The sequence below is a fragment of the Streptomyces sp. NPDC088350 genome (genome assembly GCF_044753545.1).
Taxonomy (GTDB): Bacteria; Actinomycetota; Actinomycetes; order Streptomycetales; family Streptomycetaceae; genus Streptomyces.
Map to the genome: position 1 here is coordinate 1 of NZ_JBIVNL010000017.1, position 113,382 is coordinate 113,382.

Genomic DNA, 113,382 nt, shown 5'->3' on the forward strand with positions numbered 1-113,382 from the left:
GCACGACCCCTCCGTGGACATCGCCGCCATCGCCGAGACCTTCACCCACATGCTCGCCACCCCGGCCGACTCCACGCACGAACCGGCCGAATGACGTGCCGTCGGTGAGGGAGCCGGTCAGGCGGCCTGACCGGCCTCCGCCTCGTCGAGGCGCTTGCCCTTGGGGATGAGCAGCACCAGCAGTGCGGCGAACGCGACCACACAGGCGAACAGCACGAACCCGTTCGTGAACCCGCGGTCACCGTAGAACTCGGTGCCCGTCACCACCGTGCCGTCCTTGGCCAGGACCACGAAGGCGACCTGGGTGAGCAGCCCTTGGACGACGCCCTGTGTCATGCCCTGGGCGCCGTTGGCCAGTGCCTGTTCCTCCGGCTCCACGGCCTCGATGACCATGACCGGAATCATCGACACGACCATGCCCATCCCCACCGCGCTGAAGACGCCGATCGCGATGAACTGGCTGACGTGGTAGTGGAACTGGGAGCTGAGCGCGATCCCGGCGGCCACCAGTGCGCCGCCGATGCCGAGGATCAGGCGTGAGTCATGGCGGCGGGCGAGCATGCCGCTCACCACGGCGGCTCCGATGATCAGGATGCTGCCGGGAGCGGCGACCAGGGCGCCCTTCGTGGCGGTCCAGCCCAGCCCGTCGGAGATCCCCGGAATCCTCGGCATGAGGATGAGCAGGTTCGTCACGATGCCGCCGGCATAGATCGCGCCCGCGACCAGGCCCGTGGCCAGGAAGGTCGCCCACACCCTGCGACGGCCCAGCATGGATATCGGGAACATCGGGTGGGCGACCTTCCGCTCCACCCCCACGAAGGCGATCAGCGCGACGATCCCGCCGCCGATGCAGAGAAACGTGCGACCGCTGGTCCAGCCCCAGCCCGAACCCTCGCCGATGCCGTAGACGACGGCGGTGAGACCGCCGCCCAGAAGCAGGCCCCCGGCCCAGTCCATGGGAGCGCGCCGCTCACGCACCGAACTCTCGGGGACGAAGGCCAGCAGCAGGACGAGGGCCAGCGCCGTCCCCACCACCAGGAACCACAGCGCCGCCCGGAAACCGTGGTCGTCGAGGAGCCAGCCGGACAGGAACGGGCCGCCCAGCGCGACCAGTCCGACACCGCCGCCGAGGAATCCGCTGGCCGGACCCACCAGCCGTCGCGGGAACACGTCCCGCGTCAGGGCGTAGGCCAGCGGGACGGAGGCGCTGTAGAAGCCGGCGACACCCCGTCCGACGAGCAGGGTCCCGTAGTTCGTCGCCAGGGCGGCGATCAGGTCACCGACCAGGCCGAGCGTGGTGATGACGACCATGACGCGCTTCTTGCCGTACATCGCGGCGGCCTTGACCACGAAGGGCGTGGCGAACAGTCCGCCCAGCAACCCGACCTGGTTGAACCAGGCGATCTTGGTGGTGTGGAAGTGGATCGCGATCGCGGACTGGGCGTTCCCGGAGATCAGGCCGACCAGGCTGGTCAGCTGAGTGGCCCAGAGCAGCACGATCAGGATCACTACGTACCGCGCGCCGAAGCCGGCCTTCCCGGCTTCTTCCTTGTGCTGTGACTCGACGTTGAGTGACATCCGGCACCCCGGCTTCCGTATACGAATGGAGCCCTTGTGCTCCTGGCGCGCAGGCTAGCCCCTAATTTTTTGGAGTGATAGATTTTTGACACGGAAACATTCCGGCCCCTCAGACGGGCCTGTGCCGCCGAAGGGATCCCGCCCATGCAACTGCCCGACCTCGCCACTCTCCCGCTGGAGGAGAAGGTGTCCCTGCTCGCGGGAGGGGACTTCTGGTCGACCCGGCCGCTCGACGGGGCCTCGGTCCCCGCGGTCGTCCTGACCGACGGCCCGCACGGGATCCGCCGCCAGCGGGCCGACGCCGACCACCCGGGCTTCCACGCGAGCGAACCGGCCACCTGTTTCCCTCCGGCCGTCGCCGTCGGCTCCAGCTGGGACGCCGAACTCGCCGCGCGGGTGGGCGAGTTGGTGGGCCGGGAGGCCGTCGCGCTGGGTGTCGGTGTCGTCCTGGGCCCGGGCGTGAACATCAAGCGGTCCCCGCTGTGCGGGCGCAACTTCGAGTACTACTCCGAGGACCCGCTCCTGTCCGGTGTCCTGGGAGCGGCCTTCGTACGGGCCCTGCAGTCCCGGGGCGTGGGCGCGACCGTCAAGCACTTCGCGGCCAACAACCAGGAGACGGGCCGGATGCGCGTCAGCGCGGACGTCGACGAACGCACCCTGCGCGAGATCTACCTGCCGGCCTTCGAACGCGTCGTCACCGAGGCGCACCCGGCCGCCGTCATGGCCGCCTACAACCGCGTCAACGGCATCCCGGCCTGTGAGAACCACTGGCTGCTCACCCAAGTCCTGCGCACGGAATGGGGGTTCGAGGGCGTGGTCGTCTCCGACTGGGGCGCGGTCGGCGACCGGGTGGCCGCGCTCGCCGCCGGGCTCGACCTCCAGATGCCCGGCCCCGACCCCGCCAACGACGCGGCGATCGTGCGGGCCGTGCGCGAGGGTGTGCTGGACGAGGCCGTGGTCGACGCGAGTGTCCGGCGTGTACTGGGGCTGGCCCCGCTGGCCGAACTGGCCCATGAGTCCGGAGAGTCGCCCCTCTCCGCCCACCATCACGCGCTGGCAAGGGAGTTGGCCGCCGACTGTGTCGTCCTGCTGAAGAACGACGACGAGACACTCCCTCTCGCGCGCCCCGCCCGCATCGCCGTCATCGGTGAGTTCGCCACCGTTCCGGCGTTCCAGGGCGACGGCAGCTCGCGGATCAACGCCACCCGCGTCGACACCCCGTTGGCGGCGATCGAGGGGTTCGGCGACACCGTCACCTACGCGGCGGGCTTCACCAGCGACGGAACACGGGACCCCGAGGCGTTGCGCGCCGAGGCCGTACGGGTGGCCGGGGAAGCCGGGACCGCCGTGCTCTTCGTCGGGCTGCGCGGCGAGACCGAGGGTATCGACCGCGAGCAACTCGACCTGCCCGCAGACCAGTTGGCACTCATCCAGGCGGTCGCCGCCGTGGCTCCGCGTACCGTGGTGGTCCTGTCCGCCGGCGGGGTGGTGTCACTGGAGGGCTGGCACGACGACGTCGACGCGATCGTGGCGGGCTGGCTGCTCGGCCAGGCGGGCGGCGGCGCCCTCGCGGACGTGCTCTACGGTGTCGTCAATCCCTCCGGCCACCTGGCCGAGACCATTCCGCTCCGCCTGGAGGACACCCCCAGCTACCTGACCTTCCCCGGCGAAGCCGGTCATGTCCGGTACGGCGAGGGCGTGATGGTCGGCTACCGCCACTACGAGACGGTCGGACGCGCGATCCGCTACCCCTTCGGACACGGGCTGAGCTACACCACGTTCCGCACCGACGACCTGTCCGTCGACCTCACGGGCGACGACAGCGCCACCGTCCGGGTCACCGTGACCAACACGGGCGACCGGACCGGCAAGCACGTCGTCCAGGTCTACGTCGCCACCGCTGCCGGACCGGTCCGTCGCCCCGCCCGTGAACTGCGCGCCTTCACCAAGGTCACGCTCCGCCCCGGGGAGCGCCGTACCGTCGAACTCCCGCTGGAGCGGCGCGCGTTCGCCTACTACGACGTCGAGCAGGGCGGTTGGGCGGTCGCCCCGGGCTCGTACACGATCCAGGTCGGCGAGAACGCCTCCCGCGTCGTCGCCGAGCGGACCGTCACGCTGGCCGGCGACACCGTGGCCGCCGCGCTGTCCCTCGACTCCTCCCTCGGCGACTGGCTCGCCCATCCGGTCGCAGGTCCCCTGCTGCAGCGGGCACTTGACGCGGGGGCGACCGAGAAGGAGCGGCAGCAGTCGGAGGCCGACGGCGACCTCATCCACATGGTCGCGTCCATCCCCGCACGCCAGTTCCTCCACTTCCCCGGCATTTCCGTCTCCGCCGACGACCTGGCCCAGATCCTGGAGAAGACGAACCGATGACTGACAGCACCCGCCTGCGCCCCGACTTCCTGTGGGGCGCGTCGACCGCCCCCACCCAGGTCGAGGGCAACAACATCAACAGCGACTGGTGGCTCCGCGAACAGCGCATGCCCGGCATGGAGCGCAGCGGCGACGCGGTCGACAGCTACCACCGCTACGCCGAGGACATGCGATTGCTGGCCGACGCGGGCCTGAACTCCTACCGCTTCGGCATCGAGTGGGCCCGCATCGAGCCCGCCGAGGGACATGTCTCCCTGGCCGAACTCGCCCACTACCGGCGGATGATCGACACCGCCGTGGACCTCGGCCTCACCCCGGTCGTCACCCTCCACCACTTCACGCACCCGCGCTGGTTCACCGAGGACGGCGGCTGGACGAGCGACCGTGCCATCGACCGTTTCCGGTCCTACGTCGAGACGGCCACCCGGATCCTCGACGGCGTCGAGTGGGTCTGCACCATCAACGAACCCAACATGCTCGCCCTGATGGCCACCATGAGCCAGGCCCCACCGGCCTCCGAGAAGGAGGTGAAGAAGTGGATGAGCCCCACGGTCGAGGGTGCCGCGCGTCCGGTGCTGCCCTCCCCCGACCCGAAGGCGGGACACCGGCTGGCCGAGGCGCACCGGGCCGCCCGTGAGATCCTCAAGGCACGCACCGACGCCAAGTCCGGCTGGACCGTGGCCAACCAGGCACTCACCGCCACCCCGGGCAACGAGGAGAAGCTGCGCGAAGTCCGGTACGCCCGCGAGGACCTGTACCTCGAAGCGGCCCGCGGCGACGACTTCATCGGCGTGCAGTCCTACACCACCCAGACCGTCGACGAGAACGGCCTCGTCCCCCACGCCGTCGGCCCGGACACCACCCTGACCGGCAACCCGTACCGGCCCGACGCCCTCGGCATCGCCGTCCGGCACACCTGGGAGGTCACCGGCGGCATCCCGATCCTCGTCACCGAGAACGGCATCGCCACCGCCGACGACACGCAGCGGATCGCCTACACCTCCGAAGCACTGCGGCACCTGTTCGCCGCCGTCGACGACGGCATCGACGTACGCGGCTACCTCCACTGGAGCGCCCTCGACAACTACGAATGGGGCCACTGGGAACCGACGTTCGGACTCGTCGCCGTGAACCGCGAAACCTTCGAACGACACCCGAAGCCGAGCCTCGCCTGGCTGGGAGACGTCGCCCGCAGCGGCGGCAAGGGGCTTGGGGAACGGTCCGCATGACAGCGAGCGAAGAGGACACCGATGTCAACTGACCCCACACGCCCGGCACTTCGGCTGCCGGCCCGTGACATCCCGGTGCCCACGTCGGTGAGCCCGGAAGCCCAGGCCGCGATCGTGCGCGGGACGGCGGCGCGGGCCACCCGCTATCCGGGGCCCGAAGACCTCGACGGCTGGCGGGAGTTGGCCGCCGCGACGGACGAGGCCGTACGAAGGATGGTCGCCGGCACGCTCCCCGCTTTCGGAGGCGAGGTCGAGCGGATCGACCTCGACGGCTTCCCGGTGCATGTGATCACGCCGACGGGACTCGCCGACGGCGACCGCGGGGTCTACCTCGACATCCACGGGGGCGCCTGGATCTCGGGGAAGGGAGAGGTGTGCCGTGCTCGGGGCGCCCTGACCGCGGTGTCGGTCGGGGCGCGGGTGTGGGCGGTCGACTACCGGATGCCGCCCGACCATCGCTATCCGACGGCACTGGACGACTGTCTGACCGCGTACCGGGCGTTGCTGAAGGAGCGGCGCCCCGAGGAGATCGTCGTCGGGGGCAGTTCGGCGGGCGGCAACCTCGCCGCCGCCCTCGTACTGCGCGCCCGGGACGAGCAACTCCCGCTTCCCGCCGGGCTGGTGCTGAGCACTCCGGCCACCGACCTGACCGAGGCGGGCGACACCTGGCAGACGAACCTCGGCCTGGACACCGTACTGACGGGCAGCCTCCGGCCGGCCGTCCAGCTGTACGCCGACGGCCACGACCTGCGCGACCCCTGCCTCTCCCCGCTCTTCGGCGACTTCACCAAGGGCTACCCGCCGACACTCCTGGCCAGCGGCACCCGTGACATGCTGCTGTCGGACACCGTCCGGATGCACCGGGCGTTGCGCGCGGCGGGCGTAGCAGCCGAGCTGCATGTGTTCGAGGCCGCCGGACACGGCATGTTCCTGGGGAACACACCGGAGGACGACGAAAAGGCCCGTGAGATACGGCAGTTCATCGACAGGCGGTGGGCGCGCGCGACCCGATGAGCCCGTGGATCTACGTGAAGGCGCCCACCACGAACCGTGGTGGGCGCCTTCACGCTCTCGCCCTACGGGATCTCGATGCTCCGTGCCTCGCGCCGCATCTCCTCGGCGTCGTCCGCAAGCAGCCAGCCCTCGCCGACGAGTTCGGCGAGTCGTCGGTCGTAGCGTTCGACGTAGCCGGTCATGTCCTCGTAGAGCTTGGTCAGCTGCTGGGCGTCGAAGGGTTCGTCGCTGCCGACCGAGAGGTAGGTGGGGGTTCCGTCAGGGTTCAACGGGGTTGGCCGGTAGGTGGAGTGGGGCACGTCGAGTTGCACGCAGCGCACTCCGCCTCGGGTGTTGCCGTGCTCGTCCTTGGCGAAGTAGCCGTCCGGGCCCACCTCGATGCGTTCGGCACGGGGCGGTACGGTGCCGCGGGCGACCCACTCGACAAGGTGGTGGAGGCCCATGCTGAACAGCTCGAAGTGGGGCAGGCTGTTCATCCGGGGGCCGATGACGACGTCCTCGTCCGGGTGCGTCCGCCTCCACAACTCCGGGTCGTCGTACGGCGCTTGGCGGGTGCCCATGTGCGGGACACCCGCGAGTTCGTACAGGCGGTACCGGTCGCCGGGCTCGTCGCTGTCCTCGCGGCGGTAGCGGCGGCCTTCGTAGCCGGGGCGGAAGGCGAAGTCCGGCTGGGCGATGTCGCCGTCGCTCATGACCTGCACGACCGGGACACCGACCTCGCGAAAGGGCTCGAAGGGGAAGCCCGAGGGGAAGTAGCCGTCGTAGACGGACGACCCGTCGGCAAGGCGCTGTACAGGATGGGCGTCGCGAAGGTAGTAGGTGACGACGCTGCCGGTCTGCGAGTGTCCGGCGAGGAGGACGTGGGCGACACCCAAGTCCGCGAAGGGGCCCTGGGACGCCTTGATGGCGGCGCCGACCTGGGCGAGGATCGGGCCGGCCGCCCGGTTCCGGCGTTCCAGCTCGGACCACAACGCCCTTGAGCGTGCACGGTCGTTGAGGTCCAGTCTCGCGTCGAAGTCCCCGGTGTCGGGTCCCTCGATGTGCAGGGGCGCGTAGCGCTGCGGGTCGGACGCCTTGAGGTGCATGTCGAGCGTCGTCCGCTGCGCGGTGACCTCCACCCAGGCGTGCCCGGACCGCATGAGGTAGGCGCCGCTGTAGATCCAGATCGGCGCGATCCCGAAGAGGTGCAGGGTCTCGACGATCACGGTCCCGCTGAAGCGCGCGGGGTCCCGGGGCCGGCGCACGAGCACCGCAGTGGAGTAGGAGTGGCCCTCCTCCTCGCCGGTCGCGATCCACTCCTCCTGCACGTAGTCGTACGCGGCGAGTGGCGGGGTGTCGGTGCCGTGCGGGACGAACGGTGCGGTGGTGTCCCGCGGCGATCGTCGAAGTACGGCCGGGGTTACAACGTCCATGGCGCTCCTGGCGGATACGTGCGGGTACGAAGTCGGTCTCTCCCTGGGGGCCGGCCGGTCCGGGGTCGCCTCTCCCCGGTTGCCGAATCCGGCGAGTTCAAAATCTAGCAGCGATAAAATTTCACGACTAGAGTCACGCCCGGCACACCTGCTCCCGGCTGAAGGGCGCCGCATGGACACCTCGGCAAGCACTCCCCGCGCGTTCGTGTACGAGCGCCCGGTCAGCGTCCCGATGCGGGACGGGACACGGCTCGACGCGATCGTGTTCCGCCCCGCGACGGGCACGGCCCCGGCCCTCCTCGTCCGGACCCCCTACGGCGCGGCGTCGCCCCAGACCGGCATGGCGGGCACCGGCGCGGCCGTCCCGCACGCGACCGCTCTCGTGGACGCGGGCTTCGCGGTCGTCTGGGTCGAGGCGCGCGGCACGTTCGGCTCGGAGGGCGAGTTCACCCCTCAGGTGGACGACACCCGCGACGGATACGACGCGATCGACTGGATCGTCGGCCGGCCGTGGTCGAACGGCATGGTCGGCATGTACGGCGCGTCCTACCTCGGGATGGCACAGTGGGCGGCTGCCGCCGGCGGTCATCCGGCCCTGGCCGCGATCGCACCGCTACAGGCAACCATGCGCTGGTACGAGGGACTCTGGTACCACCCGGGCGGCGCGCTGTCGCTGAGTGCCGTCACCACATGGCACGCGCTGATGTCGCTCAACGACGAGCTGCGCGCCCTCGGTCGCGGGGGCGGTGACCTGGCGCGGGTCATGGCGCTGAGCAGCGCGCTCGCCGATGTGTCCGCGCTGAACGACCACACCCCGGTCGCCGAGCATCCGCTGCTCGCCGGACACGGGTCGTTCGACGAGTTCGTCGCGCGTCCCGACCACGGCGGGTTCTGGGAGGCGCGCGACTTCTCTCGGCACATACCGGAGATGACCCCGCCGGCGCTCCTGACGGCGGGTTGGTACGACCTCTTCATCGGGCAGCAGTTGCGCGACTTCGAGCGGTACCGGGCCTCGGCCGGCTCGGCCGAGGCGCGCGAGGGCTCCCGGCTGATCGTCGGTCCGTGGGACCACGAGCCCACGCTCACGGGCCGCTTCCGCGACCACGACTTCGGGGTGCGCGCGAGCGCGTTCGCGGCCGACCTGACCGGCGAGCACATCCGCCACTTCCGGCGGTGGCTGACACCGGCCGACGCCGCGCCCCAAGTCCCGCCGAGCCGGGTCAAGTTGTTCGTCATGGGCGCCGACGAGTGGCGCGACTTCGAGGAGTGGCCGCCGCCGCACGCCCGGCCCGTCGAGTTCTTCCTCGCGTCCGACGACAACGACGCGGACGGTGAGGGCGGGCTGCGGAACGGCACCCTGAGCACGAGCCCACCGACCTCCGTCCACGCATGGGAGTACACCTACGTCCCGTCCGACCCGGTCCCGACCACCGGGGGTGCGCAGATCCCGCCCGCGTGGGGATTCACCGGCCCCGCCGACCAGCGCGCGCTCGACGACCGTACGGACATCGTGTCCTTCCGCACCGCACCGCTCCCGAAGGACACCGAGGTCGTCGGCTATGTCAGGGCGACCCTGTTCGTCCGCTCGGACGCCCTCGACACGGACTTCACCGCCAAACTGATCGACGTCCACCCGGACGGAAGGGCCGCGCCGCTCTGCGACGGAATCCTCCGCATGCGCTACCGGGCGTCCCTGCGCCACCCCCAACTCATGGACCCCGGACGGGTGTACGAGGTCGAGATCGACATGGCGGCGACGGCCAACGTCTTCCGGCGAGGGCACCGGATCCGGCTCGACGTCTCCAGCAGCAACTTCCCCCGCTTCGACCGCAACACCAACACCGGCGGGATCATCAGCCAGGAGAGCATCGACAAGGCCGTCGCCGCCCGCAACGCCGTACTGACCGGGCCCGAGCAGCCAAGTCGCCTGGTCCTGGGCGTCGTTGCCTCTTGATCACCCCAACCCGCGTTCCACCTCTTCTACTTGACCACCGGCAGGTCCACATAGGTCCTGCCGCCGAGGTGCACGGTGACGTCGCCGAGGGGGTTGTCGGGGACGATCCGCGGATAGTCCCCGCCGCCGATCGTGATGCGCAGCCTCTCCCCCGGCTTGAACTGCCAGTGGGTCTGGCCGAGTTGGACCGTGTACTGCGTCGGGGCGCCCGGGGTGACCGGCTCGGCCTTCTCCAGGCCGTCCCGCAACTGCGCCCGTAGGTAACCCGTTTCGATCGGCAGGACGCGGCCGTCGGGCAGGACGGTCTCCAACTTGCTGACAAAGTAGGTGTCCTTCGTCGGGATCGACGCGTTCAGGTGCAGCGTGACCGGGCCGGCGAGGGTGGTGTCGGCGGTGAACGCCGGGAGGGTGAAAGTGGCCCGGTCGGTCACGTAACGGCCGTTGGGCAGCACGTTGTTCTGTTCGGCCGCGGCCTGGTTCTGGCCCGGGTCGTAGGGCAGGGTTCCGGTGACGGCGGCCGACGGCCCGTCGATCGGGTTGACCTGGTAGCGGTATCGCGTGGACGCGGGTGCGTCCGTGGCGAGCGCGCCGTCCGCCGTCGGGTACAGGCGGGTGCCCGAAGTCGCCGTGGAAGGCCACTGGTTGTAGCCGTGCCAGCTGCCCGACGCCTTGGCTGAGGTGGACGCGTAGCTGATTACGCGGTCCGGGGGCAGGTGCGCCCCGGGGAGCTTGGCCAGCCAGTGGTCGAACCACTGGAGCACGACGGACAGCGAGATCGAGTTCGTGGGGTCGACGCCTTGCAGGGCCGGGTCCAGTCCCGGGATCTGCAGGAAGCCGCCGTGGATCCACGGCCCGTTCAACAGCCAGGTCTGCTCGGGCCGTTGCTCGAGGGCGTCGAAGCCGCCGTTCTTGAAGATGTCGAAGTAGCCGCCGATGTGCAGTGCCGGGACCTTGACGTCGTGCAGCTTGTCGGTGGTGACCGCCTGCTTCCAATAGGCGTCGTAGAGCGGGTTCTGCTGGAAGCTGCGCAGGGTGCTGGTGTGGTCGGCGGGGCTGAGGATCGGGCCGCCGTTGGCCCACCAGGTGCCGTTGGTCGACGGCACTCCGCCGGGGTACACCCACTCCGAGTAGATGTTCGTCGGGGAGACGACGGGGATGATGGCGCGCAGGTGCGGCGGCCGGAGCGCGGCGGCGCGGTAGGCCGTGATGGAGCCGTAGCTCTGCCCCATCTGCCCTACGTCACCGGTCGAGTCGGGCCGTCGGGCCAGCCACTCGATCAGGTCGTAGTCGTCGGTGGCCTCCTTGGGCTGGAACCACGAGGGGAAGGTGCCCGTCGAGCTGCCGGAGCCTCGGACGTTGCAGGTCAGCACGTTGTAGCCGCGCTCGGCGAGATAGCTGTAGGCCGGGTTCTGGCGGTACATCTGGTACGGCGTGAAGTCGACCAGGAGGCTCGGGTGCCTGGCGCCGTCGGCCTTGCCGTCGTGGCCCGGCTCGAAGAGGAAGCAGTCGAGCCGGGCACCGTCCCGCATGGGGACGCGCACCTCGCTGTCGACGCTGTCGTACTGGGCGGGCCGGTCGTAGCCGAGCCAGTCGTGGATCGTCTTCGGGGCGGGCGAGTCGAGCAGCCCCGGGGTCGGATACGAGTCCGCCGTGGAACCGGCGGTGGAGCTCGCCGGGGCCGAGGCGAATCCGGCCAGGGTCAGCGCGGTGGCCACGACCGCGGCCAGCACTCCGGTTCTCCGTGAGCGGGGAAGACGTGCCACAGCGCCACTCCCTTGTGATCAAGCCGTGTGAGTACGTAATCGCGTACGTTAGTACTGGGGAATGGACTGGTCAACGGTCGTGCACGTCCTTGCGGACCGTGAGGTGTCGGCCGTCAGTACGTCGCCCGGCCGCCGCTGATGTCGTAGACGGCGCCGGTGGAGAAGCTGACCCGGTCGGACGCCAGGAACGCGACCAGCTCGGCCACTTCCTCCGGCCGGCCGATCCGGCGCATGGGGATCAGGCCGGTGATGTGGGCCAGTACCTCGGGTGCCGTGCTGTCGTTCATGGGCGTGGCGATGACCGCGGGCGTGATGACGTTGACCAGGACTCCGCTGGTGGCCAGTTCCTTGCCCGCGGACTTGGTGAGGGCGATCACGGCGGCCTTGGACGCGGAGTAGACGGACAGGTTGGCGTTGCCGTCCTTGCCGGCCATGCTGGCGAAGTTGACCACGCGCCCCCAGCCGCGTTCGCGCATGCCGGGGACGAAGGTCCTCAGGGTGTTCACGGTGCCCAGCACATTCACGTCGAGGACGCGGCGCCATTCCTCGGCGGTGGTCTCGGTGAGCGGCTTGTTCGGGCCCACGATGCCCGCCGAGTTGACCAGGACGTCCACGGGCCCGATCTCGTCGGCGACCCGGCGCAACGCCTCTTCGTCCGTCACGTCCGCGCGGACGTCGGCGCCCCGGAGGTCGAGTGTCGTCACGGTGAGGCCGTCGGCCCGCAGGCGTTCGGCGGTGGCGGCCCCGAGGCCACTGGCGCCTCCGGTGACCAGGGCCGTCCTGGCGACCGTCTTGTCAGTGCGATTCACGGCTCACCTCCGAGCCGCTGGACCCGACGAGGAAGTCCAGGTCGGCGCCGGTGTCGGCCTGCGACACGTGGTCCACGTAGAGCCGTTCCCAGCCGCGCTTCGGGGTGGCGAAACCCGCGACGGTGGCCGAGTCGGGCGTTCTGCGGGCCAGTTCGGCGTCCGGTACGTCGACGTCGATGCGGCGGGCTTCGACGTCGAGGGTGATGAGGTCCCCGGTGCGCACCAGCGCGAGCGGGCCGCCGGCCGCGGCCTCCGGTGCCACGTGCAGGACGACCGTGCCGTACGCCGTGCCGCTCATCCGGCCGTCGCAGACGCGGACCATGTCGCGGACGCCCTGTTCGAGGAGCTTCTTCGGCAGCGGCATGTTCGCCACCTCCGGCATGCCGGGATAGCCCTTGGGGCCGCAGCCGCGCAGGACGAGGACCGAGTCGGCGTCGACATCGAGGTCCGGGTCGTCGACGCGGGCGTGGAAGTCCTCGACGCTGTCGAACACGACGGCCCGGCCGCGGTGGTGCAGCAGGTGCGCGGAGGCCGCAGCGGGTTTGATCAGCGCTCCGGCGGGTGCGAGGTTGCCGCGCAGTACGGCGATGCCGCCCTCGGCGACGAGTGGTTCGGCGCGGGTGCGGATCACCTCGGGGTCCCAGATCGGGGCGTCGTCAAGGTAGTTGACCAGTGGCTCTCCGGTGACGGTCAGCGCATCGGGGTCGAGCAGGTCGCGGACCTCGCGCAGCACGGCGCGCAGGCCTCCGGCGCGGTGGAGGTCGTCCATGAGGAAGCGGCCGGCCGGCTGGAGGTCCACGAGGACCGGCACCCGGGAGCCGATGCGGTCGAAGTCGTCGAGCGACAGGTCGACGCCGAGCCGGCCGGCGATCGCGAGCAGGTGGACGACCGCGTTGGTCGACCCGCCGACGGCGGCCAGCGCGACGATCGCGTTGTGGAAGGACGCCTTGGTGAGGAAGGTGGCGGGGCGCCGGTCGGCGGCGACCATCTCGACCGCGAGGCGGCCGGTGTCGTGGGCGGCGGCCAGCAGGCGGCTGTCGGGGGCGGGAGTTCCGGCGACCCCGGGGACGACGGTGCCCAGCGCCTCGGCGACCAGGGCCATCGTGGAGGCGGTGCCCATGGTGTTGCAGTGGCCCCGGCTGCGGATCATCGACGACTCGGACCGGGTGAACTGCTCCTGCGAGAGCGTGCCGGCCCGCACCTCCTCGGACAGCCGCCACACGTCGGTGCCACAGCCCAGCGGGGTACCGCGGAACGTTCCGGTCAGCATCGGGCCGCCCGGCACCACGACGGCCGGCAGATCCACCGACGCGGCGGCCATGAGCAGTGACGGGATGGTCTTGTCGCAGCCTCCCAACAGGACAACGCCGTCAAGGGGGTTGGCCCGCAGCATCTCCTCCGTGGCCATCGCCGCCATGTTCCGCCAGAGCATCGCCGTGGGCCGCACCTGGGTCTCCCCCAGCGACACCACGGGCAGGTCCAGCGGGATGCCGCCCGCCTCGTACACACCGTTGCGCACCGAGGCCGCCACCTCGTTCAGGTGCGCGTTGCACGGGGTCAGGTCCGAGGCGGTGTTGGCGACGGCGATCTGCGGACGGCCGGTGAAGGCGTCCTCCGGCGTACCGCGCCGCATCCAGGCCCGGTGGATGTAGGCGTTGCGGTCCTGGCCCTCGTACCACTGGGCGCTGCGGAGTCTCATCGTCGAGCTCCTTCCAATAATCGACACGATGGTCTAACTTTTGGAACGCCATGGAGCATACGCAGACGCACGACGGACCGACAGACCTCGGCGGGGACGGCCCAACAGGCGCCGAAAGCAGCCGACTTGTGGGATCGGACCGGGTTCTGGCCGTCCTCGGGGAACTCGCCCGGTATCCCGACGGGGTGGGCCTGGAGGAGCTGACCCGGGCGGTCGGCAGCCCCAAACCGACCGTGCACCGGGCGCTGGGCGCGCTGCGCCGCGCCGGTTTCGCCGACCAGGACGACCGCGGACACTACGTCCTCGGCGACGAGTTCCTCCGCCTGGCCTTCGCCCACCACGAGGCCCGTCCCGAGCACCTCCGCCTCCGGCCCCTGCTCCACACGCTGGCCGCGCGGTTCGGCGAGACCGCGCACTACGCGGTCCTGGACGGCCGTGAGGTCGTCTACCGTTCCAAGGTCGACCCGCCTGCCGGCGCCGTCCGGCTGACCTCGACGGTGGGTGGCCGCAATCCCGCGCACGCCACGGGCGTCGGAAAGCTGCTGCTCGCGCACCAGTTGGACACCCTCGAAGAGGTCGAGGAGTGGATCGGCGACTTTCCACTGGAACGCCGTACACCCCGAACCCTGTGTACGGCCCAGGACCTGCACCGCGAGCTGCGCGCCATTCGCGCCCGGGGCCACGCCTGCGACGACCAGGAGAACGAGGCCGGGGTCAACTGCCTTGCCCTGCCCCTGTACGCGACCTCGCCCACGACACCCTCCGGCGCCGTGAGCATCAGCGCGCTGACCTACCGCACACCTCTGTCCACCCTGCTCGACGCACTCGACGAGATCCGTGCCGTGCTCGGGCCCCTGGGTGAGCCGCGGCGATGAACAACCACCTCATGCGGGCGTTCGTCCTGACGGCCCCCGGGAAGTACGCGGTCCAGGAGGTCCCGGCACCGGTCGCCGCACCCGGCGAGGCCGTCGTCGACGTCGAGCGGGTCGGTGTGTGCGGCACCGACATGGAGTTCTTCACCGGTGCGATGGCCTACCTCCACCAGGGGCACTCCTCCTACCCGATGCGGCTCGGCCACGAGTGGTGCGGCCGGGTCGTGTCGGTCGGCGACGGGGTCGACCCGGTGTGGGTGGGGCGGCGGGTCATGGGCGACACCATGCTCGGCTGCGGAGTCTGCCGTCGCTGCCGGCGGGGTCACCAGCACGTGTGCGAGAAGCGGCAGGAACTGGGCATACGCGGGGAGCGGCCCGGCGCCCTCGCGGAGCAACTCGCCGTGCCTGTCTCGTCGTTGCACGTCCTGCCCGACTCCGTGGACGCCGTGCTGGGCGCGCTGGTGGAGCCGGGCGGCAACGCCCTGCGGGCGGCACGGGCGGCGGCGGCCCGGCCCGGTGACCGGGCGCTGGTCCTGGGTCCCGGGACCATCGGGCTGCTGGTCGCGATGTTCCTCCGGGCCGCCGGTACGGAGGTGCACCTGATGGGCCGCGCCGACAACTCCCCCGCCTTCGCCCGCGAGTTGGGCTTCGCGCACGTGTGGACGGAGGACTCCGTCCCGGACCTGCCGTTCGACGCGGTCGTCGACGCCTCCAACGCCGTCCGACTACCCGCTCTGGCGCTGGAGACGGTCGAGCCGGGCGGACGGGTCGTGTACGTGGGGCTGGCCGGTGGGCCCAGCAGGATCGACACCCGCACGCTCGCGCTCAAGGATGTGACGGCGGTGGGCATCCTCTCCGCCTCCCCCGGCCTCGACGACACCATCCGCGCGTACGCCGACGGTTCCGTCGACCCGGGACCGCTGGTCGCCGCGGTCGTCGGCCTGGACGAGGTCGGTCCCGTCCTCGCCGGCGAGCGTCCGGTCGGCGCCGGACCAGGGCCGAAGATCCACGTCGACCCCCGGACCGGCTGACGCCGTACCGCTCCGTCAGCCGGCGGGCCGTCCGTCGTCCGGCGGGATGATGAGGTCGAAGAACCGGTTGAGGGGCTCGATGATGTCGAGGTCCTGGTTGAGCAGCCACTCCATCTGCAGACCGTGCAGTACGGCTTGGAGGAGAGCCGCCGCGCTGTCCGGGTCCAGCCCTTCCCGCAGCCCTCCCTCTGCCGCGCGCCTCCGCATGGCCTGGGCCGTGTACACGCGCACTCGTTCGTGGCGGTCGACGAAGTACGCGTGGGCGGGATGGTCGGGACGCGAGGCGGCGGCGGCCAGTTCCGCCCACAGACGCATCAGCTCCGGCGACTTCTGGTGCCCGCGCAGGATCTCCGCGAGGTACCGCACGGGCGAGTCCGGACCGTCGCTGCCACCACCGCCGCCGCCTCCGGCGAAGGCGAGTTCCCATTCCTCGTCGTCGCGCTGCGCGAGCACCGCGGTCAGCAGTTCGTCCTTGTTCTCGAAGTGGTGGAGCACCGCGGCGTGGCTGATACCGGCCCGCTTCGCGATGTCCCGAAGCGAGGCCCCCGCGTGACCGTGTTCGGCGAAGCTGTCCCGTGCCGCGCGGATGATGTCCGCCCGCCGGGCCGCCGTCTTCGCGTACGGCCCCCGCACCTTTGCCCGGTCCACGTCACGTCCCCTCGCTGGTGGCCGCGTCCGTCGACGACGGCCGGAGTCGGGTTCCCCTCGGAGCCGACCCTGGCACGGTAGCGCCCCTCCACCAAAACATCCAGCTGGTCAATATTCAAATCGGCCGAACCGGCCCGGCACCCCGGTCGAAATATAACGCTCTGGTCACGAACGGCGCACGCCCTCTTCCCGACCGCTCTCACCGGCGCCTACGTTCCACGAGCGAAATCCAACCGCCTGGTAAGCGTTGCCGAGTCAACACTCTCGAGACGCGGAGCGCCGGTTCAGGTGTTCACGTACCGCGCCCGCGTCCGGCGTCGAGGAACCGACCGCGAACCGGTCGGCAGGAGCCCCGGGACGGTGTCAGCCGCATGTCACGCACCGGCCCCGGACCGCACGGGACAAAGGAATCCACATGACGCGCATTCGATCCATCGACCAGCGACCGCGGTCTCGAACACTGCCCGCGACCGCGATCACCGTGGCGACGCTGCTGGCGTTGACAGCCTGCGGCGGAGGGACGGAGAGCTCGTCGTCGCCCAGCGCCAAGACGCTCGCCCTCGCCATTCAGTCCACACCGAACTCCTTCGACACGGCCCAGCTCACCGATGGGCAGGCGGCCTACGTCTGGAGCGCCCTCTACGACACACTTCTGTACACCGACAACAAGGGCGAGCTGAAGCCGAACGCGGCCCAGAGCTGGAAGTACTCCGCCGACGGGCTGACCCTCACCCTGAAAATGCGCCCGGGAATGAAGTTCAGTTCGGGCGCGGCGGTGGACGCGACCGCGGTGAAGGCGACCCTGACGCGCAGCATGTCCACACCCGGTTCACCGGCGGGCCTGCTGGCCTCGATCAAGTCGGTGGAGGCTCCCGACGCCGCGACCGTCGTGATCCACCTCAAGCAGCGGGACGGCTCACTGCTGAGCAGCCTCTCGATGTCGGCGGGAGCGATCGGTGATCCCGCGACGATGGCCGCGAAGAGCGCCGCCCTGAACCCGGTCGGTTCAGGGCCCTACACGCTCGACAAGTCGTCGGTGACCGGTTCGACGTACGTGCTGACGCGGCGGGACGACTACTGGAACGTGAAGGCCTATCCGTTCCGGACCGTGACGGTGAAGGTGATCCAGGATCCCACCGCCTCGGCCAACGCGTTGCGGGCCGGGCAGCTCAACGCCGGCTCGGCCGACCCCCAGAACTCCGCCCAGCTCAAGGCGTCGGGGTACGGCATCTCGCCCCTCAAGGCCACGGCGGTGGCGAACCTGGTCATCGCCGACCGGGCGGGCAGCGTGCTCAAGCCGCTCGGGGACGTGCGGGTGCGGCAGGCGATCAACATGGCGTTCGACCGGGTGAAGATCGCCAAGGAACTGCTCAAGGGCGCCGCGCAGCCGACGCTCCAGGTCTTCAACCCGGCGAGCGGGGCCTATGACGCCGCGTTGGAGAAGACGTATCCGTTCGACCCCGCGGCGGCGAAGAAACTGCTGTCCCAGGCGGGATACCCGAACGGGTTCTCCGTCACGATGCCGGGCTTCGTCTACACCAAGGCGTTCGAGCCGACCGTCACACAGGCGCTCGACGACATCGGGATCAAGGTGAAGTGGACGCCGGTGCCCGCGCAGAACAACTACTCGGCGATCAGCTCGAAGAAGTACCCACTGATCCTCTTCCTCGACGGGTTGACCACCTCCGCGCGTGAGGCGACCAACAACTTCGCCCCGAGCGGCTATCTGAACCCGTTCACCTCCACGGACCCCGCGCTCACGAAGCTGATGGGCAAGGCGGAGGGCGAACTCGACCCGGCGAAGTCGGCGGACGCCTACAAGGAGGTCAACGACTACGCGGTCAAGAACGCGTGGGACGCGCCGATCGCCTACCTCGGCAACAGCTGGGCGACCAAGGGAGTCACCTACCTCGGCGACGGCTCCAACACCTTCAGCAGCGTCCGGGCGTTCGGCGTCTCCGGCTAGCCCGCGCGGGTTCCGGGCCGACGGGCCGCCGCCGGCCCGGAACCCCCTCCCGTAGGTCCTGGTCCGAAGGAGCACCACCCATGATCTCCTACGTGTTGCGCCGGCTCGCCACGAGCCTGGTGCTCACCGTCCTCGTATCAATGATCACGTTCTTCCTCCTGAGCACATCCTTCGACGGCATCGTCAGGAGCATTCTCGGAACGGCCGCCACCCCCGCGACGGTCCAGGCGAAGAAAGCCGAGATGGGCATGGACCGTCCGGTGATCGTCCAGTACTTCGACTGGCTCTTCCACGCGCTCAAGGGCGACTTCGGCGTCTCGTACTTCACCAGTCAACCCGTCGGAACAGCCGTCGCGGACCACCTCACCGTCACCCTGTCCGTCGTGGTCGTCGCCCTGGTCATCACCGCCGCCATCAGCGTCGTCCTCGGCGTCCTGGCGGCGTCGCGCGGCGGCGCCGTCGACCGGCTGGCGCAGGTCGCCTCGCTCGTCGGCTACATCGTGCCGAACCTGCTGCTCGCGATCGCCCTCGTCGTCATCTTCGCGGTCAGGCTGGACTGGCTGCCGGCCACCGGCTACACGCCCTTCGCCGAGAGTCCGGGCCGCTGGCTGGCCTCGATCACCATCCCGGTGATCGCCCTGACCGTGGGCGGCACCGCGAACCTCTCCGCCCAGATCCGCGGCGCCATGATCGGCGAACTGCGCAAGGACTACGTCCGCACCCTGCGCACCCGGGGCATCTCCCCCCGGTCGATCGTGCTGCGGCACGCCCTGCGCAACGCCGCAGGACCGGCCCTCACCGTCCTGTCACTGGAGTTCATCGCGATGCTCGGCGGCGCCCTCATCATCGAGAACGTCTTCGCACTGCCGGGAATCGGCAGTTACTCGTTCAACGCGGCCCTCCAGGGAGACGTCCCGATCATCATGGGCCTCTCCCTCTTCGGTGTCCTGTTCGTCGTGGGCATCAACCTCGTCGTCGACATCGTCAACGGCTGGCTCAACCCGAAGGCGAGGCAGCGATGAGCGCCAACGACCCCACGACCACGGCGAGTTCGAGCACCCCGCGCCGCAAGTCGCCGCTGCGCACACTCCGCCGGGACCCGCAGGCCCTCATCACGGCCGGAGTCCTGGTCGTCATCGTGCTGCTGGGCCTGCTGAGTCCGCTGCTCACCTCGCACGGCCCGAACCACGCCTCGCTGGACGCGATCAACGCCGATCCCGGCAAGGCGGGTTATCTGCTCGGGGGCGACCAGAGCGGCCGTGACATCTTCTCCAGGCTGCTGCACTCCATCAACACCAGCATGATCGCCGGTCTGATCGGTACGAGCGTCTCCCTCGTCATCGGCGTCACGGCGGGGCTCGTCGGCGGATATTTCGGCAGCCGGGTGCGCACCGTCACCGACTGGGTGTTCAACCTCGTCATGACCTTCCCGGGTCTGCTCCTGCTGATCGTCCTGCTGCCCGTGACCGGCGGCGACTACCGGGCCACCATGCTGATCTTCGGCGTGCTGTCGTCCACCGGCATCTTCCGTCTCGTCCGCAACCTCGTCGTCGGCGTGAAGAACGAGCTGTTCGTGGACGCGGCGCGCGTCTCGGGCCTGACGAACCTGCGCATCCTCGGCCGGCACGTGCTGTTCGTGATCCGCGGGCCGATCGTCATCGCGACCGCGTTCCTGATGGGATCGTCCATCAGCCTGCAGTCGGGCCTCGCGTTCCTCGGGCTCGGGTCGAACACCGTCCCCAGCTTCGGTCTGATGATCGGCGAAGGCTTCGTCAACATCTATGAGAAGCCGATGCAGTTCATCTGGCCCAGCCTCATGCTCGGCGTCATCAACGCGTCGTTCGTCCTGCTCGGCAACTCGTTGCGCGACGCCCTGGACCGGGGCCGGCCGAAGCCGGCCAAGATCACCACGCCCGCCCGGCCCCGTACCGTCGACGTCGCCGAACCGACCGTCGACTCACCCGCCGCGCATCTGCTGACGGTGGAGGATCTCGCGATCGCCTACCGCACACCCTCGGGTGAACTGCGGGAGGTCGTCAGCGGAGTGTCGCTGACCCTGGACGCGGGGGAAACCCTGGGCCTCGTGGGCGAGTCGGGATCCGGCAAGACCCAGACCGCGTTCGCGCTCCTGGGCGTACTCCCGGCGGAGGCCGTCGTCACCCGCGGCTCGATCAGGTTGGACGGACGCGAACTCCTCGGCCTGAGCGAGGACCGCCTGTGCGAACTGCGCGGCACGTCCGTGGCCTACGTACCTCAGGAACCCATGTCGAACCTCGACCCCTCCTTCACCGTGGGCTCGCAGCTCATGGAGGGACTGCGTGCCTCGCAGCAGATGTCCCGCAAGGCCGCGCGCGCCCATGTGCTCGCCCTGCTGGAGCGGGTGGGCATCGCCGACCCCCAGCGCACCTTCAGCTCCTACCCGCACCAGATCTCGGGCGGCATGGCACAGCGGGTGCTCATCGCCGGCGCGGTGGCGAGCAGCCCGAAGGTGCTCATCGCCGACGAGCCGACGACCGCGCTCGACGTGACCGTCCAGGCGGAGATCCTGGACCTGCTGCGGGACCTCCAGCAGCAGTTGAACATGGCCGTGCTCCTGGTGACCCACAACTTCGGTGTGGTGGCGGACAGTTGCAGCCGCGTGGCGGTCATGCAGCGGGGTGAGGTCGTCGAGATCGGGAAGGCCGGGGAGCTCTTCGGGGGGCCGCGGCATCCGTACACCCGGATGCTCCTGGGCTCCATCCTCGACGAGAACGGTCTGCGGACCGATCCTCCGGGTGCGCCCGTCGAGGTCACGCAAAGCCCGACCGAGGTCCTTGAGGAGAAGGCGTCATGACCACTCCCCTGCTCGACGTGAACGACCTGCGCGTGTCCTACCCGGGGCGCGGCTTCCGGGCCCGCCCCGTGGAGATCCTGCACGGCGTGTCCCTGACCGCCTGTCAGGGCGAGACCCTGGGGATCGTGGGCGAGTCCGGCTCCGGCAAGACGACCATCGGCCGCGCCGTGCTGGGCCTGGTGAAGCCCAGCGGCGGACAGGTCCTGTTCGCGGGCGAGGACATCACGCACACGGCGGGCCGGGCACGGCGTGCTCTGGCACGCGACATCCAGGTCGTCTTCCAGGACCCCTACACCTCGCTCAACCCGTCCCTGACCATCGGGGACATCCTCAGCGAGCCGCTGGTGGTCCAGGGAGCGACGCCGCGTGACGCGCGGGCCCGGGTGCGTGACCTGCTCGATCAGGTGGGGCTCCCGGAGGACGCCTCGGAGCGGCTGCCGGGCGAGTTCAGCGGAGGCCAGCGCCAGCGTGTCGCGATCGCCCGCGCGCTCGCCCCCGAGCCGAAACTGATCGTCTGCGACGAACCCGTCTCCGCGCTCGACCTCTCCACCCAGGCGCGGGTGCTCGACCTGTTCATCGACATCCAGCGGCGCACCGGGGTCGCGTACCTCTTCGTCTCGCACGACCTCGGCGTCGTACGGCATGTGAGCCATCGGGTGAGCGTGGTCCACCGGGGCGACATCGTCGAGACCGGTCCGGCCGGCCTCGTCACCTCCACCCCCGAACACCCCTATACACAGCGCCTGTTGCTGGCCGCGCCCGTCGCGGACCCGGTGGAGCAGCAACGGCGGCGGGCCGAACGGCGGCGCCTGGCCGAGGCGGACGCCGGGGCGGGCGGCGAGCAGGAGGTGCGAGCCGGTGCGGCCTGACCGCGTGGCGGAGCTAAGGGGCGACCGGTGTACGCGGTCGCAGGCCACCGGCCCGGTAGATGGCGTCGATGACCCGCATCGTCGCCGTCGCCTCCCCCGCGTCCGTCAGGTTCGCGGCCCCCTCTGTCACGGCGTCGCGGAACGCCTCCAGCTGGAAGGAGTAGGTGGTGCGCGGGTCGCCCTGTTCCACGACGACGCCCGATTCCGTCGTGAGCGTCAACTCCCCGTACAGGTAGGGGTGGTAGGGCATGCGCACGTGCAGGGTGCCTGCCGAACCGCTGACGTGGAGTTCGGCGGCGTGGCCGTCGACCCCCTCCATGATCGCGACGACCTCGCCCGACAGCCCTCCGGCGAAGGCGAGTTGGGCCGTGGTCGCGGCGTCCACGCCGTCGACGGCACGGATCTGCGCCCCGGTCACCTCCGGCTCGCCGAACAGGTGGCGCAGCAGCCGTACCGGATAGCAGCCGAGGTCCATCAGGGCGCCGCCGCCGAGGTCCGGCTGCCACCGGATGTCGCTCGTGTCGGCGTGCGGGACGGTGAACTCCGCGCGGGCCGTGTGGAGTTGACCGAGCACTCCGGAGTCGACGAGTTCGGTCATCCGGGTCCACATCGGGTGGTACCGCGAGTGGAAGGCCTCCATGACGACGAGGCCGCTCGACCCGGCGAGTTCCGCGATCTCCGCGGCCTCCTCGGCGTTCGCCGTGAACGGCTTCTCGCACAGGACGTGCTTGCCGGCCTCGATGGCGCGCCGGGTCCAGTGGCCGTGCAGGGCGGCGGGCGTGGGGACGTAGACGGCGTCGACGGCGGGGTCGTCGACGATCTCGTCGTAGGAGCGGAGCGCGCGGGGGATGCCGTGTTCGCGCGCGAACGCGACGGCCCGTTCCGGATCGCGGGCGGCGACGGCGGTGACCTCGATGCCGTCGAGGTCCGCGGCGGGCTCCAGGAGCGCCGACGGCACGATGCGGGCGGCGCCGAGTACGCCGACGGAGAGGTTCATCGGGCCAGTCCCGGGACGGCGGCAACAAGGAAGGCGCGGATGGCGGACTCCATCGTCACCGAATCACGGTCGAAGAGCCACTGGCTCTGCAGGCCGTTGATGAGGGCGAGCGTCATCGCGGCGAGGGTCGCCGGGTCCACCTCCGAGCGCAGTTCGCCGCGTTCCGCGAGCGCTGTGTAGGCCTCGGTGTAGAAGCGCCGGACGCTGCGGTAGCGATCCGCGAAGTACGTGTGCGCGGGGTGGCCGGGAGAGGTCGCCTCGCCGGAGAGGACGCAATGCAACTCCATGATTCCGGGCTGCAGTTCGTTGTCCACGATGACGGACAGCATGCCCCTGAGCGCCTCGACCGGATGCGTGGCCGGATCGATCGCGTCGGCCGACTTGAGGAAGTGCGCACCACGCTCGTCGCGCAGTTCCAGCACGGCGATGAGCAGGTCCTCCTTGCGCGCGAAGTGGTGGAGCAGCCCGGTGTGGCTGATGTCGGCGCGCTTCGCGATGTCCTTCATCGTGGCGCCGTAGAAACCCGTCTCGCCGAAGGCGTCCACGCAGGCTTCGAGGATGCGCCGGCGCACCTCCGCCGACTTCGCGTACGGCCCACGGCCGGTGGTGGCACTCATGCACTCTCTCCCGTCGACGGATCACGGACCGAGCCCGCGGCCCCATTGTCGGCCACCGCGAAGAGGCCGGCCGGAGACCGGTCGCGAAAATAGTATCGCGATTCGAATTTCGATGTTAGCGTGGAACTCTCGCCGCCGCTCCCCTCTCGCGAGCCGCGGTTTCTCCCCCCGTCTCCAGCAAGGATCTCGACGGTGACCGAACTCATTCCCGGCTTCCTCTGGGGAGCATCGACCGCCCCGCACCAGATCGAGGGCAACAACGTCAACAGCGACTGGTGGGCGTACGAGCCGCACATGCCCGGCATGGCACGCAGCGGTGACGCCATCGACAGCTACCACCGCTACGCCGAGGACATGCGACTCCTCGCGGACGCGGGCCTGAACTCCTACCGCTTCGGCATCGAGTGGGCCCGCATCGAGCCCGCCGAGGGACATGTCTCCCTGGCCGAACTCGCCCACTACCGGCGGATGATCGACACCGCCGTGGACCTCGGCCTCACGCCGGTCGTCACCCTCCACCACTTCACCAACCCGCGCTGGTTCACCGAGGACGGCGGCTGGCTGGAGGACCGGGCGATCGACCGTTTCCGGTCCTACGTCGAGACGGCCACCCGGATCCTCGACGGCGTCGAGTGGGTCTGCACCATCAACGAACCCAACATGCTCGCCCTGATGGCGATGATGGGCCAGGCGCGGCAGGCACCGTCCGAGGACGAGGCCGACAAGTGGATGAGCCCCACGGTCGAGGGCGCCGCGCGCCCGGTGCTGCCCTCCCCCGACCCGAAGATCGGCCGTCGGCTGGCCGAGGCCCACCAGGCCGCCCGCGAGATCCTCAAGGCGCGCACGGACGCCAAGTCCGGCTGGACGGTGGCCTGTCAGGCGCTGACCCCGACACCGGGCAACGAGGAGAAGCTGCGCGAAGTGCGGTACGTCCGCGAGGACCTGTACCTCGAGGCGGCCCGCGGCGACGACTTCATCGGCGTGCAGTCGTACTCCAGCCAGGCCGTCGACGAGAACGGCATCGTCCCTCATCCCCTGGGCCCGGACAGCACGTTGACGGGGAACGCGTACCGTCCCGACGCGATCGGGATCGCGGTCCGGCACGCCTGGGAGACGACGGGCCACGTCCCGGTCCTCGTCACCGAGAACGGCATCGCGACCGCCGACGACACGCAGCGGATCGCCTACACCTCCGAAGCACTGCGGCACCTGTTCGCCGCCGTCGACGACGGCATCGACGTACGCGGCTACCTCCACTGGAGCGCCCTCGACAACTACGAATGGGGCCACTGGGAACCGACGTTCGGACTCGTCGCCGTGAACCGCGAAACCTTCGAACGACACCCGAAGCCGAGCCTCGCCTGGCTGGGAGACGTCGCCCGCAGCGGCGGCAAGGCGCTGAAGGAGCAGTCGGTATGACGACGGCCGAGAACACCACGGGTCCCTGGGACGCATCCGGGCTGCACTCCGTCGGGCGGTTGCCGATGCGTGCGCTGCGCCGCGTCCCCGACGTCGAACTGGACGGCACCTGGGACTTCCAGCTGCTGCCGACGCCCACGTCGCCCCTGGGCCTGGACTGGAAGAAGGCCCAGGTCCCGGGCCTGTGGACGATGCGGGAGGACCTCGCGGACGGGGACGTGCCGCACTACACGAACGTGCCGATGCCGTTCGACGAGGTGCCCCCGCAGGTGCCCGCGCACAATCCGACGGGTGTCTACCGGCGGGTGCTCCAACTGTCCCCCGTTCCGGGGCGCCGGACGGTCCTGCACGTCGGAGCCGCCTCGGGTCTGTTGCGTGTGGTCGTCAACGACCGCCCGGTGGGCAGCAGTTCGGACTCGCACCTGGCCGCCGAGTTCGACATCACCGACGCCGTCGTACCCGGCACGAACCGGATCGACCTGCGGGTCGCCAAGTGGTCCTCGGCCAGCTATCTGGAGGACCAGGACCACTGGTGGCAGTCGGGACTGACCCGCCCGGTGTTCCTCTACACGGTGCCGGACATCGCCCTGGCCGACGTGTCCGCCGTGGCCGACTACGACCCGGAGACCGGGCGCGGCGACCTCCAAGTGGACGTGTCCACAACGGGACTTGACCACCTCTACGACGTCGGCGGCTGGTCGGTGCGGATCGAGGTGCTCGACCGGTCGGTCCGGCTTCCGGTCTCCGCCCGCCTCGGCACCCGCACCCTTCCGCTGCCGTCCCTGGACAGGTCGGTGCGCCCGGAGCCGCTGCTGCCGCCCGACTTCATGGACCTGCTCAGCATCAACGCGGCGGGCGCGCCCGTCCCGCCGGAGTTCCGCGCGATCCCGGCGACCATGACCAGGCTCCCCGAACCGGCGGCGCCCGCCGGCCGCGCGGCCTTCTCCCTCTCCGGCCTGACGGTCACGCCCTGGTCGGCGGAGATCCCCCACCTCGAGGACCTCGTGGTCCAGCTGGTGTCACCGGACGGGAGGGTCGCCGACGAGGCCCGGGTCCGGATCGGCTTCCGCCGCGTACGGATCGAGGGCCGCGACCTCCTCGTCAACGGCGAACGGATCCTGATCCAGGGCGTCGCCCGCCACGACGTCGACCCGAGGACCGGGCGGGTCATGTCCCGCGAACGGCACCTGGCGGAGCTGTCCCTCCTCAAGCGGTTCAACGTGAACGCGATCCGCACCTCCCACTACCCCAACGACCCCCAAGTCCTCGACCTCTGCGACGAGTTGGGGCTCTACGTCATCGACGAGGCGGACGTCGAGGGCCACGCCTTCGCCTCCACGATCGCCGACGATCCCACCTATCTGTCCCAGATCGTCGAGCGCGTCTCCCGGATGGTGCTGCGCGACCGCAACCACCCCTCAGTGATCTCCTGGTCGCTGGGCAACGAGACCGGCCACGGCTCGGCCCACGACGCGGCGGCGGCCTGGATACGGCGCGCCGACCCGACCCGGCCCCTGCACTACGAGGGCGCCATCTCCACCGACTGGCACGCCGGACACGCGGTGAGCGACATCCTCTGCCCGATGTACCCGGCCCTCGCCAGCCTCACCGGCTACTCCGCCGACCCGCGCGCCGACCGCCCGCTGATCACCTGCGAGTACGCGTTCTCCATGGGCAACGGCACGGGCGGACTCTCCGACTACTGGGAGCTGTTCGAGTCGCTGCCGGGCCTCCAGGGCGGCTTCATCTGGCAGTTCCTGGACCACTCCCTGGACCGGGACGGCGACGGAAAGCTGCGCTACGGCGGCGACTTCGGCGACGAGACCCACAACGGCCCGATGCTCGTCAACGGAGTGGTCTTCCCCGACCTCACCCCGAAGCCCGCGCTGTTCGAGGCACGCGGCCTCTTCAGCCCGGTCCGCGTCGTCTCGGACGCCGAGGAGGCACGGGCCGGCACGCTCCGGATCCGCAACCGCCAGTCGTTCGCGGACCTCGGCGCGTACACCCTGGAACTGCGCGTCGAGACCCCGACCGGTCCGGCCGGCGCCGTCCCCGTCCCGACCCCGGAGGTGTCCGCGGGCGACGAGGGCACGATCCAACTCCCGGCTTCCCTGCGGGAGTTGATCAGCTCGGGACCGGCACTCGCGCTGACCCTGACCGTACGGACCCGCGAGGACACCCTGTGGGCACCGGCGGGCACCGAGGTCGCGGCGGAGCAGGTCACGTTCCCCCAGGCTCCCGTACAGCTTCCCGCCGCCCCGGCGCGCAGGGCCGCGCTGTCCGTCGACGCCGAGGGCGACCTGGTCCACCCCCTGCTGCACCGCTCCCCCCGGCTCAGCCTGTGGCGGGCGCTGACCTGCCACGACAAGTCGTTCTCGCTCGACAACCGGTTCGTCCGCTCGGGATTCTTCAAGCTCACGCCCGTCGACGTCGAGGTCAAGGAGACCGGCGACGGGGCCGTGATCACCACCCGCTACGAAGCCGCGTTCGGCGACGAGGTCACCCACCGCCGGACCGTCACGGCGCTCGCCGACGGCGACTGGGTCCTCGCCGAACAGGTGACACTCCCGCAGGACACGCAGGACGGGCTGCGCGTGGGCATGGAGTTCGAACTCGTCGACGGGTTCGAGTCCGCGGACTGGGTCGGTCTCGGACCGTGGGAGAACTACCCCGACCGGCGGGCCTCGGCCCTGCTCGGTGGCTGGGAGAGCGGTATCGACGACCTGGCCGTGCCCTACCTCCTCCCGCAGGAGAACGGCACCCGCGGCGAGGTCACCGCACTGACCCTGACCGGCCCCGCCGGCACGGTCCGCACCGCCCACCCGACCCCGCTGCACATGAACGTGGGCCGATACCGGGTGAGCGAGATCGAGGCCGCCCAGCACTGGTGGGAACTCCCGCCCAGCGACAAGACCGTGGTCCACCTCGACATCGCCCACCGCGGCCTCGGTACGGCGGTCCTCGGCCCCGACACCCACCCGCGTCACCGGCTCACCGGCAGCGAGTACGCGTGGGAGTGGCGCCTGACGCTGGAGCAGTCCGGCTGACGGCGCCCGGCACACCACCCGTCCGCCCTGACCGGGCCCCCACAACAGCGCGTAGGAGAACCTTCGATGCTCAAGCCCCGCTCCACCGCCACCCGCGAGCTGGTGAACCTCGACGGGCTCTGGCGGTTCGCCGTCGCCCCGGCAGCCGGTGCCGAGCCATGGACCGGCCCGCTCGACACCCGGCTGGAGGCACCCGTACCGGCCAGCTACAACGACCTGTTCACCGACAGCGCGATCCGCGACCACGTCGGCTGGGTGTGGTACCAGCGTTCGGTGCGGGTGCCGCGCGGCTGGACGGGCGAGCGGGTCGTGCTGCGGGTGGACGCCGCGACGCACGAAGGAGCGGTGTACGTCGACGACGTGCCGGTCGCCCGACACGTCGGCGGCTACACGCCGTTCGAGGCGGACATCACCGAACACGTGCGGCCCGGCGGGGAGTTCAGGCTCACCATCGGCGTCAACAACGAGCTGACCAACGTCACCATGCCGCCCGGCACGATCACCGTCTCCCAGGACGGCCGGCGCAAGCAGACGTATCTGCACGACTTCTACAACTACGCGGGGCTCGCCCGCTCGGTGTGGCTGCACAGCAGGCCCGCGGTCCATGTCGAGGACATCACCGTCGTCGCCGGCCTCGACGGGTCCACCGGGACGGTCGACTACTCGGTGGAGACGAACGCGCCGGCCGCGGTACGGGTGCGCGCGCTCGACGCCGGCGGCGCCCAGGTCGCCGTGGGGGAAGGGCCGAACGGCACCCTGCGGATCGACGACGTGACGCTGTGGCGGCCGGGTGCGGCCTACCTCTACGACCTCGCCGTCGACGTCCTGGACGAGGACGGCGAGGTCGTGGACACCTTCACCGAGCCGTTCGGCGTGCGCACGGTCGAGGTGCGGGGGGCTCAATTCCTCATCAACGGCGAGCCGTTCTACTTCACCGGCTTCGGCAGGCACGAGGACACACCGGTGCGCGGCAAGGGCCACGACGACGCCTACCTCGTGCACGACTTCCAGCTCATGGAGTGGATCGGTGCCAACTCCTTCCGCACCTCGCACTATCCGTACGCCGAGGAGGTCATGGAGTTCGCCGACCGGCACGGCATCGTCGTCATCGACGAGACCGCGGCCGTCGGTCTCAACCTGGCCGTGGAGAGCGGGCTCATGGGCACCCCGCCCAGGGCCACGTTCTCCGACGACACGTTCAACGACGACACGCGCGCGGCACACGCCCAGCACATCAAGGAGCTGATCTCCCGCGACAAGAACCACCCCAGTGTCGTGATGTGGTGCATCGCCAACGAGCCGTCCTCCAACGAGGAAGGCGCGCGCGAGTACTTCGAGCCCCTCGTCGAGCTGACCCGCAAGCTCGACCCCACCCGTCCGGTGACCTACGCGGCGGTGATGTTCGCGACGCACGAGAACGACCGCATCGCCGACCTCTTCGACGTCCTGTGCGTCAACCGCTACTACGGCTGGTACGTCGCCACCGGCGATCTGGCCACCGCCGAGGCCTACTTGGAGGCCGATCTGCGCGGCTGGGCCGACAAGTTCGGCAAGCCGATCATGGTGAGCGAGTACGGGGCGGACACCCTGCCGGGGCTGCACTCCGTGTGGGACGCGCCTTGGACGGAGGAGTACCAGCTCGCCTACCTGGAGGCGAACCACCGCGCCTTCGACCGTATCGAGGCCTTCGTCGGCGAACACGTGTGGAACTTCGCCGACTTCCAGACGTCGAACGGCATCCACCGGGTCGGCGGCAACAAGAAGGGCGTCTTCACCCGCGAACGGCACCCCAAGGCCGCCGCCCACGCGCTGCGGCGCCGGTGGCGGTCCCTCGGCGGGGGCAAGCCGTCGGCCACCGGCGAGTAGCGCCCCGGCCGGGCGGCCCGCCCCCACCCGGGACCGGACGCGTACCAAGGAGACGTGGGAATGACCCGCAACGAATCGGCCGTATCGCCCCGCAACCGCTTCCGCGGGGGCGCCGCCGCCCCGTACGAGGACCCGTGCCTCCCCGTCGCGGAGCGCGTCGAGGACCTCCTCGGCCGGATGACCCTGGAGGAGAAGGCCGGACTGATGTTCCACGACCGGGCCGCCATGGGGCCCGACGGACAGTTCGTCGACGGCCCCGAACCGCCCCTGTGGGGACGGCTGGTGCGGGACATGGTCGAGAACTTGGCCATGAACCACTTCAACCTGGTCGGCGACGCCGAGCCCCAGGAGATCGCGGCCTGGCACAACCGGGTCCAGGAGGTGGCGCTGTCCACCCGCCTCGGCATCCCGGTGACCCTGTCCAGCGACCCGCGCCACCACTTCACCGAGAACTGGGCCACATCGGCGAGGGCACGCGGCTTCGCGCAGTTCCCGGAGACCACCGGATTCGCCGCGATCGGCGACGAGGTGACGGTGCGTCAATTCGCTGATCTGGTCCGGCGCGAGTACCTCGCCGTCGGCATCCGGGTCGCCCTGCACCCGCAGATCGACCTGGCCACCGAGCCGCGCTGGTCCCGGACCAGCGGCACCTTCGGCGAGGACGCGGACCTCACCGGCCGCCTGGCCGCCGCCTGCATCGAGGGCCTCCAGGGCGAGGCCCTCGGCCCGCACTCGGTCGCGGCGATGACCAAGCACTTCCCCGGCGGCGGCCCGCAGAAGGACGGCGAGGACCCGCACTTCCCCCACGGCCGCGAACAGGTCTACCCCGGCGGCATGTTCGACCTTCACCTCGCACCGTTCCGCAAGGCCCTGGAGGCCGGCACCTCGCAGATGATGCCCTACTACGGCATGCCGGTGGACACCGACATGGAAGCCGTCGGCTTCGGCTTCAACAAGGGTGTGATCACCGGCCTGTTGCGCGAGAAGCTCGGCTTCGACGGCATCGTGTGCACCGACTGGGGCCTGGTCAACGACATGGCCTTCGGCCCGGCCCGGGCCTGGGGCGTCGAGCAACTCACCCCGTCCGAGCGGGCGTTGAAGGTCGTCGAGGCAGGCTGCGACCAGTTCGGCGGCGAGTCCACCCCCGACCTGCTCGTGGAGCTGGTACGCACCGGCAGGCTCTCCGAGGAACGGATCGACACGTCCGTACGGCGCCTGCTGCGCGAGAAGTTCGTGCTCGGCCTGTTCGAGAACCCGTTCGTGGATGTCGACGCCGCCGCGTCAACTGTCGGTACGGCGGAGGCGGTCGACGCCGGGCGGACCGCGCAGAGCCGGTCGGTCACCCTGCTCAAGAACACCGACTCTCTGCTCCCGCTGGCCCCGGGCACCCGTGTCTACGTCGAGGGTGTCGACCCCGGCACCGCCGCCGCGTACGGCATCGTCGTGGCCACCCCCGAGGAGGCCGATGTGGCCGTCCTGCGGCTGGACACCCCCTACGAGCAGCGCACCGGCCCCTTGGAGCGGTTCTTCCACGCCGGCCGGCTCGCCTTCGACGCGGACGAGCTCGCCCCCGTCCTCGACGTCTGCGCCAGGGTGCCCAGCGTCGTCGACATCTACCTCGAACGCCCCGCCGTGATCCCGGAGATCGCCGACGCGGCGGCCGCGCTGGTCGGGAACTACGGCACAGGGGACGCACCCCTGCTCGACGTGCTCTTCGGCCGGCAGGCCCCCGAGGGCAGGCTGCCGTTCCAGCTGCCCCGCTCGATGGCCGACGTCGAACAGCAGCGGCCCGACGTGCCGGGCGACGGCACGGACCCCGTGTTCGCGTTCGGCCACGGACTCACCTACTGACCCCGCGGAAGGAGCGCTCCACCCGTGTCGATCATGCCCTCGGGCACCCACAGTACGATGAGGCATGACGTCGTACCCGAACAGTTCGTCCCCGGTGGGAAGCGGCGCCGCCGCGCGGCCCGGCTCGCGGACCGGCCGGCGCGTGGCCGGTACCGGTCGCAAGCGCCTCGACGACGACCGGCGGGACGAGTTGCTGGGGCGGCTCCAGGCGATCGTCCTGGCGGAGGGCTTCGCCGGGCTGACCGTGGACACGCTCGCCGCCCGGCTGCAGTGCTCGAAGTCCACGCTGTACGCGATCTCCTCCAACCGCCACCACCTCGTGGCGACCGCGCTCAAGAGCTTCTTCCACGACGCCGCGGAGCGGGTCGAGAAGGAGGTCGCCGAGGTCGCGGACCCGGCGCAGCAGATCGCCACCTATCTCGCGGCCGTGGGCCACCAGATGCGCCGTATGTCGGCCGCCTGCTACGAGGACATGCTCGACGACGACCTGACCCGGGAGATCTACACCGTCAACTCGCTGGCCGCGACGACCAGGGTGCGCGGGATGATCCACGCCGGTGTGGAGTCGGGCGACTTCCGCGCGGTGCACGCCGAGTTCGTCAGCCGGGCCGTGGGACTGCTGATCGACGGCATCCACAGCCGTGAGCTGCTCGTCTCGACCGGGCTGTCCTCGGGCGACGCCTTCGTCGAGCTGAGCGACCTGGTCCTCGGGGCGGTCTCCAAGACCGCTCGCTGACCGGCGGGCGGCGCCTCCGGCAGGCCGTACACACACCCATCTCGTGTGGTCACTGTTCACACCCTTGATGAATACTTCACAGAGTACTAACGTACGCGAAATCGTACCCGCACATCGAAGGTCGCCTTCGTCGTTCCGTTATGAGGCAAACGATGGCCCTCTGCGATCCCCGCTCTGCCGCCGACCCGCTCGACCGGGTCCAAGAGCTGGTCACCCTCTACAGCGACCCGCACGCGAGCGTCGCCCACCTGCTCTGCGACGGGTATCCGTCCGACGCCGTCGCCTACACGGTCGTGGAGCCGGACCTGTCGACCACCGTCCTCACGTACGGCCGGCTGAAGACCGAGTCCGAGCGGTTCGCCGCCGCCCTGGCCGATCTCGGAGTCGGGCCGGGCGACCGGGTGGCGACGCTGATGGGCAAGAGCGTCGACTACCTCGTCGCGCTGCTCGCCACCTGGCGGCTCGGCGCGGTCACCGTGCCGCTGTTCACCGCCTTCGCGCCCCCGGCGATCGCCCTGCGCCTGCTGGCCAGTGACGCCAAGGTCGTCGTCTGCGACGAGACCCAGCGGGCGAAGCTCGCACCGGGCGAGGACATCCCGGCCGACGCGAAGTGGCGGATCGTCGTCAGCGGCGGCACCGGCCGGCCCGGTGACCTCCGCTTCGCCGAGCTGCTCGACGCGCACACGCCCGGTCTGCCCGCCGCCGCCCTGGGCGGGGACGCGCCGCTCGTGCACATCTTCACCTCCGGTACGACGGGCCGCCCCAAGGGCGTCGTCGTCCCCACCTCGGCCATCGCGGGCTTCCGCCTCTACGCCGAGTTCGGCTGCGGGGTGAGCGGGGACGACGTCTTCTGGAACGCCGCCGACCCCGGCTGGGCGTACGGGCTCTACTTCGGCGTGATCGCGTCGCTGAGCCTGGGGGTGCCCAGTGTGCTGCTGCACTCGGGGTTCTCCGCCGAGCTGACCTGGCGGGTGATGGACGACCTCAGGGTCACCAACTTCACCGCCGCGCCCACCGTCTACCGCTCGCTGCGCGCCTCCGGCGTCCCGGTGCCGGACGGCCTCGCGCTGCGCTGCGCGTCCAGCGCGGGCGAGCCGCTGACGCCCGAGGTCAACGCCTGGGCCGAGGACGCGTTCGGCGTCCAGGTGCACGACCACTACGGGCAGACCGAGGCGGGCATGCTGATCAACAACCACCAACTCCCGTCGCTACGGCGCCCGGTGGTGCCCGGATCCATGGGACATCCGATGCCCGGCTGGAGCCTGCACGTGCTCCACGAGGACCGGGACGAACTCGCGCCGGTCGGCACGGTCGGCCGGATCGCCGCCGACCTCGCGGCGAGTCCGCTGGCGTGGTTCCGGGGGTACGAGGGCGACCCGGCGAAGAGCGCCGAGAAGTTCAGCGAGGACGGCCGCTGGTACTACACCGGTGACGTCGGGCGGGTCGACGACGAGGGCTACTTCCACTTCTCGTCCCGGGACGACGACGTGATCATCATGGCCGGTTACCGCATCGGCCCGTTCGAGGTCGAGTCCGTGCTGATCACTCACCCGGCGGTGGTCGAGTGCGCGGTGATCGCCGCACCCGACGAGGTCCGCGGCGAGGTCCTGGAGGCCTTCGTCGTCCTCCAGGACGGAGTTCCGGCCTCCGACCAACTCGCCGCCGAACTCCAGCAGTTGGTGAAGAAGCGCTTCGCCGCCCATGCCTACCCCCGCACGGTGCACTTCACCGACCACCTGCCGAAGACACCCAGCGGGAAGATCCAGCGATTCGTGCTGCGCCAGCAGCGCCAGACCGACCCAGGGGCCCACGCGTGACCACAGCGGTACTCACCGAGCAGACCGGCGCCGTCCGCCGGATCCGGCTCAACCGGCCCGAGAGCCGGAACTCGATCAACCCGGACCTGATCGAGTCCCTGGACGACGCCGTCGCGGACGCGATGCGGGACCCGGACACCGAAGCCGTGGTGATCTCCGGGAACGGGCCGAGCTTCTGCGCCGGAGCCGACCTGCGCCACCTGTTGAGGCTCGCCGACGCCGACATCGATCCGCTGGCGTTCCTCGGCACGGTCTCCGAGTGCTTCACCCGGCTGGAGGCGGCACCGAAGCCCGTCATCGCCGCCGTGCACGGCCATGTGGTCGCCGGGGGGCTGGAGTTGGCGCTCGCGTGCGACGCGGTCGTGGCCCGCGCGGGCACGGTCATCGGCGACGGACACATCCGCAACGGCCTGCTGCCCGGCGCCGGTTCGAGCGTAAGGCTGCCCCGCAAGGTGGGCGAGCCGCTGGCCCGGCGTCTGATGCTCACCGGTGAACTGCTGCCCGCCGAACAGTTCGTGCCCAGCGGCTTCGTCCAAGTCGTCGCCGGGGCCGAGGAGTTCGAGGCGACCGTCGCGTCCGTGGCGCGGTCCTTCACCGGACTGCCGCCCGGGCAGGCCTCGTTGAAGCACATGCTCGCCGATCCGGGCACACCCGAGGCCCTGTTGCGGGAGCTGGAGGTCTTCGCCGGGCACTGGCGCGAGCAGGACATCGCCGACAAGCTCACCCGTTTCTTCGACCAGCGAGCCGTGAGGTAGAACCGTGCGACGTTATACGGACCGAGTCGTCCTGATCACCGGGGCCGGGCAGGGCCTGGGCCGTGCCATGGCCCTCCGATTCGCCGCCGAGGGCGCCAGGCTGGCGCTGTGCGACGTCAACGACGCCTCGGTGAAGGAGACCGCCGAACAGTGCGGCGGCACCGACATGCGCACATCGGTCGTGGACGTGGCCGACGCCGGACAGGTCGACCAGTGGGTGGCCGGCACGGCCGACGCCCTCGGCCGCGCCGACGTCCTCGTCAACAACGCCGGAGTGATCCGCGACAACCGCCTGGAGCGGATGACCGACGACGAGTGGGACGCCGTCGTCGACGTCAGTCTCCGGGGCATGTTCCACTGCTGCCGTGCGGTGTTCCCGCAGATGAAACGGCAGGGCTACGGCCGGATCCTGTCCTTCTCCTCGATGTCCTGGCGCGGCAACTTCGGCCAGGTCAACTACGCGGCGGCGAAAGCCGGTGTGGTCGGCATGGCCCGCACGATCGCCCTCGAAGGCGCCCCGCACGGCATCACGTCGAACGCGATCGCGCCCGGCCTCATCAGCACCCCGATGCTGGCGTCGATGAACGACGCCGCCCGCGCCAAGCTCGCCGCCCGCGTGCCCATGGGGCACATCGGCGACCCCACGGACATCGCCGAGGCCGCGGCCTATCTGTGCTCGGAGGCGGCCTCGTACGTGACGGGCGTGGTCCTCGACGTGGACGGCGGCATCAGCATCGGCAGCGCCCTGCGCTGACGGCACACCACGGACCGACGTGAAAGGACACCACACCATGGCTGACGTGACCGACACCGCTGAACTCGTGGTCGAGAACGACGTGATGGTCCCGATGCGCGACGGCGTCCGCCTGCGCACGGACATCTTCCGCCCGGCCGGACCGGGCCCGTACCCGGTTCTGCTCCAGCGCTACCCGTACACGCCCCGCGACGGCATCTCGGCGATGTTCGCGCAGCTCATCGCCCGGCAGGGCTATGCCGTGATCGTGCAGAGCTGCCGTGGGCGGTTCGGCTCCGAGGGCGAGTTCTATCCCTTCGTACCGGATGTGGAGGACGGCTACGACGCCGTCGAGTGGGCGGCGGCACAGCCGTGGTCGAGCGGCAGGGTGGGCATGTGGGGCATGTCCTACAGCGGCTTCTCGCAGTGGGCCGCCGCCATCGCCCGGCCTCCCCACCTGACCGCGCTCGCCCCGTTCACCTGTAGTTGGGACTGGAGCGACAGCACCTGGTACTACGCGCCCGGCGTGCTCCACCTGGGCCTCGCGCTGAGCTGGAGCGGCCTCATGACCACGGAGGAGGCCGACCGCCGGGGCGTACCGTCGCCACTGCCCGGCTTCGCCGCCGGCGGCCGGCTCATGGACGAGGGAAGCTTCGGCGACCCGGCGATGCTCGCCGAGCTGATCCGGCTGGAGCTGGAGGACACCCGGAGCATGCTCGGCCACCGCCCGCTGCGGGACGTCGAGCAACTGCGGGAACTGGCACCGTGGTTCCGCGACCACTGCGACCACGACGACGGCGACGACCCGTACTGGCGGCGGATCAGCGCCGCCGCCCACGCCGACGACATCGACCTGCCGGTCTTCCATCTGGCCGGCTGGTACGACTTCTTCGCCAAGGGCAACCTGGACGCCTACACCACCCTGGCCCGAACCCGTGCGGGGCAGCGTCTGGTGGTCGGGCCCTGGAACCACAACTGCGCGCAGATCCGCCCCGACGCCGACCAGAACGCCGGAATGTTCGTCGACTTCGGCCCCGAGGCCCCGGTCATGCGGTTCTTCGCCCACCACCTCAAGGGCGAACTCCCGGACTACCAGCGGGAGGAGCCGCCGGTCCGGCTGTATGTGATGGGCGACAACGTCTGGCGCGAGGAACAGGAATGGCCCCTGGCCAGGACCGAGTGGACCCCGTACTACCTCCACGCGGACGACGAGCGCGGCCTGTCGACGCGGGCACCGGCCGACGAACAACCGGACCAGTACATCTACGACCCCAGCGACCCCGTGCCCGGCTCGCTCCGGACCGGCGCGACGTACAACGACCCCGTCGACCTCGCAGCGACGGCCGGGCGCCCCGACGTGCTCGTCTACTCGACTCCCCCTCTGGAGACGGAGCTCGAGGTCACGGGCCCGGTGAATCTGGAGCTGTGGGCGTCCTCCTCCGTGGAGAACACCGACTTCACCGCGAAGCTGATCGACGTCTTCCCCGACGGCACCGCCGTACCCGTCTGCCAGGGCGTCGTCCGCACGGGCCACGGAGTATCAGAACCCCGGACACCGGGCACGCCGTACCGCTACGAGATCAGCCTGTGGTCGACGAGCACCGTCTTCAAGGCCGGGCACCGCATCCGGCTCGACATCTCCTCCAGCGAGTTCCCGACCTTCGACCTCAACCCGAACACGGGCGAGCGCATCACCCACGCCACCTCGGACAAGACGGTCCCGGCGATCCAGCGCGTCTTCCACGACGAGCTGCGCCCCTCCCGCCTGGTCCTCCCGGTCATCCCCCGCTGACGAACCGTCAAGGAGCGCCATGGAAGCCGTAGTTCCCGCCGTACTGCGCCGATCGCCGGACGACGGTTCGACACCGTTCTCTCCCTACGGCACCCACGTGCCCTCCCTCGACCCGTACGACTACGTCGAGGAGGAGTGGATCGCCACCGGCGAGGAGGACGGCCACGCCTACGCGACGACGGTGCTCGTACGACGCCCCCGAGACTGGGCGCGTTTCAGCGGCACCGTGATCGCCGAGCCGCTGCACGTCCACGGGATCGCGCCGATCTGGATCTACAGCGGTCCCTACCTCCTGCGGTCGGGCCACGCCTGGGTGGAGATCACCGCGCAGAAGACCACGCTGGACCTGCATGTGAAGGCGTCCGATCCGCAGCGGTACGCGTCCCTGCACATGGAGGGGCCCGACAGCGCGGACTTCGACCTGAACGTGAACCTCGGGAACCGTGAGCTGTCGAAGACGTTCTTCGCCGAACTGGTGCGCCGCAACCGGGCGACGAACGCGATCCTCGCCCAGGTCGGCGCCGCGCTCCGCGCGCCCGAGGGACCGTTCGCGGGCACGGAGGTGCAGCGGGTCCTCCTGGTCGGGCACTCGCAGACCGGCTGGGTCACCACCGCCTACATCGGCGACACCCACGCCGTACTGCGCCTGGCCGACGGCTCGCCCGTCTACGACGGTTTCTTCCCCTCCGGCTTCCCGCTCGACCCCTTCCACGACGTGGACGTACCGGTCGTGCAGGTGATGAGCGACGGGGACGTCTCCGTGCCCGACTACTCGTTCGTCCCCGGCTACGAGGGGCGCGGGTACCGCCGCGAGGACAGCGACAAGCCCAGTGACCGGTTCCGCCTCTACGAACTCGCCGGCGTTCCCCACATGGGCACCCGGCAGGCGCCGTACAACGACGTGTCGCTGTGGCAGGCCAACTTCCCCGACGACGACGTCACGTTCGGCCCGAAGATGAACAGCCTGCCGCACTTCGAGCTGTTCAACATGGGCCTGCACCACCTGGTCGAGTGGGTGGCGAACGGCACCGTGCCGCCCCGCGCCGACCGCCTGGCGGTGGGCCCGGACGGCTACTTCGCCAAGGACGAGCACGGCAACACCGAAGGCGGGGTGCGCACCGCCCAGTTGGACGTGCCGCACTCCACCTACCGGCCCAACCCGACCAATCGGGACGGCACTTCCAGCTATCTGACGATCGGCAGCGACGAGCCGTTCGACGCGGCGAAGCTGCGGGAGCTGTACCGGGACTCCGCCGACTACCTCCAGCGCTTCGAGCGGCGCCTGGACCAACTCATCGACGAAGGCTGGCTCCTTCCGGAGGACGCCGACGATCTGCGGCGCGAGGCGCGGGAGTTGGAGATTCCGTAGCGGCGGCGGTGAGGCGCGCAGAGGCCGGCGGGGGACCGCCGGCCTCGACCGCGCTCTAGGACCGGGTGGCGAGAAGGTCCCGGTCGGACTCCGCCGGAGTCGTCTGCTCACGGGCCAACTGCTCGCCCTCCACGTCGACATGGGGCAGCACCCGGTGCAGGAAGCGCGGCAGCCACCAGGCCGCGTGCTGCAGGACGGACATCGCCGCCGGCACCAGACACATCCGGACCACGAAGGCGTCGAGCAGGACGCCCACCGCGAGGGCCAGGCCCATGCCCTTCGTGATCTGCATGTCGGCGAAGACGAAGGACCCGAAGACGCTCACCATGATGACCGCGGCGGCGGTGACGACCTTCGAGCCGTGCCCGAAGCCGTCCACCATCGCGGTCACCGGGCTCTTGCCGCGCGCGTACTCCTCGCGCATCCGGGAGACGAGGAACACCTCGTAGTCCATGGCGAGTCCGAACAGGATCCCGATCAGCAGGATCGGCAGGAAGCTGATCACGGTCGGGCTCGCCTGGGTGCCGAGTACCGAGGAGAACCAGCCCCATTGGAGGACGGCGACCAGCACACCCAGCGAGCCTCCGAGCGACAGCAGGAAGCCCAGCGCGGCCTTCAACGGCACGGCGATCGAGCGGAACACCAGGGTCAGCAGCAGGACCGCGAGGCCCATGACCACCAGGCAGTAGACGGGCAGCGCCTGGGTGAGTTTCGCGGCGACGTCGATGCTGACGGCGGTGGAGCCGGTGACGTTGATGTCGGTGCCCGTGGACTTCTCGATGCCGTCGCGGGCGGCACGGATGTCGTGCAGCAGCCGCTCGGTGCGCTCGGACTGCGGACCGCTCTTCGGTACGACGCCGACCAGGGCCGCGTCGCCGCTGCCGCTGAGCCGGGCGGGAGCGACGGAGGCGACGTCGGGCAGCCTGGCCGCCGCACCGGCGATCCGCCCGGCGGCGGCCTCGGCTCCCTTGCCCTCGACCAGGACGACCAGGGTGCCGCTGTAGCCGGGGCCGAACGCGTCGTCGGTCAGCTTCTGGGCGCGGGCAGCCTCCGCGTTGGTGCTGGGCAGCGACAGCCCGAGCCGCAGATCGGCGGCCGGCACCGCCAGCACGCCGAGCCCGATCACCCCCAGCACCAGGACGGCCCAGCGCCGCCGGTCCATCAGCCGGGCCCAGCGCACCCCGGCGCCGACCGCACCGGACCGCTGCTTGTCCAGCGAGCGGCGCGCGGAGCGCCGTAGCGCCGGAATGCGACTGGAGGCGATGCGCGGGCCGAGCAGGCCGAGGACGGCGGGCAGCAGGGTGAGTGCCAGGACCACCGAGATGACGACGGTGAGGGCCGCGCCGAGTCCCATGACGGCGAGAAACGGGATCCGTACGACGGTCAGCGCGGCGAGCGCGATCACCACCGTCGCTCCGGCGAACAGCACGGCCGAGCCGGCGGTGCCCACGGCGAGGCCCGCGGACTCCTCCGGGTCCATGCCGTCCCTGACCTGCGTCTGGTGCCGGGAGACGATGAACAGCGCGTAGTCCACGCCGACGGCCAGGCCCAGCATGAGGGCGAGGACGAGCGCGGTGCTGTCCATGGCGACGACGCTGGTGAGCGTCAGCAGCGCCAGGACACCCAGCGCCACGCCCACCAGGGCCATGGCCAGTGGGACGACGGCGGCGCGCAGCGAGCGGAACACCAGGACCAGGACGATCAGCGTGATCAGCACGCCGACCCCTTCTCCGGCACCGCCGCCGGCCGCCGGCACGGGGTCGAACGCCTGGCCGCCCAGGGCCACGGTCAGTCCGGCGGCCCGCGCCTGCCCGGCCGCGGCCTCGATCTCCTTGACCGAAGCCGAGCCGATCTTGTCGGCCTGCTCCACCGTGAAGGTGACCTTGCCCATGCCGGTACGGCCGTCACGGGAGACGTTCCCCGCCGCGGTCGAGGGCGCCGTGACGGACTCCACGCCCGGTGTCTTCGCGATCCGGGCGGTGGCCGTACGGATCGCGTCGGCCGCCGGACCGGCCGTCACCGTCTCGCCCCGCGGCGCCCGGAAGACGATCTGCCCGGTGATGCCGTCGCTGCCCGACGGGAACTCCTTGGCGAGGACGTCGGAGGCCTTCTGCGCCTCGGTTCCCGGGATGCTCGTGGAGGAGGTGAACGGCTTCATCAGGGTGGCCGCCGCCGCGCCGAGGGCGCACAGCACGACGAGCCAGCCGATGATCACCGTCCATTTGCGCCGGTAGGAGAACCTCCCCAGGCGGTACAGGAACGTGGACAAGTAGAACTCCCTGGAGGTGGACGCGCGGACGGGAGGGCCCGGCACACGGCGAGAGACCGCGGGGCCCGACGACCGCGACGCTATGAGCCGGCCGGGCCCGTGAGCCCGGTTCCGCCCCGCCGGGGACTCTTCTCACACGGAACTCCCATGGAAGGCGCCCGGACCGTCGGGCACCCTTGATCACAGGATCACGGCATGCGCGGAGAGGCTTCACCGATGGACGACGACAAGGAGCCGCGGGTGCGGGGGCGGCTGCTGGTGGTCGACGACGAACCGGCGATCGTGGACACCGTCACCCGGTTCCTGCGGTTCGTCGGGTACGAGGTCCGCACCGCCGCCACCGGCCGCGAAGCGCTGTCCCTGGCGCGGGAGTTCCTGCCGGACCTGGTCCTGCTCGACATCATGCTGCCGGACAGCGACGGTTTCGAGGTCCTGAACCGGCTGCGCGCCGACGCCCTCCCGGTCGCCGTCGTCTTCCTCACCGCCCGCGACACCCGCAAGGATCTCGTACGGGGACTGACGGCGGGCGGCGACGACTACATCACCAAGCCGTTCGGTCTGGACGAGGTCGCCGCCCGCGTGGGCGCCGTCCTGCGCCGGACCCGCGCGCACCGCCCGAGCGACCCCACGATCGGGGTCGCCGACCTGACCCTGAACACCCTGACCCACGAGGTGCGCCGGGCCGGCACCCTCATCGATCTGTCCCCCACCGAGTTCCGGCTGCTGCGGTACCTGATGCTGCACCAGGGCCGGGTGATCACCCGGGCCCGGCTGCTGGAGCATGTGTGGTCGTACGACTTCAACGGCGACGACACCGTGGTGGCCACCTACATCAGCTATCTGCGCCGCAAGGTCGACAGCGACGGCGAGCGGCTGATCCACACGCATCGCGGTGTCGGCTACAGCCTCCGGGCCACCGGGTGCTGACCCGGCGCTGGTGGCGGAACCGGCCGCTGCGCACCCGCATCAGCATTCTGCTCATCGTGCTGTTCAACGGAGTGCTGACGGTCACGAGCATCGTCACGTTCTCGGTCCTGAGGTCCTCGCTGTACAAGGAACTCGACCACCGGCTCACCACGACGACCGCCGGCATGGCGACCGCGAGTGCCGTCGGCATCGAGATCGCGGGCAAGGACTCAACCGACCACCGGTGGATCAGGTTCGGCGGGGATCTGTACATCGCCTTCCTCGACGGCGACAGGCGCCCTCAGGGCCCGGGCCCGCGCTTTCCGGACCCGGCACCCGCTCCCGACACCCCGGTGACCGTGCCGGCGGACGGCTCGGCGGGCTCCGCGCAGTATCGGCTCGCCACGGCCCGGCTCGCCGACGGCCGCACCGCCGTGGCCGCCGTCGGCACCGCCGCGACCGAGGCCGCGGTCCGCCGGGCCGTCCTGGTGGTCGTCGGCGTGCAGCTGCTCGCCGACGTCGTCCTGGCCGTCCTGGGCGTCCTCGTCGTACGGCGCTCACTGCGCCCGCTGGAACACGCGGCGCGGACCGCCGACCGCATCGCCACCGGCGACTTCGCGCCGCGGCTGGTCGAGGCCCGGGTCGCCCCGACGACCGAGGTGGGCCGGCTCTCCGGCGCCCTCAACCGGATGCTGGACCAGATCCACGCCGCCCTCGCCGCGCGGGACGCCTCGGAGGAACGGCTGCGCCAGTTCGTCGCCGACGCCTCGCACGAGCTGCGCACCCCGCTCCAGTCCATCCGCGGCTACGGCGAGCTGTACCAGCGCGGAGCCCTGCCCGACACCGAGTCCGTCGACGAGGCGATGGACCGCATGCTGGCCGAGGTGCACCGGATGACGCGTCTCGTGGAGTCGCTGCTCATGCTGGCCCGCTTCGACGAGGACGACCCGGACGACCTCGAACCCGTCGATCTCAGCCGCGTGGTCACCGAGTCCTGCCGGGACGCGGCGGCGGTCGAGCCGGACCGCCCCTGGACGGTCACCGTGACCCCGGACGTGACGGTGCGCGGGGACGAGGCCCAACTGCGCGGAGTCGTCGCCAACCTGCTGGTCAACGTCCGCATGCACACACCGTCGGAGGCGGCCTGCGCGGTCGGCCTGTCGGTGGCCGAGGGCCGTGCCGTACTGCGCGTCCGCGACGACGGTCCGGGTATCCCGGCCGACGCCGTCCCCCATGTCTTCGACCGCTTCTACCGTGCCGACAAGAGCAGGAGCCGGGCCCGGGGCGGCAGCGGCCTCGGGCTCTCGATCGTCGCGGCCGTCGCCGACCTGCACGGCGGCACCGTGCGCGTCGAGAGCCCTGTGGACGGCGGGACGCTGATCGAGGTGACCCTGCCCGTGCTGTGAACTGCCCTAGACGCGCATGGTGGTTCCCCCGTCGACGCACAGGATCTGGCCGGTGATCCACTCCGAGAGGTCGGACAGCAGGAACGCGACGGTGGCGCCGATGTCCCGGGGCTCGCCGTGGCGTGGCGCGGGCGTCCCGGTGAGGATCATGTCGCGGAACTCCTCCGGGAGGTTCAGCTTCGTCGCCTCCGTCATCACCAGGCCCGGGGCGACACCGTTGGCGCGGATGCCCTCCTTGCCGTACTTGCGCGCGACATGGCGGGTCAGGGCGCCGATGCCGGCCTTCGTCACCGAGTACGCCACCTTGTCCGGCATACCGGCGTAGACGGCGCCGGACAGGGTGTTCACCACGGACCCGCCGCCGCCCGCGATCATGTGGGGCAGGGCGTGCTTGAGGGTCAGCAGATAGCCCGTCAGGTTCACGTCGATCGTGCGCTGCCAGGCCGCGAGGTCGATGTCGACGACGTTCGTGTCCTTGGCGACCTCGTCGGGGTGGATGTTGGCCGCCACGTTGAAGAGCCCGTCGATCCGCCCGAACTCCTTCACGGCCCAGTCGATCTGGTTCCTGACCTGGTCCTCGTCCGAGATGTCGACGACCATGGCGAGGCCGTCTCCCCCGGCGTCCCGGGCGGCCCGCAATGTGGCCTCGGCCGAGGCCTCCACGACGTCGCTCACCACGATCGTGGCGCCCCCCGCGCCCAGGAACTTCGCCGTCGCGGTGGCGAGCCCGCCCGCACCGGCGAGGACGACGACCTTGTCCTTGAGGCCTTCCATGTGCAATCTCCTTCAGCTTCAGCACGACGATCCACGAAACGTACAGCGGTGTACGGATAATGGCAAGAAACGTACGGCGGCGTACGGATGATGACCAGTAGTCTGCGACGCATGCCAGAAGAGGCTCAGCGCACGAAACGACGCGACGCCGCCCGCAACCGGGAGCGGCTGCTGACGGCCGCCCGCAAGGCGTTCGCCGAGCACGGCCCCGACGTCGCCTTCGAGGAGATCGCCCGCGCGGCAGGCGTCAGCCGGACCACGATCTACCGCAACTTCGCCACCCGCGAGGAACTCGCGGAGACGGCCTACGAGGACAACGTCACGCGTATCGAGCAGCACGCCGCCGGACTGGGCGAACGCCCCGACGCCGTCGTACGCCTCCTCGACTTCGTGCTCGACCTGCAGTGCGACAACCGGAGCCTCGCGCACGTCCTGTCCGGCGCGGACGTCACCTGGCTGACGAACCTGTCCGCCAGGACCGTCGCCGCGTTCGAGCCGCATCTCGAACGTGGCCGCGAGGCCGGACTCGTCCACCGGGACGTCGGCGTCCAGGACCTGATGCTGGCCTTCCCCATGGCCGCCGGGGCGATGGCGGACAACGACGTCGTCCACCGCGAGCAACTGCACGACCGCGTCCGCGCCATGCTGCACCGGGCGCTCTTCACCGACCGGGGCCAACTCGCCGCGCGGGACTGAGTTCCCGGACCCGCGGCCGGGGCCCTGAGCATCCGGGTCCGTGACGGGAGACGGAAGCGGTGAGCCGGAGCGTGTACGGCCGACCGGTCACCACCCGGCCGGCCGTCGAGCGAAGCGGGGCGGAAGCTGCCGGGCTACGCGGTCAGCAGGGGCAGCGCGGTGAAGGCGTGCCGCTCCCAGAGCCGCCGGGCGGCCTCCTCCGGGTACACGGTGACCGTGGGGTCGGTGTCGAGGAGCCGCACGAGTCGGCGCTCGGTGTCGTACGCGGGCCAGCCGGGGTCGCCGTCGGCCGCGAAGGCGGTCCAGGCGGAGCGGAAGCGGGCGGAGAGCGCCTCGGTCTCCGGCGTGGGGTCGGGCCCGATGAGCAGGGCGCCGAGGCCGCCGTACATGCCGAAGGTCAGCGGTACGTCGAGGCCGTGGCAGGCACCCAGGGCGCCGCCGTCGGCGGGTGCGGACCAGGTCAGCTCGTACATACACGTGCGCCCGGCCGCCGCCTGCCACCTGCGCCTCCGCCAGGTGCAGCGAGGGCATGCGGAACAGCCAGTCCGACTGCACCAGTTCGAACAGGTACTCCGCGGAGGCGTCCGGGAACGCGGTGCGGTACGCCTGTTCGGCGTCCGGCGTCGGCCCGAACAGGCCCAGCGTCGTCGAGGCCAGACTCTCGTCCACCTGGCCGAGCAGCCCGCCGAGCAGGAGAAAGAGGCGGTATTCGTCCCGGTGGTGCCCGGTGATCAGCTCCACGTCCCGTGCGGCGCCGTCCGCGAGGGCCTGCCACGGCGCGGTGGGCAGGACGTCGCCGTCGACGACGGGCGAGAAGGGGGTCGGGGTGAGAGCCACCGGACCCCATCGGTGGACGTACTCACGCATCCTGGCGGTCAGCGCGGCTCCGGCCGCGGGCTGCTTGCGCGGGGCCACACCGGACAGGTCGGCGACCGTCGGGCGCAGCCCCAGCTCGCCGGCCAGCGTCTCGGCGATGTCCCCGGCCAGCGCGCCGGAGAAGAAGGTGCCCGGCACGCTCTGCGTGATGGCCCTCCGGAACAGACCCCGTGCTCGCGGCATGGCCATCAGCGCGGCGACGGACCCGGCGCCGGCGGATTCACCGAAGACCGTGACCTGGTCGGGGTCGCCGCCGAAGGCGGTGACGTTCTCGCGCACCCACTCCAGTGCGGCGGCCTGGTCGAGCAGACCGCGGTTGGCGGGGGCGCCCTCGATCCGGGCGAACCCCTCGACGCCGACTCGGTAGTTGAGCGTGACCACGACCAGCTCGCCGTCCCGGGCGAGCCGGCTGCCGTCGTAGACCGGGTCGTCGGCCGCCCTCTCCGGCGCCGTGGACCTGAACGACTACCCGGAGCTCCCCCTCATGGCCTACGGCAAGATGCGCGAGGTGCATTCGATCGAGGCCCGCCTCGGACGGCCCGCCTACGGGAGAAGAGTGGTATTCCGCAGCAACCAGACCGCGACCCTGCTGAGCCTGGCCCGCCTCGGTCACGCCGCCGCGGTCCTCCCCCGGCTCGCCGTACCGTCCCCGCACCCCGGCCTCCACACACTCGCGCTCGCCCGGGTCAACCCCCGCATCGTCGGCGTGGCCTGGCCCGGCAACCGCGCGTTGAGCGACCCCGCCGCCGGGTTCGTACGAGCGCTGGAGCAGGTCACCGACGCCTACTGACCGACCGTTTACTCCTGTCGCGCGGCGAGGTGCTACGGTTCCCCGTCGCCTCGATCGGAGAGCGGCGGGGTCGGTGACCTGGTGAACCTTCGCCGCGGCAGAAAAGGCTTGCCCCGCTCCGGCTTCTCCTGTGTCATCCCAAGACGTGCCCTGTCCCGCGGCTGTGCGCCCGCTGGACAGGGAGATCGCCCCTGGCCACATCCGAACATGACCGCGCACAGCCGCTACCCCGGCGATCCCGTGCCGCCCCGTACCCTTCGTGGTGTCCACGGCGTCACATAGCGGGCGCCAAACCACTGGAGGCAACACCACGTGCTGATCGCTCAGCGTCCGTCCCTGACCGAAGAAGTCGTCGACGAGTTCCGCTCCCGGTTCGTGATCGAGCCGCTGGAGCCGGGCTTCGGCTACACCCTCGGCAACTCTCTTCGTCGTACGCTCCTCTCCTCGATCCCCGGTGCGGCTGTCACCAGCATCCGGATCGACGGTGTCCTGCACGAGTTCACCACCGTGCCGGGCGTCAAGGAGGACGTCACCGACCTCATCCTCAACATCAAGCAACTCGTCGTCAGCAGCGAGCAGGACGAGCCTGTCGTGATGTACCTGCGCAAGCAGGGCCCGGGTCTGGTCACCGCCGCTGACATCGCGCCCCCGGCCGGTGTCGAGGTCCACAACCCCGACCTCGTCCTCGCCACGCTCAACGGCAAGGGCAAGCTGGAGATGGAGCTGACCGTCGAACGCGGTCGCGGCTACGTCTCCGCCGTGCAGAACAAGCAGGTGGGCCAGGAGATCGGCCGTATCCCGGTCGACTCCATCTACAGCCCCGTGCTCAAGGTCACGTACAAGGTCGAGGCCACCCGTGTCGAGCAGCGGACCGACTTCGACAAGCTGATCGTCGACGTCGAGACCAAGCAGGCCATGCGTCCCCGTGACGCCATGGCGTCGGCCGGCAAGACCCTGGTGGAGCTGTTCGGTCTCGCCCGCGAGCTGAACTTCGACGCCGAGGGCATCGACATGGGCCCGTCCCCGGTGGACGCCGCCCTTGCCGCCGATCTCGCCCTGCCGATCGAGGAGCTGGAACTCACGGTCCGCTCCTACAACTGCCTCAAGCGCGAGGGCGTCCACTCGGTGGGTGAACTCCTGGCGCGTTCCGAGGCCGACCTGATGGACATCCGCAACTTCGGTGCGAAGTCCATCGACGAGGTCAAGGAGAAGCTGGCCGGTATGGGCCTCGGTCTCAAGGACAGCCCGCCCGGACTGAACCTGACCGCCACCGACGCCTTCGGCGCCGACGACGTGGACGCGGGTTTCGTGGAGACCGAGCAGTACTGACCGCCGCGCCGCGCCGGCCTTGACGACACCCCACGGACGGGGACAGGGGAACGTCCACCCTGTTCCCTGCCCGGAGGGAGACCTCGGCCGGCCCGGGCGCTCACTCGGGGGAGGCGTCACCGCTGACGGTCAGGCCGGCGCGCCGCCCCACCCCCGGTGGTCAACCGCGCCCTCGGGCGCGGCAGTTGCGACCCCACGTCCGGGAAGCCGTGCACGGCGGACAGCCCCTGGACTGTCCGCCGTGAGCGCTCCGGCCCGAGCCCGAACGGACGCGCGCACTCCTGTCGAGAACCTGGCCGGCGCACCAACGGCAAACAAATTGCACGTTACCGCCGGTTACTGCCAGGTAGGGACAACGATATTCCGCCGCCGAAGCCGCCGAACCTCCGGCGCGAATTCACCGCGCCCCTCGACACGCGCGACGACCTGGGACCTCCCTCCCGACCGTATTTCCTCGCACACCCGCTCGCCGCGATTGAATAAAAGGCAAGAACCAGCGGGGAATGGGGATTCCTTTGAACCAGCCCATCACACTCGCCGTACTTCTGGGAAAGGTGAGAGCCAGGGGTTCAGCGAGGGATGGCCATGGTCGAGACGCACGTCTCCGTACACGAGTTGGTCGCCGGCAGATACCGGCTCATGGAGGTCGCGCACCGGGAGACGAACCGTGTCGCCTGGTACGGCGAGGACATGGCCGCCGAACGTCCCTGCCTCCTCACGCAGGTGACGCTTCCCGCCGCCCTGGACGAGGAGAACGCCCGCCGGACCACCGCCGGGATCCGGCGCACCTCCGAGATCATGGTGCTGCTCAGTCCCACCCGGGTCGCCCCGGTCGTCGACGCGGTCGAGGAGGGCGGCACGCTGTGGACGGTCACCGACTGGATCGACGGCACGCCGCTCGGTGAACTCCTCGCCCAGCAGGGCACGTTCCACTATGTACGGGCGGCCCGCATCGGACTCGAACTGCTCGACATCCTGGAGGCGGCGCACAACGAGGGCATCACCCACGGCGAACTCAGTCCCGGCCAGGTCTTCGTGCGGGACCGGGGCACCGTCGTCCTCACCGGCTTCGGACTCGCGGGCGCCACCCTCGCCCCGCGGATCACCGCGCCGTCGTACGCCTCCCCCGAACAGGCCCGTGACGAGCGGATCGGGCCGGCCGCCGACCTGTGGGCGCTGGGCGCGATCCTCTACACGCTGGTCGAGGGACACCCGCCGTTCCGCGACCGGGGCCGTCCCGAGGCGACCCTGAAGGGGGTGGACCGGCTCCCGATGCGCGCCCCGTCGCGCGCCGGGCCGCTCGCGCAGGTCGTGCTGGGGCTGCTGCGCAAGGACTCACGGGAGCGGCTGACCCGCCCGGTGGTCCGCGAGTCCCTCACCCGCATCCTCAACGACGACCCGTACGCCGACCAGCTGGTGGAACCGGTGCCCCGGCTGCGGCGGGCCTACGACGCCTTCCGCGGGGCGGGGACCACCTGGAGCGGCCGTGGCATGGCCGCCGGGACCGCGCTCGCCGTGGGCACCGTCACGGTCGCCGTCCTCGCCGCCACCCATCAACTGCCCGGCACCGACACCTCGGCGGCGACCGCCCCCTCGCCCCTCCCGTCGGCCTCCGCCCCGGCCACCACTCCCGGCGAGAACGTCGACGGACACGCCTACAGCCCCTCCGCCACGCCGTCGCCCACGGCCTCCGCCGCCGCCTCCTCTTCGCCCTCCGTCACCGCGTCGCCCTCCTCCACCGCTTCGGTGCTGCCGGCCGGCTTCCGCGTGTTCAAGGCGCCGCAGGGCTTCTCCGTCGCGCTTCCCAAGGGCTGGAGGGCGCTGGAGACCCAGCGGGATTCCGATGTCGCCTACCGCGTGACCTTCGGCGCCTCCGGCGACCCGCGCACGCTGGCCGTGACGTTCAGCACTCAGGCGGGCCCGGATCCGGTCGCCGTGTGGCGCGACGACGTGCTGCCGGGGCTGAAGAAGACCGAGGGCTTCCAGCAGATCGGGGACATCAAGGCCACGACGTACCAGGGCGACAAGGCCGCCGACCTGGAGTGGTTCTCCGGCACCGGCGGCGACCGGCTGCGCACCTTCGGGCGCGGTTTCCTGATCGGCGGCGGGCGCAGTTTCTCGCTACGGTGGACGACGCCCGCCGACGAGTGGGACGACGCGGCCAACCGCCAGGCACTGACGACCTTCCTGAAGACCTTCCGGCGGGGGGCGAACTGACGACGCGAGGGGTGGGCGCCCAAAGCGGCGCCAATGGGTGGATATAGGCTGCACGTCTGCACCGTGCTCCATGACAAGCCCAGGAGAGTCCGCCTTGACCGTAGTGATCGACCAGGCCGAGACGTCCTTCACCGCCCTCGACGACGCCGGCCTCGTCGCCCGGGACGCACACGAGTTCGGAGCCTACGCCCGCACCGGCGGCTGGGCGTTCGGCCTGAAGGTGGCGCGCAGCGTACGGCCCGGCGGGCAGAGCGCGGACGAGACGCCCAAGGTGTCCGCGAAGGAGTTCGCCGAACTCGCCGACTGCTCCCCCGAGCGCGTGATGCGCTACTACAAGGCCTGGGACCGGGCCGCGGACGACGGACTCGTCCCGCAGTTCGAGGAACTGGCCCCCGGCCAGGAGGTCGAACTCCCGGACGCCGACGTGTGGTTGAACTACTACGTCTCCCGCTCCAGCGCCACCTCGGAGCGCGGCACCGCCATCTCCGAGGCCGCCGAGGCCGAGGGCATCCGCCCCACCAAGGCGCTGGAGGTGGCGGAGAACCCGACCGCGCTGCGCGCCGCGATCCTCGCCGACCCGTCCACCGCGCGGGCGGCCCGGCAGGCGCTGCTCGACCGGGTGCGCGAAGACCCCGAACTCCAGGCCGAGTTGGCCCGCGACGTCGTCCGCACCGACGACCTGAAGAAGGCCGTCGCGACGGAGAGCCGCTCGGCGGACCGGATCGGCTACGTCCGGCAGATCGCCGAGTCCGGCCAGATCAAGACCCCCGCCGGACAGACCGTCGACGCACCCCTCGACGTACGCCAGGAGGCCGAGCGGCATCTGTCGCTGCTCGACGAGCTGGAGGAGGGCGAGGACACCGGCGAGTGGGCCACCGAGGCCTACGACACCATGAAGAACCTGGTCGTCGAGACGGTGGAGGCCGACCCCGAACTGCGCGTCCAGGAACGGCGGACGAAGTTCTACAGCAGTCTCCAGAAGGCCACGAAGGCGTTCGAGGAGCTGACCTTCGACGACGCCCAGGACTTCTACGAGGACGACATGGTCCAGCGTCTGGAGGAACTCCAGCAGGCCATCGACAGCTGCCTCACCGCGCTGCGCAAGACCACCACGCCCGCTGAGTAGCCGTACTCATGTAGCGACTTCGGCCTTCGGACACGATGGGGCTCCCCACGACAAGGGAGCTGCATCGTGTCCGTTCTCGCTTCCGCACCGCGGCGCCGTCTGCCCGCCGCCATGGTCGCGCTGGTGGTCGTCGGCATGGCCGTCTCGGCCTGGCATCCGCACGATCGCACGACCTGGTTCCTGGAGACCGTGTGGGTCCTCGTGGGACTGCCGGTGATCGTCCTGGCCTGGCGCCGCTTCCCCCTCACCGGCCTGCTGTGCTGCCTGCTCGCCGCGCACGCGCTGGTCCTCGCCGTGGGCGGCCACTACACGTACGCGCAGGTGCCGGTCGGCGACTGGGTCCGCGACACGTTCGGACTCAGCCGCAATCCCTACGACCGTCTCGGGCACCTGATGCAGGGCTTCGTACCGGCGGTCCTGGTACGCGAGTTGCTCACCCGCACCTCACCGCTGCGCGGCAGCCGCTGGCTGGCGCCGCTCACCGTGTGCGCGTGTCTCGCCTTCAGCGCCCTGTTCGAGCTCTTCGAGTGGGCGGCGGCCGTTATCGGCGGGCACAGCGCGGACGCTTTTCTGGCCACCCAGGGGGACGTGTGGGACACGCAGTGGGACATGTTCTGCGCGCTGATCGGAGCCACGGTGTCGGTGCTGGTGCTCAGCCGTGTGCACGACCGGCAGATGGCGCGGCTGGGCGTCATCGAGCGCCCGGCCGAGCGTGCGGAGGGCCGGGGTTCCAGAAGCGGCGGGCCGGCCGCTCCTGGAGCCGTGGTCCGCGCTACCAGCGGCCTTCGACCTGGTCCTTGATCCGGTGGTCGTAGAGGTCACGGATCGCGGTGAGGGTGCCCTCGGACAGGGCGGGCAGCTGGGCGGCTGCCGCGTTGGCGCGAGCCTGCTCGGGTGAGCGGGCGCCGGGGATCACCGTGGTGACACCGGGCTGGTCGATGATCCAGCGCAGGGCCAGCTGGGCCGGGGTGTACCCCTCGGGGGCCAGCGCGGAGAACTCGGCGGCGGCCTCGACGCCCGTGGCGTAGTCGACGCCGGAGAAGGTCTCGCCCTGGTCGAAGGCCTCGCCGTGCCGGTTGTAGGTGCGGTGGTCGTTCTCCGGGAAGACCGTGTCCTCGGTGTACTTGCCGGACAGCAGACCGGAGGCGAGGGGCACGCGCGCGATGATGCCGACGCCCGCCTCCTGGGCGGCCGGGAGCACCTGGAGCAGGGGTTTCATGCGGAACGCGTTGAGGATGATCTGCACGCTGGTCACGTTCGGCCGGGCGATCGCGGTGAGGGCTTCCTCGCAGGTCTCGACGCTGACGCCGTACCGGGCGATGCGCTCCTCGGCGACCAGGGTGTCGAGGGCGTCGAAGACCTCGTCCGAGGAGTAGACCGGCGTCGGCGGGCAGTGCAGCTGCACCAGGTCGATGCGGTCGACGCCGAGGTTGCGGCGGGAACGGTCGTTCCACGCGCGGAAGTTGTCGAGGACGTAGTTCTCGGGGATCTGGTCGACGCGTCGGCCCATCTTGGTCGCGACCAGGACGTGCAGATCGGGCCGACCGCTCAGGAAGGTGGCGATGGTCTGCTCGCTGCGCCCGTCGCCGTACACGTCGGCCGTGTCGAAGAAGGTCACCCCCGACTCCGCCGCCGCCTCCAGCACCGCGAGGGCTTCCTTGTCGTCGACGTCTCCCCAGTCGGCGCCCAGCTGCCAGGTGCCGAGACCGACGACGGACAGCTGCTGATTCGACCTGCCGATTACACGTTCGTCCATGCCCTCAGTCTGTCATCCGCCACTGACATGCGCGGAACGGCCTCCTCCGGTCCGCGACCTGTGAATCTTTCACTCACACGAGTGAACAGATTCGACAGAATGCCTACTCGTGTCACCTCGCACCTAGCGTGTGCGCGTGACCGATCATGTGGCGAACAACCTCCGGCCGGACCACGGCAGTTCCGCTCCCTGGACCCGTCGCGGCTTCCTCCTCTCGGCGGCGGCCCTGGCCGCCGTACCCGTACTCCTGACGGCCGATCCGGCCGTCGCCGCGGCCGAGCTGCCCGACTTCCCGGCCGATGTCGACCTGTACCGCTCGGCGTACCGGAACTGGGTCGGCGAGATCACCGCCGACGGGCTGTGGGCGTGCGCGCCGACCGACGCCGGCCAGGTGGTGTCCGTCGTCAACTGGGCCTGGCAGCACGGCCGGCGGGTCCGCGCCCGGGGCTCCTCGCACGGCTGGTCGCCCCTGACGATCGAGTCGGGTACGGCGTCCGACGCGCCGGTGCTGCTGGTCGACACCGCCCCGCACCTCACCGGCCTGACCCTGGACTCGGCCTCGGCCGTGCGGGCCGGCACCGGGGTCACCCTGGAGGCGCTGCTCACGTTCCTGGAGGGTCACGGCCTCGGTCTCACCGCCTCGCCCGCGCCCGGCGACCTCACACTCGGCGGCGCCCTGGCCATCGACGCGCACGGCACCGCCGTACCCGCGCACGGCGAGGAGCGGACGGCCGGGCACACCTTCGGGTCGCTCAGCAATCTGGTGCTGTCGCTGACGGCGGTGGTGTGGGACGCGGACTCCGGCGCGTACGCCCTGCGGACCTACACCCGCGACGAGGCGGACTGCGCGGCGCTGCTCACGCATCTCGGGCGTTCACTGATCACCGAGGTCGTGCTGCGCGTCGGGGCGAACGCGAACCTGCGTTGCGTCAGCCGTACGGACATCCCGGCCACGGAGTTGTTCGCGGCGCCCGGGACCGGCGGGCGGACCTTCGCGGGATTCCTGGACGAGTCGGGGCGGGCGGAGGCGATCTGGTTCGCGTTCACCGAGTTCCCCTGGCTGAAGGTGTGGAGCGTCGCACCGACCAAGCCGTTGACCTCGCGGCGCGTCTCGTCGCCGTACAACTATCCGTTCTCCGACAACGTGCCGACGCCGGTGGCGGATCTCGTCGGGCGGATCCTGGCCGACGGCGCCTGGTATCTGGCGCCGGTGCTCGGCAACGCCCAACTCGATGTGGCCGCGCTGGGGTTGGTGACGACCCTGTCGGCGGACATCTGGGGGCCGTCGAAGAACACGCTGCTCTACATCAGGCCGACGACACTGCGGGAGACCGCGAACGGCTACGCGGTGCTCACCTCGCGGGCCCAAGTGCAGCGCGTGGTGCACGAGTTCACGGAGTTCTACCGGGAGCGGCTCGCCGCGTACGCCGCGCTCGGCCGGTTCCCCGTCAACGGCACCGTCGAGATCCGGGTGACCGGCCTCGACCACGCCGCCGACACCGAACTGGACGGCGCCCGCGCCCCGTTGCTGTCCGCGCTGCGGCCGAGCACCGAGCACCCCGAGTGGGACACGGCCGTCTGGCTGGACGTCCTGACGCTGCCCGGAACGCCGTACGCGGAGGAGTTCCTGCGGGAGTTGGAGCAGTTCCTGTACCGCTCCTACGACGGCACCGATGCCCTGACCCGGGTCGAGTGGTCGAAGGGCTGGGCCTACACCGAGCAGGCCGCGTGGAGCGACGAGGAGGTGCTGGGCACGGCGATCCCGGGCTCGTTCGGGGAGTCGGTGTGGGGGCAGGCGGCGGGGATGTTCGACCGGCTCGATCCGCACGGGGTGTTCGGGAACGCCTTCCTGGACCGGTTGTTCGGCTAGGGCTGGCTAGGCTGTCTCCGGAGGGCACGATCCCGCGCTGAGTGTCATAGGCGCGCCGCACTCGCGGATCGGTGATGCGTACGTGGCGGTGAGGCTGTTGTTGCCGGCGGAGCCGCATCCGCCGGTCGTCGCCCCGGTGGCCTACATGCACGCGACCGACGAACTGATCGACACCGGTGACGTGGACGCGCGTACGGCGGCCCTCGCCGACTGGGACGCCGAGACCACGGCGGCTCTGGAGAACGCCGAACCGCCCGTCCAGGACACTCTGTTGGCGCTCCGGGACGCCGCACGCCGTCACCCGGGTCTGGCCACGCGGGTTCGCGACTTCCTCGACGGCGCTCCCGTCGAGGTGAGTTGGACCGGTTTCGAGACGGAGGCCGACTTCCAGGCGTACGTGGACAGTTACTCACTGCCCGCCTTGATGCTGACCGCGTCGCTGCCCGCGCCGGGCGACGACGACGGTTCGTACGTCAGGGGATGCCGGGATCTGATCGAGGGCTGGCAGCGCAGCGACTTCCTCGCCGACCTGTGCGAGGACACCGAGAACGACCGTATCGGCATCCCTCGGGACGAACTCGCCCTGGCGGGACTGAAGTTCGAGGATCTGCGCAGCAAGTCGCCGGCATGCGTACCGGCGTTGGACCGAGTGGTCCGGGCACGGGCCGACCTCGCCGAGGCCACGCTCACAAGGTGCCGTACGCTGCCCGCTCTCGTCGCGGCCGAACACCGGCCGTTCCTCGACGCTCTGATCGCCGTCCAGGAACTACGACTCGGCGCGGTGCGACGCGAAGGCGGCAGGGTCCTCCTTCACGACACGGGGCCGGGGGCGTTGGCCGCGCTGCGGGTCCTGGCCCGGCAGTACCGACGGGCACGCCGATACCCCTAGGGCGTCAAGTGGGCCTGCACGGTGGGTCCGTAGTGGTCGACGATGGTGTCGATCGGGGTCGAGCGCAGTCGGGAGCCGCGGGCGATGCCGTACATGACGCCGAGGCCGAGGAGGGTCGCGACGGCGAGTTCGGCGCGCAGGGCGGCGTCGGGGCCGGGGAGGCGTTCGGTGAGGCGGTCGACCACCTGGGCGCGGAAGTTGACGCGGAGGATGTCGCCGTGGTCGCCCTGGAGGGGCGCGAACGCGATCCGCAGCAGCGGGTCGGCGCCCCGTTCGCGCTGGCTGACCAGGACGTGCAGGACCATGTGGTGGCCGAGTTCGTCGAGCGGGGCGTCCAGGAGATCGTCCGCGTCGGTCTCGAAGGACATGACGCGGGCGAACAGGGCGTCCTTGTTGCCGAAGTACTTGAGGATCAACGGCGCGCTGACACCGGCGCGTTCGGCGACGGCCTTGAGGGTGATGTCGGCGTGCGCGTTCCGCGCGAGGAGGTAGCGGGCCGCCCTGAGGATGGCCGCCTTGGTCGCCTCGGCGTCCCGGCGTGCGGGCGGGGACGCAGTGGGTGGCGTGGTGCTCACGGCACTCATGCTCCCTCCAGCGCCTCGTCCCGCGCGTCCTGGACACGGTCACCGGCGCGCCGGGGGTCGTCGGGGGCGGGGTCGCCCGGGATGGTAAGCGCCGCCGCGGAGGCCATGAGGGCGACCACGGCCGCGATGGCGAACGCCATCAGATAGCCGTGCAGCGTGGGCAGTCGGAGGCCGCCGACCAGGCTGGTGTGGTGCACCAGTACGGCGGCCACCACGGCGCTGGAGGCGGCCTGGCCGATGGTGCGCATCAGGACGTTGACACCGTTGGCGGACGCGGTCTGGCCGGCCGGGACGGCGCGCAGGATGAGCGTGGGCAGCGCCGAGTAGGCGAAGGTGGTACCGGTGGCCACGACCGAGGCGCCCAGGATGATCGACCACAGGTCACGGCTGTCGGCGATGCGCACCACATAGCCGAGCGCGATGATCGCGGCTCCGATGGCGAGCGTGACGCGCGGGCCGCGGGCCGCCGAGATCCGGGCCGAGACGGGCGACAGCAACAGCATGATGACACCGCCGGGCAGCAGGCACAGGCCGGTCTGGACGATGGACAGTCCGAGGCCGTATCCGGTGGCCTTGGGCGCTTGCACCAGTTGGGCCGTGACCAGGGAGTTGGCGTAGAACGCGAAGCCGGTCAGCAGGGCCGCCACATGGGAGAGACCCACCCGGGGCCGGGACACCAACCGCAGGTCCACCAGCGGGAGTTCGCTGCGCAGTTGCTGCCACCACCACAGGCCGAGCACGACGAAGGTGGCGAGGAACAGCGACAGGATGCGCGGACTCCCCCACCCCCATTGGCCGCCCTGCGACACCCCGAGCAGCAGACACACCAGTCCTACGGCCAGCCCGAGCGCGCCGAGCACGTCGAAGCGGCCCGGTTCACGGACCGGCGACTCGCGCACCGCCCACCAGACCGCCGCCACGCCCAGCGCGCCGAGGGCACTGGTCGCCCAGAACATGACGTGCCAGTTGGCGTACTGGACGATCAGCGCCGCGAGCGGCAGTCCGAGCGCGGCGCCGATACCGACCGTGGAACTCATCAGCGCCACCGCGCCGCCCCGGCGCTCCGGGGGCAGTTCGTCCCGCAGGATGCTGATCGACAGGGGGACGACGGCGGCGGCTGCGCCTTGGAGCGCGCGGGCGGTGATGAGCACGCGGATGTCGGAGGACAGGGCGCACATGACCGAGCCGACGGTCATCAGGCTCAGGGCGCCGGTCAGGATCCGTCGCTTGCCGTACATGTCGCCGGCCCGGCCGAGCACGGGGGTGAGGACGGCGCCGGAGAGCAGGGTCGCGGTGACCATCCAGGAGACGGCGCCCGCGGAGGAGTGGGTCAGCCGGGGCAGGGAGGGCAGCAGCGGGACGACCACGGTCTGCATGACCGCCATGAGGATCCCGCCGAACGCCAGCACCGGCACGGTGAGCCGGTCCCGCAAGGGGGGCCGCCCGGCGGTGGTACCGGGCGGGTCGGGTATCGGGACGGGCTGGCCCATGGGCACTCCAGCGGACACGAAAAAAGAAGGTGAATGGCTATTCACCTTATCCGGTGAATAGCCATTCACCCAGTCTTCCCGAACCCGCGCCCGGAAGGCCGACCGCTCGCGGAGGGCGCCCTACCTGCGGGAGGCGAGCGCCCGCGCGTGCACGGTACGGGCCACCTTGGGGCCCAGCCAGCGCTTGAACCGGCGCAGCGCCTCCAGCCGTCCCGCCGCCTTGTCGATGCCGTAGTACACCTGGGGCGGGACATACGGCAGCAGCGGCGAGTGGCGCTGGCCGAGCAGGGCGAACATGCGGTGCGGGGGGAGGTGGATGTAGCGCTGAAGGTTCTCGTACCACTGGGCGCTGTAGCGGGCCGCGCTCTGGATCGACAACAGGGCGGATTTACGGCGCTGTTCGTAGACGGCGAGGGCCTGCGGGAGTTCGGTGTGGTCGCGCAGGGCGTCGGCGAGCGCCATGGCGTCCTCCAGGGCGAGGGTGGTGCCGGCGCCGATGGAGTAGTGGGTGGTGTGGGCGGCGTCGCCGAGCAGGACGAGGTTGCCGCGGTGCCAGGTGCTGTTGGTGAGGGTGCGGAAGTTCAGCCATTGGGCGCTGCCGTCGGCCGAGGCGCGGCCGATGAGGGAGTGACCGTCGAGGAGGTCGGCGAAGAGCTTCTCCAGCAGGGCGAGTCCGTCGGCCTCGGCCGCCGTGTCGAGGCCGAGGCCGGTCCAGGTCTCGGGGGCGCACTCGATGACGCAGGTGCTGCCCTCGGGGCCGAACGCGTAGCCGTAGCACCAGATCCAGCCGTGGTCGGTCTCCACGAAGGCGAAGGTGAAGGAGCCGAAGACCTTGCTGGTGCCGAGCCAGATGTACTGGTTGCGGCCGGGCTTGAGTTCGCTGCCGAAGTGGTCGGCGTGGCGCGAGCGCAGCGCGCTGTTGACGCCGTCGGCGGCCACGATCAGATCCGCGTCGGGCAGGTCGTCGGCGGTGACGTCGTGGTCGAACTCCAGCCGTACGCCGAGGGATCGGGCCCGTTCGGCGAGGATCTTGAGGAGCCGGTGGCGGCCGATGCCGTGGCCCTCGTCACCGGGTTGAGTGGTCGTCAGGTCCCGGATGCGGGCGACGCCGTCGCTCCAGCGCACCGAGTGCTCGTCGACGGCCCGCGCCGACTCGGCGTCGTACTCCCGGAGTTGGTCGAGCAGTCCGCGCCAGTACGTCACGCCCCAGCCGTAGGTCGAACCCTCGGGGTTGCGCTCGTAGACGGTGATGTCGTGGGACGGGTCCTGCCGCTTCAGCAGGATCGAGAGATACAGACCGGCGGGCCCGCCTCCGACACAGGCGACCTTCACGCGCACACCCCTGGAGATTACTCAAAGTGGTCAAGTAGGACCGCAGAGTAGCAGGCTGGAAGAGCGGTGACGCGCTTCTCTATCATCGGGCGGTGGACTGGGGAACTCTTGCGGGCACCGCTCTCGGCGCGGTCCTGGGTGTCGGTACGACGCTGGTCGCCGAGCGGGCGCGGTGGCGGCGGGAGCACACGGCCCGTGAACGCGCCGTCAAGCAGCAGCTGTACGCCGAGTACCTCGGGGCGCTCTCGCTCACCACGCACCAGCTCAGGGACCTCAAGCGCGACGCGGGCCTGAGCAGGGAAGAGCGCATCAGGCGGGCGGGCGAGGTGCTGGGGTCCACCGCCGCCTACAATCTCCGCTACCAGATGCTGATCATCGCCCCCGAGCCTCTCGGCACCACGGCGGACCAGGCGTTCCGGTGCGTCCGGGATCTGCGGGACCGCTTCGACGGACCCGACGTCGGCACGGACCCCGAGTGGTCGCCGACGATGAGCGCCGTCAGTGAGAGCCTCAAGTCCCTCCGGGCGGCGATGCGTTCGGATCTCACCTCGGACTGAGCCCGCCTCCGGCCACAGGCACCTCAGGCCTCGGCGGTACGGCACTCCGGGTGGCCCCAGCCCTGGGGGTTCTTGCTGATGGGCTCGCCGGCCGCGTAGGCGCGACCGCACAGGCAGCGGCCGGGGAACTTCGCCTTGATGGTGCGGGACGAGGAACTCGCGCTCTTCCGGGGCGACTTGGCGGCACCCGGGCGGGCGGACTTCTTCGGGGTGTCGGGCGAGGGCGGCGGTTCCGGGGAGCCGAGGTCGCTGCCCGCGGGTTCCTGGACGATGGCGGCCTGGCTGGCGGCGCGGTCGGCGAAGTCGTTCAGCCGGTCGCCGTCGACCTGGTGGGCGGGGACGTAACGGAACTCGACCGAGCGGCCGTCGAGCAGCTCGTCGATGCGGACGACGAGTTCCTGGTTGGCGACCGGCTTGCCGCCGGACGTCTTCCAGCCGTTGCGCTTCCAGCCCGGCAGCCAGGTGGTGACCGCCTTCATCGCGTACTGCGAGTCCATGCGGATCTCCAGCGGTACGTCCGGTGCGGTCGCCGTCAACAGGCGCTCCAGCGCGGTGAGTTCGGCGACGTTGTTGGTGGCCCTGCCGAGCGGTCCCGCCTCCCAGCGGGCCGGGCTCTCCTTGTCGTCCGACACGACCCAGGCCCAGGCCGCGGGCCCCGGGTTTCCCTTCGAAGCCCCGTCGCACGCGGCCACCACACGTTCACGCATGCGCCCGATCATGCCATGACCGCGCGACGGGCTCCGCGCCGCCCCGGACGGACGGGGCCCCGCCGTACGCCCTGGACCGGGTGACCGCGGCCCGGCTGTGGGCCGTATCCGAAGACCTCCTCCGCCCGCCCCCTACGCTGCGCGGATGACCTCGCGACACGAGCGGTGGGCCCGGCTGCGCCGTCGCCGTGGCCAACCGCGTGGCCACCGCCGCTGGGCCGAGCGCCGCGCCCAGGGCGGCCACTCGGCCCGCGAACCGCGGCCTGCTGGGCTACACGGCCGTCATCGACGGCATCTCTCCCTGGGTCGTGGTCATGTCGATCACCGAGAACGAAGCGCCCTGCGGGTCGCTCAGCGCCGCGAACCGCCCGAAGGGGCTGTCCATGGGGCCGAAGCGGAGGACGCCGCCGAGCTTGGTGGCCTTGGCGACGGCGTCGTCGCAGTTGTCGACGGAGAAGTAGACGTTGACGTACGACGGGACCTCGGGCGGGAACTCTTCGCCCATCTTCATCCGGCCCAGGACCGGGTTCCCGCCGAGGTTGTAGACGCGGAAGTCGACGTTGCCGTCGTCCACCTGCTGTGCCGAGTACGGGAAGACCGCCGGGAGGAACCCGTCCGCCTTCTCGGGCTCGCGGGTGAAGACCTCGGCCCAGGCGTAGGCGCCGGGCACGCCCGAGGCCTCGAAGCCCTCGTGGGTGCCGCCCTGCCAGACGCCGAAGACGGCGCCGCTGGGCTCACTGGCCAGGCACATCGTGCCGAACTCGCCGACCTGCATCGGCTCCATCAGCACCGTGCCGCCGTTCTCCCGGATCTTCGCCGCGGTGGCCGTCGCGTCCGGTGACGCGAGGTACAGGCACCACTGCGACTGGCCCTCCTGGCCGGGCATCGGCGGTACGACGGCCGCCACGGCCTTTCCGTCGACGAAGGCCTGCGTGTAGTTGCCGTACTCCGACGACGCCTCGCCGAAGGTCCAGCCGAGGACGTCGCCGTAGAAACTCTTCGCTCCCTCGACGTCACTGAACATCGCGTCGGCCCAACAGGGGGTTCCCTCAGGTTGTACGGCCATGGCAGCGGCCCTCTCCGGTAGGTCGGGTTGTCCGAAATCTCACGCTAGTCACCCGGAGAGCGGGGCGCGCGCCGAACGCGGCGGTCGGTTCCACACTGGACGCATGGCGGATGCGACGACGATGCGCGCATGGGCGGTGGGCGAGCCGGGGCCGGTCGAGAAGGGTGCTCTCCGGTTCGTGGAGAAGCCGGTCCCGGTGCCGGGGGACGACGAACTGCTCGTCCACGTGCGCGCGTGCGGGGTGTGCCGGACCGATCTGCATGTCACCGAGGGGGATCTGCCGGTGCGCCGGCCGGGGGTGACTCCTGGGCACGAGGTCGTCGGGGTGGTGGCGGGGTTCGGGGCGGCGGTGACCGGCTTCGCGGTCGGCGATCGGGTGGGCGTCGCGTGGTTGCGCCGTACCGACGGCACGTGCGTGTACTGCCGGCGCGGGGCCGAGAACCTGTGCCCGCGCTCCGAGTACACCGGCTGGGACGCGGACGGCGGTTACGCGGAGTACACGACCGTGCCGGCCGCGTTCGCCCACCGGCTGCCCGCCGGCCTCGACGACGTGTCCCTGGCACCGCTCCTGTGCGCCGGGATCATCGGCTACCGCGCCCTGCGCCGGGCCTCGCTGCCGCCCGGCGGACGACTCGGTCTCTACGGGTTCGGGGGCAGCGCCCATCTGTGCGCGCAGGTGGCGCTCGCCGAGGGCGCCACCGTGCACGTGCTGACCCGGGGCGCGGCGGCGCGGCGGCTCGCGCTGGACCTGGGGGCGGGGGGGGGGGGGGGGGGGGGGGGGGGGGGCGCCGCCGCCCGCGGGGGGGGCGGCCCGCGCGGGGCGGGGGCGGGGGGGGGGGGGGGGGGGGGGCGGGGGGGGGCGGGGGGGCCGGGGGGGGGGCGCGGGGGGGGGCCGCGTCCGCGCCCCGCGCCGGAGCCGTTGGACAGCGCCATCCTGTTCGCGCCGGTCGGCGATCTCGTGCCGGTCGCGCTGCGGGCGCTCGACCAGGGCGGGGTCCTCACGGTCGCGGGCATCCACCTGAGCGACACACCGCCACTGCGCTACGAGAGCGAGCTGTTCTACGAGAAGGAGCTGCGCAGCGTCACCTCCAACACCCGTGCGGACGCGAGGGAGTTCCTCGATCTGGCCGCCCGGCACGGCGTGCGCGCGACCACCCACACGTATCCGCTGTCGCGGGCCCCGGACGCGCTGACGGATCTGAAGGCGGGCCGCTTCGACGGAGCCGCGGTGCTGGTGAACGACCTCAACGAGTGGGCGGCGCACGGGGTTTCACACCGGTGAGGCGTGTTCGCGCCCCGCGCGCCGGGGTGCGGGAACGATCGCTTCCCCGCCCCGCCTCGATCACCGGGTTTACCCCCTCCAGGGCGTGAAGCCGCCCCCTTCGCGCGGTTACCGGTCCTGGGCAGCACTGTTTGGCTTGTACACCGACGACGCGCTCACCCCTGTTCACCTCCCGGGAGGGAATGTGTCCACTCCGGAAAGCGCCCACGGACCCGCCACCGACGAGCCCGACCCCGCGACCCCCGGCATCGGACAGCTCACCAGCCTCAGCACCGTGGCGGCACGCCAACTCGCCACGACCACCAAGTCCGAACCGCAGATGCAGGCCATCACCTCACGATGGCTGCTGAAGATGCTGCCCTGGGTGGACGTCAGGGGCGGTGCCTACCGCGTCAACCGGCGGCTCCAACTCAGCGTCGGCCGCGGCCGGGTGCGGTTCGAGCAGAACGGCGCCGACGACATCAAGGTCATCCCCGAGACACTCACCGAACTGCCCGTGCTGCGCGGGTACTCCGACACGGAGGTCCTCAAGGAGGTCGCGGGCCGGTTCCGGGTCCGGGAGGTGCGGGCCGGCCAGGTCCTCTTCGAGGCCGGACAGCCCGTCACCGAGGCCCACTTGGTCGCCCACGGCCGCTTCACCCGGTACACCGCAGGGAAGTACGGCGAGGAGGAGGTCCTCGGCGTCGTCACCGACGGCGACCAGATGGGCGACGAGGCGATAGGGCAGTCGGACCCGCTGTGGCTGAGTTCCGTGCGCGCCGAGACCGCGGGCGTGCTGCTGGTCCTCCCCTGGGACGTCGTCGCGGAGTTCACCGAGCGGGTGCCGTCCCTCGCCGCCCATCTGGAGGCGTACGCCGAGCGGCAGCGGCTGCCGATGAACCGCAGGGGCGAGGCCGATGTCCCGGTGCGGGCCGGGCATGTGGGCGAGCCGACGCTGCCCGGCGGCTTCGTGGACTACGAACTCGCCCCGCGCGAGTACGAGTTGTCGCTCACCCAGACCGTGCTGCGGGTGCACACCCGGGTCGCCGACCTCTACAACGACCCGATGGACCAGACCCGGCAGCAACTCCGGCTCACCATCGAGGAGATCCGCGAGCGGCAGGAGTGGGAGCTGGTCAACAACCGGGAGTTCGGGCTGCTGCACAGCGTCGACTACACCCAGCGCATCAGCACCTTCACCGGCCCGCCGACCCCGGACGACCTCGACGAACTGCTCGCCATGCGGCGCAGGACACGGCTCTTCCTCGCCCACCCGAAGGCGATCGCGGCGTTCTTCCGGCAGTGCAACAAGCGCGGTCTGGTGCCCGGCACGGTGAACGTCGAGGGGCACGAGATCCCCGCGTGGCGCGGTGTCCCGTTCTTCCCCTGCGGCAAGATTCCGATCACCCCGCAGCACACCAGCAGCATCATCGCGCTGCGCACCGGAGAGGCCGACCAGGGCGTCATCGGTCTCGTCCAGACCGGAATCCCCGAGGAGTACCAACCCGGCCTGAACGTCCGCTTCATGGGCATCGACGCCGCCGCGATCATCCGCTACCTCGTCACCGCGTACTACTCGCTGGCCATCCTGGTCCCCGACGCGGCGGGAATCCTGGAGAACGTCCAGATCGGCCGGACCGCCGAATGACGGCCTGGAGCACCTCATGACCACACCCGCGACGACCACCTGTCTTCCGCTGCCCGGACCGCCGAACCTGGCGAGCACCGTGCGGGCCCGCCGCACCGGAGCGATCCCCGGGCTCACCTACCGACCGGCGGCTCCCGCCGACCCCGAGAAGGCCGCGGAGATCGACCGCAGACTGGAGACCTGGGCGCGCGGACTCGACCTGTTCCCGGCCGCGTGGGACGGGGACTTCGCCGGGTTCCAGTTCGGCCGGGCCGTGGTGCTCCAGCACCCGGGGGCGCTCGACCTGGAACGGCTGACCGCCGCCGGCAAGCTGCTGCTCGCCGAGAACATCGTCGACAACTGCTACTGCGAGGAGGACGAGGACAAGGGCGGCTCCCACCGGGGGCTCGGCGGCCGGCTGATCATGGCCCAGTCCGCACTCGACCCCCTGCACAGCGCCCCCGAACTGGAGGTCGAGTGGCGGAACGGCGTACAGGCCGACGGGCCGCTGCGCTCGTACCACTTCGCGCTGAAGGACTACGCCCTGCTCGCCACCCCGAGCCAGACCGACCGGTTCGTGCACGACATCGCCCGGCTGCACCTCGGCTATCTCGCGGAGGCCGCGTGGGCCGAGATCCGGTACAGGCCGCGCGTCTGGGAGTACCTGGTGATGCGGCAGTTCAACAACTTCCGGCCCTGTCTGTCGATCGTCGACGCCGTGGACGGCTACGAACTGCCCGAACAGGTCTACGCCCGGCCCGGGATCCAGCGGATCACCGCCCTCGCCGGAAACGCCACGACGATCGTCAACGACCTCTACTCCTTCACCAAGGAGCTGTCCGACCCCGGCCACCTCAACCTGCCGCAGGTCGTCGCCGCCAACGAGCGGTGCGGGCTGAAGGCGGCCTATCTGAAGTCCGTCGAGATCCACAACCGGATCATGGACGCCTTCGAGGAGGAGTCCGCGGCCCTGTCCGCCGCCTCGCCCCTCGTCGAGCGCTACGCCCAGGGCCTCGCCGCGTGGGTGTCCGGCAACCACGAGTGGCACGCGACCAACACCCACCGCTACCACCTGCCCAACTACTGGTAACAGACCGGTTCCTGACGCCCTGTCGGACGTACCACGCTAGGAGTCACCGTTGACCACCGCCGACGCCGGCACCACAGCAGCACCGGTGCCGACCCAGTCCACGTACCAGAACCGTGTCGCGGACTACTGGAACGCCGAAGAGAACCCGGTCAACCTCGACCTCGGACAGATCGACGACCTGTACCACCACCACTACGGGATCGGCGGGGCCGACGAGGCCGTACTGGAGGAGCCCGACCCCGTCCGGCGCCGGGAGCGGCTCACCGCCGAACTGCACCGGCTGGAGCACGCGCAGGCCGAACTCCTCGCCGCCCACCTCGGCAAACTCACCCCGATCGACCGGGTGTTCGACGCCGGGTGCGGGCGCGGCGGCGGCAGCGTGGTGGCACATCTGCGCTACGGCTGCCGGGCCGACGGGGTCACGATCTCCGCCAAGCAGGCCGAGTTCGCCAATGCGCAGGCCCGTGACCGGGGCATCGACGGCAAGGTGCGCTACCACCACCGGAACATGCTCGACACCGGTTTCCCGACGGGCGCGTTCGCCGCGTCGTGGAACAACGAGTCCACGATGTATGTCGAGTTGGACCTGCTGTTCGCCGAGCACGCCCGGCTGCTGCGCCGCGGCGGACGATATGTGGTGATCACCGGCTGCTACAACGACACGTACGGCCGGGCCTCGCGCGAGGTGTCCCTCATCAACGCCCACTACATCTGCGACATCCACCCCAGGTCGGAGTACTTCCGGGCGATGGCCCGCAACCGGCTGGTCCCCGTCCACGTCCAGGACCTCACCGAGGACACCATCCCCTACTGGGCCCTGCGCAGGCAGGCCGACCACCTGGTCACGGGCATCGAGGACACGTTCCTGGCCGCCTACCGCAACGGCAGCTTCCAGTATCTGCTGATCGCGGCCGACCGCGTCTGACTCAGCAACGGCCGGCGATCCGCGAGGCCGCCTCCGGGAGGCCCGGCACCGGGTCCAGTACGTCCAGCGTGCCGTGCGCCCGCAACAGGCGCACGGTGCGCGGGGCGCACACCACGGCGAAGCCCGCCCCGCCCTCCCGCACCCGGCGGCGGAACCGCAGCACCAGGTTGAGCCCGGTGGAGTCGATGAAGGTGGTGCGGCGCAGATCGACGACATAGGCGGGCGCGCGCAGCGCGACGACCGAGTCCAGCCACTCGCGCAGCCGGGTGGCGGTCGCGAGATCGATGTCGCCGTGCAGGTCGACGACCAGCAGGCCGTCCCGCGCCCCCAGCAGGGCGTGTTCGCCGGGTGCGGGCCAGGCCGGTGTGGGCACCGGCTCCAGGCTGTTCTCGTGCAAGGTGTTCCGTCCCCGTTCCGTGCCTCTCGCGCGCGGGCGCGCGATCCGGCGCGGGTCCGTGCGGCGGTGTCGGCATCCCCGCACCGCACGAGCCCGCGCCGGAACTCCCCCCGAGCGGCTCCCCCTTGAACCGTGGGTGCCTCCTGTTCCACCTTCGCCACATGGTCGGGGCATCAACGCCCGCTCATCAGCGACACAACGAGCGGGCCGAGGTCGGGCCGGGTGATGTGCGATGCGTCCGCACCTGGCACTGATCGAGGACGAACCCGACTTCGCACTGATGTGCCGTTCCTATCTGGAGCACGAGGGATTCACCGTCACCTGGGCCATGGACGCCCGCGCCGGCAAGTCCGTCCTCCACGAGAGCCGCATCGATCTCGCCGTCCTCGACCTGGGCCTCCCGGACGGCAGCGGCCTCGAACTGCTGCGGGCACTCCGCTCCACCAGCCGCCTGCCGGTCATCGTGGTCACCGGACGGGGCGCGGAGGCCGACCGGGTCGCGGGCCTGGAGATCGGCGCCGACGACTACCTGGTCAAGCCGTTCTCCCAGCGGGAGTTGGTGGCCCGCATCCGGGCCGTCCTCCGTCGCTCGCAGCCGCCGGAGATCCCGGCGGTGTTCCAGGTCGGCTCGCTGCGCATCGACACGGCCGCCCGCCAGGCGTCCGCCGACGGCGTCCTGCTGACGCTACGGCCCAAGGAGTACGCCCTGTTGGAGATGCTCGGTCAGGCGCCCGGCCGGGTGTTCTCCACCGAGCAGGTCCTCGAACGGATCTGGGGCGCCTCCTGGCAGCAGCCCGCGACCGTCATCGAGCACGTGTACCGCCTGCGCGGCAAGCTCGCGGCACTGCCCGTGCCCGCGCCCCGGATCACCACGGTCCGCGGCTACGGCTACCGCCTCGACCCCTGAGACCCGAGACCCCAGAGAGCCACCATGCCACCCCTCGCCGCCCCGGACTTCCGGCTGCTCTTCGACTCCTCGCTGTCCCCGCTGCTGATCCTCAGCCCCGACTTCACCATCGTCGAGGTCAACCGCGCGTATCTCGCGGCCACCCGTACGGAGCGCACGATCGTCGGCCGGCGGATCTTCGACGTGTTCCCCGACAACCCGGACGACCCGTCGGCGGACGGCGTCGCCAATCTGCGCCGCTCGCTGGAGTCGGTGGTGGCGACGGGCCGCAAGGACACGATGGCGTTGCAGCGCTACGACATCCCGACGGGTGAGGCGGGCGGCTTCGCCGAGCGGTACTGGAGTCCCGTCAACTCCCCCGTCCTGGACGGCGACGGACACGTCACACACCTCATCCACCGGGTCGAGGACGTCACGGACTTCGTGCATCTGCGCCGGGTCGGCCGGGAGCAGGAACGGGCCGCCGCCGAGGCGCAGATGCGGGCCGAGGGCATGGAGATCGACCTGTTCGTCCGGGCCAGGGAGATCCGCGAGGTCAACGAGCAGCTGAGCCGAGCCAACGCCGAACTGGACGCGGCCGGACGCCGGTTGAGGGAGGAGCAGCGGGCCAAGGACCGGTTCATCGCCACGCTCTCGCACGAACTGCGCAACCCCCTCGCCGCCGCCACCGCGGCCGTGGAACTCCTCGCCCTGGACCTGCCGGACGCCGGCCATCCCGCCCTGGGCGTCCTGGAACGGCAGTTGGGCACGCTGGTGCGGATGAGCAACGATCTCCTCGACGGGACACGGGCGTTGACCGGCCGCCTTGAACTGGTGCCCGAGCGGGTCGACGTGCGGTCCGTGGTCGAGGGCGCGTGCGCCGACATCCGCAGCCTGTTCGGACACGAGGAGCGGATCCTCCACGTCACCCTGCCGGACACGCCCGTTGTGGTCGAAGGGGACCGGCTGCGGCTGGCGCAGGTGCTGACGAACCTGCTGTCCAACGCGCTCAAGTACACCCCGCCCGGCGGGCGTACGGAGGTCCGGCTCACGGTGGAGGACGAACAGGTCCGACTGACCGTGCGGGACGACGGCATCGGCTTCGAACCCGCCCAGGCCGAGGACCTGTTCGGGGTGTTCATGCGGGCGGCACCGGCGGGCCCCAACACTCCCGAGGGCCTCGGCCTGGGGCTCGCGGTCGCGCGCACAGTGGTCGCCCTGCACGGCGGCCGGATCGGCGCGCACAGCGAAGGCCCCGGCAAAGGCGCGACGTTCACGGTCCTGCTGCCGCAGGCAGACGAGACGGCTCCGGAGCCGGTACGGCCGTCCGCGCCCCCGCGATCCCGGCGCCACCTGGCCATCCTGATCGTGGAGGACAACACCGACCTGGCCGCGACCTACCGCACCCTGCTGGAGCGGCAGGGCCACCACGTCACCGCCGTCCACACCGGCGCGGACGCGCTCACCGCGACCGAGTCCGACGTCTTCGACGTGGTGCTGTGCGACCTGGGCCTGCCCGACACCGACGGCTACACGGTGGCCCGTACGGTACGCGCCCGCCCGCACGGCGACCGGCCCCGCCTGATCGCGGTCACCGGCTTCAGCCAGGGCACCGACCGCTCGCTGTCCCGGACGGCCGGCTTCGACGCCCATCTCGCCAAGCCGCTCCCGCTGACCGATCTGCTGGACCTGCTGGAGCGCCTGGAGTAGCCGGGTGTCTTCCCCCTTCCGCCCGGCTGTGCTTGCCTGGGGAGCCATTTTCCGGTGCCCGGGGCGGGAGTTGCCGTATGCGGAAGCCGTGGGTCGTGGGTGTGGTGCTGGCCGGAGTGCTGCTCGGGGCGTGCACGGACCCGTCGTCCGGGCCCGAGGCCGCGCCGCCCACCCCGTCCGTGCCGGCGACCACACGCCAACAGGCACCGGTGTCGCCGAGCGGTGCCCCGGTGAAGTCGGCGCCCGGCGTGCTGTATCTCGGGGACTCGCTCGCGATGGAGAGCCAGAAGGTGCTCGGGCGGGAACTCCGCGACACGCTGGCCGCGACGTACACGAGCGCCCCGTACTCGGGGACCACGCCGTGCGACTACCTGGAGGGTGCCAAGGCGGGTTCGCTGGTCCCGGACGCCGACAAGGCGGCCACGCTGGTGCGTTCACTGCACCCGGACTTCGTGGTGCTGCAGTTCTGGGGCAACGCGTGGGCCTACACGCCCTGCATGGACGGGATCACCTACGCCGCCGACCGGGAGAGGTACTTCGCGCGGTACAGGGCCGACGTCAGGAAGCTCACCGCGCAGATCGCGACCGCCGGGGGCGCGCGACGCCCCACGATCGTCTGGGTGTCGCAGGGCCCCGACCCGATCACCCCCGAGCGCGTCCGGGCCGTCAACGCCCTCTACGAGGCACAGGCCAGGGCCACGGGAGACATCGTCGCCGACGCCGGCAGGACCGTGAGCCCCGCCGGGGCCCGCTACACCTGGGCCCAGTACCTGCCCTGCACCGCCTACGAACGCGCCCACCCCGACTACTGCACCCAGCCGGGCAACGGCCGCACGGCCCTGCACCTCGACACGGACTACCTGCACTTCTGCCTGGTGCCGACGACCTCGACGCCCAGGCCGTGCCCGGTGCGCTCCCCCGGCATCCTGCGGATCGCCCGGGAGATCACTCGGGTGATCGGCGCCCAGGCCCCAGCTCCGTCTCGATGAGCCGGTTGAGGTGCCGGCGGGCGTCCTCGGTGCTCAACGGGGGTGCCTGGCGCAGCCGTTGAAGGGCGAGGCCGTCGGCGAGGGCGGCGAAACGGACCGTGAAGCCGTCGAGGTCGTCCGTGCCGAACTCCCCGTCGGTGACACCCCGTTGGGCCAGCGCGCGGATCTGCTGGTGCCAGGTCTCGTACCGTCGGGCCTGTCCGCCGGTGAAGGCCGCGTCCGTGCCCTGCTCACCGGCGTTCCAGTAGTCGAACCACATCCGCCAGTGCCGGTCGGTGTCCTCGGTGAACAGCGCGTCGACGAGCAGCCGCAGCGCCTCCGCCCCGCTCGTCGCCTGCTCGGCGGCCTCGCTCAACTCGGCGTAGTAGCGCTCGATGTGCAGGACCATCGCCTCGGAGAGGATCTCCTGCACACTGCCGAAGTGGTAGGTGACGGTACCGACGGAGACCCCGGCGGCGGCTGCCACGTCCCGTACGCCGACCGAGGCGTAGCCGCGTTCCGCTATCAGCGGGACGGCCGCCTCGACGATGAGCCGGCGGCGCACCTCGGTGGGCTGCCGGGTCCGGTCGGCGGCGGCGACCGCACGGCGCGGGGACCTGGCGGCCGGCTGAGGCTGCTTGGCGGCCGTCATCCCGACGTCCTCGGGGTGGTGCGGTGCCATGCGCGCTTGGCCACTGTCTCTCCGTTCGCCCGTGCTTCGACGCGACTGTCCATGACGAAGTCCGCGGCCGTGGCGCGCAGCTCCGTCCGCGCCATGATCTCAGCGTCGTAGTCGTCCCAGCGCCGCAGCCGGATGCGCCACTCCGAGGCGGCGTGCGCGGACAGCGGGTCGTCGCCGCGGATGCGGTACGTCTCCCGCGCTCTCTCCTCGTAGCGCAGCCCGTCCGGATACGTCCGCGATCCCCCGTAGTTGGGGTCGACCTCCAGCGTCCACTCCCCCTTGGCGACATCGTGGGTGACCAGCCGCTCGGGGTTCGGCTCGGCGGGACGGTCGTAGGTCACGTCGAGCGGGATCGCCTGTTCGGGCTCCTCGAAGCGGATCGGCGGCTCCTCTCCGGCTTCCCGCACGGGCAGTTGTACGGCGCTCTCGGCCGGTACCACCCGCAACTCGCCGCGCTCACCGTGCGGCCACACCCACGGCCAGTAGGTGTCGGAGACGGCGAGCCGGATGCGGTGGCCGGGCGGGACGGCGTAGCCGATGCCGTTCAGTTCGAACCCGACGTCCTCGTACGTCCCCGGTGTCCACTCGACGGCCCGGTCACGGCCGTGCCGGCTCAGCAGGTTGAGCACGCCCCGGGTGACGAGCGTCGATGAACCGTCCGGCGCTACGTCGCACAGCCGGGCGATGACGTGGGCGCGCGGGGTGGCGCTGTCGAGGCGGAGCCGGACGCGCGGGCGGCCGAGGATCTCGATGCGCGCGGTGAGCGGTTCGGAGTCGAAGCAGACCGAACGGCCGTCCTCCTCGCGCTGGTCCGGCGGCAGGTCGCTCGCGTTGCCGAAGGGGAAGAACCGTCCGGCGTCGAGACCGGTGTGCTGCGGGGTGCGCACGAGGACCGGGTCACTGCCCGCGCCGAGGGGACGCGAGTCCCAACCGACCCTCGGGCTCGGCCACTTGGCGTCGCCCACCCAACGGCCGGGCAGCACGTCGTACGACGTCGCCGGCGGGACCGGGTCGGTGATCCAGGCCCGCAGCAGGGGCTCCTCCATCGCTCCCGTGTCGATGCCCTTGAGGTGCTGGTCCCACCAGCGCAGGGTCTCCTGGAGGAAACCGATCGCGGGGCCGGGCGGCAGTCCGCGGTCGGGGTACTGGTGCGACCAGGGGCCGACGATCCCCCGGACGCGGTCCCCGGGGAGGTGCTCGACCAGGCGCAGCACGGCGTCCCGGTACGGGTCGTTCCAACCGCCGACCGCGAGGACGGCCGCGTCGATCGCGGTGTAGTCCTCGCAGACGCTGCCGTGCTTCCAGTAGTCGTCGCGCTGTTGGTGGTCGAGCCAGGTGTGCAGGAAGGGTTCGAGGGCATCGAGGCGTTCGCGCCACATCGGCACCCAGCGGTCCGCGCCCACGCTCGCCGGGTCCGGCGGGCGGGAGGCGAAGGCGAGCATGGTGCCCGCCCAGGCGAGCATGTCGATGCCGAGGACCGCGCCGCCGGTGTAGTGGACGTCGTTGTCGTAGCGGTCGTCGGTCGAGCAGACGGTGACGATCGCCTTGAGCGGCTCGGGGGCGAGGGCGGCGATCTGGAGGGCGTTGAAGCCGCCCCAGGAGATGCCGAACATGCCCACCTTGCCGGTGCACCAGGCTTGTGCGGCAAGCCAGTTGACGACATCGACGCCGTCCGCGAGTTCCTGCGCGTCGTACTCGTCGCCGGGCAGGCCCTCGCTGTCGCCGTGGCCGCGGATGTCGACGCGGACGGAGGCGTAGCCGTGTCCGGCGTACCAGGGGTGGCGCTGGGCGTCGCGGGGTGCCGTCCAGTCGCTCTTGCGGTACGGGAGGTATTCGAGCAGCGCGGGTACGGGGTCCGACTCGGCGTCGACCGGCCGCCAGATGCGGGCGTGCAACCGGGTCCTTCCGTCCCGGGTGGGGATCCAGACGTCCTCACGGACGACCTGGCGGTCGAACTGTTCGCGGTACTTCACAGAATTCCTTCCGCCACGGGGGCGTTGAGGGGGCGCCAGCGTCGGACACGGTGGCCGTCGTCGCCGTGGCCGGTCCAGATGTCGTCCCCGTCCGCCGCGTCGACCCAGTCGGCGGTGTCGTCGGCATAGGGCAGCGCGTCGGGGTCGGGTTCGAGGGCGGCGGCCATGAGCTGGCGCGTGTAGGGGTGTTGGGGGTCGGCGAAGACGGTCTCCGTCGGGCCCTCCTCCACGACGACTCCGTGGCGCAGGACGACGACCCGGTCGGCGATGCCCCGCACGACGGCCAGGTCGTGGCTGATGAACAGGCAGGCCAGGTCGCGCTCGCGGCGCAGGTCGTCGAGGAGCCGGAGCACATCGGCCTGGACGGAGACGTCCAGGGCGGTGGTGATCTCGTCGGCGATCAGGACGTCCGGCTCGCCCGCCAACGCCCTTGCGATACCGATGCGTTGGCGCTGTCCGCCGGAGAGCTGCGCGGGCAGGCGGTCGGCGAGGGCCGGGTCGAGACGTACGTCGGCGATGAGTTGGCGGGCCCGCTCGGTCGCCTCCGTGCGGTCGGCCGCCGTGCCGAAGAAGCGCAGGGGATGGCGGACCGCGTCGCCCACGGAGCGGCGGGGGTTGAGCGAGGTGTCCGCGTTCTGGAAGACGAGCTGCACCCGGCGCCGCAGGGACAGGGGGCGTTGCTGCGCGGGGCGGGCCAGGTCGCCGTCCGGGTGACGCATCGTGCCGCCGGACGGGGTGCGCAGTCCGGCGAGGCTCCACGCGAGCGTGGACTTGCCGCTGCCCGACTCGCCGACGAGGGCGAGGACTTCACCGCGCCGGACCTCGAAGGAGACGCCGTGCACGGCGCGGGTGCTGCCGTAGTCGATGGTGACGTCCTGCGCGGACACGGCGACCGGGGCGTCGTCCGGTACCTCGGCCCTGGACCTGACCTCCCGCTCCCCCGCCTCGCCGACGACCGCGAGCCCGGCGTCGTCGAGCCGCGGCACGCTCGCCAACAGGCGCTTGGTGTACGGGTCTTGGGGCTGGGCGAACAGCTGCCTGGTGGGCGCCGATTCGACCACCCGGCCCGACCGCAGGACGGTCACCTCGTCGGCCATGTGCGCGACGACTCCGAGGTCGTGGCTCACCAGCACGGCGGCGAGGCCGAGTTCGTCGCGCAGGGCGGCGATCAGGTCGAGGACGCTGCGCTGGGTGACGACGTCCAGACCGGTCGTCGGTTCGTCGAGGACGAGGACCTTGGGGCGGGCCGCGATGGCCATGGCGATGGCGACGCGCTGCTGCTGGCCGCCGGACAGCTCGTGCGGATAGCGGCGGGCCAGCTCGGCGGGGTGGGGCAGCCGGACCTGTTCCAGCAGATCCACGACGGGTACGTCACCGCCCGCCTCGGCGATCTGCCGGCCGATGCGCATGGAGGGGGTGAGGGCGTGGCCGGCGTTCTGGCCGACCATCGCGACCGTGCCGCCGCGCAGTCGTCGCAACTCCCGTGCGGGCAGGGCGAAGACGTCGGCACCGGCCACCTCGACCGATCCCCCGGTGATCCGGGAGCCGTGGCGCAGATGGCCGAGGAGGGTCGCGGCGACGGTCGACTTGCCGCTGCCGGACTCGCCGACGAGCGCGTGGGTCTGTCCCTCGGCGACGTCCAGCGACACCTCGTGCACGACGGGCACGTCCCGGCCGCCCGAACGGTAGGCCACGGACAGGGAGTTGACGGAAACGATCGAGGTCATCAGGAGCCCTCCCTGATCCGGTCGACGCCCCACGCCTTGGACAGGCCGTCGGCCGCGAGGTTGAGCCCGACCACGAGGGTGGCGAGGGCGATGATGGGAGCGAGGCTCGCCATCGGGACGACGGTGATGGCGGTGCGGTTCTCGGCGACCATCAGACCCCAGTCCGGAGTCGGCGGGTCGGCGCCGAAGCCGAGGAAGGACAGCGAGGAGATCAGCAGGACGACCCAGGAGGCCCGCATCGCGAACTCCACGCACACCACGTCCGTGATGTTCGGCAGGATCTCCCTGCGCAGGATCGACCAGGTGCTCTCACCGCGTGCGCGGGCCGCGGTCACGTAGTCGGCGGGGACGACCGCGAGGGCGGCGCCGCGCACGACGCGGACGACCTGCGGGACGTAGGTGATCGCGACGGCGAGGACGATGACCGCGGGGCCGGTGCCGAGGGCGGTCACGACGACGAGGAGTGCGAGGACCGAGGGGATGGACAGGATCGCGTCCAGGACCCGGCCCAGTACGTCGTCGAACCAGCCGCCGCGCAGTGCGGCGGCGCAGCCGATGACCGTGCCGAGGGCGACGGTCAGCAGGGTGGCGGCGACGGAGACGCCGAGGGCGTACCGGCCGCCGTGGAGGACGCGGGCGAGGACGTCGCGGCCGTACTGGTCGGTTCCGGCCCAGTGCGACCAACTCGGGCCGAGGAGCGCGTGGTTGGCGTCGTTGGCGATGGGGTCGTAGGAGGTGAGGAGGGGTGCGAGCAGGGCGATCACGACGTGCACGGCGACGATCGAGAGGCCGATGAGCGCGGTGCGGGAGGTGCTCAGGGTGCGCCAGGCGCGGGTACCGCGCACAGCCGTGGTCGGGACGGTGTCGAGCGTGGTCATCGGGTCCTCCCTCGGGTGCGGAGCCTGGGGTTGAGGGCCATGGTCGCCAGGTCGGCCGCGAGGTTGCAGACGACGTAGACGACCGCGCTGATGAGGGCGATGGCCTGGATGGTGGGGAGGTCGCGGTTCTGTACCGAGGAGAGCATCAGCTTGCCGATGCCGGGGTAGTTGAAGACGTTCTCGACCACCGCGACCCCGCCGACCAGCCAGGCTACGTTGAGCGCGATGACGTGCAGGGTGGGCAGCAGGGCGCTCGGCAGGGCGTGCCGGGTGACGACCCGCCAGGTGGAGAGGCCCTTGAGGCGGGCGGTGGTGACGTACTCCGTGGCCATCACGTCGATGACCGAGGTGCGGGCCATACGGACGATGTACGCGGCCATCACCACGGCGAGCGCGAGGGCGGGAAGCCATACGGCGGGCAGGAGTTGGCCGACGGTGGCGTCGGGGCCGTAGAGGACGACCGCCGGGAACCACGGGAGGGCGACCGAGAAGCACAGGACGAGGACGGTCGCGACGACGAACTCGGGGACGCTCATGCCGATCAGGCTGACGGTGGAGATGACGTGGTCGGGCCAGCGGTCGCGGTACAGGCCCGCGAGGATGCCGAGGACGAGCGAGCCGGTGACCGCGAAGAGGACCGTGACAACCGCGATCAGGGCGGAGTTGGCGAGGTACATGGACACTTCGCCGCCCACCGCCTTGCCGGAGACGAGGGAGGTGCCGAAGTCGCCGTGCAGGGCGCCGCGGACCCAGTCGACGTACCGCTCCCAGGCGGGATGGTCGAGTGTGAGCTTGGTGCGCAGGGCCGCCACGGCGTCCGGGGTCGCGTCCTTGCCGAGGATCTGGGTGGCGACGTCACCGGGCAGGGCCTGGACGGCGAGGAAGACGAGGATGGAGGAGAGGAAGAGGGTGCCAACTGCGGCTGCGATACGGCGGGTTATGAAGGAGAGCATGGTCAGGCTCCCTTCAGGCCGATGGTGAGGTAGTCGAACTCGAAGCCGTGCTCGGCGTATCCGCGCACCTTGCGGGAGATGCCGACGAGCCGGTCGGCGAACATCGGGGTCATCGCCCCGCCTCTCTCGATCACCAACGTCTGTGCCTCGCCGTAGAGTTCGCGCCGTTTGGTGTCGTCGATCTCGGCGCGGGCCCGGTCGAGCACGGCGTCGAAGTCCTTGTCGGACCAGGCGGTCTCGTTGTAGGAGGAGCCGCTGCGGAAGATCTGGGTGAAGAGCTGGTCGACGGGCCGGCCCGTGAACCAGTAGGTCGCCATCAGCGGCTTCTTCATCCAGATCTGGGTGTAGTAGGAGTCCGCGGAGGCCGTCTTGACCTTGATCCGGATGCCGGCGCGCTTCGCCGAGTCCTGGTAGGCGAGCGCCATCGGCGTGAACAGCGGGTCGTAGGAAGAGGTGTAGAGGTCCATGGCCAGGCCTTCGTGGCCCGCCTGCTTGAGCAGGTACTTCGCCTTCTCCGGGTCGTGCTTCGGGTGCGCGGTGATGTGCGCGGGGTCGCTCGGCGGCACGGGGTTGTCCCAGCCGGCGGTACCCGCGCCCTGGAGGGCGACCTGCACGACGTGCTCGGGGTCGTAGGCGAGCTTCATCGCCTGGCGGACGCGGACGTCGGTGAAGGGCTTCTCGGTGGTGAGCATCGGGAGCACGTACCACTGGGCGTTCTTCACGCGGGCGACGGTCGCACGGTCCGAGGCGGCGACCACGCGGGCCGTCGCGAAGTCGAGGTTGGTCTGGGAGAGCAGGTCGACCTGCCCTGCCAGCAAGGCGTTCGAGCGGGCGGACATGTCGGCGACCGAGTAGAAGGCGATCGCGTCGAGGACGGGACGGCCCGCCCAGTGGTCCGTGTACGCGGTGACGCGGCCGGGGCCCGCCGGTGCGAACGACTCCAGCTTGAAGGGGCCGGTGCCGATGCCGGTGCGGCCGATCGACTTCGCGCTGCCGTCCGGGATGACATAGCAGTTGTAGTGCGTCAGCAGGCTCGGGAACTCGGCGTTCGGGCTCTTCAGCGGGACGACGAGGGTGTGGGCGTCCGGGGTGCCCAGCTTCTCCGGGTCGATCAGCGGGGCGAGGACCGCGGCCTGCGGGGACGCGGTCGCCTTGTCGAGGATGTGGCGCAGGGTGTAGGCGGCGTCGGCGGAGGTGAAGGCGCGGCCGTTGTGGAAGGCGACGCCCTTGCGGAGGCGGAAGGTCCAGGTGCGGGCCTTGGCGTCGGTCTCCCAGGACTCGGCGAGGTCGGGAGCCAGCTCGCCGTTCGCGGCGACGCGGACGAGCCGGTTGTAGAGGGCGCCCAGGTACTCGTACGCGGACAGTGAGCCGGCCGGGTCGAGGGTCTCGGCGTCGGAGGCGGGCGGCCGGGCGATGCGCAGGGTGCCGCCGCGGTCGGGGGCGCCCTTCTGGGCCGCGGCCGGCAGGACGGGGGCGGCCGAGGCCCCGGTACAGCCGGTCAGCAGCCAGGACCCGCCGAGCGCGGCGGCCGAGGCGACACCCGCGGCGAGCACCGACCGGCGGCCCGGGTGGTGGATGTCGGACATGTACCGACCGTCCTTGTCGCTATTCGTTCAGCTATTCGTTCAGCGGAACGATTGAGTGAAGTGCGTGAACGATAACGAGGGGATGGATTCCCGCCAACCCTTTGGGCCCGGAAATTAACGTCCGAAACGCACTGGTTACGCGGAGGAGGCGCGCAGGGGTCGCGGGAACGGACCGCGGCGGATCGGAGGACGGTCGCCGGCGGCTCCGAGAGAGGCCGCTGATGGCTCCGCGGAAGGCCCGGCTCAGCCGGTGATTTCGCGGGCCCAGGGCAGCAGCGCCCGCTCCGCGAGGACGACGGCGTGGAAGAGGAGCATGCTCACGGCGCCGAGCAGGGCCGTCGCGGCGAACGCGAGCGGTGTGTCGGCGTTGCCGCCGGAGGCCACGACGACGTGGCCGAGGCCCCGGTCGCCGCCCCTGTGCGCCGAGTCGCAGCGGACGCACCGCGCCCATCCGTCCACCGTCGTCCTCGTCACCCACTTCGTGGACGAGGCGGTGCCGCTCGCCGATCGGGTGGTCGTCCTCACGCCCCGGCCCGGCCGGATCCGTACGGTCCTCGACATGACCCTGACCCGCCCGCGCACCCGCGCCGGGACCGGCCAGGCGGAGCAACTGGCCCGACGGGCAGCCGAGTTGCACGCGCTGATGCTTGCCGGCGAGAGCTGACCCCGGCCACCCTGTCCGGTCCGGCCGTCACTCCCCCGCGAAGGCCTTCTCCAGCGCGGCGAGGTCGAACTTGCTCATCGCCATGAAGGCATCGGTGGCACGGGCGACCTTCGCGGGGTCCGGGTCGGTGATCATCTCGATGAGCCGGTCGGGGACGACCTGCCAGGACAGGCCGTACTTGTCCTTGAGCCAGCCGCAGGGGCCGGGCTCGCCGCCGCCGTCGATGAGCTTGGCCCAGTAGTAGTCGATGTCCTCCTGGTTCGCGCAGGGGATCTGGAAGGAGATCGCCTCGCTGAACGTGAACTGCGGGCCGCCGTTCAACGCGACGAACTTCTGGCCGAAGGCCGTGAACTCGACGGTGAGCACCGAGCCTGCCGGAAGCGGGGCGCCCTCGCCGTAGTGGCTGACGCGGCCGATGCTGGAGTTCTTGAAGATCGACACGTAGTGGTGGGCGGCTTCCTCGGCCTGGCCGTCGAACCAGAGACACGTGGTGAATCCGTCGGCGAGTGCGTCGGTGGTCATGAGCTCCTCCATGGGCTCCGGGGGATCGAACACGGTCATCTGTATCGACCGGCGCCCGCCGCGAAACTCATCGGTCGCCCGCCGGACGATGTCCCGCGCGGTGTCGCGCCCCGAAAGGGCGCGGGGCTGTATCGATACGCACCTCCGCTGCGGTGCGCGACCGGCCCCCACCGGCCCGCAGGTTCATCCACCTCATCCGCCTCATCCACCTGCCTCCACCTGCCTCCACCTGCCTCCACCTGCCTCCAGCGGAGCGCCTAGTCTCGGACTCCATGACGTCCTCGCAGGCAGACAGCGTCCACCCGTCCCGTATCGAGCCGTTCCGCATCGACATCCCCCAGGCCGACCTCGACGACCTGCACGACCACCTCGACCGCACCCGCTGGCCCGACGAGCTGCCCGGTACCGGCTGGGCGTACGGCGTGCCGGCCGGCTATCTGCGGGAGCTGGTGCGGTACTGGCGGCACGAGTACGACTGGCGTGCGGCCGAGGCCGAGCTGAACGCGTGGCCGCAGTTCACCACCACCATCGACGGCTCGAACGTCCACTTCGCGCACATCCGCTCCCCGCAGCCGGACGCCACCCCGCTGGTCATCAGGCACGGCTGGCCGGGCTCGATCGTCGAATTCGTCGACATCGTGGGCCTGTTGACCGATCCGGCGGCCCACGGCGGCGACCCGGCCGACGCCTTCCACGTGGTCGTGCCGAGCATCCCGGGCTTCGGGCTGTCCGGGCCGCCCGCCGACACCGGCTGGGAGGCGGGCCGTATCGCCGACGCCTGGGCGGAGCTGATGCGGCGGCTCGGCTACGAGCGGTTCGGCGCGCAGGGCGGCGACTGGGGCGCGGCGATCTCCCGCGAGCTGGGCCGCGCCCACCCCGACCGGGTCATCGGCGTGCACCTCAACCTGCTGCCGGGCGCGCAGGCACACTCCGAGCCCACCCCCGAGGAACTGGCCGCACTCGGTCCCGAGGAGCGCGCGGACACCCTGGAGTCCTGGCGCCGCTGGACCGCCTGGCAGGGCGAGGGCACCGGATACGCCGTCCTGCACGCCACCCGCCCGCAGACCCTGGCGTACGCCCTCACGGACTCGCCGGTGGGTCAACTCGCCTGGATCGTCGAGAAGTTCAGGGAGTGGACCGACTCGGAGGAGCTGCCCGAGGAGGCCGTCGACCGGGACCGGCTGCTCACCGACGTGATGCTGTACTGGCTGACCGGGACCGCCGGTTCGGCCGCCCGGATCTACTACGAGCGGGCCCACGCCACCGGCGCGCGTGCCGCCGCCCCCGCCCTCCCGTCCACCACCCCCACCGCGCTCGCCCTGTTCCCGGCCGAGATCCAGATCCCGCTCCGCCACAAGGCCGAGCGGACCGAGAACATCGTCCGCTGGACCAGGCTCGACCGGGGCGGCCACTTCGCCGCGATGGAGGAACCGGACCTGCTGGCACAGGACGTGCGGGCCTTCTTCCGGCAGCTGCGCGAGAAGGGCGCCGAGTGAGCGGGAGGGGCGGCCGGCCGACTGCCCTGCCCACGGCGAATCTGCTACGGGCCTGGAAACCCGCAGTTCGGGCGCTCACCGGCCGACAGTGGAGACACCACAGAGCCCCGCCAGGGAGTGCCCATGTCTTCACTCACGGCCGGCTTCGCCCCGGCCCTCATGCCCCGCGCCGAGGAGGGTGACACCCCGCCCTCCCGCTTCGACGACCACCTGGCCGCGCGGCTCCTCGCACAGCGGATCGTCTTCCTCGGCACACAGGTCGACGAGGTCTCCGCGAACCGGGTCTGCGCCCAGCTGCTCCTCCTGTCCGCGGAGGATCCCCGCACGGACATCGGCCTGTACGTCAACAGCCCCGGCGGCTCGGTGACGGCGGGCCTCGCCATCTACGACACCATGCAGCTGATCCCGAACGACGTCTCGACGCCGGTGATGGGATTCGCCGCGAGCATGGGCCAGTTCCTGCTGACCGCCGGCGCCCCCGGCAAGCGGTTCGCGCTCCCCACGCCCGGGTCATGATGCACCAGCCGTCGGCGGGCAGCGCGGCGTGGTCTCCGATCTCGCCCTCCAGACCGAGGAGATGGTGGGCATCCGCGCCCAGGTCGAGGAGGTGCTGTCCCGCCACACCCACCACGACATCGCCACGCTGCGCGCCGACATGGACCGCGACAAGGTGTTCACCGCCCGCGAGGCCGTGGCGTACGGCCTCGCGGACGAGGTGGTCAGCCGACGCCTCGCCGGGGTCTGAGCGACACCGTCAGGCGGCGACCAGGCACAGCCCGTTGTACGGCGAACTCATCCTGGCCTGACGCCTGTCGCGGTGCTCGGTGAGTTCGCTGTGGGCCAGCGACAGCAGGTCGCCGAGGTCGAGACCGAGGGCGCGGGCGGCTGCCGCTAGGACCTCCGAGGAGGCCTCCTTGCGGCCCCGCTCCACCTCCGAGAGGTACGGCATGGAGATCCGGGCGGCGTCGGCCACATCCTTCAACGTGCGTTCCTGGGCGAGGCGTTCACGTCGTAGGACGTCACCGACCAGGTCGCGCCACAGGGGTTCCTTGGGGGCGGGAACCGCGGGCTCCGGCAGGTGGGGGGCCGGCTCGTGCGGGCGCAGGGGGATCACGCGGGCTTGGTTCGGCGCTTGGTTGCTCACCCCCTCAGACTAAAAGCGTTGGCCGCGAGGGCAAGGGATCGGCATTCTGCCCTGGGTGGAATCGCCGATACGGAGGGTGCGGGAACGGTGCTGCGCGACACGTTCGACGGAGTGGCCGACCGGTACGACCGGGCCCGGCCCCGGTATCCGCGCCCCCTGGTCGAGGAACTGGCCCGCACGGCGGCCCTCGGCCCGGACAGCCGGGTCCTGGAGATCGCTCCCGGGACCGGTCAACTCACCGTCCCGCTGGCCGAGTTCGGCTGCCGGCTGACCGCCGTCGAGCTGGGACCGTCCCTGGCAGCGGTGGCCCGGCGCAATCTGAGCGCGTTCCCGAGGGCGGACGTGGAGGTGGCGGACTTCGCGCTGTGGGAGCTGCCGGCCGAGCCGTTCGACCTGGTGGTGGTCGCGACGGCGTACCACTGGTTCGCCCCGCGGGAGTTCGTGGCGAAGGCGGCGTCCGCGCTGCGTCCCGGCGGGCACCTCGCGGTCGTCACCACCCACCATGTGGCGGGCGGCACCCAGGACTTCTTCGACCGGACGCAACGCTGCTACGAGCGGTGGGATCCGACCGCAGTGCCCGGCTTCAGGAGTCCGACCGAGGACGAATCGGCAACGGACACCGGGGAGTTCGAGCGCTCCGCGCACTTCGAGGACGTCACGGTGTGGCGCGGCGTCCAGGAGATCACGTACACGACCGACGAGTACCTCGACGTCGTGCTCACGTACTCCAATCATCTCGCCCTGGACGAGCCCTCGCGCGAGGGCCTGCTGGCGTGTCTCCGGGAGCTGCTGGAGACCCGGCACGGCGGCCGGGTCACCAAGCGGTACCTCCACGAGCTGATCACGGCCACCCGGACCGGGGACTGACGTCCTAGCCGTCCTCGCCGCCCAGGGGCACCACGGCACGCACCCGCTTGCCGACCGGTACCCGCTCGACGGTCACCTGTTCGGCCAGGGCGTGGACTATCTCCAGGCCGTGCCGGCCGATGCGCTCGGGGTCGCGGGCGAAGAGGCGGGGCAGGGCGACGCTGCTGTCGCAGACGGACACCGTCACGGCGGCGTCCGTGCCCTCCAGTTCGAGGATGTACGGGCCGTTGCTGTGCCGGTCCGCGTTGGTGACCAACTCGGAGACCACCAGCAGCAGTTCGCCGTCGGCCTGGTCGGAGATGGTGGCGCACCACTCGGTTCTGAGCTGCTCCAGGAACTGGTGGGTGAGGTGCCGCGCCGCGGAGATGCAGCCCGGTTCTCCGGTGTAGTGCGCCGCCCGCCTCAGCGGTTCCACGGGCACGTCGAAACGAGTCGGTATCACTGCCCCGTCCCGGTGGTCGATCATGCGTGTCTCTCTCGGAAGGCGGCTGGGCCGATCGCTGTCGTACCAGTGCTCGTACCCAGCCCCACGCCCGACAGTCCCCCCGATCAGAGTGACGGTGAACTCGTCACCGGGGAAACCGGCGCGCTGAAGGTGGAGGCCGACGTGGACGCGGACGTCGTCGTCGTGTCGGAGGCGACCGATTCGGGTGGGGAGGAGGCAGCCGAGGACGCCGTCGAGGGCGTCACGGGAACGAGGGGTTCGGCGGACGGCGCCTCCGAGCTCGGGGACTTGGAGGACGGGGTCGACGGGGACGACGGCGCGCTCGACGACGGCGGGCACGGGCTGGTGGACGTGCCGGGCGTTCCCGGCGTACCGGGGGCGGCCGAGGAGACGCACGGCGACGGGGAGCCGGAGGACGGTGACGTAGGCGGGGAGGTCGGCGGGGACACGGTCACCGAGGGGCTGGCCGGGTTCACCGGCGGCGGGGTCTTGTGGTCGTGCCGGCCCGTGTCGCCGTGGTGGCGGCCGAACCAGTCGCCGTGGTGGGGGTCGTAGATCACGAAGATGTTGATGATCTGCGGTGCGGGGGTGACCACGACGACGTTCTGCGGCCGGTACGAGGACCAGGTGTCGCCGGTCCGCCGCGGGGTGGTCTGCTGGGCGACGGGCGGCGAGAGCGGGTTGCCGCAGGCGCAGCGGACGCGGGGCACGCCGTGGCCGTCGACGAGGACGGCGGTACCGGCCTGGAGGACGGCCTGGTAGCTGGTGGCGACGCCGTCGCGGTAGCCGTGGTTGGTGACGCGGGTGTCCATACGCAGTTGTACGGGGGTGAGTGAGCGCAGGTAGGCGGGGACTCCGGCGGGCTGGACGCCGACGACGGACGCGAAGGCCTTTTCCTTCGCCGGGGCCGCCTGGAGGGCCTTGATCTGCTTCTCCACGTCACAGCTGGAGACGTTCCGGGTGCCGCCGTAGAGGCCGGGGGCGCCGCCGTCGACGCCTCGTACCGCGTTCACCGGTTCCGAGGCGGTGGGTGAGGCGGAGACGGGCGGGGCGGAGTTCTCCTTCGCCGTCGACTCCGTGAACGCGTCGGGGCCGGTCTTGTCCGCGGCCTGGAGGAAGACCTCGCCCTTGCCCGCCGTCTTGACCGAGCCGCCGCCGGAGCTGGTGAGGACGACGGCCAGGACCACGGCGGCCACCACGGCGGTGGTGAGGACCGCGACGCGCGGCGCCGACTTCCACCAGGGGCGGTGCGGCTCCGGCGCCCCGGTGCCGCCGCTGCCCGAGGGCTGCGAGGGCGGGCCCGAAGGCGGCTGGGAGGGTCCCGACAGCGGGCCTGAGGGCGGTCCGGTGGGGCGGCCTGAAGACGGAGGTTCGACGCTCACGAGCTCTTCTTCCCGACGCGGTTCGAGCGGCATTTCGGGCGATCTGTATAGATCCATGCCGCTTCATCCACAACGAACCCATTGTGTGCTCCGGTCCCGGTCCGCCCGCAAGCCGACGCGGACGGCCCTCCCGGCGGGCGCACTCCCGGGGTGCTGCTTAGCGTGGCAGGCGTGACCCCCCGAACCCCCTCTGACCAGGCAGTCGCCCGCCACGGCTGGGTCCAGGCCCTGAGCACGGTGCTGGCCGGGCTGCTCACCATGGGCGTGGTCGCCGCGCTGGGCCTGTGGGCGGCGGGCGCGACGGACCTCCCGGACGGCGCGTTCCCCCGGGTCGTCACGGCGACGGTGGCGACCGCCGTGGGCGGCACGGTGAAACTCTCCGGGAACGCGGGCGCCCTGGCCGACACGAAAGCCGGCCTGACCGTCATCCCCCTCTCGGTGACCCTGGCCGGCGCCCTGGCGACCGCGGCCGGGTTCCTACGGCCCCTGCGGCACCGCGCGGTCGCGTCGACCGCGGAACTGGCCGGCTGGGCGGCCCGTATCGCCGTACTGTGGCTGCTCGCCCTGATCGGACTGGCCCTGGGCGCGCGACAGAAGTTCTCGATCTCCCTCGGCAGCGGAACACTCGGCGACATCGGCGACCTGCTCGGCGCCTCGCCCGAGGTCGGCTTCGAGGCGGACGTACCGCAGACCGTGCTGTTCGGGTTGCTGTGGCTGGCAGGCGTCCTGGTGCTGGCCCTCCTGGTCTCGCCGGGTGCGCCCCTCCCCGCCCGCCTCCTGCGCTTCCACGCGTCCGTACGCCCGGCGGCGTACGCGGTGGTGGCCCTCCTGCTCGCCTACGTCGCGCTGGGCGTCACCGTCTCCCTCGTCGTCGCGGCGACCCGTGGGTACGCCGCCCAGACCTTCGCCCTGATCCTGCTCGGCATGCCGAACCTGGTCTGGCTGACCCTCACGATCGGCCTGGGCGCCACCTGGAACGGCCGCGTCCACGGCCCCTTCGGCCTGCCCGTGCCCCACCTGCTGGACGAGGTTCTGCGCACCCCCGACATCTCCACCCTGAACCTGCGTTCCATCGCCGCCTACGACGGCAGGGTGTGGTGGCTCCTGGTCGTGAACGCGGTCCTGCTCCTGTCCGCCGCGTTCCTGATGGCCGTCCGCTCCCCGGCCCACGTCCGTGCCTGGCAGCACGCCGTCCACCTCGCGGTCGCGTTCGCCCTCGCGGTCCTCATGATCTGCCTCGTCGGCCGGATCTCCGCCCACTACGGCCTCTCCCTCCTCGGCATCGGCGACGTGGGCGGCGGACTCTCCGGAGACCTGTTCCTGAAGCCCGAGTTGTGGTCGGCGGTGGGGTTGGCCGCGGTGTGGGGGTTGGTCGCGGGGTTCCTGGGCGCGCTGCTGGCGAAGCCCGTGCACCGGCGGGGCGAGGTGGAAATTCCCGCGCAGCCGCAGCGCCCGGCGTGAAAGGGTCCGCCCAGCCGGAGGAAGGGCAGACATGGCACTGACGCTCGAAGACCGCCTGGCCATAACGGAGTTGATCGCACCACCTGGTCGACGAGGGCGCATCGGACGCGGGGAACCCCGTCGCGCATCACGTCACGAACGTGGTGATCGAGGAGCTGCCTGAGGGAGGGGCTCGGGTCCGGTCAAAGGGGCTCGGCATCAGGGCCGACGGCTCGTGCGGATCGGTGACGTATGTGGACACGGTGGTGCGGGTCGGGGCGGACTGGCGGATCTCGCATCGGAGGGTGGAGGCACGGCGCGTGCCACTGAACGGGCTGGGTAGCGCCCCGTAGGGGCGCGGGGAACTGCGCGACCAGCCCCCACGAACCCGCGGACGCCAGACAACTAGTCCCGCCGCCTGAACACGGGCTCCGCCCACCGAGGCGGCGCCGGTGGCAGCCCGACCGCTACGCCACCCATCCGCAGATCCACCTCAGTCACCGCATGCCCGAAAACCCCACCCCGCAACTCCGTGACAAAGGCAAGGCACGACTCGTACCGGTCATCCGGACTCTTCGCCAACGCCTTCGCGAAGACGGCGTCGACATGAGCCGGCAGATCCGGACGGGACTCGGTGAGCGCCGGAGGCATGTCGTACTGGTGCGCCCACAGCAGCGCCATGTCGTCGTCCCGCCGGAACGGCGGACGCCCCGCGAGGCTCTCGTAGGCCACGCAGGCAAGCCCGTACACGTCACAGCGCCCGTCGACCGGCCGCCCGGAGATCTGCTCGGGAGCCACGTAGTCGAGCGTGCCGACGAACTGCCCGACCGTCGTGAACCCGGTCAGGGAAAGGGACTTCTTCGTCAGACCGAAGTCGGTGAGGTACACGTGCTCGGGATGGTCGTCGTCGGTGCCACGGGCGACCAGGATGTTGCCGGGCTTCACGTCCCGGTGGACCAGCCCGTGTTCGTGGGCGGCGTCCAGCGCGGACGCGACCTGTGTGGCGATGCGCGTGGCCGTCGAAAGCTCCAACGGCCCCGCCCGGTCCAGGAGATGACGCAGGTCGCTGCCGGACACGTAGCGCATGGCGATGTACAGGACGCCGTCCGTCTCGCCCGCCTCGAAGACGGGCACGATGTGCGGGTGGTCGATCGCGGCGGCGACCCGGGACTCGTGGGTGAAGCGTTTACGGAAGGTGTCGTTGCGGGCGAGTTCGGGGGCGAGCAGCTTGAGGGCGACCGTGCGGTCGAGGCGCAGGTCGTGGGCGCGGTAGACGACCGCCATGCCGCCGCGGCCGATCTCGTCCTCGATGCGGTAACCGGCGATCTGCTTCCCGATCAGTTCGGAGGGGCGGCCGGAGAAGTGGCTCGCGTCACGGGCCATCGGGGCTCACGACCTGGGTGGGAGCGTGGCCGGGGTCGGCCGGTTCGGCGCGGGGACCGTCGTCGGAGGCGTAGGTGCTGAGCCGGGTGCCGTCGCCGTACACCCAGCGCTCGTGGCCGGCGTCGTAGAGCCAGACGGATGCGCCGTCGACGACCACCCCGATCCGCAGGCCCTTGGTGCGGGCCTCGAAGGACGCGCCGTCGAGGCCGCCGCCCGCGAGATCCTCCACCGCGCTGCGGTAGCGGGCCAGTGCCTGTTCGGCGCGGGCGAGCAGCGGGCGCGGGTCTGCGGTGCGGGTCAGTGGGCCGCCTGCCGCCGGCGGGTCCTGGGAGACGGAGATCAGATGGCGGCCGTCGACCCAGGCCGACCAGCCGTTCGAGCACAGGGCGTGGGCCCAGTCGCCGCGCCGCTCCAGCAGCTGGACCGGGAGCAGCGCGTCCAGGGGCACGGTGGGGCGGGCGGGGTCCGGGGCCTCCCAGGCGGGCATCCCGTGCTCGGGGACGACATGCGTGGGCCGGAAGCCGGGGGTGGTCGTCATCGTGGCGCCCTATTTCCGCATCACGGCGGGTTCGTGCCGCCGCAGCAGCCGGGACACCAGGAGGCCGAAGAGGAGCGACAGCACGACCAGCATGCCCATGTTGAGCAGCCACACCCCGGCCGAGTGCCGGAACAGCGGATCACCGGTCAGCTTCCCCGGCACGATCCGGGCCAGCCCGACGGTGCCGGCCATCCCGCCGAGCGCCCAGCGCGAGGGCACCAGCCAGGAGAGCTGTTCGAGGCCGGGCACGCCGTGCAGTTTCAACAGGGCGCCGCAGAACACCACTTGGACGATGGCGAGCAGCACGAGCAGCGGCATCGTCACCTCCTCCTTGCGCACCATCGCCGACACCAGCAGACCGAGCATCATCGCGGTGAAGGCCAACAGGGCCACGGCCACGGTGATCTCGATCAGCGGTGGCATCAACGCCCCATTGCCACCCGGCGCGTTGAGGTCGACGCCGAACAGGCCCACGAGGGTGAGCACCACGGCCTGCGCCACGGTGATCGCGCCCAGCACGACGACCTTGGACAGCAGATACGCCGATCTGGACAGGCCGACGGCTCTCTCACGCCGGTAGATCGCCCGTTCCTTGACGAGTTCGCGCACGGCGTTGGCCGCGCCGGTCAGCACTCCGCCGACGCACAGGATGAGCAGCGCGTTCATCGCCGTCTCCTGGGTCAGTCTGCTCCCGGCCAGCGCGCGGGCCATCGCGCCCATCACGAACGGCAGCGCGATCATGATGACGAGGAAGGTCCGGTCGGCACCGAGGGCCGCGGTGTAGCGCCGGACCAGGGTGCCGAGCTGTGCGCCGCGGCTGCGGGGCCGGGGCGGCGGGGCCACGGCGACGGGGCCGGAGCCGAGCAGGTGGGGCTGCGCGGTCGAGTTGCGGATGTACTGGCGCTGGAAGGGCGATTCTCTGAACTCCCCCGCCCAGTCCCGCTCCTGGTCCCGCTCGAAGGCCTCGAACGCCTCCGGCCAGTGCTCGAAGCCGAAGAAGGCGAGGGCGTCCTCGGGCGGCCCGTAGTAGGCGACCTTTCCGCCGGGCGCGAGCACCAGGAGCCGGTCGCACACGTCGAGGCTGAGGACGCTGTGGGTGACGACGATGACGGTACGGCCGTCGTCGGCGAGGCCGCGCAGCATGTGCATCACCGAGCGGTCCATGCCGGGGTCGAGTCCGGAGGTCGGTTCGTCGAGGAAGAGCAGCGAGGGCTTGGTCAGCAGCTCCAGGGCCACGCTGACGCGCTTGCGCTGGCCGCCGGAGAGGCTGTGCACGGGCTGCGCGGCGCGCTGTTCGAGGCCCAGTTCCCGTACGACCTCGTCGACCCTGGCCCGTCGCTCGGCCTTGGCCGTGTCCTGGGGGAAGCGGAGTTCGGCCGCGTAGGACAGGGCGCTGTGCACGGTCAGCTGGGCGTGCAGGATGTCGTCCTGCGGGACCAGGCCGATGCGCTGGCGCAGTTCGGCGTAGTCCCGGTAGAGGTCGCGGCCGTCGTAGAGGACGGTGCCGCGGTCGGCGGGGCGCTGGCCGGTGAGCGCGTTGAGGAGGGTGGACTTGCCGGCGCCGCTGGGTCCGACGACGGCGAGCAGGCACTTCTCGCCGACCGGGAACGACACCTGGTCGAGGAGGACCTTGCGGCCGTGGTCGACGGCGACGGTGAGGTCCTGCACGTCGAGGGAGACCTCGCCGGTGTCGACGTACTCCTGCAGCTGGTCGCCGACGAGACAGAACGCGGAGTGTCCGATGCCGACGATGTCACCGGGGCCGATCGGGGCGCGCGCGACGGGCTGGCCGTTGAGGTAGGTGCCGTTGTGGCTGCCGAGGTCGACGATCTCGTAGGTGCCGTCGGCGAGGGCGCGCAGTTCGGCGTGGCGGCGGGAGACGGTCAGGTCGTCGACGACGAGGTCGTTGTCGGCGGCCCGGCCGATGCGGACCGTGCGGGAGGGCAGCGGCCGTACGGTGGTCGGCTGCCGGAAAGTGCCGGTGAAGGCGGGCATGGACACGGCCGAGGGGCGTTCGGGGGCCGGGGCGGGACGGTCGGCCAGGACGACGCGGGGGCCGTCGGCGGGATTGCCGAAGCGGATGACGCTGCCCGGGCCGACGCCCCACTCGTGGACGCGGCGGCCGTCGGCGTAGGTGCCGTTCGTGCTGTGCTCGTCCTCCAGCGTCCAGTGGTCGGCCTCGGGCCGCAGTACCGCGTGGTGCCAGGAGACCCGGGCGTCGTCGATGACGATGTCGCTCAGGGGGTCGCGCCCGACGTGGTAGTCACGGCTGGGGGTCATGACCGTGGAGCCCGACTCGGTCTCCAGAAGGAGTTCGGGCGCGGTCGGCACCATCGGCCGCTCTGACATGACCCGAATTCTACCGATTCGTCCACCTGTGCGCCCGGTCAGCGGTCAGGGGTGTACCGCGGAGGTCATATGTCAGGCGACGGGGACGACGAGTGGCGGAGTGGTCCGCTGCATACGGAGGGCGTCCACCGATTCGGCGAGCAGCTCGTACTCGGTGGTGTCGTCGCTGATGGCGATCCGCACCAATCGCCCGGCCGCCAACTCGTAGGCCACGACCTCCTGTTGGGACACGTCGCCGCTCCAGGTGCGTAACGCCCTGGGCACGTCGACCACCGAGTCGGCGACCGGCACCAGGGCCCGCCTGGGGAAGCGCGGGTTCTCCGGTTGCGGGTCGAGCCGGTCGGCCATCCAGACCGCGCGGTCCCTTAACCACCACAGGGCGAGCGCCAGCGTGGGAGCGCGGTAGGTCCCCAAGGGCACCCCGACGCGCTTGCCGCCGCAGCTACCGTACGCGGTGACATGGCACAGGAATTCGTCGTGCACGATCACTCCCCCGTCGCGTGTCTCGATTGCCGGTCGGGCCTCGCTTTCCATGCGGCTCTGATGGCGGCTCGGGTGGCTCAGGTGGTGCGCACGATGGCGGATTCGCATCGTGAAGTTACGTGAAGTCATGCCCTAGCAGACGAGTATGTTCACTCCTGAAACACTGTCACCACGACTTTTTAGCCAGTCTCTTGGCATATTCACAGCCCTTCTTGGCCGAAATGCATCGGGTGCCCTTTCCGGCGATCTTCCGCCGTCATTACCCGAGGGGTAATCGACGCTTCCCGCGGACCCCGGCATGGTGGAGGCACCGGGTCGGCACGCACCGACTTCCGGTCCCTGACCAGTACGAACGACCTCGATGGAGGCTGATTCACCATGTCCGCGAACACCGACCGATACGAGAATGCCGTCGCCCGCTACTTCGAGGCCTGGAACGCGGGCGAGCCGGAGGCGCTCGCGAAGGCGGTCGCCTCCGCCTGGTCCGTCGAGGGCACATACACCGACCCGCTGGCGGCCGTCACCGGCCACGCGGAGATCGCGGGGCTGATCGCCGGGGCGCACGAGCAGTTCCCGGGGTTCGCCTTCCGTCCGCTGGGTGCCGTCGACGGGCACCACGACACCGCTCGCTTCGCTTGGGAGCTGGTGAGCGAGGCCGAGGGTTCGGCGCCCGTCGCCGGATTCGATGTGATCACGCTGGACGCGGACGGGCGTATCCGCTCCGTGCTCGGTTTCCTCGACCGGGTGCCCGCCGGGGCCTGAGGGACCGGCGTCCGCGATGAGTTTTCCCGCTCGGGGTGGTCCCTTGTAGCAGAGACCACCCCGAGCGGAGGACGTCATGAGCACCAGCATCCCGTTGGACGAGGAATTCACCGCCGTATTGATCAAGAGCCCGAGCGAAGGCGGCTGGATCTATCTGGTCTGGCCGGAGTCCGTCGCGTTCTTCGGCACCCGCGGTCTCGTGAAGGTCCGCGGCACGATCGACGGACACCCATTCCGCAGTTCGTTCATGGCTCTCGGCGACGGCACCCACAAACTGCCCGTGAAATCCGCTCTCCGCAAGGCCATCGAGAAGAGCGAGGGCGACCGGGTCACCGTACGGCTCGAAGAGCGGCTCAACTCCTAGCGAGAGCTTCATCGCGGTACCGTCGCGGCGCCACGCCGACCGCCCGCTTGAACGCGTTGCTGAAGGCGCTCTCTGAGGTGTAGCCGACGGAACGGGCGAGCGCGCCGACCGGAGCGGTGTCCTGGCGGAGGGCCCGCGCGGCCAGGCTCATCCGCCAGTTGAGCAGGTACGTCAGGGGCGGTACCCCGGCCGCCTCCTTGAACCGTACGGCGAACGTGGTGCGGGACATCGCCGCCGCCCTGGCCAGTTCCTCCAGCTGCCAGGGGTGGGCCGGGTCGCCGTGCATCAGGCGCAGCGCGGGGGCGAGCCGTTCGTCGGCGAGGGCGCGCAGCCAGCCGGGCGGCAGCCCGTCCGACTCGGCGAGGCAGACCCGCAGCACCTGCACGAACATCATCTGCGCGAGCTGCGCCGAGACGAACTCCGCCCCGGCCCGGCGCGTCCGCATCTCGGCGGCCAACTGCTCGATGAGCCACCGCAGTACACCGGCCTCGGGCGAGTCGGCCCGGACGTGGACCAGCTCCGGCAGTGCCCGGCGCAGCAGGTCTCCGCGGTCTCGGCTCAGGTCGATGTGCCCGGACACGCACTCCACGTCCACGTCCTCACCCTGGCCGAGCCGGCCCATCCGGGTCACCGGGTCCATGACGACGAGGCCGGAGTCCGTCGGCTCGACACCGGGCCGGCTGCACAGCGTGTACGGCTGCCCGCCGTCGGAGACCACGACGTCTCCCTCGGCAAGCCGCAGCGGTTCGCCACCCGACGCACGGACCAACAGACATCCGCCACGCACCACGGCGTTCACCTTCAGCCGGTCGCGCCCGCGCAGCTCGATCGCCCAGTCCCCGCCCGCCGTGAAACCACCGGAGAACACGCTGCGGGCGTCGGCGACGGCGAGGGCGTCGGACAGGGGATCTGCGGACATGCTCGAACTATCGCGCAAGTAATACGGATTCTCAAGCATTCATCGTACGGAACCGTCGCCCTACGGTGATCCGGACAGCCCAGCCGATGAGGAGAGCGCAGACATGACCACCGCACAGCAGCCCCTGAATTCCGGCTTCGGCGCCGCGTCCACCGCCGAGGAGGTGATCAAGGGCATCGACCTGACCGGCAAGGTCGCGATCGTCACCGGCGGCTACTCCGGCATCGGTCTGGAGACGGCCCGCGTCCTGCGCGCCGCCGGCGCCGAGATCGTCGTACCGGCGCGGGACGTGGAGCGCGCCCGTGCGGCCGTCCAGGACGTCCCCGGCGCCGAGGTCGAGCACCTGGACCTGCTGGACCCGGCGTCCATCGACACCTTCGCGGAGAAGTTCCTGGCCTCAGGGCGCCCGCTGCACCTCCTGGTCAACAGCGCCGGGATCATGGCGACCCCGCTCGCGCGGGACGCGCGCGGCTACGAGGCGCAGTTCGCCACCAACCACCTCGGGCACTTCCAACTGGCCACCCGGCTGTGGCCCGCGCTGGTCGCGGCGGAAGGCGCACGGGTCGTCGTCCTCTCGTCGCGGGGCATCCGCTTCGCCGGCGTCGACTTCGACGACCTGAACTTCGAGCACCGAACCTACGAGCCGTTCCTGGCCTACGGCCAGTCGAAGACGGCCAACGCCCTGTTCGCCGTGGAGCTGGACCGGCGCGGCCGGGCACAGGGAATCCGGGCGTTCGCCGTGCACCCGGGCCTCATCATCGACACCGGACTGGTCAAGCACCTCGACCGCTCGGTACTTCGGGCCGCGGGGGCACTCGACAGCGAGGGCAGGCCGGTCCGCGACCCCGAGCGCCAGTTGAAGACCGTGCAGCAGGGCGCGGCCACCGGCGTCTGGTGCGCGACCAGCCCGCGGCTCGACGGTCTCGGCGGGGTCTACTGCGAGAACGTCGACATCTGCCCGCTGGTGACCCCGGAGACCGAGGCCGCCTGGTACGCCGGGGAGAACACCCCTGGCGTGCTGCCTCGCGCCGTCGACCCAGAGGCGGCGGCCCGCCTCTGGGAGATCAGTGAGCGGCTCACGGCCTGAGGGCCATGCCGATCCCTACGGCTTGAGGATGGCGTCGACGCGGGCCAGCTCGTCGGCGTCGAAGTCCAGGTTGCGGGTGGCCGCGACGCTGTCCTCGATCTGCTGCGGGCTGCTCGCACCGACCAGCGCCGAGGTCACCCGGCCGCCGCGCAGCACCCAGGCGAGGGCCAGCTGGGCGAGGGTCTGGCCGCGCCCCTTGGCGATGTCGTCGAGGGCGCGCAATTGGCCCACGAGGTCCTCGGTGACGGCGTCGGAGTTCAGGAACGGGCTGTCGCTCGCCGCCCGCGAACCCTCCGGGATGCCATCCAGGTAACGGGAGCTGAGCAGCCCCTGCTCCAGCGGGGAGAAGACGATGGAGCCGACCTGGAGTTCGTCGAGGGCGTCGAGCAGGCCCTCGTCCTCGGGGCGGCGGTCGAGCATCGAGTAGCGCGGCTGGTGGATGAGGAGCGGGGTGCCCAGCTCGCCCAGGATGCGGGCGGCCTCCCGGGTCTGCTCCGCCGAGTAGTTGGAGATGCCGACGTAGAGCGCCTTGCCCTGCTGGACCGCCGAGTGCAGGGCGCCCATCGTCTCCTCCAGGGGAGTCTCCGGGTCGGGGCGGTGCGAGTAGAAGATGTCGACGTGGTCCAGGCCCATGCGGCTCAGGCTCTGGTCCAGCGAGGAGAGCAGGTACTTGCGCGAACCCCACTCGCCGTAGGGGCCGGGCCACATCAGATAGCCGGCCTTGGTGGAGATCACCAGTTCGTCGCGGTACGACCCGAAGTCCGCCTTCAGCGCCTCGCCGAGGGCGGACTCGGCGGCGCCGGGGGGCGGGCCGTAGTTGTTGGCCAGGTCGAAGTGGGTGACGCCGAGGTCGAAGGCGCGGCGCAGGATGGCGCGCTGGGTGTCGACCGGGCGGTCGGGCCCGAAGTTGTGCCACAGGCCGAGCGAGATCGCGGGCAGCTTCAGACCACTGCGTCCGGTGCGCCGGTAGGGCAGGTCCGTGTAGCGGTCGGGGTGTGCGGTGTACAACGCGACTCCAGAGGGGTTGGCACACGGGATACCGGTTCCAGAGAACCGCAGTCCACTCTGTCCGACCTGCGGGCAGTGGTCCAACAGAAGAATCCGATGGAATTCAGCGGCTACGCTTCTCAATCATGGAACTGCGTCATCTCCAGCATTTCATCGCCGTAGCCGAGGACCACCACTTCACCCGGGCGGCGGAGCGGCTGATGGTGTCCCAGTCCGGTCTTTCGGCATCGATCCGTGCCCTGGAGCGGGAGTTGCAGACCCCGCTGTTCGTGCGCACCACGCGCCGCGTCACGCTCACGGAGGCAGGCAGGGCGCTGCTCGGCGAGGCGGAACGCATCCTGGCGCAGGTCCGGTCGGCGCACGAGGCGGTGGCCGCGGTGCAGGGCGTGCTGCGCGGCACCCTCTCCCTGGGCACCGAGCAGTGCATCGCGGGGGTGCATGTGGCGGGGCTGCTCGCCGCGTTCCGGCGCCGGCATCCCGATGTGGAGATCCGGCTGCGGCAGGCGGGTTCCGGGGCGCTGGCGGAGGAGGTCGCGGCCGGGCGCCTGGACCTGGCGTTCGCCTACCGCACCCAGGCGGACACCGACCAGCTGCGCTCCGTATCCCTGACCAGCGAGCCGATGACCGTCCTGTGCCATCCCAGCCACCGGCTCGCACGGATCGGCGCGGCGGTGACTCCGGACGACCTCGGCGGCGAGGTCTTCGTCGACTTCCACCCGGACTGGGCCTCGCGCCGCACCACCGACGCCGTCTTCGCCGCGGCGGGCGTACGGCGGACCGTCGCGCTGGAGGTCAACGACGTGCACAGCCTCCTCGACCTGATCGACGAGAACCTGGGCATCGCGGTGGTCCCCCAGCACTTCCGTCACAAGCGCGAGCCCCTCACCGCGCTCCCCCTCAAGGGAACCGGCGAGGAGGTGTACGAGACGGTGGCCCTGCTGCCGCCTCCCCAGGCCACCAGTCCGGCGGCGAGGGCGCTCATGACCCTCCTAGAAACCGGGACTCCTGCCGCGTGACGGGCGGCGATGCGCGATCGTGGTCGTATGCATGCCAACGACATCCTCATTGACGCGTACGGCCGTATCCAGGAAGAAGTCCACGCCGCCGTCGACGGCCTGACACCGGACCAACTGCACGCGCGCGTGGCCGCCGACGCCAACTCCATCGCCTGGCTGATCTGGCATCTCACCCGGGTCCAGGACGACCATGTCGCCGACGCCGCCGGCCTCGACCAGGTGTGGCTCACCCAGGGCTGGGAGAAGCGCTTCGGACTCGATCTGCCGCCCCGGGACACCGGATACGGCCACACGTCCGCGAAGGTCGGCAAGGTGCGCGTCGAGTCGGCGGGGCAGCTGACCGGGTACTACGACGCCGTCCACGAGCAGACGCTCGCGTATCTGCGCGGGCTGACCCCCGAGGACTACGAGCGGATCGTGGACGAGCGCTGGGACCCGCCGGTCACTCTGGGCGTACGGCTGGTCAGCGTCCTGTCCGACGATCTGGAGCACATCGGACAGGCCGCGTATGTGCGGGGGCTGCTTCAGAGCGCGGAGGCGTAGCCCGGCAGGACGACATCCTCGATGAGGGCCTTGCGCTCGTCGTACGGGATGAACGCGCTCTTGAGGGCGTTCACCGTGACCGTGCGCAGGTCCTCGACCGTCCAGCCCGCCTCGTCGACCAGGAGGGACATCTCGCGCGTCATCGTCGTACCGGACACCAGTCGGTTGTCGGTGTTCAGGGTGACGCGGAAGCCCAGGTCCTTCAGGGCGGTGATGGGGTGCTCGGCGATCGACGTGGCCGCGCCCGTCTGGAGGTTGGAGGTCGGGCACATCTCCAGGGCGATACGGCGGTCGCGGACCCAGCCCGCGAGGCGGCCGAGCTTGCCGTCGACGATGTCCTCGGTGATGCGCACGCCGTGGCCGATGCGCTGGGCGCCGCACACCTGGAGGGCCTGGTGGATGCTGGGCAGGCCGTGCGCCTCGCCGGCATGGATGGTGAACGGGACGCTCTCGCGGCGCAGGTGCTCGAACGCGGCGAGGTGGTCGGCGGGCGGGAAGCCGTCCTCGGCGCCGGCGATGTCGAAGCCGACGACACCGGCGTCCCGGAAGGCCACCGCGAGGTCGGCGGCCTCACCGACCCGGTCGAACATCCGCATCCCGCAGAGCAACGTCCGCACCTGGACCGGCGTTCCGGCTGCCGCGGCCTTCGCCATACCGGCCGCGAGACCCTCCTGGACGGTCTCGACGACCTCGCTGAGCGTGAGTTCGCCGTTGGTGTTCAGCTCGGGGGCGTAGCGCACCTCGCCGTAGACGACGCCGTCGGCGGCCAGGTCGAGGACGTACTCCTCGGCGGTGCGCAGCAGGCCCTCGCGGTTCTGCATCACGGCGAGGGTGTGCTCGAAGGTGGCGATGTAGCGCACCAGGTCACCGGAGTTGGCGGCGTCGAAGTACCAGGCGGCCAGCTCGTCCGGGTCGGTGGTCGGCAGGGTGTGCCCGACCGCTTCCGCGAGCTCCACCACGGTGGCGGGGCGCAGTCCGCCGTCGAGGTGGTCGTGCAGCACGGCCTTGGGGAGCCGGCGGAGGGTGTCGGCATCTATGCGCGTAGAAGTCATGTGCGGTCGTTCCTCGGCGGTTCTCGGGTGAGCGGGTTCGGGTCAGGCGGCGGGCTGGAGCAGGTCCCAGCGGTTTCCGTACAGGTCCTGGAAGACGGCGACCGAGCCGTACGGCTCGTGGCGCGGCTCCTCCAGGAACGTCACGCCCGCCGCGAGCATGCGGGCGTGGTCGCGGGCGAAGTCGTCGGTGTGCAGGAAGAACCCGACGCGCCCACCGGTCTGGTCACCGACCCGGCCGCGCTGGTCCTCGCCCTTGGCGCGGGCGAGCAGCAGCCCGCTGCCGTCGCCGTCCGCGCCGGGCGGCGTCACGACGACCCAGCGGGAGCCGTCGGGGCGGGCCGCGTCCTCGACGAGCCGGAAGCCGAGGGCTTCGGTGTAGAAGCGGATCGCCTCGTCGTAGTCGTCGACGACGAGGGTGACCAGGGCGATACGGCTCATCGGTGGGTCTCCGTGCGGGTTCCGTTCGGCGGGATTGACGGGTGAGGTTATACGTAAAACGTCACGGGCGCCAGTCGCGGTGGGAGAGAGGCGGGGCGGCGGGGTTGCGGGAACGTCAGGGAGTGGCGGGCGGCCGGGTGTACGCGCAGGTCAGCGGGGTACGGATGCCCCTCATCCCGCGTCCTCCCCCTGAGCCACCTCCACCTGGTGGTGGACGTCGATCATCTCGGTCGCCGAGGCCGCGAAGGAGACCGTGGCGCAGGCGATGAGCAGCGCGGCGAGTCCGCAGGCGGCGGCACGGTGGGTGACGTGCGGGGTCGTCAGGAGGGCCTTGACGCGTTGCGGGACCGGGCCTGTCGTGGCGCCGGGGACGAAGTCCGGGCGCGCGGCGCGGGCCGACTGTCCGGCGAGGGCTGCTCGGGCGATGGCGCGGGCGATCAGGCGCCGGTCGCCGACGACCGTCGCGGCGGCCTCGTCGGCGGCCCGTTCGGCCGCGAGCCGGATCGCGTCGCGGACCGGGCCGAGCGCGGGGTGGCAGCGGGCGGCGAGTTCGGCCGCGGCGAGGAAGTAGTGGTGGCCGCCCGCGTTGTGCGCCCGCTCGTGCGCGAACAGCGCCTCGCGCTCGGCGGCGTCGAGGCTGCGCAGCATCCCGGTGGTGACGACGATGCGGTGCGGCCGTCCGGGCAGGGCGTACGCGTCCGGGTGCGGGGAGTCGACCACGCACAGGTCACCCGCGGCGGGCCCGCACCCGGCCTGCGCGCGGGCGGCACGGAAGGCACCGGACTGACTCAGCGCCCAGCGGGTCAGCGACCAGGCGCACCCGGCGAGGGCGCCGGCCGACAGCACGGCCGCCGGTACGACGAGACCGTCGGCCGAGATGCGCAGCGGGTGGACGAGTTCACCGAGCGCCGCGAACAACGGCACCCGGAGCAGCCCGGTCAGGACGAACGCGGCGAGCGCGGCGACGGAGCAACCGGCCGCGATCACCGCGGAGCCGGTGAGCAGCCACAGCGCGGCGACCGGCGTGAGCCGCTCCAGGACGCGTCGGGCCGTGCGCCGCAGGGCGAACGGCAGCACGAGCGGGAGCAGCAGGAGGGCGATCATCGCTCACCGGGTTTCATCGCACACCGAATTTCGTCGCTCGCCGGCTTCCACGGCTGACCGGATTCCACGGCTCACCGATTCTCGTCACTCCACCGGATACCACGGCTCACCGAACTTCACCCCTCACCGGGCTTCACCACTCACCCGACTTCACCGGACGCCGGATCACACCGGACACCGGACTTCACCGCTCGCCGGACCTCACCGGACACCGGCCCCCACCGCACACCAGATCTCACCTCTCACCCGACCTCACTCCTCACCGGAGGTCAAGTCTCCCCGGACCTCACACCTCTCCGGATTCGAGGAGGTCGCGCAGGACGCGCTCGTCGTCGGGGCTGAGCTGGGCGACGAAACGGGCGAGGACCGTCTCCCGGTCGACGTCCCGGTCGAGTTCGGTGTGCATACGGCGGGCGGTGAGCCCCTGTGCGTCCTGCACCGGGAAGTAGGCGTAGCCCCGGCCCTGGCGGCGGCGATCGACGACACCCTTGTCGTGCAGCCGGGTCAGGATCGTCGTCACCGTGGTGCGGGCCAGACCCGTGCCGAGGCTCAGCTGCACCTCGCCGGGGGTCTGCGGGTCACCGGCGGCCCAGAGGGCGGCCATGACGGTGGCCTCCAGCTCACCCGCCGGTCGGCGTTCGTCCTTCTCGTCGGCCATGGGAACGATCCTCACTCCGTCCTCGTCTACAGTTCAGTAGACCGTCTACAGAATTGTAGTCACTCGGCTGCCGTCTCGTCACGGCACCCGAGTACCCATTCCCGCGTGCCCATTATGGAAGGGACCGTCGACGATGACCGCAGGGCTTCGCACACTCATTCCCCCGCGCATCCCGACGAGCCTCCAGGCGATACCGGCGTTCCGTCTCCGCCCAGGTCCTACGACGGAAGAGCGCCGCGATGTGTCCCCAGCCCGCCAGGATTCCCTCCGCACCCCACCTGTTCACCCTGCTCCGCCGTCACCTGGGGAGGGCCGTCGCCGTGACGTATGTCGCAGCGGCGGTGCTGCCCGGCCCGGGCCTGTGGCTCCGGCACCCGCATGCGACGGGTGTCGCCGGACTCCCGCTCAAAACACCGCAGTTGCTCCTCGCCCTGGTCCTGTTCGGCGCCGGCCTCCAGGTGCCGCTGCGTGAGCTTCGGTTACTGGTACGGCGTCCGGCCGCCCTGCTCGCGGGCCTCGCCCTGCACATCCTGGTGCCGCTGCTGATCGTCCCCGGGGTCGCCCTCGCGCTGCGGCTGTCGCCGGACCACGACGGAGGCAGCGGCATGATCGCCGCGATGATCCTCGTCGTCGCCATGCCGGTGGCGGCCGGGGCGACGGTGTGGACCGCGAAGGGGGACGGCGACCAGCCCACGGCCGTCGGCCTGGTGCTCGCCTCCACCCTGGTCAGCCCGCTGACCGTCCCGCTCACCCTGGCCGTCCTGTGCCCGCTCCTCCAGGGGGACTACGCGGGCAGACTCGCCGTGGCCGCCCACTCGGCCGGGAACGCCTTCGCCCTCACCTCGGTCGTCCTGCCGTGCGCGGCGGGCATCCTGTGCCGGCTCGTGCTGCCCCCGCGCGCGCTGGGCATGCTCCTCGGCGCGGCCGTCCCGGCGGCGCTGCCGGGTTCGCTGCTGCTGACGTATGTCAACGCCAGCGGGGTGCTCGGTCCCTTCCTGCGCCATCCGCGCCCGGTCCTCCTGGTGGCCGCGCTCGCCGTGGCCGCGACGGTGTGCGGGCTGTCCTTCACGCTGGGCCGGGTGGCCGCGCGGGCACTGCGTCTCGACGCCCGGGCCGGCGCCTCGGTGACGCTGGCCTGCGGGATGAACAACAGCAGCGCGAGCGCGGTGCTCATCACGACGACACTGCCCGACCGCCCGCACATCCTGCTGCCCGTGCTGGCGTACGGGCTGCTGCAGAAGGTGGCCGCCGGCCGGGTGGTGCGTACGGAGCAGGGAGACGAGCCCGGCGCCGAGCCGCCTCCGCTGGACGAAGGGAGGGGCCGGGGCAACCTGCGAACCCGGCCGTGACAGGCTGGAGATCATGCCGGGGTCCGCCCCGGCCCCCCACCCCCCACCGAGCACTGCCGTACAGGAGTTGAGCGCGATGTCCTCCGAGCTGCCGAAGCCGACCGGAGCCCCGGCCCGTCAGAACGTCACCTTTCCCAGCGCCGGGGGCACCGCCCACGGCTATCTGGCGCTGCCGCCGTCCGGGCGCGGGCCCGGCGTGATCGTCATCCAGGAGTGGTGGGGCCTGACCGACCACATCGCCGACGTCGCCGACCGCCTCGCCCAGGAGGGCTTCGTCGCGTTCGCCCCCGACCTCTACGGCGGGAACGTGGCGCACGAGAGCGAGGAGGCCCTGCGCATGATGCTGGCCCTCCCGGTCGCCCGCGGTGTCGAACTGCTCTCCGGCGCGGTCGGCCACCTCCTCTCCCTGCCCGAGGTCACCTCGGACACGGTCGGCGCGGTCGGCTTCTGCATGGGCGGCGGCTTCGTCCTGTACCTCGCCTCGGCCGACCCCCGGGTGAGCGCCGCGGTGCCGTTCTACGGCGTGATCCAGGGCGAACTCCCGGACTTCTCCGGGCTGAAGGCCCAGATCCTCGGCCACTACGGCGAGTGGGACGAGACCATCCCCACGAAGAGCCTCGACGCCCTGCGCGAGACCGTCGAGCAGCAGTCCGGCATCACCCCGGACCTGCGCCTCTACCCGGCGGACCACGCCTTCTTCAACGACGGCCGCCCGGTCTACGACGCCGACTCCGCCGCCCGCGCCTGGGCGAGCACGGTCCCGTTCCTGCACGCGCGGTTGAGCTGACGCCCGGCCGACCTCGGTCCGGGGTCCTACGACCCCGGCCCGAGGTGCCGCGCGGGCGCCGCCGGTAGCGTCGCGGGCATGGAGATCACCGTGCCGCCCCGCGGCCCCGAAGAGCGCAGACGTGACGTACTGGCCCGGCTGGAGCGGGAGTCGGACATCTGGGTGGCCTCCGCGGACGCCGACGGGCTGCCCTGTCTGGTGCCGCTGTGGTTCGTCTGGGACGGGCAGGCCGTCTGGCTGTCCACCCGCGCCACGAACCCCACGGGCCGCAACCTCAGTGCCGGTCGGCGGACCCGGCTCGCCCTCGCGGACACCCGGGACGTCGTGCTCATCGACGGCGAGGCCACGGCTTTCACCGCCCAGGACGTCCCGGCCGCCGCGGCCGAGGCCTTCACCGTGAAGTACGGCTGGGATCCCCGCGAGGACCGCGCGCCCTACTCGTTCTTCCGGGTGCGGCCGGTCGCCGTCCAGGCGTGGCACGAGGTGCGCGAGCTGCCCCAGCGCCATCTGATGCGGGACGGAACCTGGGTGGTGTGAGCCGCGCTCTCGCTCAACCGGCCTTGCGGTGCAGCTCGTTGAGCCGGGCCAGTTCGTCCTCGGTGAGCCGGATCGCGCCGGTGGCCACGTTCTCGGTGAGGTGGTCGGGGTTGCCGGTCCCGGGGATGGCGAGGACGTGCGGGCCCTGGGCGAGGGACCAGGCGAGGCGGATCTGGGCCGGGGTGACGTCGTGGGCTTCCGCGACGGCCAGTACCTCGGCGTCGTGGGCGGTGGTGGCGCCCTGTGGCCCGGCCGCCCCCGCGATGGCGAAGAACGGCACGAAGGCGATGCCCTGTTCCCCGCAGATCCGCAGCATGTCGTCGGTCTCGGGACTGGACGAGTCGAGCCCGAACCGGTTCTGCACACTCACCACCGGCGCGATCTCCTGCGCCTCGGCGAGATGCCGGGGCTCGACGTCGGAGATCGCGAGGTGCCGGACCAGGCCCTCCTCCTGGAGTTCGGCGAGGGCACCGAAGTGTTCCGCGATCGAGTCCTGCCGCATCCGGCGCAGATAGACCACGTCGAGGTGCTCGCGCCCCAACTGCCGCAGGTTCTCCTCGACATGGCCGCGCAGGTCGTCGGGGCGGGCCGAAGTGCCCCACTCCCCCGAGTAGTTCCGGAAGGGACCGACCTTGGTGGCGATCACGAGGTCGTCCGCGTAGGGGGCGAGCGCGGTGTTGATGAGTTCGTTGGCGGAACGCAGCGACGAGAAGTAGAAGGCGGCCGTGTCGATGTGGTTCACACCGAGCTCGATCGCCTTGCGCAGCACGGCGATCGACTGGTCGCGGTCACTCGGTGCCCCGAGGTTGAAGGCTGCGCTGCCCGTCAGCCGCATCGCGCCGAAGCCGACACGGTTGACGGTCAGGTCGCCGAGTTTCCAGGTGCCCGCGGCGGCGGCGGTGATCTTCTCAGAGGTCATCAGCGGATCCTCGCACACGACCGCCGCAGGGCCGCCCGTGCTTTACGGATACGTGTAGGTGTTCAGGGAGGTGACGGCGGAGGCCGGGTCACCGAGGTCGTATCGGTCCACGGCCAGGAAGTTGGGCTTCTTGCGGGCGGCCGGCTGGCAGAACCGCCGGGCCCGGTCGAGGACCTTGGTGTTGTCGGTCTGCGCCGTGCCGGCGATCGCGGCGTCCCGGAAGTGGTTCATGACGAACAGCGGGCGGAATCCCGCGTACGTCTGGGTCAGCGGGACGTTGAGGTCGTTGCCGTACCAGCGGCTGTAGCAGGACCAGTCGGAGGAGCCGGCGCCCGAGCCCATGGACCAGTAGTTCTCGACGGTCCATTCGCGCTGGTACATCACGCCGAAGCTGTCCCGGGTCAGTCCTGCGGACTCGTCGGAGGCGCGGCTGTGGTCGGTGAAGATCAGCAGCCGGTGGTTGGCGGCGATCAGGTCGGCCATCTTCGGCCAGCCGTTCTGCCGCACCCCGGTCTGGTCGGGGCGGTAGAGCACGTCGTACAGGCCGTTCACGCGGGCGAGTTCGCCGCGCAGGACGCCCGGGTCGACGTAGTCCTCCAGGAAGACGGTGACGAACTGGTCGGGGTGCGCCTTGAGGAAGTCCACCATGCGCTGGAGGTCGACGTTCAGGGCGACCGGGCTGCTGACCAGGGTGCAGCTGTCGTGGCAGAGGATCGCACCGTCGGGGGTCTGGTGGATGTCCAGCATGAACCCCCGTACACCGTCGGAGAGTTGCTGGTTGATGCCCCGGGACTGGTTCGGGAAGAAGTTCACGAAGGGCGGGGCGAAGCCGCCGTCGACTCCGTTGGCGTAGGCGTTGTGCGCGGTGAGGAACGTGACCTGGTCCAGGGTGCGTTGGTCCTGGGCGGGGATGGGCGTCGTGGGCGAGGTGATCGGGGTGAGGTACCAGGAGGCGAGGCTGCCGGAGGAGCCGATGGCCAGCTGGGCCGGGTAGTTGGCGCCGGTGGGCTTGGCGCCCACGGTCAAGTAGCTGCTGGTGCCCGGGACTTGGAGTGTGTACTGGTCGGCGCCTGTCGGTGTGATCTGCCAGGCCGCGTCGGCGCTCGTGCAGGCGACTGTTTTCGCCTGGGTGCCCGAGCGGCCCAGACAGCTGCCTGCCGTGTCGGTGCTCTCCAGGACGTACGAGGATCCGCTCGTCCGGAGGTTCCACTGCTGGTGGTCCTCGTTGCCCTTGGGGTTGTGCTGCTCCACCGCTCCCCCCTTGTCGGACGCGTTGAGCCCGGTCGTGGCGCTCTGGACGTAATAGGTGCCGGGGGCGGGGACCGCGTCGGCGGCTCCGGCCGAGGGGGTGACGAAGGTCGCGGCCAGGGCGGCGGTGACGGCGAGCAGGGCGTGGGGGGTTCGCATGGGTGCCCTTCGGTTGAGTGTGGTCAGGCTCATGACACCGAAAAGGTGATCGGCCCACACCCAAGCGCCTCTGGTCTGAACCAGTCAAGAGGCTTGACCGGTCCGCGGGGTGAACGGCGAAGGACGGCACGCGGTCAGCGCGATTGCTTCAACTGCCGCCAGGCGAGGTAGTGATCGAGGAGCGTCTCCTCCAACGGCCGGTAGACGACACCGAGTTCCTCCACGCTGCGCCGGTTGTCCACCACGAACCTGATCCCGAGGTGCTTGCGGATGTAGTCCTGGGTGAGCCCGAACGCCGGTCCCAGGATGCGTACCGGCCAGTGCGGCAGGCCGTGTCGGGGCAGCCGGCGGTTGCGCGGGAAGCGCTGCCGCAGGGCTCGTGACATGTCGAGGAAGGACGCCATCCGGGTGGCCGCGACGATGTAACGGCCGTGCGCGTCGGGGTGTTCGGCCGCCGCGATGTGCGCGTCCGCGACGTCCCGCACGTCGGCGACGGTGAAGCTGAAGTCGGGTGCCCCGTAGAAGAAGTAGCCCTTGAACAGCTCGTCGAGGAGGAACAGGCTGCCGGAGTCCGAGGCCGGGGTCAGTGAAGGGCCCAGGATCAGACCGGGGTTGACGGAGACCATGCGCCAGCGGTCCTGCGCCTGTTCCGCGTCCCAGGCGGCGCGTTCGGCGACCGTCTTGGCGTAGTGGTACGGGTTGTTCTCGACCGTGCTGGTGGTGTTGACGTACTCCTCGGAGAGGATTTCGTCCTTCATCGCCCGTACGTCGGCGTAGTCCCCGAAGATCGCGCCGACCGTCGAGGTGAACACCAACTTCTCGACGGTGGGCGTGCGTTCGATGCCGGCGAGGACGTTCCGGGTGCCCGTGAGGGCGGGGTCGACGACGTCCCTACGACCGTCCTTGATCTTCTCCGGCATCAGGAACGGCGAGGCCACGTGGAACACCACCCGGCAGCCGTCCATCGCCGCGTCGAAGGAACCCTCCGTCAGCAGATCGGCCTCGAACAGCTCGAGGGCGCCCGGGAATTGGTCCTTCATCGCCCGCAGCGGCGCGACCTTCGCCTCATTGCCGAGGGACCGCACGGTGGTGCGCACCCGGTAGCCGCGCTCCAGCAGTCGCCGGACCAGATGGCTCCCGACGAATCCGCTCCCGCCGGTCACCAACACCGTCTCGCCGTCGACGCTCATCCCTGGCTCCGATCACCCGTGGCATCCAGCGCGCACGCTACAACGGTGATCGGTCCCAGGTCGGCGATTCGGTCGCGGCGGCTCTCAACTCCCGGTCCCGGTATAGGCCGCCGTCGTGCGGTCGGCCGCCGCACGGGCCACCGACTCGCCCTCGCCGCTCGCCATGTTCGCCGCGAACCACGCCTCGCTGCTCGACGTGACGAAGCGGCGGCCCTCCTCGGACGCCAGCCAGGCCATGGCGTCCTCGGGCCGCACGGGGCTGCTGCCCGACAGGTTGCCGTCGAGCCCCAGGAGGATCGAGTCCCAGCCGACGCCCACCGCGCCGGGCCCGAACTCGGCCCACTTCGTGTCGTCGACATGGGCGATGTGCTCCAGCTCGAAGCGCGTCCCGTCGCCCTCCGGTGTCAACCGCAGCTCGATCCAGCTGACTTCGCCGCCGAACTCCCAGGTCGCGAAGAAACTGTGGGGCGGGTCGCAGCGCTCGACGGTGCCGCCCGCGTTGCCCTGCAGCTGATACTTCCCGCCCAGCCGCAGCTCGCCGGTGACCGGCAGGAACCAGCGCGGGATGCGCTCGGGGTTGGTGCAGGCGTCCCAGACGTCGGCGACCGGTGAGTCGTAGGACCGGCCGATGGTGATCACGCGGGCCTCGCCGGCCCGGAAGTCGCGGCGGCCGACCGTGCGGCTCACGGAGTTGATCTGGTGGGTCACGTCGATCACGGGGTGCTCCTCGACTTGTCGGGGCTGTCGTCGTCGGCCTCGCGGAGCCGGCGCTCGCGCTTGCCCCGGGCCAACTCCGTTGCCAGGGCGTCCAGATGCGGGGTCCAGAAGCGGCGGAACCGGTCGAGCCAGGCGTCGATGTCCCGCAGCGGCCCGGAGTCGACCGCGTACAGTCGCCGGGGGCCGTCCGGCCGTACCGTCGCGAAACCGTTCTCCCGCAGCACCTTCAGATGCTGGGAGACCGCGGGCTGCGTTATCCCGAACTCCCGCCGGACGACCTCGCTGACCGCGCCGGCGGACTGCTCGCCCTCGGCGAGCAGCTCCAGGATGCGGCGGCGCACGGGGTCCCCGAGCACATCGAAAGCGTGCATGCGCACCAACGTATCACCGGCCACTTATATAAGCGACCGGTGATATGGCCGGAGCCCGCGGGTCAGGCCAGCGGCTTCTCCAGCAGCGCCTTGCGGTGGCTGAACGTCTCGATGGAGTAGCGGCCGTGGTAGTTGCCCATGCCGCTCTCCCCCACGCCGCCGAACGGCAGGTCGGAGACGGTGAGATGGGCCAGCGGGAGGCCGTAGCCGACGGCGCCGGAGGAGGTCTCGGCGGCGATCCGGGCGCGGGTGTCGTCGGAGTCCGTGAAGACGTACAGGGCGAGGGGCTTGTCGCGGTCGTTGATGAAGTCGATCGCCGCGTCGAGGCCGGGCACGGTGACGATCGGCAGGATCGGGCCGAAGATCTCCTCCGCCATGACGGGTGCCTTCGGGTCCACGTCGGCGAGGACGGTCGGCGCGATGTACTTGTCGCCGCGGTCGCTGCGCCCGCCGACGACGACCCGGCCGGAGTCGAGCAGTCCGGCGAGCCGGTCGAAGTGGCGTTCGTTGACGATGCGGCCGTACTCGCCGGAGGTCTGCGGGTCGGCGCCGTAGACCTTCTCGACCGCGCTCACCAGCAGGGGTTCGAGCGCGGCGGCGGTCTCCGGGTCGGTCAGGACGTAGTCGGGGGCGACGCAGGTCTGGCCGGCGTTGAGGAACTTGCCGCGCGCCAACCGGTCGGCGACGACGGCGAGATCGGCGTCGCGGTCGACGAACGCCGGTGATTTGCCGCCGAGTTCGAGGGCGACCGGGGTCAAGTGCTCGGCGGCGGCGCGCAGGACGATGCGGCCGACGGCGCCGTTGCCGGTGTAGAAGATGTGGTCGAAGTGCTCGGCGAGCAGGGCCGTGGTCTCCGGGATACCGCCCTCGACGACGGCGACCGCGTCGGTGTCGAGGTAGGCGGGCAGCAGCCGGGCGATGGCGGCGGAGGTGGCCGGTGCCATCTCGCTGGGCTTGACGACCACTGTGTTGCCCGAGGCCAGCGCGCCGACGACCGGGGTCAGCAGGAGCTGGACCGGGTAGTTCCAGGGGGCGATCACGAGGACGACGCCGAGCGGGTCGTACTGCGTCCAGGCGGTCGCGTCCGTGCCGAGGTGGGCCGGTACGGGGGCGGACTCGGGGCGCAGCCACTCGTCGAGGTGGTCGAGGGTGTGGTCGATCTCGCGGATCGTGAAGCCGATCTCGGTGCGCTGGGCCTCGGCGGCGCTCTTGCCGAGGTCGGCGTGGAGGGCGGCGGCGAGGTCGTCGCCGTGCTCCGTGAGCAGGTCGCGCAGGCGGTGGAGCTGCGCGGTGCGCCACTCGACGGGCTTGGTGCGGCCGGTGCGGAAGGTGGCGCGCAGCCGGGCGACGATAGCGGCGGGCTGCTCGGGGCTGGACTGGTTCACGGTGCCTCGCTGGTGGTGCGTGGGTGGTCCCGACGGTCAGATGTATATAGCAACCATTCTTGCACCGGGAAATATTCCGGTGCGCACATGGTCACCCTCCACCTCACGCCTGTCACTTGCGGACGAGCTCCCTGCGTCGGCGTTCCAGATAGCCGCGCTCCGCCGCGCTCTCCGTCCCGGCGATGGCCGCCCCGTACGCCTGTACGGCCTCGGTGTGGCGGCCGAGACGGCGCAGCAGATCGGCGCGGACCGCGTGGAGGACGTGGTAGTCGTCCAGGTCAAGCGCGTCCACGAGGTCGAGTGCCTCGCGCGGACCGTCGACCTCGGCGACGGCGACGGCCCGGTTCAGGGCGACGACCGGGCTCGGGGCGAGGGCCATGAGCTGGTCGTACAGCTGGAGGATCTGTCGCCAGTCCGTCGCGTCCGCGCTGGACGCGTCGCTGTGCACGGCGTTGATCGCGGCCTGGATCTGGTACGGCCCCGGGTTGTTCAGCCGCAGGCACCGCCGTACGAGTGACTGCCCGTCGGCGATCAGCTCGCCGTCCCAGCGGTCGCGGTCCTGCTCGGGCAGCGGCACCAGCTCGCCGTTCGGGCCCTCCCGGGCGGCCCGGCGTGACTCGACGAGCAGCATCAGCGCGAGCAGGCCCATCACCTCGGGCTCGTCCGGCATCAGCTCGGAGAGGAGGCACCCGAGGCGCAGGGCTTCGGCGCGGAGTTCGGGCGAGTCCGTGCAGCCCTCGTTGAAGATCAGATAGACGACGGCCAGGACGCCCTTGAGGCGGTCGGGGAGGTCGGCGTCGCGGGGCACGCGGTACGGGATTCTCGCGTCGCGGATCTTCGCCTTGGCGCGGACGAGGCGCTGGGCCATCGTCGGTTCCGGCACCAGGAAGGCGCGGGCGATCCGGGCGGTGGTGAGCCCGCCGAGCAGGCGCAGGGTGAGCGCGACCTGTGCCTGGGTGGCGAGCGCGGGGTGGCAGCAGGTGAAGATCAGACGGAGCCGGTCGTCGCGCACGGGTCCCTCCTCGGCGGGCGCGTCGGACGCGTACAGCAGGGCGGCCTCGCTGTGGCGGGCCTCCCGCGACGACTCGCGGCGCAGCCGGTCGACGGCGCGGTTGCGGGCGGTCGTGATGATCCACCCCGCCGGGCTCGGCGGCACACCGGTCTCCGGCCACTTCTGTACGGCCGTGGTGAAGGCGTCCTGGACGGCTTCCTCGGCGAGGTCGATGTCGCCGAGGAAGCGGACCAGGACGGAGACCGCGCGCCCGTACTCGGCACGGAAGACGGCCTCGATGTCGGTGTCGAACGGCATCAGTCCTCGGCCGTGTTCATGAAGGGGCGCACCTCCACGGGCAGGGTGGTGGCCCAGGTCGCCCGCTTCCCCCACTCCAGGGCCGCGTCCAGGTCGGGCGCCTTGATCAGGCAGAGTCCGCCCAGATACTCCTTGCCCTCGGCGTACGGGCCGTCGGTGATCAGGACGTCGCCGTCCTTGGGGCGCAGCACGGTGGCGGTCTCCGGCCCGTGCAGTCCGCCGGCGAAGACCCAGGCGCCGGCGGCCTGGAGTTCGTCGTGGAAGACCTCCAGATTGCGGACGATCTCCGCCATCGCCTCGGGCGAGGGCATCTGTCCGTCGGTCGGTGTGATCACGCTGAGCAGGTAGTGCGGCATGACGTCCTCCATGGCGTAAGGGGTTCTTTCACCCCCGAGGGGGTTCTCTCACCTCCTACACGAACGCCATGTTCCCGGATCGACACCGCGCCTCAGGAAACCGGCAGGATTTTCTCCGCGGGTTCGTCCCCGGCCCCTTCGGCACGGTCGAGGGCCGCGGTGAGCCGGGCGAGCAGTCGTACGAGATCGCCGTGGTCGTCCATCGCGTCGAGCAGCCGGGTCTGGTCGGTGAGGAGGCGGTGGGCGGCGCGCTCGTGGAGGGTGCGGCCTCGGGCCGTGAGGTGGAGCAGGACGCGGCGGCGGTCGGCCCGGTCGGGCCGGCGGTAGACGAGGTTGTCGGCGACCATCCGGTCGACCAGCTTGGTCAGACTGGGGGCGGGCATGAGGACCTGGTCGGCGATCTCGGTCATCGGGTGGCCCTTGCCGTCCGCGATGACCGAGAGGACGCGCCACTCCTCCACCGAGCAGTTCTCCTCGGCCAGTACGACGGCCATGCGCAGGCCCATCCGCCGCTCGGCGTGACTCAGCAGGTGGGCGAGGCCCGGCGACGGTACGGACGACATTGCCGCTGTCCTTCCGGTAGGTCTACTGTGCGGTTCAGATTACGAGCCTCTGCGAGGGCGCCGGGGCCGGGACCGGTATCCGTGCCCTCATGCCCTCACGGAGGTGGCCTGGTGCATTCCCTGCCGCCCGGGCGGATCAGCGGCCCGGTCAGGACCCTGGTCGTGGCACTGGTCGTACCGCTGCGGGGTCCGGCGGGCGTCTTCGGCCCGTCCTGCGAGCTGGCCGCGCAACTCGCCGTGGAGGAACTCAACGCCACCGGCGGGGTGTTGGGCCGCGAGGTCCGGCTGATCGTGGTGGACGGCGGCGCGCCGGCCGAGCAAGTCGCCGCCGAGGTGGAGGTGTTGGTGTCGATGCGGGCCGTCGACGCGGTGGTCGGCTGGCACACCTCGGCGGTCCGCAAGGCGCTGGTGCCGCGCATCGCGGGCCGGGTGCCCTACGTCTACACCGCGCAGTACGAGGGCGGTGAGCGCACGCCGGGCGTGTTCCTCACCGGCGAGACCGACGCGGCCCAACTCCTGCCCGCCATGCGGCTGTTGGCGGAGGAGACCGGCGTGAGGCGCTGGTGCACGGTGGGCAACGACTACGTGTGGCCGAGGGTGACCGCCCGGGCCGCGCGCCGCTGCGCCCGGCAGTGCGGCGGCCGGGTGCGCGACGAGGTCTTCGTACCCCTCGGAACCCACGAGTTCGGGCCGGTGCTGCGGCGCGTGGAGCGGTGCGAGGCGGACGCCGTGCTGATGCTGCTGGTCGGCGACGACGCCGCACGCTTCAACAGGGCCTTCGCCGCACACGGGTTGCACCAGCGGTGTCTGCGGCTGAGCACGCACATGGACGAGAACATCCTGCTGGCCACCGGCGCGGAGGCGACCGAGGGACTGTGGGCGGCGGCCGGCTACTTCGAGACCCTGGCGACCGCCGAAAGCCTTGATTTCAGCGGGCGTTACGCGGCCCGGTTCGGTGTGGAGGCACCCGTCGTGGGCAGCCTCGGCGAGTCGTGTTTCGAAGGCGTACGACTGCTCGCGGCACTGGCCGAGCGGGCGCGGTCGCTCGATGTGGGCGCCATGTGCGCGGTGGGCGGCACGGTCTCGTACGAGGGCCCGCGAGGTGTACTGCGCCTGCACGGCAATCACCTCCGCCAACGGCTGTACCTGGCGCGGGCGGACGCCTTCGACTTCGACATCGTCGCCCAACTCTGACCTTCCCACCTGCCGCGACCGAGACTACCTTCCCGCAGGAATAGTTTCCACAGGAAGCATTGATTAAATCTACGCGCGTCATCAAAAGAATTTTGAAAACTCCCCCATTTAAAGAACGCGAAACGGCCGGGAAACAATGCGGCGTGACTCTTCCGTCCAACTCCCCCGGGCCGTCCGGGAGATGACCCACACCCGTGGAAGAGGGAAGTGTCGTGACGGAGATCGTCGACAAAGAGGCGCCGGCAACGGCTGCCGGACGGACCTACAACGACTGGGCGCAGAACGACACGTTGGAGGACTACTCGCTGCGCTACGCGCCGAAGTCCTTCCGCCGCTGGACTCCGTACGTGGTGGCCACCACCGCGCTCGGCGGCATCGCGTACCTCGCCGACTTCGCCATCGGCGGCTCGATCGCGATCTCGAACGGCTTCTCCAGCGCCATGGTGGCGATCCTGGCGGCGGCGGTGACGATCTTCCTCACCGGCATCCCGATCTCGTACTACTCGGCCAAGTACTCCATCGACATGGACCTGTTGACCCGGGGTGCCGGCTTCGGCTACCTCGGCTCGACCCTGACGTCGGTCATCTACGCCAGCTTCACCTTCATCTTCTTCGCCCTTGAGGGCTCGATCATGGCGCAGGCCCTGGACCTGGGCCTCCATATCCCCCTGGCCGTCGGCTACTTGATCTGCTCGCTGATCATCCTGCCGCTGGTGATCTACGGCATGACCGCGCTCTCCAAGATGCAGGTCTGGACCCAGCCGGTGTGGCTGGTGCTGATGGTCGCGCCGTTCGTGTCCATCGCGATCCAGGAGCCCGGCAAGTTCTCGCAGTTCACGCACTTCGCGGGCAACTCCCCCACCGGTTCCAGCATCAGCATGCTCGGCGTCGGCGCGGGCGCCGGCGTGGCCCTCTCCCTCATCGCGCAGATCGGCGAGCAGGTCGACTACCTGCGCTTCATGCCCGACAAGACCCCCCAGAACGCCAAGAAGTGGTGGGGCGCGGTGCTCTCCGCCGGCCCGGGCTGGGTGGTCCTCGGCGCGGCGAAGCAGATGGGCGGCGCCTTCCTCGCCTTCTACATCGCCGGCAGCGTGGGCCTGGCCAAGGCCAACGAGCCCATCCAGCAGTACGTGCACGGCTTCAAGACCTTCGCCGCTCCGGTGGCCCTCGGGCTGGCGACGTTCTTCGTGATCCTCTCCCAGGTGAAGATCAACTCGACGAACGCGTACTCCGGTTCGCTGTCCTGGTCGAACTTCTTCTCCCGGCTGACACACCGTCACCC

99 protein-coding genes and 3 pseudogenes (1 of these 102 only partly in view) are annotated in these 113,382 nt (G+C 71.0%); 54 read left to right on the plus strand and 48 right to left on the minus strand.

All coding sequences use genetic code 11. The annotated features are described in order from the left end of the window. Positions 1-117 precede the first annotated feature (117 nt). Positions 118-1,578: an MFS transporter gene (locus tag ACIQBL_RS42410; RefSeq protein WP_401952712.1), complete on the minus strand. Its 1,461-nt coding sequence runs from the start codon at positions 1,576-1,578 to the stop codon at positions 118-120. A gap of 144 nt (positions 1,579-1,722) precedes the next feature. On the opposite strand from ACIQBL_RS42410, the gene ACIQBL_RS42415 reads away from it, so the two are divergent. The 3 genes from ACIQBL_RS42415 to ACIQBL_RS42425 are packed head-to-tail and all read left to right on the plus strand — an operon-like array spanning position 1,723 to position 6,194. After that, entirely contained in the window at positions 1,723-3,951 is a 2,229-nt protein-coding gene (locus ACIQBL_RS42415) for a glycoside hydrolase family 3 C-terminal domain-containing protein (RefSeq protein WP_401952715.1), read from the plus strand. Continuing rightward, complete coding sequence (locus tag ACIQBL_RS42420; protein WP_401952717.1) at positions 3,948-5,180, plus strand: glycoside hydrolase family 1 protein; 1,233 nt, start codon at positions 3,948-3,950, stop codon at positions 5,178-5,180. Before ACIQBL_RS42415 ends, ACIQBL_RS42420 begins: the two co-directional genes overlap by 4 nt. Before the next feature lie 21 nt (positions 5,181-5,201). Next, a complete protein-coding gene (locus tag ACIQBL_RS42425; RefSeq protein ID WP_401952720.1) occupies positions 5,202-6,194 on the plus strand; it encodes an alpha/beta hydrolase in 993 nt (330 codons plus the stop codon). Positions 6,195-6,256: 62 nt separating this feature from the next. Here the strand turns inward: ACIQBL_RS42425 and ACIQBL_RS42430 are convergent, their stop codons facing one another. Beyond that, entirely contained in the window at positions 6,257-7,606 is a 1,350-nt protein-coding gene (locus tag ACIQBL_RS42430; RefSeq protein ID WP_401952722.1) for an alpha/beta hydrolase domain-containing protein, read from the minus strand. 172 nt (positions 7,607-7,778) lie between these two features. Here ACIQBL_RS42430 and ACIQBL_RS42435 point away from each other — a divergent pair, with 172 nt between their 5' ends. Next, positions 7,779-9,560 carry a CocE/NonD family hydrolase gene (locus ACIQBL_RS42435; RefSeq protein ID WP_401952724.1) on the plus strand — a complete coding sequence of 594 codons (1,782 nt, stop codon included), beginning with the start codon at positions 7,779-7,781 and terminating at the stop codon, positions 9,558-9,560. Between the two features lie 26 nt (positions 9,561-9,586). Here ACIQBL_RS42435 and ACIQBL_RS42440 read toward each other — a convergent pair whose 3' ends face one another. The 3 genes from ACIQBL_RS42440 to ACIQBL_RS42450 all read right to left on the minus strand — a co-directional run bounded on the left by ACIQBL_RS42440 (position 9,587) and on the right by ACIQBL_RS42450 (position 13,831). Continuing rightward, positions 9,587-11,323 carry a CocE/NonD family hydrolase gene (locus ACIQBL_RS42440; protein ID WP_401952727.1) on the minus strand — a complete coding sequence of 579 codons (1,737 nt, stop codon included), beginning with the start codon at positions 11,321-11,323 and terminating at the stop codon, positions 9,587-9,589. Positions 11,324-11,436: 113 nt separating this feature from the next. Further along, positions 11,437-12,132: an SDR family NAD(P)-dependent oxidoreductase gene (locus tag ACIQBL_RS42445; protein WP_401952730.1), complete on the minus strand. Its 696-nt coding sequence runs from the start codon at positions 12,130-12,132 to the stop codon at positions 11,437-11,439. Then, on the minus strand, positions 12,119-13,831 hold the full coding sequence (locus tag ACIQBL_RS42450) for an IlvD/Edd family dehydratase (protein WP_401952733.1): 1,713 nt from the start codon (positions 13,829-13,831) through the stop codon (positions 12,119-12,121). The genes ACIQBL_RS42445 and ACIQBL_RS42450 overlap by 14 nt, the downstream gene beginning before the upstream one ends. Positions 13,832-13,881: 50 nt before the next feature. Here ACIQBL_RS42450 and ACIQBL_RS42455 point away from each other — a divergent pair, with 50 nt between their 5' ends. Both ACIQBL_RS42455 and ACIQBL_RS42460 read left to right on the plus strand, forming a co-directional pair. Next, on the plus strand, positions 13,882-14,706 hold the full coding sequence (locus tag ACIQBL_RS42455; protein WP_401952736.1) for an IclR family transcriptional regulator: 825 nt from the start codon (positions 13,882-13,884) through the stop codon (positions 14,704-14,706). Further along, a complete protein-coding gene (locus ACIQBL_RS42460) occupies positions 14,703-15,734 on the plus strand; it encodes a zinc-binding dehydrogenase (protein WP_401952739.1) in 1,032 nt (343 codons plus the stop codon). Before ACIQBL_RS42455 ends, ACIQBL_RS42460 begins: the two co-directional genes overlap by 4 nt. A 15-nt stretch (positions 15,735-15,749) precedes the next feature. Here the strand turns inward: ACIQBL_RS42460 and ACIQBL_RS42465 are convergent, their stop codons facing one another. Next, a complete protein-coding gene (locus tag ACIQBL_RS42465; protein WP_401952741.1) occupies positions 15,750-16,382 on the minus strand; it encodes a TetR/AcrR family transcriptional regulator in 633 nt (210 codons plus the stop codon). Between the two features lie 415 nt (positions 16,383-16,797). Between ACIQBL_RS42465 and ACIQBL_RS42470 the strand changes: the two genes are divergently transcribed. From ACIQBL_RS42470 to ACIQBL_RS42485, 4 genes are all read left to right on the plus strand, one after another. Continuing rightward, the gene (locus ACIQBL_RS42470; protein WP_401952744.1) at positions 16,798-18,348 is read left to right on the plus strand and encodes an ABC transporter substrate-binding protein; all 1,551 of its coding nucleotides are present in this window, start codon (positions 16,798-16,800) and stop codon (positions 18,346-18,348) included. Between the two features lie 80 nt (positions 18,349-18,428). Continuing rightward, positions 18,429-19,370 carry an ABC transporter permease gene (locus ACIQBL_RS42475; RefSeq protein WP_401952747.1) on the plus strand — a complete coding sequence of 314 codons (942 nt, stop codon included), beginning with the start codon at positions 18,429-18,431 and terminating at the stop codon, positions 19,368-19,370. Beyond that, on the plus strand, positions 19,367-21,181 hold the full coding sequence (locus ACIQBL_RS42480; protein ID WP_401952750.1) for an ATP-binding cassette domain-containing protein: 1,815 nt from the start codon (positions 19,367-19,369) through the stop codon (positions 21,179-21,181). The genes ACIQBL_RS42475 and ACIQBL_RS42480 overlap by 4 nt, the downstream gene beginning before the upstream one ends. Then, a complete protein-coding gene (locus ACIQBL_RS42485; RefSeq protein WP_401952753.1) occupies positions 21,178-22,050 on the plus strand; it encodes an ATP-binding cassette domain-containing protein in 873 nt (290 codons plus the stop codon). Before ACIQBL_RS42480 ends, ACIQBL_RS42485 begins: the two co-directional genes overlap by 4 nt. Before the next feature lie 13 nt (positions 22,051-22,063). Here the strand turns inward: ACIQBL_RS42485 and ACIQBL_RS42490 are convergent, their stop codons facing one another. Then, complete coding sequence (locus ACIQBL_RS42490; RefSeq protein WP_401952756.1) at positions 22,064-23,047, minus strand: Gfo/Idh/MocA family protein; 984 nt, start codon at positions 23,045-23,047, stop codon at positions 22,064-22,066. After that, positions 23,044-23,664: a TetR/AcrR family transcriptional regulator gene (locus ACIQBL_RS42495; RefSeq protein WP_401952759.1), complete on the minus strand. Its 621-nt coding sequence runs from the start codon at positions 23,662-23,664 to the stop codon at positions 23,044-23,046. Before ACIQBL_RS42495 ends, ACIQBL_RS42490 begins: the two co-directional genes overlap by 4 nt. Before the next feature lie 192 nt (positions 23,665-23,856). Between ACIQBL_RS42495 and ACIQBL_RS42500 the strand changes: the two genes are divergently transcribed. From ACIQBL_RS42500 to ACIQBL_RS42545, 10 genes are all read left to right on the plus strand, one after another. Continuing rightward, the gene (locus tag ACIQBL_RS42500) at positions 23,857-25,083 is read left to right on the plus strand and encodes a glycoside hydrolase family 1 protein (protein ID WP_401952761.1); all 1,227 of its coding nucleotides are present in this window, start codon (positions 23,857-23,859) and stop codon (positions 25,081-25,083) included. Continuing rightward, a complete protein-coding gene (locus tag ACIQBL_RS42505; protein WP_401952763.1) occupies positions 25,080-28,130 on the plus strand; it encodes a glycoside hydrolase family 2 TIM barrel-domain containing protein in 3,051 nt (1,016 codons plus the stop codon). The genes ACIQBL_RS42500 and ACIQBL_RS42505 overlap by 4 nt, the downstream gene beginning before the upstream one ends. Before the next feature lie 66 nt (positions 28,131-28,196). Beyond that, positions 28,197-29,996, plus strand: a complete 1,800-nt coding sequence (uidA, locus tag ACIQBL_RS42510; protein ID WP_401952765.1) for a beta-glucuronidase — start codon at positions 28,197-28,199, stop codon at positions 29,994-29,996. A gap of 60 nt (positions 29,997-30,056) precedes the next feature. Then, positions 30,057-31,847: a glycoside hydrolase family 3 protein gene (locus ACIQBL_RS42515; protein WP_401952768.1), complete on the plus strand. Its 1,791-nt coding sequence runs from the start codon at positions 30,057-30,059 to the stop codon at positions 31,845-31,847. A 64-nt stretch (positions 31,848-31,911) separates the two neighbouring features. Then, on the plus strand, positions 31,912-32,583 hold the full coding sequence (locus ACIQBL_RS42520; RefSeq protein ID WP_401952770.1) for a TetR/AcrR family transcriptional regulator: 672 nt from the start codon (positions 31,912-31,914) through the stop codon (positions 32,581-32,583). A 140-nt stretch (positions 32,584-32,723) separates the two neighbouring features. Next, positions 32,724-34,400 carry an AMP-binding protein gene (locus ACIQBL_RS42525; RefSeq protein WP_401952773.1) on the plus strand — a complete coding sequence of 559 codons (1,677 nt, stop codon included), beginning with the start codon at positions 32,724-32,726 and terminating at the stop codon, positions 34,398-34,400. Next, on the plus strand, positions 34,397-35,155 hold the full coding sequence (locus tag ACIQBL_RS42530; protein ID WP_401952775.1) for an enoyl-CoA hydratase/isomerase family protein: 759 nt from the start codon (positions 34,397-34,399) through the stop codon (positions 35,153-35,155). Before ACIQBL_RS42525 ends, ACIQBL_RS42530 begins: the two co-directional genes overlap by 4 nt. Before the next feature lie 4 nt (positions 35,156-35,159). Further along, positions 35,160-35,909, plus strand: a complete 750-nt coding sequence (locus ACIQBL_RS42535; protein WP_401952778.1) for an SDR family oxidoreductase — start codon at positions 35,160-35,162, stop codon at positions 35,907-35,909. 37 nt (positions 35,910-35,946) lie between these two features. After that, positions 35,947-37,680 carry a CocE/NonD family hydrolase gene (locus ACIQBL_RS42540; protein WP_401952781.1) on the plus strand — a complete coding sequence of 578 codons (1,734 nt, stop codon included), beginning with the start codon at positions 35,947-35,949 and terminating at the stop codon, positions 37,678-37,680. Between the two features lie 19 nt (positions 37,681-37,699). Continuing rightward, entirely contained in the window at positions 37,700-39,049 is a 1,350-nt protein-coding gene (locus ACIQBL_RS42545) for an alpha/beta hydrolase domain-containing protein (protein WP_401952783.1), read from the plus strand. A 55-nt stretch (positions 39,050-39,104) separates the two neighbouring features. Here the strand turns inward: ACIQBL_RS42545 and ACIQBL_RS42550 are convergent, their stop codons facing one another. Further along, positions 39,105-41,318, minus strand: a complete 2,214-nt coding sequence (locus ACIQBL_RS42550) for an MMPL family transporter (RefSeq protein WP_401952786.1) — start codon at positions 41,316-41,318, stop codon at positions 39,105-39,107. 216 nt (positions 41,319-41,534) lie between these two features. Here ACIQBL_RS42550 and ACIQBL_RS42555 point away from each other — a divergent pair, with 216 nt between their 5' ends. After that, positions 41,535-42,245 (plus strand): response regulator transcription factor, encoded by a 711-nt coding sequence (locus ACIQBL_RS42555; protein ID WP_401952789.1) that lies wholly within the window; start codon positions 41,535-41,537, stop codon positions 42,243-42,245. Beyond that, positions 42,239-43,630 carry a sensor histidine kinase gene (locus ACIQBL_RS42560; protein ID WP_401952792.1) on the plus strand — a complete coding sequence of 464 codons (1,392 nt, stop codon included), beginning with the start codon at positions 42,239-42,241 and terminating at the stop codon, positions 43,628-43,630. The genes ACIQBL_RS42555 and ACIQBL_RS42560 overlap by 7 nt, the downstream gene beginning before the upstream one ends. A 6-nt stretch (positions 43,631-43,636) precedes the next feature. Here the strand turns inward: ACIQBL_RS42560 and ACIQBL_RS42565 are convergent, their stop codons facing one another. Then, positions 43,637-44,404, minus strand: a complete 768-nt coding sequence (locus ACIQBL_RS42565) for an SDR family NAD(P)-dependent oxidoreductase (RefSeq protein WP_401952795.1) — start codon at positions 44,402-44,404, stop codon at positions 43,637-43,639. A gap of 111 nt (positions 44,405-44,515) precedes the next feature. Here ACIQBL_RS42565 and ACIQBL_RS42570 point away from each other — a divergent pair, with 111 nt between their 5' ends. Further along, positions 44,516-45,100 (plus strand): TetR/AcrR family transcriptional regulator, encoded by a 585-nt coding sequence (locus ACIQBL_RS42570; protein ID WP_401952798.1) that lies wholly within the window; start codon positions 44,516-44,518, stop codon positions 45,098-45,100. Positions 45,101-45,234: 134 nt separating this feature from the next. Here ACIQBL_RS42570 and ACIQBL_RS42575 read toward each other — a convergent pair. After that, a pseudogene (locus ACIQBL_RS42575) lies at positions 45,235-46,402 on the minus strand (carboxylesterase family protein); the annotation flags it as partial. A gap of 25 nt (positions 46,403-46,427) precedes the next feature. Here ACIQBL_RS42575 and ACIQBL_RS42580 point away from each other — a divergent pair. The 5 genes from ACIQBL_RS42580 to ACIQBL_RS42600 all read left to right on the plus strand — a co-directional run bounded on the left by ACIQBL_RS42580 (position 46,428) and on the right by ACIQBL_RS42600 (position 52,239). Further along, the gene (locus tag ACIQBL_RS42580; RefSeq protein ID WP_401952801.1) at positions 46,428-46,766 is read left to right on the plus strand and encodes a LysR substrate-binding domain-containing protein; all 339 of its coding nucleotides are present in this window, start codon (positions 46,428-46,430) and stop codon (positions 46,764-46,766) included. A gap of 312 nt (positions 46,767-47,078) precedes the next feature. Beyond that, entirely contained in the window at positions 47,079-48,095 is a 1,017-nt protein-coding gene (locus ACIQBL_RS42585) for a DNA-directed RNA polymerase subunit alpha (RefSeq protein ID WP_401952804.1), read from the plus strand. A gap of 579 nt (positions 48,096-48,674) precedes the next feature. Continuing rightward, positions 48,675-50,312 (plus strand): serine/threonine protein kinase, encoded by a 1,638-nt coding sequence (locus ACIQBL_RS42590; protein WP_401952807.1) that lies wholly within the window; start codon positions 48,675-48,677, stop codon positions 50,310-50,312. A 70-nt stretch (positions 50,313-50,382) separates the two neighbouring features. Beyond that, positions 50,383-51,438, plus strand: a complete 1,056-nt coding sequence (locus ACIQBL_RS42595) for a hypothetical protein (protein WP_401952809.1) — start codon at positions 50,383-50,385, stop codon at positions 51,436-51,438. A gap of 111 nt (positions 51,439-51,549) precedes the next feature. After that, positions 51,550-52,239, plus strand: a complete 690-nt coding sequence (locus ACIQBL_RS42600) for a DUF2238 domain-containing protein (protein WP_401953192.1) — start codon at positions 51,550-51,552, stop codon at positions 52,237-52,239. Here the strand turns inward: ACIQBL_RS42600 and ACIQBL_RS42605 are convergent. After that, complete coding sequence (locus ACIQBL_RS42605; RefSeq protein ID WP_401952812.1) at positions 52,211-53,194, minus strand: aldo/keto reductase; 984 nt, start codon at positions 53,192-53,194, stop codon at positions 52,211-52,213. The genes ACIQBL_RS42600 and ACIQBL_RS42605 overlap by 29 nt on opposite strands. A 136-nt stretch (positions 53,195-53,330) precedes the next feature. Between ACIQBL_RS42605 and ACIQBL_RS42610 the strand changes: the two genes are divergently transcribed. Then, entirely contained in the window at positions 53,331-55,064 is a 1,734-nt protein-coding gene (locus ACIQBL_RS42610; RefSeq protein ID WP_401952815.1) for a cholesterol oxidase substrate-binding domain-containing protein, read from the plus strand. An 82-nt stretch (positions 55,065-55,146) separates the two neighbouring features. Beyond that, positions 55,147-55,953, plus strand: a complete 807-nt coding sequence (locus ACIQBL_RS42615; protein WP_401952817.1) for a squalene/phytoene synthase family protein — start codon at positions 55,147-55,149, stop codon at positions 55,951-55,953. Here ACIQBL_RS42615 and ACIQBL_RS42620 read toward each other — a convergent pair. The 3 genes from ACIQBL_RS42620 to ACIQBL_RS42630 form a co-directional block, all read right to left on the minus strand. Continuing rightward, positions 55,950-56,537 (minus strand): TetR family transcriptional regulator, encoded by a 588-nt coding sequence (locus ACIQBL_RS42620; protein ID WP_401952820.1) that lies wholly within the window; start codon positions 56,535-56,537, stop codon positions 55,950-55,952. The genes ACIQBL_RS42615 and ACIQBL_RS42620 overlap by 4 nt on opposite strands. Continuing rightward, positions 56,534-58,027, minus strand: a complete 1,494-nt coding sequence (locus tag ACIQBL_RS42625; protein ID WP_401952823.1) for an MFS transporter — start codon at positions 58,025-58,027, stop codon at positions 56,534-56,536. Before ACIQBL_RS42625 ends, ACIQBL_RS42620 begins: the two co-directional genes overlap by 4 nt. 120 nt (positions 58,028-58,147) lie before the next feature. Further along, entirely contained in the window at positions 58,148-59,359 is a 1,212-nt protein-coding gene (locus ACIQBL_RS42630) for an FAD-dependent monooxygenase (protein ID WP_401952825.1), read from the minus strand. Positions 59,360-59,451: 92 nt separating this feature from the next. Between ACIQBL_RS42630 and ACIQBL_RS42635 the strand changes: the two genes are divergently transcribed. Then, on the plus strand, positions 59,452-59,916 hold the full coding sequence (locus ACIQBL_RS42635; protein ID WP_401952828.1) for a hypothetical protein: 465 nt from the start codon (positions 59,452-59,454) through the stop codon (positions 59,914-59,916). 23 nt (positions 59,917-59,939) lie between these two features. Here ACIQBL_RS42635 and ACIQBL_RS42640 read toward each other — a convergent pair whose 3' ends face one another. After that, positions 59,940-60,635 carry a ribonuclease H gene (locus ACIQBL_RS42640; protein WP_401952831.1) on the minus strand — a complete coding sequence of 232 codons (696 nt, stop codon included), beginning with the start codon at positions 60,633-60,635 and terminating at the stop codon, positions 59,940-59,942. Between the two features lie 259 nt (positions 60,636-60,894). After that, positions 60,895-61,689, minus strand: coding sequence for a VOC family protein (locus tag ACIQBL_RS42645; protein ID WP_401952834.1), 795 nt, complete (start codon positions 61,687-61,689; stop codon positions 60,895-60,897). A gap of 121 nt (positions 61,690-61,810) precedes the next feature. Between ACIQBL_RS42645 and ACIQBL_RS42650 the strand changes: the two genes are divergently transcribed. The 4 genes from ACIQBL_RS42650 (at position 61,811) to ACIQBL_RS42665 (ending at position 66,592) form a co-directional block, all read left to right on the plus strand. Further along, complete coding sequence (locus ACIQBL_RS42650; protein WP_401953195.1) at positions 61,811-62,971, plus strand: zinc-binding alcohol dehydrogenase family protein; 1,161 nt, start codon at positions 61,811-61,813, stop codon at positions 62,969-62,971. Between the two features lie 184 nt (positions 62,972-63,155). Continuing rightward, a complete protein-coding gene (locus ACIQBL_RS42655) occupies positions 63,156-64,598 on the plus strand; it encodes a family 2B encapsulin nanocompartment shell protein (protein ID WP_401952836.1) in 1,443 nt (480 codons plus the stop codon). A gap of 16 nt (positions 64,599-64,614) precedes the next feature. Continuing rightward, on the plus strand, positions 64,615-65,667 hold the full coding sequence (locus tag ACIQBL_RS42660; protein ID WP_401952839.1) for a family 2 encapsulin nanocompartment cargo protein terpene cyclase: 1,053 nt from the start codon (positions 64,615-64,617) through the stop codon (positions 65,665-65,667). Positions 65,668-65,716: 49 nt separating this feature from the next. After that, on the plus strand, positions 65,717-66,592 hold the full coding sequence (locus ACIQBL_RS42665; protein WP_401952841.1) for a geranyl diphosphate 2-C-methyltransferase: 876 nt from the start codon (positions 65,717-65,719) through the stop codon (positions 66,590-66,592). Position 66,593: 1 nt separating this feature from the next. Here the strand turns inward: ACIQBL_RS42665 and ACIQBL_RS42670 are convergent, their stop codons facing one another. Then, positions 66,594-66,989 carry an STAS domain-containing protein gene (locus ACIQBL_RS42670; RefSeq protein WP_401952844.1) on the minus strand — a complete coding sequence of 132 codons (396 nt, stop codon included), beginning with the start codon at positions 66,987-66,989 and terminating at the stop codon, positions 66,594-66,596. A 232-nt stretch (positions 66,990-67,221) separates the two neighbouring features. On the opposite strand from ACIQBL_RS42670, the gene ACIQBL_RS42675 reads away from it, so the two are divergent. The 3 genes from ACIQBL_RS42675 to ACIQBL_RS42685 all read left to right on the plus strand — a co-directional run bounded on the left by ACIQBL_RS42675 (position 67,222) and on the right by ACIQBL_RS42685 (position 70,574). After that, positions 67,222-67,896, plus strand: coding sequence for a response regulator transcription factor (locus ACIQBL_RS42675; protein WP_401952847.1), 675 nt, complete (start codon positions 67,222-67,224; stop codon positions 67,894-67,896). 24 nt (positions 67,897-67,920) lie between these two features. Further along, the gene (locus tag ACIQBL_RS42680; RefSeq protein WP_401952849.1) at positions 67,921-69,585 is read left to right on the plus strand and encodes an ATP-binding protein; all 1,665 of its coding nucleotides are present in this window, start codon (positions 67,921-67,923) and stop codon (positions 69,583-69,585) included. Positions 69,586-69,662: 77 nt separating this feature from the next. After that, positions 69,663-70,574 (plus strand): SGNH/GDSL hydrolase family protein, encoded by a 912-nt coding sequence (locus tag ACIQBL_RS42685; protein WP_401952851.1) that lies wholly within the window; start codon positions 69,663-69,665, stop codon positions 70,572-70,574. Here the strand turns inward: ACIQBL_RS42685 and ACIQBL_RS42690 are convergent. From ACIQBL_RS42690 to ACIQBL_RS42720, 7 genes are all read right to left on the minus strand, one after another. After that, positions 70,531-71,235 carry a TetR/AcrR family transcriptional regulator gene (locus ACIQBL_RS42690; RefSeq protein WP_401952853.1) on the minus strand — a complete coding sequence of 235 codons (705 nt, stop codon included), beginning with the start codon at positions 71,233-71,235 and terminating at the stop codon, positions 70,531-70,533. The two genes, ACIQBL_RS42685 and ACIQBL_RS42690, sit on opposite strands and share 44 nt — an antisense overlap. Then, positions 71,202-73,208 carry a CocE/NonD family hydrolase gene (locus ACIQBL_RS42695; RefSeq protein ID WP_401952856.1) on the minus strand — a complete coding sequence of 669 codons (2,007 nt, stop codon included), beginning with the start codon at positions 73,206-73,208 and terminating at the stop codon, positions 71,202-71,204. The genes ACIQBL_RS42690 and ACIQBL_RS42695 overlap by 34 nt, the downstream gene beginning before the upstream one ends. Beyond that, positions 73,205-74,935 (minus strand): dipeptide ABC transporter ATP-binding protein, encoded by a 1,731-nt coding sequence (locus ACIQBL_RS42700; protein WP_401952859.1) that lies wholly within the window; start codon positions 74,933-74,935, stop codon positions 73,205-73,207. Before ACIQBL_RS42700 ends, ACIQBL_RS42695 begins: the two co-directional genes overlap by 4 nt. Beyond that, entirely contained in the window at positions 74,935-75,813 is an 879-nt protein-coding gene (locus ACIQBL_RS42705; protein WP_401952861.1) for an ABC transporter permease, read from the minus strand. Before ACIQBL_RS42705 ends, ACIQBL_RS42700 begins: the two co-directional genes overlap by 1 nt. Then, positions 75,810-76,766 carry an ABC transporter permease gene (locus tag ACIQBL_RS42710; RefSeq protein ID WP_401952864.1) on the minus strand — a complete coding sequence of 319 codons (957 nt, stop codon included), beginning with the start codon at positions 76,764-76,766 and terminating at the stop codon, positions 75,810-75,812. The genes ACIQBL_RS42705 and ACIQBL_RS42710 overlap by 4 nt, the downstream gene beginning before the upstream one ends. A 2-nt stretch (positions 76,767-76,768) precedes the next feature. After that, positions 76,769-78,352 (minus strand): ABC transporter substrate-binding protein, encoded by a 1,584-nt coding sequence (locus ACIQBL_RS42715; RefSeq protein WP_401952867.1) that lies wholly within the window; start codon positions 78,350-78,352, stop codon positions 76,769-76,771. Positions 78,353-78,595: 243 nt separating this feature from the next. Beyond that, complete coding sequence (locus ACIQBL_RS42720; RefSeq protein WP_401952870.1) at positions 78,596-78,826, minus strand: hypothetical protein; 231 nt, start codon at positions 78,824-78,826, stop codon at positions 78,596-78,598. A 19-nt stretch (positions 78,827-78,845) separates the two neighbouring features. Here ACIQBL_RS42720 and ACIQBL_RS42725 point away from each other — a divergent pair, with 19 nt between their 5' ends. Continuing rightward, a complete protein-coding gene (locus ACIQBL_RS42725) occupies positions 78,846-79,016 on the plus strand; it encodes a hypothetical protein (RefSeq protein ID WP_401952873.1) in 171 nt (56 codons plus the stop codon). A 27-nt stretch (positions 79,017-79,043) separates the two neighbouring features. On the opposite strand, the gene ACIQBL_RS42730 is transcribed toward ACIQBL_RS42725, so the two are convergent. Further along, positions 79,044-79,550, minus strand: a complete 507-nt coding sequence (locus ACIQBL_RS42730; protein ID WP_401953198.1) for a VOC family protein — start codon at positions 79,548-79,550, stop codon at positions 79,044-79,046. Between the two features lie 260 nt (positions 79,551-79,810). Between ACIQBL_RS42730 and ACIQBL_RS42735 the strand changes: the two genes are divergently transcribed. Together ACIQBL_RS42735 and ACIQBL_RS42740 are read left to right on the plus strand one after the other, a co-directional pair. Next, positions 79,811-81,034: an epoxide hydrolase family protein gene (locus ACIQBL_RS42735; RefSeq protein WP_401952876.1), complete on the plus strand. Its 1,224-nt coding sequence runs from the start codon at positions 79,811-79,813 to the stop codon at positions 81,032-81,034. Between the two features lie 123 nt (positions 81,035-81,157). Beyond that, positions 81,158-81,779: pseudogene (locus ACIQBL_RS42740) on the plus strand (ClpP family protease). 9 nt (positions 81,780-81,788) lie between these two features. Here ACIQBL_RS42740 and ACIQBL_RS42745 read toward each other — a convergent pair. Further along, positions 81,789-82,178 (minus strand): helix-turn-helix domain-containing protein, encoded by a 390-nt coding sequence (locus ACIQBL_RS42745; protein WP_401952878.1) that lies wholly within the window; start codon positions 82,176-82,178, stop codon positions 81,789-81,791. An 87-nt stretch (positions 82,179-82,265) separates the two neighbouring features. Here ACIQBL_RS42745 and ACIQBL_RS42750 point away from each other — a divergent pair, with 87 nt between their 5' ends. After that, a complete protein-coding gene (locus ACIQBL_RS42750) occupies positions 82,266-83,045 on the plus strand; it encodes a class I SAM-dependent methyltransferase (protein WP_401952881.1) in 780 nt (259 codons plus the stop codon). Positions 83,046-83,049: 4 nt separating this feature from the next. Here ACIQBL_RS42750 and ACIQBL_RS42755 read toward each other — a convergent pair whose 3' ends face one another. Both ACIQBL_RS42755 and ACIQBL_RS42760 read right to left on the minus strand, forming a co-directional pair. After that, positions 83,050-83,511 (minus strand): ATP-binding protein, encoded by a 462-nt coding sequence (locus ACIQBL_RS42755; RefSeq protein WP_401952884.1) that lies wholly within the window; start codon positions 83,509-83,511, stop codon positions 83,050-83,052. Between the two features lie 83 nt (positions 83,512-83,594). Beyond that, positions 83,595-84,872: a DUF6777 domain-containing protein gene (locus ACIQBL_RS42760; protein ID WP_401952887.1), complete on the minus strand. Its 1,278-nt coding sequence runs from the start codon at positions 84,870-84,872 to the stop codon at positions 83,595-83,597. Positions 84,873-85,043: 171 nt separating this feature from the next. Here ACIQBL_RS42760 and ACIQBL_RS42765 point away from each other — a divergent pair, with 171 nt between their 5' ends. Together ACIQBL_RS42765 and ACIQBL_RS42770 are read left to right on the plus strand one after the other, a co-directional pair. Beyond that, entirely contained in the window at positions 85,044-86,333 is a 1,290-nt protein-coding gene (locus ACIQBL_RS42765) for a streptophobe family protein (protein ID WP_401952889.1), read from the plus strand. Between the two features lie 143 nt (positions 86,334-86,476). Then, a complete protein-coding gene (locus ACIQBL_RS42770) occupies positions 86,477-86,665 on the plus strand; it encodes a hypothetical protein (RefSeq protein WP_401953201.1) in 189 nt (62 codons plus the stop codon). 52 nt (positions 86,666-86,717) lie between these two features. On the opposite strand, the gene ACIQBL_RS42775 is transcribed toward ACIQBL_RS42770, so the two are convergent. The 4 genes from ACIQBL_RS42775 to ACIQBL_RS42790 form a co-directional block, all read right to left on the minus strand. Beyond that, positions 86,718-87,695 (minus strand): serine/threonine-protein kinase, encoded by a 978-nt coding sequence (locus ACIQBL_RS42775; protein ID WP_401952892.1) that lies wholly within the window; start codon positions 87,693-87,695, stop codon positions 86,718-86,720. Further along, positions 87,685-88,233: a hypothetical protein gene (locus ACIQBL_RS42780; RefSeq protein WP_401952894.1), complete on the minus strand. Its 549-nt coding sequence runs from the start codon at positions 88,231-88,233 to the stop codon at positions 87,685-87,687. The genes ACIQBL_RS42775 and ACIQBL_RS42780 overlap by 11 nt, the downstream gene beginning before the upstream one ends. A gap of 9 nt (positions 88,234-88,242) precedes the next feature. Then, on the minus strand, positions 88,243-90,582 hold the full coding sequence (locus ACIQBL_RS42785) for an FHA domain-containing protein (protein ID WP_401952897.1): 2,340 nt from the start codon (positions 90,580-90,582) through the stop codon (positions 88,243-88,245). A 72-nt stretch (positions 90,583-90,654) separates the two neighbouring features. After that, positions 90,655-91,065 carry a hypothetical protein gene (locus ACIQBL_RS42790; protein ID WP_401952900.1) on the minus strand — a complete coding sequence of 137 codons (411 nt, stop codon included), beginning with the start codon at positions 91,063-91,065 and terminating at the stop codon, positions 90,655-90,657. Positions 91,066-91,443: 378 nt separating this feature from the next. Here ACIQBL_RS42790 and ACIQBL_RS42795 point away from each other — a divergent pair, with 378 nt between their 5' ends. Together ACIQBL_RS42795 and ACIQBL_RS42800 are read left to right on the plus strand one after the other, a co-directional pair. Beyond that, positions 91,444-91,827 (plus strand): nuclear transport factor 2 family protein, encoded by a 384-nt coding sequence (locus ACIQBL_RS42795; RefSeq protein WP_401952903.1) that lies wholly within the window; start codon positions 91,444-91,446, stop codon positions 91,825-91,827. Between the two features lie 76 nt (positions 91,828-91,903). Next, complete coding sequence (locus tag ACIQBL_RS42800) at positions 91,904-92,191, plus strand: DUF1905 domain-containing protein (protein WP_401952905.1); 288 nt, start codon at positions 91,904-91,906, stop codon at positions 92,189-92,191. Here the strand turns inward: ACIQBL_RS42800 and ACIQBL_RS42805 are convergent. Further along, positions 92,181-93,110 carry an AraC family transcriptional regulator gene (locus tag ACIQBL_RS42805; RefSeq protein WP_401952907.1) on the minus strand — a complete coding sequence of 310 codons (930 nt, stop codon included), beginning with the start codon at positions 93,108-93,110 and terminating at the stop codon, positions 92,181-92,183. The genes ACIQBL_RS42800 and ACIQBL_RS42805 overlap by 11 nt on opposite strands. Before the next feature lie 103 nt (positions 93,111-93,213). Here ACIQBL_RS42805 and ACIQBL_RS42810 point away from each other — a divergent pair, with 103 nt between their 5' ends. Then, on the plus strand, positions 93,214-94,197 hold the full coding sequence (locus ACIQBL_RS42810; RefSeq protein WP_401952910.1) for an oxidoreductase: 984 nt from the start codon (positions 93,214-93,216) through the stop codon (positions 94,195-94,197). A gap of 15 nt (positions 94,198-94,212) precedes the next feature. Here the strand turns inward: ACIQBL_RS42810 and ACIQBL_RS42815 are convergent, their stop codons facing one another. After that, positions 94,213-95,205 carry an aldo/keto reductase gene (locus tag ACIQBL_RS42815; protein WP_401952912.1) on the minus strand — a complete coding sequence of 331 codons (993 nt, stop codon included), beginning with the start codon at positions 95,203-95,205 and terminating at the stop codon, positions 94,213-94,215. Positions 95,206-95,330: 125 nt separating this feature from the next. Here ACIQBL_RS42815 and ACIQBL_RS42820 point away from each other — a divergent pair, with 125 nt between their 5' ends. Both ACIQBL_RS42820 and ACIQBL_RS42825 read left to right on the plus strand, forming a co-directional pair. Continuing rightward, positions 95,331-96,221 carry a LysR substrate-binding domain-containing protein gene (locus ACIQBL_RS42820; protein WP_401952915.1) on the plus strand — a complete coding sequence of 297 codons (891 nt, stop codon included), beginning with the start codon at positions 95,331-95,333 and terminating at the stop codon, positions 96,219-96,221. 27 nt (positions 96,222-96,248) lie between these two features. Then, positions 96,249-96,764, plus strand: a complete 516-nt coding sequence (locus ACIQBL_RS42825; RefSeq protein ID WP_401952917.1) for a DinB family protein — start codon at positions 96,249-96,251, stop codon at positions 96,762-96,764. On the opposite strand, the gene ACIQBL_RS42830 is transcribed toward ACIQBL_RS42825, so the two are convergent. From ACIQBL_RS42830 to ACIQBL_RS42845, 4 genes are all read right to left on the minus strand, one after another. Beyond that, on the minus strand, positions 96,746-97,816 hold the full coding sequence (locus tag ACIQBL_RS42830; RefSeq protein WP_401952920.1) for an adenosine deaminase: 1,071 nt from the start codon (positions 97,814-97,816) through the stop codon (positions 96,746-96,748). The two genes, ACIQBL_RS42825 and ACIQBL_RS42830, sit on opposite strands and share 19 nt — an antisense overlap. A 42-nt stretch (positions 97,817-97,858) precedes the next feature. Then, a complete protein-coding gene (locus tag ACIQBL_RS42835; protein WP_401952923.1) occupies positions 97,859-98,254 on the minus strand; it encodes a VOC family protein in 396 nt (131 codons plus the stop codon). Positions 98,255-98,425: 171 nt separating this feature from the next. Continuing rightward, entirely contained in the window at positions 98,426-99,358 is a 933-nt protein-coding gene (locus tag ACIQBL_RS42840; protein WP_401952926.1) for a M48 family metalloprotease, read from the minus strand. Between the two features lie 286 nt (positions 99,359-99,644). Beyond that, positions 99,645-100,016: a BlaI/MecI/CopY family transcriptional regulator gene (locus ACIQBL_RS42845; RefSeq protein WP_401952929.1), complete on the minus strand. Its 372-nt coding sequence runs from the start codon at positions 100,014-100,016 to the stop codon at positions 99,645-99,647. 239 nt (positions 100,017-100,255) lie between these two features. Between ACIQBL_RS42845 and ACIQBL_RS42850 the strand changes: the two genes are divergently transcribed. The 3 genes from ACIQBL_RS42850 to ACIQBL_RS42860 all read left to right on the plus strand — a co-directional run bounded on the left by ACIQBL_RS42850 (position 100,256) and on the right by ACIQBL_RS42860 (position 102,689). Further along, complete coding sequence (locus ACIQBL_RS42850; protein WP_401952931.1) at positions 100,256-101,365, plus strand: sodium-dependent transporter; 1,110 nt, start codon at positions 100,256-100,258, stop codon at positions 101,363-101,365. Positions 101,366-101,441: 76 nt separating this feature from the next. Next, positions 101,442-102,152, plus strand: a complete 711-nt coding sequence (locus ACIQBL_RS42855) for a dienelactone hydrolase family protein (RefSeq protein WP_401952934.1) — start codon at positions 101,442-101,444, stop codon at positions 102,150-102,152. Positions 102,153-102,230: 78 nt separating this feature from the next. Then, a complete protein-coding gene (locus ACIQBL_RS42860; protein ID WP_401952936.1) occupies positions 102,231-102,689 on the plus strand; it encodes a pyridoxamine 5'-phosphate oxidase family protein in 459 nt (152 codons plus the stop codon). A gap of 13 nt (positions 102,690-102,702) precedes the next feature. On the opposite strand, the gene ACIQBL_RS42865 is transcribed toward ACIQBL_RS42860, so the two are convergent. The 9 genes and pseudogenes from ACIQBL_RS42865 to ACIQBL_RS42905 form a co-directional block, all read right to left on the minus strand. Beyond that, positions 102,703-103,608 (minus strand): aldo/keto reductase, encoded by a 906-nt coding sequence (locus tag ACIQBL_RS42865; RefSeq protein WP_401952939.1) that lies wholly within the window; start codon positions 103,606-103,608, stop codon positions 102,703-102,705. A gap of 42 nt (positions 103,609-103,650) precedes the next feature. Next, positions 103,651-105,015 carry an RICIN domain-containing protein gene (locus ACIQBL_RS42870; RefSeq protein ID WP_401952941.1) on the minus strand — a complete coding sequence of 455 codons (1,365 nt, stop codon included), beginning with the start codon at positions 105,013-105,015 and terminating at the stop codon, positions 103,651-103,653. 134 nt (positions 105,016-105,149) lie between these two features. Further along, the gene (locus ACIQBL_RS42875) at positions 105,150-106,205 is read right to left on the minus strand and encodes an NAD-dependent epimerase/dehydratase family protein (RefSeq protein WP_401952944.1); all 1,056 of its coding nucleotides are present in this window, start codon (positions 106,203-106,205) and stop codon (positions 105,150-105,152) included. Positions 106,206-106,289: 84 nt separating this feature from the next. Next, positions 106,290-106,922 carry an SRPBCC family protein gene (locus ACIQBL_RS42880; protein ID WP_401952947.1) on the minus strand — a complete coding sequence of 211 codons (633 nt, stop codon included), beginning with the start codon at positions 106,920-106,922 and terminating at the stop codon, positions 106,290-106,292. Continuing rightward, positions 106,919-107,293: an ArsR/SmtB family transcription factor gene (locus ACIQBL_RS42885; protein ID WP_401952950.1), complete on the minus strand. Its 375-nt coding sequence runs from the start codon at positions 107,291-107,293 to the stop codon at positions 106,919-106,921. Before ACIQBL_RS42885 ends, ACIQBL_RS42880 begins: the two co-directional genes overlap by 4 nt. A gap of 62 nt (positions 107,294-107,355) precedes the next feature. Beyond that, a pseudogene (locus tag ACIQBL_RS42890) lies at positions 107,356-108,693 on the minus strand (aldehyde dehydrogenase family protein); the annotation flags it as partial. A 97-nt stretch (positions 108,694-108,790) separates the two neighbouring features. Beyond that, positions 108,791-109,987 (minus strand): RNA polymerase sigma factor, encoded by a 1,197-nt coding sequence (locus ACIQBL_RS42895; RefSeq protein ID WP_401952952.1) that lies wholly within the window; start codon positions 109,985-109,987, stop codon positions 108,791-108,793. Then, positions 109,987-110,343, minus strand: a complete 357-nt coding sequence (locus tag ACIQBL_RS42900; RefSeq protein WP_401952954.1) for a YciI family protein — start codon at positions 110,341-110,343, stop codon at positions 109,987-109,989. Before ACIQBL_RS42900 ends, ACIQBL_RS42895 begins: the two co-directional genes overlap by 1 nt. A gap of 92 nt (positions 110,344-110,435) precedes the next feature. After that, positions 110,436-110,906, minus strand: coding sequence for a MarR family winged helix-turn-helix transcriptional regulator (locus tag ACIQBL_RS42905; protein WP_401952957.1), 471 nt, complete (start codon positions 110,904-110,906; stop codon positions 110,436-110,438). Between the two features lie 111 nt (positions 110,907-111,017). Here ACIQBL_RS42905 and ACIQBL_RS42910 point away from each other — a divergent pair, with 111 nt between their 5' ends. After that, entirely contained in the window at positions 111,018-112,100 is a 1,083-nt protein-coding gene (locus ACIQBL_RS42910) for a substrate-binding domain-containing protein (RefSeq protein ID WP_401952960.1), read from the plus strand. Between the two features lie 212 nt (positions 112,101-112,312). After that, a protein-coding gene (locus tag ACIQBL_RS42915) for a purine-cytosine permease family protein (protein WP_401952962.1) crosses the window boundary here: on the plus strand, positions 112,313-113,382 show its 5' portion. The gene runs 628 nt beyond the window's last position; 1,070 of the gene's 1,698 nt are visible here — the first part of the coding sequence; it begins with the start codon at positions 112,313-112,315; its stop codon lies off the right edge, out of view.

What these genes read in the sequence shown, in the direction of transcription:
- ACIQBL_RS42410 (WP_401952712.1), bottom strand. Translation starts at nt 1,578, where the DNA reads ATGTCACTCAACGTCGAGTCACAGCACAAGGAAGAAGCCGGGAAGGCC.
- ACIQBL_RS42415 (WP_401952715.1), top strand. Translation starts at nt 1,723, where the DNA reads ATGCAACTGCCCGACCTCGCCACTCTCCCGCTGGAGGAGAAGGTGTCC.
- ACIQBL_RS42420 (WP_401952717.1), top strand. Translation starts at nt 3,948, where the DNA reads ATGACTGACAGCACCCGCCTGCGCCCCGACTTCCTGTGGGGCGCGTCG.
- ACIQBL_RS42425 (WP_401952720.1), top strand. Translation starts at nt 5,202, where the DNA reads ATGTCAACTGACCCCACACGCCCGGCACTTCGGCTGCCGGCCCGTGAC.
- ACIQBL_RS42430 (WP_401952722.1), bottom strand. Translation starts at nt 7,606, where the DNA reads ATGGACGTTGTAACCCCGGCCGTACTTCGACGATCGCCGCGGGACACC.
- ACIQBL_RS42435 (WP_401952724.1), top strand. Translation starts at nt 7,779, where the DNA reads ATGGACACCTCGGCAAGCACTCCCCGCGCGTTCGTGTACGAGCGCCCG.
- ACIQBL_RS42450 (WP_401952733.1), bottom strand. Translation starts at nt 13,831, where the DNA reads ATGAGACTCCGCAGCGCCCAGTGGTACGAGGGCCAGGACCGCAACGCC.
- ACIQBL_RS42455 (WP_401952736.1), top strand. Translation starts at nt 13,882, where the DNA reads ATGGAGCATACGCAGACGCACGACGGACCGACAGACCTCGGCGGGGAC.
- ACIQBL_RS42460 (WP_401952739.1), top strand. Translation starts at nt 14,703, where the DNA reads ATGAACAACCACCTCATGCGGGCGTTCGTCCTGACGGCCCCCGGGAAG.
- ACIQBL_RS42470 (WP_401952744.1), top strand. Translation starts at nt 16,798, where the DNA reads ATGACGCGCATTCGATCCATCGACCAGCGACCGCGGTCTCGAACACTG.
- ACIQBL_RS42475 (WP_401952747.1), top strand. Translation starts at nt 18,429, where the DNA reads ATGATCTCCTACGTGTTGCGCCGGCTCGCCACGAGCCTGGTGCTCACC.
- ACIQBL_RS42480 (WP_401952750.1), top strand. Translation starts at nt 19,367, where the DNA reads ATGAGCGCCAACGACCCCACGACCACGGCGAGTTCGAGCACCCCGCGC.
- ACIQBL_RS42485 (WP_401952753.1), top strand. Translation starts at nt 21,178, where the DNA reads ATGACCACTCCCCTGCTCGACGTGAACGACCTGCGCGTGTCCTACCCG.
- ACIQBL_RS42490 (WP_401952756.1), bottom strand. Translation starts at nt 23,047, where the DNA reads ATGAACCTCTCCGTCGGCGTACTCGGCGCCGCCCGCATCGTGCCGTCG.
- ACIQBL_RS42495 (WP_401952759.1), bottom strand. Translation starts at nt 23,664, where the DNA reads ATGAGTGCCACCACCGGCCGTGGGCCGTACGCGAAGTCGGCGGAGGTG.
- ACIQBL_RS42505 (WP_401952763.1), top strand. Translation starts at nt 25,080, where the DNA reads ATGACGACGGCCGAGAACACCACGGGTCCCTGGGACGCATCCGGGCTG.
- uidA (WP_401952765.1), top strand. Translation starts at nt 28,197, where the DNA reads ATGCTCAAGCCCCGCTCCACCGCCACCCGCGAGCTGGTGAACCTCGAC.
- ACIQBL_RS42515 (WP_401952768.1), top strand. Translation starts at nt 30,057, where the DNA reads ATGACCCGCAACGAATCGGCCGTATCGCCCCGCAACCGCTTCCGCGGG.
- ACIQBL_RS42520 (WP_401952770.1), top strand. Translation starts at nt 31,912, where the DNA reads ATGACGTCGTACCCGAACAGTTCGTCCCCGGTGGGAAGCGGCGCCGCC.
- ACIQBL_RS42525 (WP_401952773.1), top strand. Translation starts at nt 32,724, where the DNA reads ATGAGGCAAACGATGGCCCTCTGCGATCCCCGCTCTGCCGCCGACCCG.
- ACIQBL_RS42540 (WP_401952781.1), top strand. Translation starts at nt 35,947, where the DNA reads ATGGCTGACGTGACCGACACCGCTGAACTCGTGGTCGAGAACGACGTG.
- ACIQBL_RS42545 (WP_401952783.1), top strand. Translation starts at nt 37,700, where the DNA reads ATGGAAGCCGTAGTTCCCGCCGTACTGCGCCGATCGCCGGACGACGGT.
- ACIQBL_RS42555 (WP_401952789.1), top strand. Translation starts at nt 41,535, where the DNA reads ATGGACGACGACAAGGAGCCGCGGGTGCGGGGGCGGCTGCTGGTGGTC.
- ACIQBL_RS42565 (WP_401952795.1), bottom strand. Translation starts at nt 44,404, where the DNA reads ATGGAAGGCCTCAAGGACAAGGTCGTCGTCCTCGCCGGTGCGGGCGGG.
- ACIQBL_RS42570 (WP_401952798.1), top strand. Translation starts at nt 44,516, where the DNA reads ATGCCAGAAGAGGCTCAGCGCACGAAACGACGCGACGCCGCCCGCAAC.
- ACIQBL_RS42590 (WP_401952807.1), top strand. Translation starts at nt 48,675, where the DNA reads ATGGCCATGGTCGAGACGCACGTCTCCGTACACGAGTTGGTCGCCGGC.
- ACIQBL_RS42595 (WP_401952809.1), top strand. Translation starts at nt 50,383, where the DNA reads ATGACAAGCCCAGGAGAGTCCGCCTTGACCGTAGTGATCGACCAGGCC.
- ACIQBL_RS42600 (WP_401953192.1), top strand. Translation starts at nt 51,550, where the DNA reads ATGGTCGCGCTGGTGGTCGTCGGCATGGCCGTCTCGGCCTGGCATCCG.
- ACIQBL_RS42605 (WP_401952812.1), bottom strand. Translation starts at nt 53,194, where the DNA reads ATGGACGAACGTGTAATCGGCAGGTCGAATCAGCAGCTGTCCGTCGTC.
- ACIQBL_RS42620 (WP_401952820.1), bottom strand. Translation starts at nt 56,537, where the DNA reads ATGAGTGCCGTGAGCACCACGCCACCCACTGCGTCCCCGCCCGCACGC.
- ACIQBL_RS42625 (WP_401952823.1), bottom strand. Translation starts at nt 58,027, where the DNA reads ATGGGCCAGCCCGTCCCGATACCCGACCCGCCCGGTACCACCGCCGGG.
- ACIQBL_RS42640 (WP_401952831.1), bottom strand. Translation starts at nt 60,635, where the DNA reads ATGATCGGGCGCATGCGTGAACGTGTGGTGGCCGCGTGCGACGGGGCT.
- ACIQBL_RS42645 (WP_401952834.1), bottom strand. Translation starts at nt 61,689, where the DNA reads ATGGCCGTACAACCTGAGGGAACCCCCTGTTGGGCCGACGCGATGTTC.
- ACIQBL_RS42650 (WP_401953195.1), top strand. Translation starts at nt 61,811, where the DNA reads ATGCGCGCATGGGCGGTGGGCGAGCCGGGGCCGGTCGAGAAGGGTGCT.
- ACIQBL_RS42660 (WP_401952839.1), top strand. Translation starts at nt 64,615, where the DNA reads ATGACCACACCCGCGACGACCACCTGTCTTCCGCTGCCCGGACCGCCG.
- ACIQBL_RS42675 (WP_401952847.1), top strand. Translation starts at nt 67,222, where the DNA reads ATGCGTCCGCACCTGGCACTGATCGAGGACGAACCCGACTTCGCACTG.
- ACIQBL_RS42680 (WP_401952849.1), top strand. Translation starts at nt 67,921, where the DNA reads ATGCCACCCCTCGCCGCCCCGGACTTCCGGCTGCTCTTCGACTCCTCG.
- ACIQBL_RS42685 (WP_401952851.1), top strand. Translation starts at nt 69,663, where the DNA reads ATGCGGAAGCCGTGGGTCGTGGGTGTGGTGCTGGCCGGAGTGCTGCTC.
- ACIQBL_RS42690 (WP_401952853.1), bottom strand. Translation starts at nt 71,235, where the DNA reads ATGGCACCGCACCACCCCGAGGACGTCGGGATGACGGCCGCCAAGCAG.
- ACIQBL_RS42700 (WP_401952859.1), bottom strand. Translation starts at nt 74,935, where the DNA reads ATGACCTCGATCGTTTCCGTCAACTCCCTGTCCGTGGCCTACCGTTCG.
- ACIQBL_RS42705 (WP_401952861.1), bottom strand. Translation starts at nt 75,813, where the DNA reads ATGACCACGCTCGACACCGTCCCGACCACGGCTGTGCGCGGTACCCGC.
- ACIQBL_RS42710 (WP_401952864.1), bottom strand. Translation starts at nt 76,766, where the DNA reads ATGCTCTCCTTCATAACCCGCCGTATCGCAGCCGCAGTTGGCACCCTC.
- ACIQBL_RS42715 (WP_401952867.1), bottom strand. Translation starts at nt 78,352, where the DNA reads ATGTCCGACATCCACCACCCGGGCCGCCGGTCGGTGCTCGCCGCGGGT.
- ACIQBL_RS42730 (WP_401953198.1), bottom strand. Translation starts at nt 79,550, where the DNA reads ATGGAGGAGCTCATGACCACCGACGCACTCGCCGACGGATTCACCACG.
- ACIQBL_RS42735 (WP_401952876.1), top strand. Translation starts at nt 79,811, where the DNA reads ATGACGTCCTCGCAGGCAGACAGCGTCCACCCGTCCCGTATCGAGCCG.
- ACIQBL_RS42755 (WP_401952884.1), bottom strand. Translation starts at nt 83,511, where the DNA reads ATGATCGACCACCGGGACGGGGCAGTGATACCGACTCGTTTCGACGTG.
- ACIQBL_RS42775 (WP_401952892.1), bottom strand. Translation starts at nt 87,695, where the DNA reads ATGGCCCGTGACGCGAGCCACTTCTCCGGCCGCCCCTCCGAACTGATC.
- ACIQBL_RS42780 (WP_401952894.1), bottom strand. Translation starts at nt 88,233, where the DNA reads ATGACGACCACCCCCGGCTTCCGGCCCACGCATGTCGTCCCCGAGCAC.
- ACIQBL_RS42785 (WP_401952897.1), bottom strand. Translation starts at nt 90,582, where the DNA reads ATGTCAGAGCGGCCGATGGTGCCGACCGCGCCCGAACTCCTTCTGGAG.
- ACIQBL_RS42795 (WP_401952903.1), top strand. Translation starts at nt 91,444, where the DNA reads ATGTCCGCGAACACCGACCGATACGAGAATGCCGTCGCCCGCTACTTC.
- ACIQBL_RS42800 (WP_401952905.1), top strand. Translation starts at nt 91,904, where the DNA reads ATGAGCACCAGCATCCCGTTGGACGAGGAATTCACCGCCGTATTGATC.
- ACIQBL_RS42805 (WP_401952907.1), bottom strand. Translation starts at nt 93,110, where the DNA reads ATGTCCGCAGATCCCCTGTCCGACGCCCTCGCCGTCGCCGACGCCCGC.
- ACIQBL_RS42810 (WP_401952910.1), top strand. Translation starts at nt 93,214, where the DNA reads ATGACCACCGCACAGCAGCCCCTGAATTCCGGCTTCGGCGCCGCGTCC.
- ACIQBL_RS42820 (WP_401952915.1), top strand. Translation starts at nt 95,331, where the DNA reads ATGGAACTGCGTCATCTCCAGCATTTCATCGCCGTAGCCGAGGACCAC.
- ACIQBL_RS42825 (WP_401952917.1), top strand. Translation starts at nt 96,249, where the DNA reads ATGCATGCCAACGACATCCTCATTGACGCGTACGGCCGTATCCAGGAA.
- ACIQBL_RS42830 (WP_401952920.1), bottom strand. Translation starts at nt 97,816, where the DNA reads ATGACTTCTACGCGCATAGATGCCGACACCCTCCGCCGGCTCCCCAAG.
- ACIQBL_RS42835 (WP_401952923.1), bottom strand. Translation starts at nt 98,254, where the DNA reads ATGAGCCGTATCGCCCTGGTCACCCTCGTCGTCGACGACTACGACGAG.
- ACIQBL_RS42840 (WP_401952926.1), bottom strand. Translation starts at nt 99,358, where the DNA reads ATGATCGCCCTCCTGCTGCTCCCGCTCGTGCTGCCGTTCGCCCTGCGG.
- ACIQBL_RS42845 (WP_401952929.1), bottom strand. Translation starts at nt 100,016, where the DNA reads ATGGCCGACGAGAAGGACGAACGCCGACCGGCGGGTGAGCTGGAGGCC.
- ACIQBL_RS42850 (WP_401952931.1), top strand. Translation starts at nt 100,256, where the DNA reads ATGTGTCCCCAGCCCGCCAGGATTCCCTCCGCACCCCACCTGTTCACC.
- ACIQBL_RS42855 (WP_401952934.1), top strand. Translation starts at nt 101,442, where the DNA reads ATGTCCTCCGAGCTGCCGAAGCCGACCGGAGCCCCGGCCCGTCAGAAC.
- ACIQBL_RS42860 (WP_401952936.1), top strand. Translation starts at nt 102,231, where the DNA reads ATGGAGATCACCGTGCCGCCCCGCGGCCCCGAAGAGCGCAGACGTGAC.
- ACIQBL_RS42865 (WP_401952939.1), bottom strand. Translation starts at nt 103,608, where the DNA reads ATGACCTCTGAGAAGATCACCGCCGCCGCCGCGGGCACCTGGAAACTC.
- ACIQBL_RS42870 (WP_401952941.1), bottom strand. Translation starts at nt 105,015, where the DNA reads ATGCGAACCCCCCACGCCCTGCTCGCCGTCACCGCCGCCCTGGCCGCG.
- ACIQBL_RS42875 (WP_401952944.1), bottom strand. Translation starts at nt 106,205, where the DNA reads ATGAGCGTCGACGGCGAGACGGTGTTGGTGACCGGCGGGAGCGGATTC.
- ACIQBL_RS42885 (WP_401952950.1), bottom strand. Translation starts at nt 107,293, where the DNA reads ATGCACGCTTTCGATGTGCTCGGGGACCCCGTGCGCCGCCGCATCCTG.
- ACIQBL_RS42895 (WP_401952952.1), bottom strand. Translation starts at nt 109,987, where the DNA reads ATGCCGTTCGACACCGACATCGAGGCCGTCTTCCGTGCCGAGTACGGG.
- ACIQBL_RS42900 (WP_401952954.1), bottom strand. Translation starts at nt 110,343, where the DNA reads ATGCCGCACTACCTGCTCAGCGTGATCACACCGACCGACGGACAGATG.
- ACIQBL_RS42905 (WP_401952957.1), bottom strand. Translation starts at nt 110,906, where the DNA reads ATGTCGTCCGTACCGTCGCCGGGCCTCGCCCACCTGCTGAGTCACGCC.